General features: G+C 56.6%; 91 protein-coding genes and 2 riboswitches (1 of these 93 running past the window's edge). Of the genes, 46 read left to right on the forward strand and 45 right to left on the reverse strand.

The features are described from left to right. Window positions 1–20 precede the first annotated feature (20 nt). The 3 genes from hrpA (at window position 21) to QVF59_RS14520 (ending at window position 6383) form a co-directional block, all read left to right on the forward strand. Window positions 21–3872, forward strand: coding sequence for an ATP-dependent RNA helicase HrpA (gene hrpA / locus QVF59_RS14510; RefSeq protein ID WP_287881012.1), 3852 nt, complete (start codon window positions 21–23; stop codon window positions 3870–3872). An 86-nt stretch (window positions 3873–3958) separates the two neighbouring features. Then, complete coding sequence (locus tag QVF59_RS14515; RefSeq protein WP_287880865.1) at window positions 3959–5092, forward strand: HD-GYP domain-containing protein; 1134 nt, start codon at window positions 3959–3961, stop codon at window positions 5090–5092. 130 nt (window positions 5093–5222) lie between these two features. Then, entirely contained in the window at window positions 5223–6383 is a 1161-nt protein-coding gene (locus tag QVF59_RS14520; RefSeq protein ID WP_287880867.1) for an HD-GYP domain-containing protein, read from the forward strand. Between the two features lie 66 nt (window positions 6384–6449). On the opposite strand, the gene nagZ is transcribed toward QVF59_RS14520, so the two are convergent. The 15 genes from nagZ to rpoE all read right to left on the reverse strand — a co-directional run bounded on the left by nagZ (window position 6450) and on the right by rpoE (window position 18386). Further along, the gene (gene nagZ, locus QVF59_RS14525) at window positions 6450–7532 is read right to left on the reverse strand and encodes a beta-N-acetylhexosaminidase (protein ID WP_287880869.1); all 1083 of its coding nucleotides are present in this window, start codon (window positions 7530–7532) and stop codon (window positions 6450–6452) included. A 73-nt stretch (window positions 7533–7605) separates the two neighbouring features. Beyond that, window positions 7606–7986 (reverse strand): holo-ACP synthase, encoded by a 381-nt coding sequence (gene acpS, locus QVF59_RS14530; RefSeq protein ID WP_159876192.1) that lies wholly within the window; start codon window positions 7984–7986, stop codon window positions 7606–7608. A gap of 24 nt (window positions 7987–8010) precedes the next feature. Continuing rightward, window positions 8011–8739: a pyridoxine 5'-phosphate synthase gene (gene pdxJ, locus QVF59_RS14535; RefSeq protein ID WP_159876190.1), complete on the reverse strand. Its 729-nt coding sequence runs from the start codon at window positions 8737–8739 to the stop codon at window positions 8011–8013. Window positions 8740–8761: 22 nt separating this feature from the next. Then, on the reverse strand, window positions 8762–9493 hold the full coding sequence (recO, locus tag QVF59_RS14540; RefSeq protein WP_287880872.1) for a DNA repair protein RecO: 732 nt from the start codon (window positions 9491–9493) through the stop codon (window positions 8762–8764). Beyond that, window positions 9490–9807 (reverse strand): antibiotic biosynthesis monooxygenase family protein, encoded by a 318-nt coding sequence (locus QVF59_RS14545; RefSeq protein ID WP_287880874.1) that lies wholly within the window; start codon window positions 9805–9807, stop codon window positions 9490–9492. Before QVF59_RS14545 ends, recO begins: the two co-directional genes overlap by 4 nt. Continuing rightward, window positions 9807–10697 carry a GTPase Era gene (gene era, locus QVF59_RS14550; RefSeq protein ID WP_159876184.1) on the reverse strand — a complete coding sequence of 297 codons (891 nt, stop codon included), beginning with the start codon at window positions 10695–10697 and terminating at the stop codon, window positions 9807–9809. The genes QVF59_RS14545 and era overlap by 1 nt, the downstream gene beginning before the upstream one ends. Continuing rightward, window positions 10694–11404 carry a ribonuclease III gene (rnc, locus tag QVF59_RS14555; protein ID WP_159876182.1) on the reverse strand — a complete coding sequence of 237 codons (711 nt, stop codon included), beginning with the start codon at window positions 11402–11404 and terminating at the stop codon, window positions 10694–10696. Before rnc ends, era begins: the two co-directional genes overlap by 4 nt. A 5-nt stretch (window positions 11405–11409) precedes the next feature. Next, entirely contained in the window at window positions 11410–11766 is a 357-nt protein-coding gene (locus QVF59_RS14560; RefSeq protein ID WP_159876180.1) for a DUF4845 domain-containing protein, read from the reverse strand. Window positions 11767–11788: 22 nt separating this feature from the next. Next, complete coding sequence (gene lepB, locus QVF59_RS14565) at window positions 11789–12751, reverse strand: signal peptidase I (protein ID WP_287880876.1); 963 nt, start codon at window positions 12749–12751, stop codon at window positions 11789–11791. Next, window positions 12752–14545, reverse strand: coding sequence for a translation elongation factor 4 (gene lepA, locus QVF59_RS14570; protein ID WP_103525228.1), 1794 nt, complete (start codon window positions 14543–14545; stop codon window positions 12752–12754). Between the two features lie 65 nt (window positions 14546–14610). Further along, window positions 14611–14850 carry a glutaredoxin family protein gene (locus QVF59_RS14575; RefSeq protein WP_159876178.1) on the reverse strand — a complete coding sequence of 80 codons (240 nt, stop codon included), beginning with the start codon at window positions 14848–14850 and terminating at the stop codon, window positions 14611–14613. Then, window positions 14847–16262 (reverse strand): Do family serine endopeptidase, encoded by a 1416-nt coding sequence (locus QVF59_RS14580; protein ID WP_287880879.1) that lies wholly within the window; start codon window positions 16260–16262, stop codon window positions 14847–14849. The genes QVF59_RS14575 and QVF59_RS14580 overlap by 4 nt, the downstream gene beginning before the upstream one ends. A 95-nt stretch (window positions 16263–16357) precedes the next feature. Next, window positions 16358–17314, reverse strand: a complete 957-nt coding sequence (locus QVF59_RS14585; RefSeq protein ID WP_287880881.1) for a MucB/RseB C-terminal domain-containing protein — start codon at window positions 17312–17314, stop codon at window positions 16358–16360. Then, the gene (locus QVF59_RS14590) at window positions 17314–17784 is read right to left on the reverse strand and encodes a sigma-E factor negative regulatory protein (protein ID WP_287880883.1); all 471 of its coding nucleotides are present in this window, start codon (window positions 17782–17784) and stop codon (window positions 17314–17316) included. Before QVF59_RS14590 ends, QVF59_RS14585 begins: the two co-directional genes overlap by 1 nt. A gap of 2 nt (window positions 17785–17786) precedes the next feature. After that, window positions 17787–18386: an RNA polymerase sigma factor RpoE gene (rpoE, locus tag QVF59_RS14595; protein ID WP_159876170.1), complete on the reverse strand. Its 600-nt coding sequence runs from the start codon at window positions 18384–18386 to the stop codon at window positions 17787–17789. A gap of 241 nt (window positions 18387–18627) precedes the next feature. On the opposite strand from rpoE, the gene prpB reads away from it, so the two are divergent. The 4 genes from prpB (at window position 18628) to prpF (ending at window position 24798) form a co-directional block, all read left to right on the forward strand. Continuing rightward, window positions 18628–19509, forward strand: a complete 882-nt coding sequence (gene prpB / locus QVF59_RS14600) for a methylisocitrate lyase (RefSeq protein ID WP_045847945.1) — start codon at window positions 18628–18630, stop codon at window positions 19507–19509. Window positions 19510–19616: 107 nt separating this feature from the next. Then, window positions 19617–20765, forward strand: coding sequence for a bifunctional 2-methylcitrate synthase/citrate synthase (gene prpC, locus QVF59_RS14605; RefSeq protein WP_159876168.1), 1149 nt, complete (start codon window positions 19617–19619; stop codon window positions 20763–20765). A 70-nt stretch (window positions 20766–20835) separates the two neighbouring features. Next, window positions 20836–23436 (forward strand): Fe/S-dependent 2-methylisocitrate dehydratase AcnD, encoded by a 2601-nt coding sequence (gene acnD / locus QVF59_RS14610; RefSeq protein WP_287880887.1) that lies wholly within the window; start codon window positions 20836–20838, stop codon window positions 23434–23436. Between the two features lie 168 nt (window positions 23437–23604). Then, window positions 23605–24798, forward strand: coding sequence for a 2-methylaconitate cis-trans isomerase PrpF (gene prpF, locus QVF59_RS14615; RefSeq protein WP_287880889.1), 1194 nt, complete (start codon window positions 23605–23607; stop codon window positions 24796–24798). A gap of 69 nt (window positions 24799–24867) precedes the next feature. Here the strand turns inward: prpF and QVF59_RS14620 are convergent, their stop codons facing one another. Together QVF59_RS14620 and asd are read right to left on the reverse strand one after the other, a co-directional pair. Further along, window positions 24868–26364, reverse strand: a complete 1497-nt coding sequence (locus tag QVF59_RS14620; protein WP_287880890.1) for a GGDEF domain-containing protein — start codon at window positions 26362–26364, stop codon at window positions 24868–24870. Between the two features lie 176 nt (window positions 26365–26540). Next, window positions 26541–27389, reverse strand: coding sequence for an archaetidylserine decarboxylase (gene asd, locus QVF59_RS14625; RefSeq protein WP_159876162.1), 849 nt, complete (start codon window positions 27387–27389; stop codon window positions 26541–26543). Between the two features lie 186 nt (window positions 27390–27575). On the opposite strand from asd, the gene QVF59_RS14630 reads away from it, so the two are divergent. Both QVF59_RS14630 and QVF59_RS14635 read left to right on the forward strand, forming a co-directional pair. After that, window positions 27576–28124 carry an NADPH-dependent FMN reductase gene (locus tag QVF59_RS14630; RefSeq protein ID WP_287880892.1) on the forward strand — a complete coding sequence of 183 codons (549 nt, stop codon included), beginning with the start codon at window positions 27576–27578 and terminating at the stop codon, window positions 28122–28124. 189 nt (window positions 28125–28313) lie between these two features. Next, entirely contained in the window at window positions 28314–28988 is a 675-nt protein-coding gene (locus QVF59_RS14635; RefSeq protein ID WP_159876158.1) for a hypothetical protein, read from the forward strand. A 47-nt stretch (window positions 28989–29035) separates the two neighbouring features. On the opposite strand, the gene QVF59_RS14640 is transcribed toward QVF59_RS14635, so the two are convergent. Together QVF59_RS14640 and dokD are read right to left on the reverse strand one after the other, a co-directional pair. Continuing rightward, window positions 29036–29821: an ABC transporter substrate-binding protein gene (locus tag QVF59_RS14640; RefSeq protein WP_287880894.1), complete on the reverse strand. Its 786-nt coding sequence runs from the start codon at window positions 29819–29821 to the stop codon at window positions 29036–29038. A 111-nt stretch (window positions 29822–29932) separates the two neighbouring features. Next, window positions 29933–31318: an ornithine/lysine decarboxylase DokD gene (gene dokD, locus QVF59_RS14645; RefSeq protein WP_287880896.1), complete on the reverse strand. Its 1386-nt coding sequence runs from the start codon at window positions 31316–31318 to the stop codon at window positions 29933–29935. Between the two features lie 96 nt (window positions 31319–31414). On the opposite strand from dokD, the gene QVF59_RS14650 reads away from it, so the two are divergent. Continuing rightward, window positions 31415–32311, forward strand: coding sequence for a LysR substrate-binding domain-containing protein (locus QVF59_RS14650; RefSeq protein ID WP_287880898.1), 897 nt, complete (start codon window positions 31415–31417; stop codon window positions 32309–32311). Between the two features lie 48 nt (window positions 32312–32359). Here the strand turns inward: QVF59_RS14650 and QVF59_RS14655 are convergent, their stop codons facing one another. Then, window positions 32360–32572, reverse strand: a complete 213-nt coding sequence (locus tag QVF59_RS14655) for a sigma factor-like helix-turn-helix DNA-binding protein (protein WP_089084870.1) — start codon at window positions 32570–32572, stop codon at window positions 32360–32362. Window positions 32573–32730: 158 nt separating this feature from the next. Further along, on the reverse strand, window positions 32731–33978 hold the full coding sequence (locus tag QVF59_RS14660) for a TIGR03862 family flavoprotein (protein WP_287880899.1): 1248 nt from the start codon (window positions 33976–33978) through the stop codon (window positions 32731–32733). A 294-nt stretch (window positions 33979–34272) separates the two neighbouring features. On the opposite strand from QVF59_RS14660, the gene QVF59_RS14665 reads away from it, so the two are divergent. Together QVF59_RS14665 and dbpA are read left to right on the forward strand one after the other, a co-directional pair. Continuing rightward, a complete protein-coding gene (locus QVF59_RS14665; protein WP_287880901.1) occupies window positions 34273–35901 on the forward strand; it encodes a methyl-accepting chemotaxis protein in 1629 nt (542 codons plus the stop codon). Between the two features lie 115 nt (window positions 35902–36016). Then, a complete protein-coding gene (gene dbpA, locus QVF59_RS14670) occupies window positions 36017–37480 on the forward strand; it encodes an ATP-dependent RNA helicase DbpA (protein WP_287880902.1) in 1464 nt (487 codons plus the stop codon). Between the two features lie 74 nt (window positions 37481–37554). Here dbpA and tauD read toward each other — a convergent pair whose 3' ends face one another. The 4 genes from tauD to tauA all read right to left on the reverse strand — a co-directional run bounded on the left by tauD (window position 37555) and on the right by tauA (window position 41111). Then, window positions 37555–38388, reverse strand: coding sequence for a taurine dioxygenase (gene tauD / locus QVF59_RS14675; protein WP_287880903.1), 834 nt, complete (start codon window positions 38386–38388; stop codon window positions 37555–37557). A gap of 61 nt (window positions 38389–38449) precedes the next feature. After that, on the reverse strand, window positions 38450–39331 hold the full coding sequence (gene tauC, locus QVF59_RS14680; RefSeq protein ID WP_287880905.1) for a taurine ABC transporter permease TauC: 882 nt from the start codon (window positions 39329–39331) through the stop codon (window positions 38450–38452). Then, window positions 39328–40119 carry a taurine ABC transporter ATP-binding subunit gene (tauB, locus tag QVF59_RS14685; protein WP_287880906.1) on the reverse strand — a complete coding sequence of 264 codons (792 nt, stop codon included), beginning with the start codon at window positions 40117–40119 and terminating at the stop codon, window positions 39328–39330. Before tauB ends, tauC begins: the two co-directional genes overlap by 4 nt. Before the next feature lie 2 nt (window positions 40120–40121). Then, a complete protein-coding gene (tauA, locus tag QVF59_RS14690; RefSeq protein ID WP_287880908.1) occupies window positions 40122–41111 on the reverse strand; it encodes a taurine ABC transporter substrate-binding protein in 990 nt (329 codons plus the stop codon). 398 nt (window positions 41112–41509) lie between these two features. On the opposite strand from tauA, the gene QVF59_RS14695 reads away from it, so the two are divergent. Next, window positions 41510–42616 carry a methyl-accepting chemotaxis protein gene (locus QVF59_RS14695; RefSeq protein ID WP_287880910.1) on the forward strand — a complete coding sequence of 369 codons (1107 nt, stop codon included), beginning with the start codon at window positions 41510–41512 and terminating at the stop codon, window positions 42614–42616. A gap of 59 nt (window positions 42617–42675) precedes the next feature. On the opposite strand, the gene mmuM is transcribed toward QVF59_RS14695, so the two are convergent. Both mmuM and QVF59_RS14705 read right to left on the reverse strand, forming a co-directional pair. Continuing rightward, window positions 42676–43632: a homocysteine S-methyltransferase gene (gene mmuM / locus QVF59_RS14700; protein WP_287880912.1), complete on the reverse strand. Its 957-nt coding sequence runs from the start codon at window positions 43630–43632 to the stop codon at window positions 42676–42678. Next, on the reverse strand, window positions 43629–44534 hold the full coding sequence (locus tag QVF59_RS14705; RefSeq protein ID WP_287880914.1) for a LysR family transcriptional regulator: 906 nt from the start codon (window positions 44532–44534) through the stop codon (window positions 43629–43631). Before QVF59_RS14705 ends, mmuM begins: the two co-directional genes overlap by 4 nt. A gap of 102 nt (window positions 44535–44636) precedes the next feature. On the opposite strand from QVF59_RS14705, the gene QVF59_RS14710 reads away from it, so the two are divergent. Further along, window positions 44637–45278 (forward strand): NAD(P)-dependent oxidoreductase, encoded by a 642-nt coding sequence (locus QVF59_RS14710; RefSeq protein WP_287880915.1) that lies wholly within the window; start codon window positions 44637–44639, stop codon window positions 45276–45278. Between the two features lie 148 nt (window positions 45279–45426). Beyond that, window positions 45427–45514: riboswitch (glycine riboswitch) on the forward strand. 391 nt (window positions 45515–45905) lie between these two features. Next, window positions 45906–47306: an L-serine ammonia-lyase gene (locus QVF59_RS14715; RefSeq protein WP_287880916.1), complete on the forward strand. Its 1401-nt coding sequence runs from the start codon at window positions 45906–45908 to the stop codon at window positions 47304–47306. Window positions 47307–47391: 85 nt separating this feature from the next. On the opposite strand, the gene QVF59_RS14720 is transcribed toward QVF59_RS14715, so the two are convergent. Then, window positions 47392–48660, reverse strand: a complete 1269-nt coding sequence (locus QVF59_RS14720) for an MFS transporter (RefSeq protein WP_287880918.1) — start codon at window positions 48658–48660, stop codon at window positions 47392–47394. Window positions 48661–48761: 101 nt separating this feature from the next. On the opposite strand from QVF59_RS14720, the gene QVF59_RS14725 reads away from it, so the two are divergent. The 4 genes from QVF59_RS14725 to QVF59_RS14740 all read left to right on the forward strand — a co-directional run bounded on the left by QVF59_RS14725 (window position 48762) and on the right by QVF59_RS14740 (window position 51789). Continuing rightward, window positions 48762–49658 (forward strand): LysR family transcriptional regulator, encoded by an 897-nt coding sequence (locus QVF59_RS14725; RefSeq protein WP_287880920.1) that lies wholly within the window; start codon window positions 48762–48764, stop codon window positions 49656–49658. A 107-nt stretch (window positions 49659–49765) separates the two neighbouring features. Continuing rightward, window positions 49766–49912, forward strand: a complete 147-nt coding sequence (locus tag QVF59_RS14730; RefSeq protein ID WP_287880921.1) for a hypothetical protein — start codon at window positions 49766–49768, stop codon at window positions 49910–49912. 160 nt (window positions 49913–50072) lie between these two features. Next, entirely contained in the window at window positions 50073–50216 is a 144-nt protein-coding gene (locus tag QVF59_RS14735) for a LuxR C-terminal-related transcriptional regulator (protein ID WP_287880923.1), read from the forward strand. Window positions 50217–50676: 460 nt separating this feature from the next. Further along, window positions 50677–51789 carry a histone deacetylase-like amidohydrolase gene (locus QVF59_RS14740; RefSeq protein ID WP_287880924.1) on the forward strand — a complete coding sequence of 371 codons (1113 nt, stop codon included), beginning with the start codon at window positions 50677–50679 and terminating at the stop codon, window positions 51787–51789. A 206-nt stretch (window positions 51790–51995) separates the two neighbouring features. On the opposite strand, the gene QVF59_RS14745 is transcribed toward QVF59_RS14740, so the two are convergent. Continuing rightward, window positions 51996–53255 carry a hypothetical protein gene (locus QVF59_RS14745; RefSeq protein ID WP_287880926.1) on the reverse strand — a complete coding sequence of 420 codons (1260 nt, stop codon included), beginning with the start codon at window positions 53253–53255 and terminating at the stop codon, window positions 51996–51998. A 218-nt stretch (window positions 53256–53473) separates the two neighbouring features. On the opposite strand from QVF59_RS14745, the gene QVF59_RS14750 reads away from it, so the two are divergent. Further along, on the forward strand, window positions 53474–55120 hold the full coding sequence (locus tag QVF59_RS14750; protein ID WP_287880927.1) for a BBE domain-containing protein: 1647 nt from the start codon (window positions 53474–53476) through the stop codon (window positions 55118–55120). Between the two features lie 337 nt (window positions 55121–55457). Here the strand turns inward: QVF59_RS14750 and QVF59_RS14755 are convergent, their stop codons facing one another. From QVF59_RS14755 to uvrA, 3 genes are all read right to left on the reverse strand, one after another. Then, on the reverse strand, window positions 55458–55661 hold the full coding sequence (locus QVF59_RS14755) for a hypothetical protein (protein ID WP_287880929.1): 204 nt from the start codon (window positions 55659–55661) through the stop codon (window positions 55458–55460). Window positions 55662–55970: 309 nt separating this feature from the next. Continuing rightward, entirely contained in the window at window positions 55971–56414 is a 444-nt protein-coding gene (locus tag QVF59_RS14760; protein ID WP_287880931.1) for a VOC family protein, read from the reverse strand. Window positions 56415–56473: 59 nt separating this feature from the next. Continuing rightward, on the reverse strand, window positions 56474–59302 hold the full coding sequence (gene uvrA, locus QVF59_RS14765; RefSeq protein ID WP_159876113.1) for an excinuclease ABC subunit UvrA: 2829 nt from the start codon (window positions 59300–59302) through the stop codon (window positions 56474–56476). Between the two features lie 180 nt (window positions 59303–59482). Between uvrA and QVF59_RS14770 the strand changes: the two genes are divergently transcribed. Continuing rightward, window positions 59483–60847 carry an MFS transporter gene (locus QVF59_RS14770; protein WP_287880932.1) on the forward strand — a complete coding sequence of 455 codons (1365 nt, stop codon included), beginning with the start codon at window positions 59483–59485 and terminating at the stop codon, window positions 60845–60847. 90 nt (window positions 60848–60937) lie between these two features. Further along, a complete protein-coding gene (locus tag QVF59_RS14775) occupies window positions 60938–61393 on the forward strand; it encodes a single-stranded DNA-binding protein (RefSeq protein WP_045848297.1) in 456 nt (151 codons plus the stop codon). 390 nt (window positions 61394–61783) lie between these two features. Here the strand turns inward: QVF59_RS14775 and QVF59_RS14780 are convergent, their stop codons facing one another. Both QVF59_RS14780 and QVF59_RS14785 read right to left on the reverse strand, forming a co-directional pair. Next, window positions 61784–62326, reverse strand: coding sequence for an AbiU2 domain-containing protein (locus QVF59_RS14780; protein WP_287880933.1), 543 nt, complete (start codon window positions 62324–62326; stop codon window positions 61784–61786). Between the two features lie 461 nt (window positions 62327–62787). Beyond that, the gene (locus tag QVF59_RS14785; RefSeq protein WP_287880935.1) at window positions 62788–63243 is read right to left on the reverse strand and encodes a hypothetical protein; all 456 of its coding nucleotides are present in this window, start codon (window positions 63241–63243) and stop codon (window positions 62788–62790) included. Window positions 63244–65052: 1809 nt separating this feature from the next. Here QVF59_RS14785 and QVF59_RS14790 point away from each other — a divergent pair. Further along, on the forward strand, window positions 65053–65778 hold the full coding sequence (locus QVF59_RS14790) for a hypothetical protein (protein WP_287880937.1): 726 nt from the start codon (window positions 65053–65055) through the stop codon (window positions 65776–65778). A 501-nt stretch (window positions 65779–66279) separates the two neighbouring features. Here the strand turns inward: QVF59_RS14790 and QVF59_RS14795 are convergent. Further along, entirely contained in the window at window positions 66280–67011 is a 732-nt protein-coding gene (locus tag QVF59_RS14795; protein ID WP_353851345.1) for a type IV toxin-antitoxin system AbiEi family antitoxin domain-containing protein, read from the reverse strand. An 86-nt stretch (window positions 67012–67097) separates the two neighbouring features. Next, a complete protein-coding gene (locus tag QVF59_RS14800; protein WP_287880938.1) occupies window positions 67098–68051 on the reverse strand; it encodes a hypothetical protein in 954 nt (317 codons plus the stop codon). A gap of 791 nt (window positions 68052–68842) precedes the next feature. Here QVF59_RS14800 and QVF59_RS14805 point away from each other — a divergent pair. Beyond that, window positions 68843–69199: a helix-turn-helix domain-containing protein gene (locus QVF59_RS14805; protein WP_159876097.1), complete on the forward strand. Its 357-nt coding sequence runs from the start codon at window positions 68843–68845 to the stop codon at window positions 69197–69199. A gap of 251 nt (window positions 69200–69450) precedes the next feature. After that, the gene (locus tag QVF59_RS14810; protein ID WP_287880940.1) at window positions 69451–69906 is read left to right on the forward strand and encodes a hypothetical protein; all 456 of its coding nucleotides are present in this window, start codon (window positions 69451–69453) and stop codon (window positions 69904–69906) included. Window positions 69907–69923: 17 nt separating this feature from the next. On the opposite strand, the gene QVF59_RS14815 is transcribed toward QVF59_RS14810, so the two are convergent. From QVF59_RS14815 to QVF59_RS14830, 4 genes are all read right to left on the reverse strand, one after another. Further along, a complete protein-coding gene (locus QVF59_RS14815) occupies window positions 69924–72716 on the reverse strand; it encodes an ATP-binding protein (protein WP_287880942.1) in 2793 nt (930 codons plus the stop codon). Window positions 72717–72797: 81 nt separating this feature from the next. Next, complete coding sequence (locus QVF59_RS14820) at window positions 72798–74693, reverse strand: DUF3732 domain-containing protein (protein WP_287880943.1); 1896 nt, start codon at window positions 74691–74693, stop codon at window positions 72798–72800. 59 nt (window positions 74694–74752) lie between these two features. Next, window positions 74753–75262, reverse strand: a complete 510-nt coding sequence (locus QVF59_RS14825; RefSeq protein ID WP_287880945.1) for a three component ABC system middle component — start codon at window positions 75260–75262, stop codon at window positions 74753–74755. Continuing rightward, window positions 75259–76422, reverse strand: coding sequence for an ABC-three component system protein (locus tag QVF59_RS14830; protein WP_287880947.1), 1164 nt, complete (start codon window positions 76420–76422; stop codon window positions 75259–75261). Before QVF59_RS14830 ends, QVF59_RS14825 begins: the two co-directional genes overlap by 4 nt. Before the next feature lie 455 nt (window positions 76423–76877). On the opposite strand from QVF59_RS14830, the gene QVF59_RS14835 reads away from it, so the two are divergent. After that, window positions 76878–78689 carry a hypothetical protein gene (locus QVF59_RS14835; protein WP_287880948.1) on the forward strand — a complete coding sequence of 604 codons (1812 nt, stop codon included), beginning with the start codon at window positions 76878–76880 and terminating at the stop codon, window positions 78687–78689. A gap of 183 nt (window positions 78690–78872) precedes the next feature. Here QVF59_RS14835 and QVF59_RS14840 read toward each other — a convergent pair whose 3' ends face one another. Further along, window positions 78873–79469, reverse strand: a complete 597-nt coding sequence (locus QVF59_RS14840) for a hypothetical protein (RefSeq protein WP_287880950.1) — start codon at window positions 79467–79469, stop codon at window positions 78873–78875. Window positions 79470–79981: 512 nt separating this feature from the next. Here QVF59_RS14840 and QVF59_RS14845 point away from each other — a divergent pair. The 9 genes from QVF59_RS14845 (at window position 79982) to QVF59_RS14885 (ending at window position 96786) form a co-directional block, all read left to right on the forward strand. Next, entirely contained in the window at window positions 79982–81058 is a 1077-nt protein-coding gene (locus tag QVF59_RS14845) for a site-specific integrase (protein WP_287880952.1), read from the forward strand. Beyond that, entirely contained in the window at window positions 81055–82557 is a 1503-nt protein-coding gene (locus QVF59_RS14850; protein ID WP_287880954.1) for a site-specific integrase, read from the forward strand. The genes QVF59_RS14845 and QVF59_RS14850 overlap by 4 nt, the downstream gene beginning before the upstream one ends. A gap of 7 nt (window positions 82558–82564) precedes the next feature. Next, complete coding sequence (locus tag QVF59_RS14855) at window positions 82565–84562, forward strand: hypothetical protein (RefSeq protein WP_287880955.1); 1998 nt, start codon at window positions 82565–82567, stop codon at window positions 84560–84562. A 2010-nt stretch (window positions 84563–86572) separates the two neighbouring features. Continuing rightward, window positions 86573–87160: a fimbrial protein gene (locus tag QVF59_RS14860; protein ID WP_287880957.1), complete on the forward strand. Its 588-nt coding sequence runs from the start codon at window positions 86573–86575 to the stop codon at window positions 87158–87160. A gap of 145 nt (window positions 87161–87305) precedes the next feature. After that, window positions 87306–87995, forward strand: a complete 690-nt coding sequence (locus QVF59_RS14865) for a fimbrial biogenesis chaperone (RefSeq protein WP_287880959.1) — start codon at window positions 87306–87308, stop codon at window positions 87993–87995. 24 nt (window positions 87996–88019) lie between these two features. After that, window positions 88020–90653, forward strand: coding sequence for a fimbria/pilus outer membrane usher protein (locus tag QVF59_RS14870; protein WP_287880961.1), 2634 nt, complete (start codon window positions 88020–88022; stop codon window positions 90651–90653). A 48-nt stretch (window positions 90654–90701) separates the two neighbouring features. After that, window positions 90702–92402, forward strand: a complete 1701-nt coding sequence (locus QVF59_RS14875; protein WP_287880963.1) for a ShlB/FhaC/HecB family hemolysin secretion/activation protein — start codon at window positions 90702–90704, stop codon at window positions 92400–92402. A gap of 133 nt (window positions 92403–92535) precedes the next feature. Then, window positions 92536–95544, forward strand: a complete 3009-nt coding sequence (locus QVF59_RS14880; protein ID WP_287880965.1) for a two-partner secretion domain-containing protein — start codon at window positions 92536–92538, stop codon at window positions 95542–95544. A 147-nt stretch (window positions 95545–95691) separates the two neighbouring features. Continuing rightward, window positions 95692–96786 (forward strand): fimbrial protein, encoded by a 1095-nt coding sequence (locus QVF59_RS14885; RefSeq protein ID WP_287880967.1) that lies wholly within the window; start codon window positions 95692–95694, stop codon window positions 96784–96786. Window positions 96787–97032: 246 nt separating this feature from the next. On the opposite strand, the gene QVF59_RS14890 is transcribed toward QVF59_RS14885, so the two are convergent. The 3 genes from QVF59_RS14890 to QVF59_RS14900 form a co-directional block, all read right to left on the reverse strand. Continuing rightward, complete coding sequence (locus QVF59_RS14890) at window positions 97033–97704, reverse strand: DUF1028 domain-containing protein (RefSeq protein ID WP_287880969.1); 672 nt, start codon at window positions 97702–97704, stop codon at window positions 97033–97035. Then, a complete protein-coding gene (locus tag QVF59_RS14895) occupies window positions 97701–98123 on the reverse strand; it encodes a RidA family protein (protein ID WP_159876067.1) in 423 nt (140 codons plus the stop codon). Before QVF59_RS14895 ends, QVF59_RS14890 begins: the two co-directional genes overlap by 4 nt. A gap of 75 nt (window positions 98124–98198) precedes the next feature. Further along, window positions 98199–99473 carry a flavin-containing monooxygenase gene (locus QVF59_RS14900; protein ID WP_287880972.1) on the reverse strand — a complete coding sequence of 425 codons (1275 nt, stop codon included), beginning with the start codon at window positions 99471–99473 and terminating at the stop codon, window positions 98199–98201. Between the two features lie 261 nt (window positions 99474–99734). Here QVF59_RS14900 and QVF59_RS14905 point away from each other — a divergent pair, with 261 nt between their 5' ends. The 4 genes from QVF59_RS14905 (at window position 99735) to QVF59_RS14920 (ending at window position 103929) form a co-directional block, all read left to right on the forward strand. Continuing rightward, the gene (locus QVF59_RS14905; protein WP_276608569.1) at window positions 99735–99857 is read left to right on the forward strand and encodes a hypothetical protein; all 123 of its coding nucleotides are present in this window, start codon (window positions 99735–99737) and stop codon (window positions 99855–99857) included. Between the two features lie 94 nt (window positions 99858–99951). Beyond that, complete coding sequence (locus QVF59_RS14910) at window positions 99952–100455, forward strand: putative pterin-binding protein (protein ID WP_159876063.1); 504 nt, start codon at window positions 99952–99954, stop codon at window positions 100453–100455. A gap of 20 nt (window positions 100456–100475) precedes the next feature. Beyond that, window positions 100476–103097, forward strand: coding sequence for a response regulator (locus tag QVF59_RS14915; RefSeq protein ID WP_287880976.1), 2622 nt, complete (start codon window positions 100476–100478; stop codon window positions 103095–103097). A gap of 100 nt (window positions 103098–103197) precedes the next feature. After that, on the forward strand, window positions 103198–103929 hold the full coding sequence (locus QVF59_RS14920) for a hypothetical protein (protein ID WP_287880978.1): 732 nt from the start codon (window positions 103198–103200) through the stop codon (window positions 103927–103929). Between the two features lie 9 nt (window positions 103930–103938). Here the strand turns inward: QVF59_RS14920 and QVF59_RS14925 are convergent, their stop codons facing one another. Beyond that, on the reverse strand, window positions 103939–105402 hold the full coding sequence (locus tag QVF59_RS14925) for a cobyric acid synthase (RefSeq protein ID WP_287880980.1): 1464 nt from the start codon (window positions 105400–105402) through the stop codon (window positions 103939–103941). A gap of 112 nt (window positions 105403–105514) precedes the next feature. Here QVF59_RS14925 and cbiB point away from each other — a divergent pair, with 112 nt between their 5' ends. The 7 genes from cbiB to QVF59_RS14960 all read left to right on the forward strand — a co-directional run. After that, window positions 105515–106456: an adenosylcobinamide-phosphate synthase CbiB gene (gene cbiB / locus QVF59_RS14930; protein WP_287880982.1), complete on the forward strand. Its 942-nt coding sequence runs from the start codon at window positions 105515–105517 to the stop codon at window positions 106454–106456. Then, window positions 106449–107435 carry a threonine-phosphate decarboxylase CobD gene (gene cobD, locus QVF59_RS14935; protein WP_287880984.1) on the forward strand — a complete coding sequence of 329 codons (987 nt, stop codon included), beginning with the start codon at window positions 106449–106451 and terminating at the stop codon, window positions 107433–107435. The genes cbiB and cobD overlap by 8 nt, the downstream gene beginning before the upstream one ends. A 43-nt stretch (window positions 107436–107478) precedes the next feature. Beyond that, window positions 107479–107656, forward strand: a riboswitch (cobalamin riboswitch). 100 nt (window positions 107657–107756) lie between these two features. Further along, entirely contained in the window at window positions 107757–108815 is a 1059-nt protein-coding gene (locus QVF59_RS14940) for a HoxN/HupN/NixA family nickel/cobalt transporter (RefSeq protein WP_159876052.1), read from the forward strand. Between the two features lie 18 nt (window positions 108816–108833). Further along, window positions 108834–109163: a (2Fe-2S) ferredoxin domain-containing protein gene (locus QVF59_RS14945; RefSeq protein WP_159876050.1), complete on the forward strand. Its 330-nt coding sequence runs from the start codon at window positions 108834–108836 to the stop codon at window positions 109161–109163. Then, the gene (locus tag QVF59_RS14950; protein ID WP_287880988.1) at window positions 109160–113344 is read left to right on the forward strand and encodes a cobaltochelatase subunit CobN; all 4185 of its coding nucleotides are present in this window, start codon (window positions 109160–109162) and stop codon (window positions 113342–113344) included. Before QVF59_RS14945 ends, QVF59_RS14950 begins: the two co-directional genes overlap by 4 nt. Further along, window positions 113341–115287, forward strand: a complete 1947-nt coding sequence (locus QVF59_RS14955) for a putative cobaltochelatase (protein ID WP_287880990.1) — start codon at window positions 113341–113343, stop codon at window positions 115285–115287. Before QVF59_RS14950 ends, QVF59_RS14955 begins: the two co-directional genes overlap by 4 nt. Then, window positions 115172–115343 carry the start of a cobalt-precorrin-7 (C(5))-methyltransferase gene (locus QVF59_RS14960; RefSeq protein ID WP_287880992.1) on the forward strand. It continues 695 nt past the right edge of the window, so only the first 172 of its 867 coding nucleotides appear in the window; it begins with the start codon at window positions 115172–115174; the stop codon falls past the right edge of the window. Before QVF59_RS14955 ends, QVF59_RS14960 begins: the two co-directional genes overlap by 116 nt.

The raw sequence follows: 115343 nt of genomic DNA on the forward strand, positions 1-115343 counted from the left end.
TGACCTTCGTCGACGCGCACGTGTTGGGGCGCCGGCTGGAGGGCCTGACCAGGTCTCGGTCCGGCGCACCGGGCGATTTCGACGACGCGCTCGCCCGCGCCGAGGCGAAGGTGGCCGCGCGGCAGGCCTCGGTGCCCGTCGCCACGTACCCGCCGGACCTGCCGATCACTGGCCGACGCGCGGAGATCACGGCCGCGCTGCGCGCCAATCAGGTGCTGATCGTGGCCGGGGAGACCGGCTCGGGGAAGACCACCCAGCTGCCGAAGATGTGCCTGGAGATCGGCCGCGGGATCCGCGGGCAGATCGGGCACACCCAACCGCGGCGGTTGGCCGCCCGCACGGTCGCCGAACGGCTCGCGGAGGAGCTGGGCAGCGAAGTCGGCGCGGCGGTGGGCTGGACGGTGCGGTTCACCGACCGGGCCAGCCCGGACACCCTGGTCCGGTTGATGACCGACGGCATCCTGCTGGCGCAGATCCAGCACGACCCGCGGTTGCTCGCCTACGACACCGTGATCATCGACGAGGCGCACGAACGCAGCCTCAACATCGACTTCCTGCTGGGCTTTCTCAAGCAGCTGCTGCCGCGCCGCCCGGACCTGAAAATCATCATCACCTCGGCCACCATCGACGCCGACCGCTTTGCCCGCCATTTTGATGGCGCACCGGTGATTGAAGTCTCCGGCCGCACCTTCCCGGTGGAAGTGCGCTATCGCCCGCTCAAGCAGCGCGACGAAGACGAGCGCGAAATGGAAATGGAAGACGCCATTGTCGATGCCGCCGACGAGCTGTCGCGCCAGGGCGCGGGTGACATGTTGGTGTTTTTGCCCGGCGAGCGCGAAATCCGCGAAACGGCGGAAAAGTTGCGTAAATCCGGCATTCGCGGTTATGAAATCCTGCCCTTGTTTGCCCGTCTGTCCAACGAAGACCAGCAGAAAATCTTCAAGCCATCCGGCGGACGGCGCATCGTGCTGGCCACCAATGTGGCGGAAACCTCGCTTACCGTGCCGGGCATCAAGTATGTGATTGACACCGGTCTGGCGCGCATCAACCGCTACAGCCCGCGCGCCAAGGTGGAACAGCTGCAAGTGGAGAAGATTTCCCAGGCGGCGGCGCGCCAGCGGGCTGGCCGGTGTGGCCGGGTGGAAGCCGGTATATGCGTGCGGCTGTACAGCGAAGAAGACTTCAACGCCCGCCCGGCGTTTACCGACCCGGAAATTGTCCGCTCCAATCTGGCGGCGGTGATTCTGCGTATGGCCGCACTGCGCCTGGGCCGAGTGGACGCCTTCCCCTTCCTGGAAGCCCCCAGCAGCCGCCTGATTGCCGACGGCTACCAGGTGCTGACCGAGCTGGGCGCAGTAACCGACAGCAATGAACTGACCTCTATCGGCAAGGAGCTGGCACGCATTCCGGTAGACCCGAAAGTGGGCCGCCTGTTGCTGGCGGGCCGCGACTTCGGCTGCATGCGCGAGGTGCTGATCATCGCTTCGGCGCTGTCCATCCAGGACCCGCGCGAGCGCCCTTTCGAAGCGCGCGAAGCCGCCGAGCGCGCCCAGGCCCGCTTCAATGATGAAAAATCCGACTTCCTGTCCTATCTGCACCTGTGGGACTTCTTCAGCGAGGCCATCAAGCACAAGAAGTCCAACCGCCTGCTGGTGAACACCTGCCACGAGCACTTCCTGTCCTATCTGCGCCTGCGCGAATGGCGCGAGCTGCACGGCCAACTGGCGGAAATTGCCAGCGAACTGGGCCTGATCAAGCGCGAAGCAGCGCATGCCGATGCCGAGCAGCCCGACGCCCAGCTATCGCAGAAAAAGCGTCAGCAACTGGATGCCGTGGCCTATGAAAACCTGCACAAGGCGCTGCTGACCGGCCTGGTGGGCAATATCGGCATGAAGAATCTGGAAGGCGACGACTACCTGGGTGCACGTGGCGTCAGCTTCCATGTCTTCCCCGGCTCCGGCCTGAAAAAGAGCAAGCCCAAGTGGCTGGTGGCGGCTGAACTAGTGGAAACCACCCGCCTGTACGCCCGTTGCGTGGCCAAGATCGAACCGGAATGGGTAGAAAAGCTGGCCCCGCATCTGGTGAAATACCATTACTTTGAACCGCACTGGGAAAAGAGCCGCGGCGAAGTAGTGGCCAGCGAACGCGTCACCCTGTACGGCCTGACGCTGATTCCGCGCCGGGCGGTGAGCTATGGCCGCATTGCGCCGGAAGAAGCCCGCGAGCTGTTCATCCGCGGTGCGCTGGTGAACATGGATTACGTCAGCAATGCGCCCTTCTTCCAGCGTAACCAGCAGCTGATCCGCGAAGTGGAGCAGCTGGAACACAAGGCGCGCCGTCAGGACGTGCTGGTGGATGAAGAAGCGCTGTATGCCTTCTATCACGAACGCATTCCGGCCATGGTGGTGGATGCCGCCAGCTTTGAAGCCTGGCGCAAGGAAGCGGAAAAAACCGAGCCCAAGCTACTGCAACTGACCCGCGACGAACTGATGCGCCACGCCGCCCAGCACGTGACGGAAAACCAGTTCCCGGAATGGCTGGAACTGGAAGACGGCAAGCTGCGGCTGAAATACCGCTTTGAACCCAAGCACCCGCTGGATGGCGTCACCATGGATGTGCCGCTGGCCATTCTCAACCGCCTGCAACCCGCCCCGTTTGAATGGCTGGTGCCGGGCATGGTGCGCGACAAGCTGCAACAGCTGCTCAAGGGCCTGCCCAAGCAGGTGCGACGCTGTTGCGTGCCGGTGCCGGACTTTGTCACCCGCTTCCTCAGCAGCAATCCGGACCTGCAGCAGCCCATTGCCCCGCAACTGGCACGTTTCATCCTGCGCGAAACAGGTGGTGTCAAGGTCGACATCGACGAATTCAACAAGCAGGAATTGCCGGAACACCTGTTGTTCAACTTCCGCATCATCGACGACGGCAAGCAGGAAATCGGCCTGGGCCGCGACCTGCTGGCCCTGCAAAAACAGTTTGGCCAGGCTGCCCAGCTGACCTTCCGCGACAGCAGTGCCGACTTCGAACGCGACGAGGTCAGCAGCTGGGACTTTGGCGACCTGCCGGAAAGCATCCAGTTTGCCCGTGGCCGCCAGCAGCTCACCGGCTATCCGGCGCTGACGCTGGAGCAGGACAAGGTGGCCATCCGCCTGTTCGACACCCAGCCCGAGGCCGAACGTCACCATCGCGCCGGGGTGATCCGCCTGTTGCAACTGCAATTGAAGGAGCAGATGAAGCAACTGGGCAAGGGCCTGTCCGGCATGACCCAGATTGGCCTGAACCTGCGCAATGTGGCCAATGTGGATGTGCTGCTGGCCGATGCTATTGCCTGCATCTGCGACCGCGCCTTTATTGGCGAGGACACGCTGCCGCGCAGCGAAAAAGCCTTCAACGAGCAGAAAACCCGCGCCCGCACCCGCCTGCCGGCGGTGATTCAGGCTGTCACGCAATACCTGGGCCAGATCGGCAGCGAATACATGGTGCTGTATACCAAGTTGCAGAAACACCGCCTGGGAAATGAGCTACAACAGCAATTGAGCCGTCTGGTATACCCAGGCTTTTTGCAGGCCACACCATGGGCGCAATTGCCCCAGCTTACCCGCTACATGCGCGCCATGAGCCTGCGCATGGACAAGCAGCCGGCCAATCCGCAGCGCGATGGCCAGCGGGCGGCGGAAATCCGCGAACTGTGGAACAAGTGGGAAGCCCGGCTGGCAGATGAGCGCGAGCGCGGCGAGCCATCACCGGCCTTGCTGGAATTCCGCTGGCAGCTGGAGGAGTTGCGTGTCAGCCTGTTTGCCCAGGAACTGAAAACACCGTACCCGGTTTCGGTAAAGCGATTGCAAAAAGCATGGCAGGACTTGCCTAAACAATGATCATTATCAATATTTAGCCGGGGCAAACACTGGCCGGTCTGATGACATAGCTATAAAATCCTGCCATTAAACGATAACGGCCCGCCATGTCAGACAACCCGCTTTCGGACAAGCTGAAATCCAGCGCCATTTCCATCGGCAAGGAATTGCCGATGGATGTCTACGCCAAGAACGGCATTTTGCTGCTCCGGCGCGGGCACTATGTGCTATCGCCCGAGATGAAACACCGGCTGGTCAAACTGGGTTTCGCCGAGCATCAGGAAGAAATCAAGCCAGCAGAAAAGCCCGAGCAGGAGCAAAACAAGAGCCAGTCGCTGTTTGAAGAAATCATCTTCCTGCAGCAGCGAGTGCGCAGCATGCTGCTGCATGCCCTGAGCCGACCGGGACTGGAAACCCGGGTACGCTCCATTGCCCAGAAAATCATGGAACTGAGTGAGCGCCACCCGGACGGACTGCTTGCCTCCATGCTGCTGCTGCCATTCAATGAATACGGCGTGGCGCATTCACTGCACACAACGGTCCTGCTGGCATTGATTACCCGGCACATGCCGCTGCCAGCGGGTCATCGGGAGATCCTGCTATGCGCCGCGCTCACCATGAATATTGCCCAGATCGAACTGCAGAACGAGCTGTTCAGCCACCAGGGCATGCTGGCACCGGAACAGCAGACTGCCATCCGGGAACATCCCTTGCTGAGTTCGGCCATCCTGCGTGAAGCCGGTATCGAGAACGAGCTGTGGCATGCCTTGGTGCAAACCCACCATGAAAACTGGCAGGGCAAAGGCTACCCCTTCGGCCTCGCGCGCAAGCAGATCCTGCCCCCGGCTCATCTTTTGCACCTGGCCGACATCACCTGTGCCAAGCTGGCCCCACGCCGCTACCGCCCAGCCCAGCTGCCCGCCACCGCACTGGGCAATCTGTTCCAGCGCAAGGATGTCGACTTTGACACGGCCTTTACCACCATGCTGATCAGGGAGCTGGGCATTTACCCCCCCGGCAGCTTTGTCAAACTGGCCAATAATGAAATTGCCGTGGTGCTGGCTCGCCGCAACAAACCCAGCGAACCGCAAGTAGCCGCACTGCGCAAGGCGGATGGCCCGGCTTATGCTGAAGTCCTGCTGCGCGAAACCAGCCAGTCTGCCTACAAGATTACCGGCCCTTGCTCCGCCAGCCTGGCAGGCGTGCGCATTTCTTTTCTGGCCAGTCTGTGGAAAGGCTGAGCGGCGAACCCGGCACGGCAAGTCGCGGATAAAAACCAAGCGCTGCATGGTAGTTGGCCCTATAATTGCCACTGTCCGACAGGACTGACCTTTTGGCCACTTGTAAACCCGAGCCGACGATAGCCGCAGCATGACCACCCGCTTCAAAAAGCAACTGCACGACAAGGTAGTGCCCGAACAAATCCGCATGGGCAAGGAACTGCCGCTGGATGTCTACGCCCGGAACGGCCTGTTGCTGCTTAGCAAGGGGCATTTCGTGCTGAGCGATCGCCAGCGCGAAAAGCTGCTGGAAATGGGTTATTCCGTTGACGGCAACCGCATGGTCGCAGTCAGCCTGCCGGAACAGCCGGACACCATGACCGTGCGCGAAAGCGTGCTGCATGAAATGGCCTTTCTGCAGCAGCGCACCCGCACCCTGCTCACCTATGCCATGCAGCTGGACGACTTCCCGCGCAAGGTCGGCCTGCTGGTGCGCGATATCGTCCGACTGACCGAGCAGCACCCAGACGGCGTGATTGCCAGCTTGCTGCTGGTGCCGTTCAACGAGTACGGCCCGGCGCATGCCCTGCACACCACCGCCCTGCTAGCCCTGCTCAGTCGTCGCATTCCGGATTTGTCCCCGGAGCAGCGCACTTCCATGCTGTCTGCCGCGCTCACCATGAACATGTCCATCTGCCAGTTGCAGAACACGCTCTATCATCAGCAGGACGTACTGACACCACAGCAGGAAGATGAAATTGCCGGCCATCCGCTGATGAGTTCCGCCATTCTGCGCGAAGCCGGTGTGGCCGACGAGCTGTGGCACTGGCTGGTGCAGACCCACCACGAATCCTGGCTGGGCAATGGCTACCCCTATGGCCTGGCACGCGGCGAAATCGAATCGCTGGCCCATATGCTGCACATGGCCGACATTACCTGCGCCAAGCTCACCCCGCGCAGCTACCGTGCCGGCATGGTACCCGCCGCTGCGCTGGGACACATTTTCCAGCGCAAGGACAGCGAGTTCGACCCGGCCTATACCACCCTGCTGATCAAGGAGCTGGGCATCTATCCCCCCGGCAGCTTCGTCAAACTGGCCAATGATGAAATCGGCGTGGTACTGGCGCGGAGCGAGAAGGCCAGCGAACCGCAAGTGGCGGCCATCCGCCGTAGCGACGGCCCGGCCTATATCGATGCACTGATCCGTGATACCAGCCTGCCGGCGCACAAGGTGGTATCTCCCTGCCCGGCCTCCATGGCTGGCGTGCGTGCCTCGCACCTGGCGCGCCTGTGGCGTACCCAGGCCAGTTGACACATTGTCATTGCAAACAGAAAAGCCGGCTTTCGCCGGCTTTTCTGTTTTACCTGCCAGATGGCTTTAGCTGGCCTCGCCCACGGCGGGCCCCTGCAGCACGTTTTGCGGAATGGTCAGCGCCTTCACCTGCGCCTGACGGGTAGCAAAATCTGCGCTCAGGATTTGCTGCTGCCAGCCAGCAATCGTTCCGGTCCCGGCCATGCGCTGCAGGCGTTCGGCCAAACGCGGCTGTACGGGCGGCTGCAGGCCGGCCAGCACTTCATCGGCACGCTCCGGCTGATTGCATACCAGCACCATATCGCAGCCGGCATCCAGCGCCGCTGCAGCCCGGGCCACAAAGCCACCAACACCGGCTGCGCCTTCCATGCCCAGATCGTCGGAGAAAATCACCCCGTCAAAGTGCAGCTGGTCGCGCAGGATGTCCTGCAGCCATACCGGCGAAAAACCGGCTGGACGTCCATCCACCGCCGGGTAAACCACATGCGCCGGCATCACCGAACCCATGCCGGCCTCCGCCATGCGGGCAAAGGGAATCAGGTCGTCGGCTTCCAGTTCGGCCAGCGTCCTGTCGTCCTGCGGCATCACGAAATGGCTGTCGCCAGCGACAAAACCGTGACCAGGAAAATGCTTGCCACAGGTAGTCATGCCGCCTTGCTGCAGGCCACGCTGCAAAGCCAGCGCCAGTTCGCTGACAATCTGCGGATTACGGTGGAAGGCCCGGTTGCCGATCACGGCACAGCGGCCCCAGTCCAGGTCCAGCACCGGGGTGAAGGACAAATCAATCCCGCAGGCACGCAATTCGCCAGCCAGTACCACGCCTACATTTTCGGCAGCGGCACGGGCTGCGGCTTCGTCCTGCTGCCACATCTCGCCCAGCACACTCATCGGCGGCAGACGGGTGAAGCCATCGAGAAAACGCTGTACGCGTCCACCCTCGTGGTCAACGGCAATCAGCAGCTCCGGCGTGCGCAGGCTGCGGATTTCGGCGGTCAGTGCCTTGAGCTGTTCGATATTGTGAAAATTACGGCGAAACAGGATGACGCCGCCCACCAGCGGGTGGGACAGACGGGCTCTCTCCTGTTCGCTCAGGGCAAAGCCGTGTACATCCACCATCACCGGACCACGCGGCAGGTTCGCTACTTGCATGGCTGACTCTCCAGACTGTGCGGGGGCTGTCCCCCTGATTGATGATCATGCCGGGCAGTACCCGGCGCGGTGCTTAGGCCTGCTCCAGCACCACAAAGGCCAGGGCATGCTCCCGCTCGTCGGTGATGGAAACATGGCTGCGCACAATGCCGCGCTGGCTGAGGAAATCCTGCAGAGCCGCAGCAAAGACCAGTTGCGGCTTGCCCAGTTCGTCATGACTGACCGCGATGGCAGTCAGCAACACCGGCTCCACCACCCCGGTGCCGACGGCCTTGGACAGCGCTTCCTTCACGGCAAAACGCTTGGCCAAGAAGCGGGCCTGATCGCGGGATTGCAGAAAATCCGCCATTTCGGACTCCGCCAGAATCCTCCGCCCGGCCTTGTCGCCCCAGCGCTGCAGCAGGCCCTGCATACGGGCGATTTCCACCATATCGGTACCGATGCCGTAGATCATGCCCCCGTCCCTTCCTGCCGTGTCTTAGCCGCGACGGGCCTCTTGCATCAGGGCCTTCATGTCGCGCACGGCACGATCCAGCCCGACGAACACCGCCTGGCCGATGATGGCGTGGCCGATGTTCAGTTCGCTGATTTGCGGAATGGCGGCAATCGGCTTGACGTTGTGATAGTTGAGACCATGACCTGCATTCACCACCATGCCCAGCTCGGCAGCAAAGGCAGCCGCACCGCGAATGCGCGCCAGTTCGGCTTCACGCTCGGCAGCGTGCACGGCGTCAGCATAAGCACCGGTGTGCAGTTCGATCACCCGGGCACCGGCTTCATAGGCCTTGCTGATCTGCGCGCGATCCGGATCGATGAAGATAGACACGCGGATGCCGGCCTGCTGCAGGGTTTCGGTGTAATGGCAGACATCGGCATAGTGGCCCAGCACATCCAGTCCGCCTTCGGTGGTGACTTCTTCGCGCTTTTCCGGCACCAGGCACACATCTTCCGGGGCCACTGCCAGCGCATTGGCCAGCATTTCCGGCGTCATCGCCATTTCCAGATTCATGCGAGTCTTGATGACCTGGCGCATGGCCACCACGTCAGCATCCTGGATGTGGCGGCGGTCTTCACGCAGATGCAGGGTAATCAGGTCGGCACCGGCGGTTTCGGACACCAGTGCAGCCTCTACCGGGCTGGGGTAGCGGGTACCGCGTGCCTGACGCAGGGTGGCAACGTGGTCGATATTCACACCAAGCAAAATCATCTTCAGCTCCTGTTGGCAGGCCTCAGTCGGCAATGGCGTTGATGGCCTGCAAGAGTTCACGCGAGGCCAATGGCTCCTCGCCCAGCAAATCGGTCAATAGCAGCCGCAGCAGGCTGCGCGCCGCACGGCGGGTGCTAATGGCGCTGTAATTGTCGGCCTCAATGGCCAGCAGCTCGCTACCGGGCAGGCGCAAAAACGGGCCGACCGGGTCGAAACCGGCATCGCGCTCTGCCAGCGCACCGCCGCGGCACAGGTAGTCTGCTGCCGCGTCGATGACCTCGCCGTGCTGATCGCAGGCAAAGCTGCCGGCATAGCCCAGCGCTTGCAATAGCCGCAATTCGTAACGTCGCAAGGTGGCGGACAGGGAGTCGGCCACCGCCAGTGCCCTGACCGCCTGGTCGTAGACAGTGAAGGCGCGCGGTTCGGCATCGTCACGGGCGGTCAGCTTGAGCATCAGCTCATTCAGGTAGAAACCGCATACCAGGCGAATGCCGGCCAGCTGCGGCACGCCGCCGTTCCATTCCGCCGTGTGCAGGGTACGCACTTCGCCCTTGCCAAACCAGGACAGGGTGAGCGGCTGAAACGGCAGCAATACGCCGCGCACATCGGCACGCGGTCGGCGCGCGCCACGCGCTACCATGGTAAAGCGGCCATGCTGTGGGGTAAGTACCTCCACCAGCAGGCTGGTTTCCCGATAGGGCTGCGCATGCAAGAGATACGCCTGCTGACGGTCTACTCTGCCCGGCTGGCTCATGCGTCCCCGCCTCGGCTGACATCCGCCACCGGCTCGATACGATCCACCTGCAAGGAAAACTGCAGCCGGCCCTGACGGTCGCTTTCGCGTGCTAGCAGGTGTTCGGCATGCACGCGCCAGGCGGCGATGGCATCGACATCATCCCAGTAACAGCGGGTGACCGGCATGCCGTCGCCATCCTCGGTGGCCTCGGCCCCCAGATAGCCGGCCTGCAACTGGGCCAGACGCAGCATGCGCCCGGCCAGATCGGCGGGTTTGGCCGGTGCAGAAAAAATCACCGCCCAACAGGGAGGTCGTGGCAGTTGCTGCGACATCAGTTCAGGCCGAAGTCCCGCAGGAAGCGCACATCATCGGCCCAGCCGGATTTCACCTTCACCCAAACTTGCAGGAAGACCTTGCCATCAAACAGCTTTTCCATATCCAGGCGGGCTTCGGTGGAAATCTTCTTCAGCTTCTCGCCGCCCTTGCCGATGACGATGGGCTTCTGGTTTTCCTTGTCTACCAGAATGGCGATGTGGATGCGGCGCAGCGCACCGTCCATCTCAAACATTTCCACTTCCACATTCATTTCATAGGGCAGCTCTTCGCCCAGGTAGCGGAACAGCTTTTCCCGCACGATTTCGGCGGAGAGGAAGCGTTCACTCTTGTCTGTCACCATGTCGTCCGGGTACAGCGGCATGGATTCGGGCAGGTGCGGACGGACTTTGTCCAGCAGCTCGGACAGGCGCTGGCCATGCTTGGCGCTGACCACTTCGCAATCAGCAAACTGGAATTCAGCGCGTACGCCATCAATGAATTCCTGCAGCAGGAACTTGTCCTTGACCTTGTCCAGCTTGTTGATCACCAGGATCACCGGGGTGTGCTTGGGCAACAGTGCCATCACTTCGCGGTCGGCCGCGCTGCAGCGCATGGCTTCCAGGATAAACAGCACACAGTCCACACTGCCCAGCGAATCCTTCACGCTCTTGTTCAGCGTTTCGTTGAGCGCACCCTTGTGGAAGGTCTGGAAACCCGGGGTGTCGACAAAAATGAACTGGGCATTGTCTTCGGTATGGATGCCGTTGACGCGGTGGCGCGTGGTTTGTGCCTTTTTCGAGGTGATGCTGACTTTCTGGCCGATGAGATGGTTCATCAGCGTGGATTTGCCCACATTGGGGCGGCCCACGATGGCCACAAAGCCACAGTGATATGCGTGTTCTGTCATGCGTGTTTCTTGCCTGTGGCCAGTTTTTGTTCAAGGAGCTGCAGCGCGACTTCGGCTGCCTGCTGTTCGGCGGCACGGCGGCTGCCGCCTTCGCCCTGGGATTCAATGATCAGCTCGCCCAGATCGCACACTACCTTGAACCATTGTTCGTGGGCTTCACCGGTCTGGGTGAGGATACGGTACTTGGGCAGCGGCCATTTACGCGCCTGCAACGCTTCTTGCAGCCGGGTCTTGGCATCCTTGGCATGCTTGGTGGGGTCGATGGCAGCCACGCGGCTGCTGTACAGACGGCGCACCACCTGCTCGGCGCGCTGGAAGTCCGCATCAAAGCTGACTGCAGCAAAGGTTGCCTCCAACGCATCGGCCAGGATGGACGGGCGGTTGAAACCACCGCTTTTCAGCTCCCCCTCGCCCAGATACAGATAGTCGCCCAGCTTCAGCTCATGGGCAATTTCTGCCAGCGTGTTCTGGTTGACCAGATTGGCACGTAAGCGGGACAGCTCACCTTCGCTCAGGCGCGGAAACTGGTCGAACAGCATGCGCGCCACGGTGTAATTGAGAATGCTGTCACCGATGAACTCAAAGCGTTCGTTATTGGAGGCCGCAAAGCTGCGGTGTGTCAGGGCCTGACGCAAGAGGTCAGGCTTCTGGAATGCATAATCCAGCGCTTCGGACAGGCGCCGGAATCGGGTATCAACGTGGTTCACTGTAGTTACTGGGGTGTCTGTCCAGCCTGGGTATCAAAATCGAAAGCCAGGCTGACATTGGCAAACAGCGGTACTTCGCGGCGATAGGCTGCACGCACGAAGACGGTGTTGGCAGTGGTAATGATGGTGAGGTTTTCCGGCTTGATAGAGGAAATGTCACCCACCATGGCGTGGTTCATGAACTCGCGACGCAGTTCGGTTTCACCCCGTCCGGGTTGGCTGGCCATGGCCGTTACCGCCTTGCGGACCTCGGCGTACTCGTTGTACACCGGCAGCACCTTGCCAGCCAGCAAGAAGCCGGCTCCGACAACAAGCATGATGAACAGTACTGAAATGACTGATAAACCCTGCTGACGCTGCATGTAAGCCCCCTGGCGGATACGGTTAGCGAATGGCGGTGCCAATGCGGGACAGCGCGCTGAAGTTCATCCAGATCAGGAAGGCCTTGCCCACCATCAGACGATCATCGACGAAACCCCAGTAGCGGCCATCCAGGCTGTTGTCACGGTTGTCGCCCAGCATGAAGTAATGTCCGGCCGGCACCTTGCAGACAAAGCCATTGTCATCATACTGGCACTGATCACGCGAAGGGAAGTCAGCTACCTGCCCCAGTGCCACCACGGGCGCATCCGGAATGTTCAGCACCTTGTACGACTTGCCATCCATGACTTCCTTGAACTGGTCGTTGTGAATCATCGCCATTCCTTGTTCAAGATAGTCATAAGTGCCATCTTTTTCATCCGGTACTGCCTTGCCATTGATGGTCAGACGCTTGTTACGGTACTCCACCACATCGCCTGCCACACCGATGACGCGCTTGATGTAATTGACCTTGGGGTTGGGCGGATAGTTGAACACCACCACATCACCACGGCTTACCTTGCCCACCGGCACCACCACATTGTTGAGCACCGGAACGCGAATACCATAGGCAAACTTGTTCACCAGGATGAAGTCCCCCACCACCAACCCGGGACGCATCGAGCTGCTGGGAATCTGGAACGGTTCCACCAGGAAGGAGCGCAGCAGGAACACCACCAGGATCACCGGGAAGAAACCGCGCGAATATTCAACAAAATGTCCGGGCTCACCAGCGCGTTTCTTTGCCAGCAAAAACTTGTCCAGGCCCCATACCACACCAGTTACCAGCACGAACACCAGCATGACTGCCGTAAAGCTCATGTAGTTGGACAACAGGCCGAAGCCGCCGATCACCAGAGCCAGATAACCCCACTGTATCGACACCGGCCAGTCCTTCTGCCCGACTTCGCGCTGTCCGCCAAACGCCACCAGCATACCGCCAACGATGACGGCCACGGTAAATACCCAGAACAGGTTTTCGCCCACTTATTTTTCCCCTACTTGAAGAATGGCCAGGAAAGCCTCTTGCGGGATTTCCACATTACCCACCTGCTTCATGCGCTTCTTGCCGGCCTTTTGTTTTTCCAGCAGCTTTTTCTTACGGGTGATGTCGCCGCCATAGCACTTGGCCAGAACGTTCTTGCGTAGTGCCTTCACCGTTTCACGCGCAATGATATGGCCGCCGATGGCTGCCTGCACAGCGATGTCAAACATCTGGCGCGGAATCAGTTCACGCATTTTCGAGACCAGCTCACGGCCACGGTAGACGCTGGAGGCACGGTGCACGATCAGGCTGAGTGCATCCACTTTTTCGCTGTTGACCAGTACATCCAGCTTGACCAGATCGGCGCACTGGAATTCCTTGAACTCGTAGTCAAGGGAGGCATAGCCGCGGCTGGTGGACTTGAGGCGGTCAAAGAAGTCCATCACCACTTCATTCATCGGCATATCGTAAGTGAGCATCACCTGACGGCCCAGATACTGCATATTGCGCTGCACACCGCGCTTCAGGGTACACAGGGTAATGACCGCGCCGACATAGTCTTGCGGCACCAGGATATGGGCGGTGATGATGGGTTCGCGGATCTCTTCCACCTTGCCCGGGTCCGGCAGACGCGACGGGTTGTCGACATGAATCACGCTGCCGTCTTTCAACACCAGCTCATACACCACGGTTGGCGCCGTGGTGATCAGGTCCATGTCGAATTCGCGCTCCAGCCGTTCCTGCACGATTTCCAGGTGCAACAGGCCCAGGAAGCCGCAGCGGAAGCCAAAGCCCAGTGCCTGCGACACCTCAGGTTCGTATTTGAGCGAGGCGTCGTTCAGCTGCAGCTTTTCCAGCGCATCGCGCAGGGCTTCGTAATCGTGGCTTTCCACCGGATACAGGCCGGCAAATACCTGCGACTGCACTTCCTTGAAGCCCGGCAGGGCTTCGGTAGCCGGCGTTTTCATCAGGGTGATGGTGTCACCCACCTTGGCCGACTTCAGCTCCTTGATACCGGCAATGATGAAGCCTACCTCGCCTGCGTTCAGCACATCGCGCTGTACCGACTTGGGCGAGAACACACCGACCTGCTCCACCAGATGTTCGGCACCGGTGGCCATGAACTTGATCTTGTCCTTGGGGCGAACCTGACCATCCTTGACCCGCACCAGCATCACCACGCCGACGTAGTTGTCGAACCAGGAGTCGATGATCAGGGCTTTGAGCGGGCCATCCGGATTGCCTTCCGGCGGCGGAATCTTGCTGACCACCACTTCGAGGATGTCCTGAATGCCGATACCAGACTTGGCCGAGGCACGCACGGCATCAATGGCTTCAATACCGATGATGTCCTCGATTTCCTGGGACACGCGCTCGGGCTCGGCTGCTGGCAGGTCGATCTTGTTCAGCACCGGCACCACTTCCACGCCCAGATCGATGGCGGTATAGCAGTTGGCCACGGTTTGTGCTTCCACCCCTTGCGAGGCATCCACCACCAACAGTGCGCCTTCGCAGGCAGATAGCGAGCGGGAAACCTCGTAGGAAAAGTCCACGTGTCCCGGGGTGTCGATCAGGTTCAGGTTGTACACCTGTCCGTCGCGCGCCTTGTATTGCAAGGCTGCCGTCTGGGCCTTGATGGTGATGCCGCGTTCTTTCTCGATATCCATCGAGTCGAGCACCTGGGCACTCATTTCACGCAGTTCGAGGCCACCGCAAAACTGGATGAAGCGGTCGGCCAGGGTCGATTTGCCATGGTCAATATGGGCAATGATCGAGAAATTTCTGATATGTTTCATCGGTATCCAGCAAAAAGATAAGGGCACGCTGGCGTGCCCTTGAACAACTCACACTGGCGCGGATTTTAGCCGATTTCGCCCAAATGTGCAGCCAAAGCAGGAATATCGAGATGCCAGTGACAAATCTCCTGCTCGCCTTCCATCAAAACTGGCACCAGTTCGTTGAATCTGGCCTCCAGCACGGGGTCTGCATCCACATCCACCACATTCAGCTCGAAGCCATGCCTGGCCTGCCACGGCTGCAGCTCGGCCAGCATCTGATGGCACAGGCTGCAGTACTCTCGAAAATACAAAGTCAGTTTCATTCTTCTCCACCAATGCTCAAGGGCACAAACAGGACGATGCCCTGACGCCAGAGCTGCAAGGCCAGCGTACTGCCCTTGGGTGCGGCAGCCACTGCAGCCTTGAACTGGGCAAAGCTGCTTAGCGGCTCGCCGCCCAGGCCGACAATCACATCACCGGGCTGCACGCCGGCCCGCGCTGCAGCACCGCTGGCACGCTTGACCTGCAGGCCGTATTTGACACCCACCTTGGCCAGCTGCTGCGGCGACAGCTCCTGCAACGCCAGACCGATCTGCTTCATATTCTGGGCATCAGGCACAGCCTGCGGCGAGCGGTATTCGCGCTGGGCGCTGCGAGCATCCTCCGATTTCAGCTCTTCAGGCACCACTGTCAGCTTCTGCATGGCACGATGACGCCACACCTCCAGCACCACCGGCTTGCCCGGACGGATGGCTCCAATCAGGCGCGGCAAATCCGATGAGGACTCCACCGTCTGACCGGCAACGGACAGGATGATATCACCGGTGCGCAAGCCTGCCTTCTCTGCCGGGCTCTTTTTCTCCACGTCATTCACCAGCGCACCAGATGGTTTTGCCAGCCCGAACGATGCCGCCAGATCCTTGTTCAGCTCCTGTATCGCCACACCGATACGACCACGGCTGACCTTGCCGGTGGCCTTGAGCTGATCTGCCACATTCATGGCCACATCAATCGGAATCGAGAAGGAAATACCCATAAAACCACCGGACCGGCTGTATATCTGCGAATTGATACCTATCACTTCGCCTTTCAGATTGAACAGCGGGCCACCCGAATTACCCGGATTGACTGCGGCATCGGTTTGCAGGAAGGGGACAAAATTCTCATCCGGCAGCAAGCGATTCTTGGCCGAGACAATGCCGGAAGTGACCGTGTTTTCAAAGCCGAAGGGCGAGCCGATGGCCAGCACCCACTCGCCAACCTTCACGTCCGCCATGTTTCCCAGCCGCACCACGGGCAGGTTCTTGGCATCAATCTTGAGCAAGGCCACATCGGTGCGTGCATCGGAACCAATCACCTTGGCCTTGAATTCACGCTTGTCGGTCAGGGTGACGGTAATCTCTTCCGCCCGCGCCACGACGTGGGCATTGGTCAGCAGATAGCCATCTGCCGAGATGATGAAGCCAGAGCCCAGCGAGCGCTCCTGCCGCTCTTGCTGCTGTTGCGGTGCAAAACGGCGAAAGAAGTCAAAAAAGGGATCGCCTTCCATGCCCTCGGGCAGCGCACTGAGATTCTGCTTGATGGTGGCGGTGGTGCTGACATTGACGACAGCGCGCCCTTCGGTCTCGACGATGCGAGTGAAATCCGGCAGATCAGCAGCCCAAACGGCAGCGGGTTGAACGGTGTATGCTGCAGCCGCCAGCATGGCCGCAACGATCAGCTTCTTGATCGACATGGTCGCTCCATCTTGATGTGGTTTGCACAGGAAACAGCGGTGAAGACTAAAACAGCCCACTCTCCCGAACAAGGCGGGAGGGTGGGCCTGCACCATCATGGCTTGAGTGTGATCTTGAGGTTTCTGATCATGGCCAGCATGGTGGGTTCAGGCAGGTCGCCAACCAGAGTGACCAGATAATCCCCCTGCACGGCAGTTGCCATGTTGACGGCACCATGCAGATTGACCGCCCTCTCGGCACGACCATCAGTCTGCGGCTCGATGAACAGGGATAGCATGACCAGCCCATCACTGAACACCATATGCCGTATCGTGCGTTCGGCCTGGCCCGGCAGGCTGCGCTGCACCGCACGCAGCAGCTTGAAGCCGGACGGCATACCGCTGACTTCAGAAGGCGCATCGGCATCCAGCGTCATCTGCGGTGCATTGGCACTGCGCAATACATAGTTCTGCTTGTACTGCGGCCGGAAAGCGGATTTATCCTTTGGCCCCTGCAGCTCGATCTCGGTAAAGGTGAACTGTTCAACCGCATCACCCGCAGCATTCTGGGTAATGACTTTCAAGGGCAAGTTGCTGACCGGCTCGACGCACAGACGCAGCAGATAGCGCTTGCTATCCCTGGGCTTGAGATCCATCCAGTTGCAATCCCGCTGCGCCACCCGGTCCTTGCCGCTGCGTTTTAGCGTATAGGATTGCGCAATATTGCCAATGTCATCAGGCAGGATGGCAGGAAACAGCCGCATGGCGCTGATCTTGGCTGCCGACAGCGACTTTGCATCCGGTGCATAGCAAGTCAGCTCCAGCCCCTTGCGGATGATTTCCCGCGACGGCCCATCCAGCGAGGTCCGCTTTTCCTGAATAGTATCGCCAGTCCCTCCCCGAACAATACGGAAAGTTTCCAGCGAACCATTCATCTGGTGCAGATAGGTACCCGTCAGGGGCTGCTGCCTTGCGGCAACAGCCGCCCTCTTCACCACCAGCCAATCATCATCTGCATGGGCGAGCATGGCCACGCCCATCAGACAGACCCCGGACAGCTGTGTAAGACGCATCAGTGGCGGACTCCATTTCCGTAAGAGACCTTGTAGACGCTTTGGTCTGCCGTCATTTCCTGATGGGCTGCCAGATAAAGGTCGTCATGCTCCTGGGCCGCCTGAACCGCCGCCACCGGAACACCTCGATCAGCAACCGCCGAGGCCGCATTGCCATGCGACAACTGCCAGCCCACCACGGCAGCAAAGCTGACGCTGGCCGCCAGCGCAACAGCTCCGGCACGCCGGTTGCGCACTGGCGCAAACCAGCGGCGCGGCGCCAGCACCGTGGGCTCGCCAGCAAGACGCTCGGCCACCTGGCGGCGCACGTCCACCGCAACATGGGTGTTGGCACGCATGGCATCACCAATCAGGTGATAAGCATCCCACACCTGCTTGAGCTCCTCTTCCTCAGTGATGGCTTTGATGGTTCTGTCTGCGGGCTGCCCGTCCAGCTCGCCATCCATCAGTGCAGATAATTTTTCTTTCATACCTACCACCTTCTGTTCTTGGCCGTATCCAGCAATGGCCTCAATTCGGCAGCAATTGCCTCCCGCGCCCGAAAAATGCGCGAGCGGACGGTGCCGATGGGACAATTCATCACCTGTGCAATCTCTTCGTAGGACAGTCCGTCCATCTCCCGCAGGGAAATGGCCGTTCTGAGTTCCTCCGGCAAAGCCTGCACGGCGCTATTCACTGTCGTCACGATTTCCTTGTTCATCAGCTCGGTTTCGGGCGTATTCATGTCGGGAACTTGCGACGCCAGGTCGAAGCTCTCGCCATCCTCGTCCTCAAACTCGCTGTTGACCATCGGGCGACGCCCGGCGGAACTGAGGAAATTCTTGGCAGTATTGATGCCGATCCGGTACAGCCATGTGTAAAACGCGCTCTCGCCACGGAAAGATGGCAAGGCGCGATACGCTTTGACGAATGCTTCTTGCGTCACATCTTCGATGTCGGCACCGTCGCGAATGAAACGTGACAAAAGTCTGGCCAGGCGACGCTGATATTTTGCAACAAGCAGGTCGAAAGCTCTTTTTTCACCTCGCTGGGCACGCTCCACCAACTGTTGATCGATCTCACGATCACTCATGTCGTTGTAATGCTCCCTGAATTGTCCACTGGTTTAGTTGTATGTACGGCTGTGCGGACACAGCACTAGACCGTGGCACGTGCAATGAGTTCCCCCGAGCTTTGCTGCCCGGAAACATACCAGACTGCACCCGAATCTGAAACTTCCCTCCACCTGGAGGTGCGATAGAGCGTTTGCACTCCAACCAAGCACTTGCTAGAATAACTGCAACATCACCCGCACCCCACACAAGGACCCCGTCATGAGCACACCCGGTCAACGCTTCCGTCTCGCCGTAGAACAAGAAAAGCCGCTGCAGGTTGTGGGCGCAGTCAACGCCTATGCAGCACGTTTGGCCGAACACTCAGGCTTCAAGTCCCTCTATCTGTCCGGTGGCGGTGTTGCCGCTTGTTCCTGCGGCATTCCCGACCTGGGCATCACCACGCTGGAAGACGTGCTGATTGATGTGCGCCGCATTACCGATGTGACCGAACTGCCGCTGCTGGTGGATATCGATACTGGCTGGGGTGGTGCTTTCAATATCGCCCGTGCCATCCGCAGCCTGGAAAAAGCCGGTGCAGCTGCCGTGCACATTGAAGACCAGGTGCAGCAAAAGCGCTGCGGTCATCGCCCCAACAAGGCCATTGTCAGCCAGGAAGAAATGGTAGACCGCATCAAGGCCGCTACCGATGCGCGCAAGGATGACAGTTTCGTCATCATGGCCCGCACCGACGCGCTGGCAGTGGAAGGACTGGATTCCGCCATCGAACGCGCCGTGGCCTGCGTGGAAGCCGGTGCCGACATGATCTTCCCGGAAGCCATGACCGACCTGGCCATGTACAAGCAATTTGCCGAAGCCGTGGGTGTGCCGGTGCTGGCAAACATCACCGAGTTTGGCTCCACCCCGCTCTACACCACACAGGAACTGGGCGAAAACGGCGTGTCGCTGGTGCTGTACCCGCTGTCGGCCTTCCGCGCCATGAGCCAGGCCGCACTGAATGTGTACGGCGCGCTGCGTCGCGACGGTACTCAGAAAAATGTGCTGGACCTGATGCAAACCCGCATGGATCTGTACGAACACCTGGGCTATCACAGCTACGAGCAAAAGCTGGATGGCCTCTTTGCCGAAGGCAAAAACAAGTAACTGTCCGCCGAAGGCAAAAATAAATAACCAATCAGGCCGGGCGGCCATGTGCAGCCCAGCCATGCACACAACAGTAACAGCAGAAAAATTGTCCAAGGAGAAATGGCATGACTGAAGTGGTTCTGACTGGCAAGCCGAAGAAATCGGTCGCCCTGTCCGGCGTTGCCGCCGGCAATACCGCCCTGTGCACGGTTGGCCGTACCGGCAACGACCTGAGCTATCGCGGCTATGACATTCTGGATATCGCCGATCAGTGCGAATTTGAAGAAGTGGCCTACCTGCTGGTGCACGGCAAGCTGCCGAACAAGGCCGAGCTGGCTGGCTACAAGCAAAAGCTGAAAGCCCTGCGCGGCCTGCCGCAAGTGGTGAAGAGCGTGCTGGAAGCGCTGCCCGCCTCCGCCCACCCGATGGACGTGATGCGCAGCGGCGTGTCCGCCCTGGGTTGCACCCTGCCGGAAAAAGACGACCACAATATCGCCGGTGCGCGTGACATCGCCGACCGCCTGATGGCTTCCTTCGGCTCCATGCTGCTGTACTGGTACCACTTCAGCCACAACGGCAAGCGCATCGACGTGGAAACCGACGACGACTCCATCGGCGGCCATTTCCTGCACCTGCTGCACGGTGAAAAGCCGTCCGAGCTGTGGGTGAAGGCGATGCATACCTCGCTGATCCTGTACGCCGAGCACGAATTCAACGCTTCCACCTTTACCAGCCGCGTGATTGCCGGTACCGGTTCGGACATGTACTCCAGCATCACCGGTGCCATTGGCGCGCTACGCGGCCCCAAGCACGGCGGTGCCAACGAAGTGGCGTTTGAAATCCAGAAGCGTTACGACACGCCGGATGAAGCCGAGGCTGACATCAAGGCCCGCGTGGAACGCAAGGAAGTGGTGATTGGTTTTGGCCACCCGGTGTACACCATCTCCGACCCGCGCAACAAGGTGATCAAGGAAGTGGCGCGCAATCTGTCCGCCGCAGCCGGCGACAGCAAGATGTTCGACATTGCCGAGCGTCTGGAAAGCGTGATGTGGGACATCAAGAAGATGTTCCCCAATCTGGACTGGTTCTCCGCCGTGTCCTACCACATGATGGGTGTACCGACTGCCATGTTCACCCCGCTGTTCGTGATTGCCCGTACCAGCGGCTGGAGCGCACACGTGATCGAGCAACGCATTGACGGCAAGATCATCCGTCCGTCGGCCAACTACACCGGCCCGGACGATCAGGCCTTCGTGCCGCTGGCACAACGCTGATGGTCAGGGGGAGCTAAGCCGCAAGGATAGCTCCCCGCTTTGCTTCCACCCTGAGAGTTTTAGCGACGCCATGAACAAAAACTACCGCACCCGATTGCCCGGCAGCCAGCTGGACTACTACGACACCCGCGCCGCCGTTGACGCCATTGCGCCCGGCGCCTATGCCACCCTGCCCTATACCTCGCGCGTACTGGCCGAGCAACTGGTGCGCCGCTGCGAACCGGAACTGCTGACCGACGCGCTCAAGCAATTGATCGAACGCAAGCGTGACCTGGACTTCCCCTGGTATCCGGCACGCGTGGTATGCCATGACATTCTGGGCCAGACCGCGCTGGTCGACCTGGCCGGCCTGCGCGACGCCATTGCCGACAAGGGTGGCGACCCCTCGCTGGTCAACCCGGTGGTGCCGACCCAGTTGATTGTCGACCACTCGCTGGCCGTGGAATGTGGTGGTTTCGACCCGCAGGCTTTCGAAAAAAACCGTGCCATTGAAGACCGTCGCAATGAAGACCGCTTCCACTTCATCGAGTGGACCAAGACCGCCTTCAAGAACGTGGACGTGATTCCTGCCGGCAACGGCATCATGCACCAGATCAATCTGGAAAAAATGTCGCCGGTGATTCAGGTGCGTGACGGCGTGGCCTTCCCCGACACCTGTGTCGGCACTGACAGCCACACCCCGCACGTGGATGCGCTGGGTGTAATCGCCATCGGCGTGGGTGGCCTGGAAGCGGAAACCGTGATGCTGGGCCATCCGTCCATGATGCGCCTGCCGGACATCGTCGGCGTCAAGCTCACCGGCCAGCGCCAGCCCGGCATTACCGCCACCGACATCGTACTGGCCCTCACCGAGTTCCTGCGCAAGGAACGCGTGGTGGGCGCTTACGTGGAATTCTTTGGTGATGGCGCTGCCAGCCTGTCCATCGGCGACCGTGCCACCATTTCCAATATGTGCCCGGAATATGGTGCCACTGCCGCCATGTTCTATATCGACCAGCAAACCATCGACTACCTCAAGCTGACCGGCCGCGAAGCCGAGCAAGTGGCACTGGTGGAAAACTATGCCAAGGTCAGCGGCCTGTGGGCCGATAGCCTGGTCAGCGCGCAATACGAACGCGTGCTGGAGTTCGACCTGTCCAGCGTGGTGCGCAATATGGCTGGCCCGTCCAACCCGCACAAACGTCTGCCCACCTCGGCACTGGCCGAGCGCGGCATTGCGGTTGACCTGGACAAGGCCCGTGCCGAAGAAGCCGAAGGCCTGCTGCCGGATGGCGCGGTCATCATTGCCGCCATCACCAGTTGCACCAACACCAGCAACCCGCGCAATGTGGTGGCTGCCGGCCTGCTGGCCAAGAAAGCCAACCAACTGGGCCTGCTGCGCAAGCCGTGGGTAAAGTCCTCGTTTGCCCCGGGCTCCAAGGTGGCCAGGCTGTATCTGGAAGAAGCCGGCCTGCTGCCGGAACTGGAAAAACTGGGCTTTGGCATCGTCGCCTATGCCTGCACCACCTGTAACGGCATGTCCGGCGCGCTGGACCCGAAAATCCAGCAGGAAATCATTGAGCGCGACCTGTACACCGCCGCCGTGCTGTCCGGCAACCGCAACTTCGATGGCCGCATCCACCCCTATGCCAAGCAGGCCTTCCTGGCCTCGCCGCCGCTGGTAGTGGCCTACGCCATTGCCGGCACCGTGCGCTTCGACATCGAAAAAGACGTGCTGGGCGTGGTGGATGGCAAGGAAATCCGCCTGCAGGACCTGTGGCCGTCCGATGATGAAATCGACGCCATCGTGGCGCGCTGCGTGAAGCCGGAGCAGTTCAAGCAGGTATACATCCCGATGTTCGACCTGGGTCAGGTGGAAGAAGCCAAGAGCCCGCTGTACGACTGGCGTCCGATGTCCACCTACATCCGTCGTCCGCCCTACTGGGAAGGCGCACTGGCCGGGGAGCGCACGCTCAAGGGCATGCTGCCGCTGGCGGTGCTGCCGGACAACATCACCACCGACCACCTGTCGCCGTCCAACGCCATCCTGCCCAGTTCGGCTGCCGGTGAATACCTGGCCAAGATGGGCTTGCCGGAAGAGGATTTCAACTCCTACGCCACCCACCGTGGCGACCACCTTACCGCCCAGCGCGCCACCTTTGCCAACCCGCAACTGGTGAACGAAATGGCCGTGGTGGATGGAGCGGTGAAGAAGGGTTCGCTGGCGCGTATCGAGCCGGAAGGCAAGGTCACCCGCATGTGGGAAGCCATCGAAACCTATATGGCACGCAAGCAGCCGCTGATCATCATTGCCGGTGCCGACTACGGCCAGGGCAGCTCGCGTGACTGGGCAGCCAAGGGCGTGCGGCTGGCCGGGGTGGAAGCCATCGTGGCCGAAGGCTTCGAGCGCATCCACCGCACCAACCTGGTGGGCATGGGCGTGTTGCCGCTGGAATTCAAGGCCGGCACCAACCGCAAGACCCTGGCCATTGACGGTACCGAAAGCTACGACGTGAAGGGCGACATCTCGCCGCGCTGCACGCTGACGCTGGTGATTCACCGTCGCAATGGCGAAACGCTGGAAGTGCCGGTTACCTGCCGTCTGGATACCGCCGCCGAAGTGCGGGTGTATCAGGCTGGCGGCGTGCTGCAGCGCTTTGCCCAGGACTTCCTGGAGTCCACCACCGTTTGAGTTTTGCTGCTCCCGGCCTGCAGGTATGTCCCTGCCAGCAGGTCGGACCCAGAGCAGCTCCCATGACAGTGCGGCGCGAAATCCGTTTCGCAGCCGCCCTGCTGCTTGCCACCCTATTCCGGCAATGCCTGTTGACGGCCTTGCCCACAGCATGACAGGAGAGACTGCATGGCCCATGCTCCGCAAATCCGTATCCCCGCTACTTATATTCGTGGCGGCACCAGCAAGGGGGTGTTTTTCCGCCTGCAAGACCTGCCTGCCGCCGCACAACAACCCGGCCCGGTACGTGATGCCATCCTGATGCGTGTGATCGGCAGCCCCGACCCCTACGGCAAGCAGATTGACGGCATGGGTGGTGCCAGCTCCAGCACCAGCAAGACGGTGATCCTGGCCAAGAGCAGCCGGCCCGATCACGACGTGGACTATCTGTTTGGCCAAGTGGCCATCGACAAGGCCTTTGTCGACTGGAGCGGCAACTGCGGCAACCTGTCCGCCGCCGTTGGCTCCTTTGCCATCATGAGCGGGCTGGTGGACGCCAGCCGCATCCCGGCCAATGGCGTGGCCACGGTACGCATCTGGCAGGCCAATATCAGCAAGACCATCATCGCCCACGTACCCGTCACCAATGGTGAGGTACAGGAAACCGGTGATTTCGAGCTGGACGGCGTCACCTTCCCGGCCGCCGAGGTACAACTGGAATTCCTCGACCCGGCCGACGAGGGCGAAGGCGATGGCGGTGGTGCGATGTTCCCCACCGGCAATGTAGTGGACACACTAGAAGTCCCCGGTGTGGGCAGTTTCCAGGCCACCATGATCAATGCCGGCATCCCCACCATCTTCCTTAACGCAGCAGAGCTGGGTTACAGCGGCAGCGAACTGCAGGAAGCCATCAATAGCGATGCTGCGGCACTGGCCCGCTTCGAAACCATCCGTGCGCACGGTGCCATCCGCATGGGGCTGATCAAGGACATCGCAGAAGCTGCCACCCGCCAGCACACCCCCAAGATTGCCTTTGTCGCCCCGCCGGATGGCTATACCGCCTCCAGCGGCAAGGAAATCGGGGCGACTGACATCGACCTGCGCGTGCGCGCCATGTCCATGGGCAAGCTGCATCACGCCATGATGGGCACCGCCGCAGTCGCCATCGGCACGGCTGCCGCCATTCCGGGCACGCTGGTAAACCTGGCCGCCGGTGGTGGCGAACGTCAGTCGGTGCGCTTTGGCCACCCGTCCGGCACCCTGCGCGTGGGCGCGGAAGCCAAGCTGGTGGACGGCCAGTGGCAGGTCAGCAAGGCCATCATGAGCCGCAGCGCCCGCGTGCTGATGGAAGGCTGGGTGCGCATTCCCGGCGACAGCTTCTGAGCCTTGCCGACAGGCAAAGAAAATGGCCACCTTCCGTGGCCATTTTTATTTTGAACACACCGACCAGACTCAGTCTGCTTCCACCACCCGGTTGCGCCCTGCCCGCTTGGCCTTGTACAAGGCCATGTCCGCCTGCTTTACCCAAGCCGCCTTGTCCTGCATCACGATGGAAGTGGCGGCTACACCCAGGCTTATCGTGACCTCAATTTCCCTATCATTGCAGTGCAAGGCTCTACCTGCCATTTGCTGACGCAGGCGCTCGGCCAGTTGCATGCCACCTTCCAGTGTGGTTTGCGGCAATACCAGCAAAAACTCCTCGCCACCATAGCGGATGGCGGTATCGATGGCGCGGGTATGCTCCAGTAACAACATGGCAACACGCTCGATCACCCGGTCACCAACATCATGACCATATTCATCATTCACCTGCTTGAAATGGTCGATATCCAGCATGATCAACACCGCCTGCAGCCCCGAACGCTGACTGCGCAGCCACTCTTGTTGCAATACCTCATCTCCGGAGCGCCGATTGAGCAGCCCGGTCAGCCCATCCAGCCGCACCAGTTGTGCCAGATAGGCATTGCTTTGCTTCAGCGCATTGAGCAATTGCTGGTTGCGCCCCTGCCAGTGCAGAAACAGACGATAAGCAAAAAAGGCATTAAACAACACCAGCAGGGCAAACACCCAGAAGAATACCCAGCCGGTCTGGGTCATCACCAGCGCTGCATGGCGGATATCCGGTGGCAGACCATGCTGAAGCTGCCCTAGCAGCAGGCTGCTGCCCAGGCTGAGCGACAGATAGCCATATACCAGTGCGCCCACGCTGACCAAGGCCAGCAGCAGCACGATCAGGTGCCGTGACTCAGCCTCGGCAGCCGACTTCAGGGCAATGTAGCGACTTAGCCAGCGATCGGTCACCAACCAGCTCAAAGACAGAACCGGCCCCACAAGCAACAGGTTCTGCAGGAAAAAACCCAGCCACCAGCCCTGCCAGATGGGTAGTAGCTCGCTGAATGGCTGATTATTGCAATAGGTCCAGATCAGCGCACCGCTGGAGCTGAAAATGCTGCCGACGAAAGACAGCTGGATGAAGTGCACTACCGACTCCATGCTGCGCAGACCACGCAACATGGGAAGCGCGCGAAAACCCAGCACCATCACCGCCACACCCAGCGGGTCGGCAAAGGCAAACAATATGGCCCACTGCCAGGCCATGCCGGCATAAAGCGCCAGTACCAGTGTTGTCAGATACGCTTGCAGCGCCCCCCACCACCACCCCAGGCACAAGCTCCACCACAGGCTGATCAGCAAGGCCGGATACAAGGTGATATAGATTGTCACGCCGCCAAACTGCAGCGGAATGCCAGACCAGTCATCCACCACAGACAACAGGCCCAGGCCCAGCGACAGCAACAGACTAAACAGCCAGCCACCGAACAGGCAGCACCTCTCACGCCGGGAAATGACACGCCACAGCCGCCATGGCGTCATGACGGGTGGCCGCAGTGCAGCGTCCGGGGCTGCCAGCGGCAGCACAGGAGAAGATTCTGGCGCGTCTGTATTCATGAGCGAAGTCGAGTCACCGCAATAAGGAAGTACCACATCACTCACCCCCGGGGAGAAGGGCGTGCCGCCTTGCCACATCGAGCAGCAGTGACGTTAGCATAGTTCAATGCAGACTATCATGGCGCATCTGCGTTGCCACCAGATATAAAAAAACCGCCAATGGCGGTTTTTTCGTCTCAAGCAATATCGGCCATGCACTCACCCAGCCGTACCGGGCAGGCCGGCTGCCAGGCCGCATTGAAATGCATGCCACCACCGGCGGGAAACAGCAGTACCACGGTGGAACCCAACTGAAAGCGGCCCATTTCCTCACCCTTGCGGATGAAGATCTGCTGATCCTGGTAATCCCAGCGCTGGATCCGACCCGGACGCGGCGGGTTCACCAGGCCATGCCATACCGTGGCCATGCTGCCCACGATGGTGGCACCCACCAGCGTCAGGACAAAGCGGCCATGCGGACCGTCAAACTCACATACCACCCGCTCATTGCGGGCAAACAGGCCCGGCACACCACGCGCCGTGGCCGGATTCACCGAAAACAGCGCACCGGGAACATAAGTCATGCTCAACAGGCGGCCATCGCAGGGCATGTGGATGCGGTGATAATCACGCGGGCTCAGATAGATGGTGGCAAAGAAGCCATCCCGATAGTGCGCAGCCATGTCGGCATCACCACCTACCAGCGCTGTCGTGGAATAGTCATGACCCTTGGCCTGGAAAATCTGGTCCTGCCGGATTGCACCAAACTGGCTGACGGCACCATCTACCGGGCAGATCAATGCACTGTCGGCCAGCGGTCGCGCACCTGCGCGCAGCGGCCGGGTAAAAAACTGGTTGAAACTGGCATAGCTGGTAATATCCGGCGCGGCTGCTTCGGCCATGTTTACCTGATAGCGACCGACAAACCAGCGGATCACCGCCGTGGTCAGGCTGCCAGCCTCGGTGCCAGCCAGTTTGCCGGCCAGAATGGTCAGGGCCTGTTTAGGCAGAAGATATTGCAGCCATACGGCAAAGCGTTCGGACACGATGTGAAACCTTGAATGCGGACAGCCGGACATTATAAGCCGGACTGACAGTGAATGCGAAACGCCGATCTGCATTTGCCTGCACTGCCGCTGACTGACCACAAGCACTGGAAAGCAGGACCACTGCTATCTAGAATGCAGACGGGTTCTTCATTCAGCCCCACTTCCTCATAACAAGGAACCAAGATGAGCACACTGAACGTTCTGGCCATTTGCGGCAGCCTGCGCCGTGCCTCCACCAATATGGGTCTGCTGCGCTACGCCAAGGCACATGCGCCAGCCGGCATCCAGATCGAAATTGCCGATCTCAGTCAGGTCCCGTTCTACAACGCCGACATCACCGACAAACCGGCCGCCGTACAACAACTGCTGGCACAACTGGCACAGGCTGATGCCTTGCTGCTGGGCTGCCCGGAATACAACTACTCCATGGCTCCTGCGCTGAAAAACGCGCTGGACTGGGCATCGCGCGAACCCGACAACAAACTGCTGGCCGGCAAGGCTGTGGCCATTCTGGGCGCAGGTGGCGGCATGGGCACATCCCGCGCGCAATATCACCTGCGTCAGAGCTGCGTGTTTCTCGACCTGCACCCGCTGAACAAGCCGGAAGTGTTTGCCAATGCCTTTGCCGGTGGTTTTGATGCCGAGGGCAATCTCACTGACGAACGCCTGCAAGGCCTTGTCCTGCAGCAACTGGCAGCACTGCAAGCCCTGGTCAGCAAATTGGCCGCCTGATTCCCGGACACTGAAGTGAGCAACGCCGGCACGGTATCTCCCTGCCGGCGTTTTGCATGGATTTTTACTTAATTTTTCATCAATCCTGCCGATAATCAAACATCAGCTTGCCCTGCTACCGGCCCAGCCATTACCAGCCCGTCCCGCATTGCGCGCAAGCATTCTTGTCGTACTGAGCAGGAGCCTCTCATGACCATCAACAGCGTCAACAGCAGCCTGCTGCTGAATGCCACCCTCAGCAGCAGCACCGTTACCGACAGCAAAACCGGCAGCAGCACCAGCAGTAGCACCCTCACCGTGGATGAGGTGGTCACCATCGGGCAGAACAACGATGACAGCAGCGCCCTGACCTATGGCAAACCCACCGCCAGCAGCACGCCAAGCACACCAGTGGATGTGTCGGCCTTGCTGGCCAAATCCAACCAGCAGGTGTCGGACTTCCTCAAGCTGCTGGGCAACCTGGTTCAACAGCAGGGCCTGCAATGGAATAAGGTGGTGAGCGGGGAGCAACAGCTGACTGTCGATCCGCAAACCAAGGCAGCGGCTACCCAGGCACTGTCCGAAGATGGTGAGATGGGCATCAAGAACACTGCGCGTCGCATTCTGGACTTTGCCCGGCTGGGCATAGGTAATGACCCCAGCAAGCTGGACAGCATCCGCGCAGCGGTGCAGCAGGGTTTTGACGAGGCAAAAAAGGTATTTGGCGGCAGTCTGCCGGAAATCAGCAACCAGACACGGGATGCCATCATGGCCACGCTGGACGACTGGCAGAAGAATGGTCTGCCCAGCAATAACGACTACACGCTGATTCGGCCAGATCAGCAGCAGGACAACAGTCAAAGCACACAGAACAGCAGTAGCTGAGCAACTTGCCCGCCGCCCTGCCAGGCAGCGGGCAGGCCCGTCGACACTCAGTAAATGTCGCGACCGAAGTACTGCAGGCTCAGCTTGTGATAGGTGCCATTGGCCCGCAATGCGGCCATGGCCTTGTTCAGCCGTGCCACCAGCTCCTTGTCCTCCTTGCGCACCGCCATGCCGGCACCGGAACCCAGCACCTCGCGCTCGGCAGCATTGTCACCATTGATGGAGGGGCCGACCAAGGCAAACGCCTTGCCCGGCTCACTCTTCAGAAAACCTGCCTCGACTTGCAGCTCATCCTGGAAGCTGGCATCCAGCCGGCCATTTACCAGGTCGGCATAGGCCTTGTCCTGATCTTCATAACGCACCACATCCATGCCACGCGGCCCCCAGAACTTGCTCAGGTACATGTCGGCCGTGGTGCCGCGCTGCACACCTACCCGCTTGCCTTTCATGCCCTCCACCGTGAACCTGAGCGGACTGCCCTTGGCCGCAATCAGCCGTTGCGGCGTGCGGAAATAACGCTCGCTGAAACTGACGGCTTTGGCCCGTTCACTGGTAATGGTCATCGACGACATGATCACGTCGTACTTCTTGGCCATCAGGCCGGGGATGATGCCATCCCAGTCCTGATTGATCAGGCTGCAATGTGCTTTCATTTCTTTGCACAGGGCCATCGCCAGGTCTGCCTCGAACCCGACAATCTGCCCGGCCGGGTTCAACGATTCGAACGGCGGATAGGTGGCATCCATGCCGATACGCAGATTATTCAGATCCGTCGCCCCCGCTTGCAGGGCGACAGCAGACAACAACACGGCACACCAGGATTGCAGCTTCATCTTCATTCCTCCGGACTGGGTGAGTAGACAAACGCACGACAAGGGACGGCTTGGTGTTATCACGCCACACCCGTCAAGGAGTATGGCGGCACGGCAAAAGGGTTCTGACGGTCAGGAAAGGTCACGCTCCAGCAACAACATGTCGTCGAAGCGTTCCTGACGGCGGATCAGGCGGTATTGGCCCGGCCCGTCAATCAACACCGCAGCAGAGCGCGGCTGAGCGTTGTAGACGGTCTGGTTTTCCAGCTGGTAGGCACCCACATCCAGAAAGGCCAGCACATCGCCCGGCACACTGGCCTCAGGCAGCAAAAACTGCTCGCCCAGCGGGCCATGGCGGAAGTAATCGCCACCATCGCACAAGGGGCCGCCCAGCTTGACGGGCTGGCAGTGGCTGTCCGCAATGCGGCTGGCGTTGTAGACATAGAAATACCAGTCCTTGTAATCCGGAATGGCATTGAAACCGGCGTCCAGCATGCACCACTGCACCTGGCCTTCCACACTGCCATCCTCGCGCAACAAGGTTTTGCGCTTGGATGTCACCATGCTGGTAAGCAGCACCCCGGCACTGCTCACCACCTTGCGGCCAGGCTCGATGCAGATTTCAATATCGTCACGCCAGGCGTGTACTTCGCGGATGACGGCAGCAGCAAATTCATTGGCGCCGATCTGCGGCTGCATATTGTCCGGCCCGCCCAGGCCACGGTCGGTGGCGTAGCGGTACGGTGCCGGAATGCCGCCGCCGACGTTGATCATGTCAAAGCGCACCCCCAGTGCCGCTTCCAGCTGACGGGCACAATCCACCAGCACACGGGTGGCCGCGCCAAACGGCTCGGCATCCGGCACCTGGTCGCCCACATGCATGTGCAGGCCGCACAGCTTTACATAGGGCATGTCCAGTGCCTGACGGCAAATGCCTTCGGCGTCGGCCAGATCCACCCCGGACTTGGCACGGAATGCCGTCATCAGGCCCTCGTGGGTGGCGGCTTTGACATTGGGTTCCACCCGCAGGCAGATGCGTACCGGAATTTGCAGCTGACGGCTGATGCGGGCTATGGCCTGCAATTCGTGCTCGCTATCCACATTGATGGCATGCAGCTGCTGGCGGATGGCGAATTCCAGTTCCTCATCACGCTTCACCACGCCGTTGTAGACAATCTGGCTACCGGCAAAACCTGCGGCCAGACAGCGGCGGATTTCATTGGCCGAATTGGCTTCGATGCTGATGCCGGATTCGCGCACCACCTGCAATACCGCCAGCAGGGAGCAAGCCTTGGAGGCGTAGCAGATGCGGGTATTGGCATGGCTGGCAAAGGCCTGCTTGATTTCGTCGACATTGCGGCGGATTTCCGGCGCGGAATACACGAATAGCGGTGCGCCGAATTCTGCGGCCAGCGCGGCCAGCCCCACCCCCTCCATCTGTAACTGTCCATCAGCAGCAGACAGACGGCGGTCGTGTTGCAGGGTGTATTGCCGTTGGGAATCGAAATCGTGATGCATGTGCGCTCCGTCATGTTGTGTTGTTTGTTGCCAAACATACGGAAATCGCCTAGTTTTCACGAACGAATAATTGGCATCGAACCATTCCATTCCGTCATGAATGAAACCCATCACCTGCCCTCGCTCACCGCCTTGCGCGCCTTTGTCACCGTCATCGACACCGGCAGCTTTACCGAGGCCGCACGCCGCCTGTTCCTGACCCAGGGTGCCATCAGCAAGCAGATCAGCCTGCTGGAGCAGCACTACGCCACCGCGCTATTGCAAAGGCAGCACCGGCAGATACGCCCGACACCGGCAGGCCAGACCCTGCTGCCGGTGGCGCGTGATGTGGTGGAGCGGCTGAAGGAGGTTGAGCGCAAGCTGAAAACGCAAAGCGACATCCTCAGCCTGCAGGTGTATGTCAGCTTTGCCGTACGCTGGCTGATGCCGCGGCTGGGCAGCTTTTACCAGCAACACCCGCTTACCCAGCTACGCATAGACAGCATGGTGTACGAACCCGCCGAGCTGGACCCGGCCATCAACCAGGCCTACATCCTGTTCGGCCATGGCCAATGGCCTGACATGCAGGCCGAACTGCTGCTGCCAGAGCTACTAAGCCCAGTGTGCGCACCGTCCATGCTGGCAGAACTACCCTCGCTGGACGCGCTGGCCGGCCACACCCTGTTTCATACCACCCGCGACTACGAGGAATGGATTGGCTGGCTGGCCACGCAAGATATCCGCTCGCTGGTACAGTACAAGCATCAGGTGGTTGATTTGCACCACTTGGCCTGGACCGCCGCCGCCAGCGGACTGGGCGTGGCCATCGGCGATATGGAATTACTGCAGGACGAGCTGGAACAAGGCCGGCTGGTGCGGCCCTTCGACAGCGTGCTGCGTACCGGTGCCGGCTACTGGCTGGTGTATCCGCACAGCTACGCCGAGCATCCCGGGCTACAAGCCTTGCTGAGCTGGCTGCGCGAACAGGCCGCGCTCAAACGGCTGCAGCAATAGAAAAAACCCGGCATGAGGCCGGGCAACAAGTCAACAACACAGGAGAAATTACAAGGGAAGATGGCTGGACAGGGCATTGAGCTTGCGCAGTGCCAGCCGGAAGCGGGTATGGGCGCGCGACACGGTGGATTCGCTGATATCCATCTGCTGGGCAGCAAAATAACCGGTCATGCCTTCCACTTCCATCAGCCATACTGCTTCGCGCGACCGCTTTTTCAGGCCGATCAGGTCGGCCACCTGGTTGAAATCGTCAAGTTTCATGGCGCTGATCTCCGACATCATGGGTGGGGGATGATGTACCTGGCCAGTGCTGCTGGACACTGGCAACCCCGGCTGACATCCAGACACGGGGCCCATATCTGCAGCATAGATGCTTGCATTAAAAATGCACTATCAGATTTTACCCACAGGCAAAATCATTACCCCTCACGCAGCTCCAGCCAGTCCAGCATCCCCAGGCCCGCAGCCCGGCCGCTAGCCAGGCAGGCGGTAAGTAGATAGCCGCCGGTGGGTGCCTCCCAATCCAGCATTTCCCCGGCGCAAAATACGCCGGGCAAGGTCTTGAGCATCAGCCGCCCATCCATGGCCTCAAACCGCACACCACCAGCGGTGCTGATGGCTTCGTCGATGGGACGAGTGGCATGCACGGTCAGCGGCAGGCGCTTGATGCCGGCTGCCAGACTGGCCATATCATTGAAAGCCTCCTTGCTCAGACACTCGCGCAGCAGCCCGGCCCGTACGCCCTTGAGATTGAGCCGGCTTTGCAGATGGCTGGACAGCGAGCGCGAGCCACGCGGGTGCATCACTTCTGCCGCCACCTGTTCGGCACTCTTTTGTGGCAGCAAATCCAGATACACCGTGGCACTGCCATTGGCCAGCAAGCTGTCGCGGATGGGCGCGCTGAAGGCATAGATCAGGTTGCCCTCCACCCCATAACTGCTGATCACGCACTCGCCGGTCTTGCGCACGGTATTGCCAGCCGGATCGGTAAACTCCAGTGTCACCGACTTGAGCGGCTGGCCGGCATACTTGTCGGCAAAGTGTGCACTCCAGTTGCAATCAAAACCACAATTGGCCGGCAACAGTGGACGCACGTCCACGCCGCGCTCTGCCAGCACGGGCAGCCAGCTGCCATCCGAGCCCAGCTTTTTCCAGCTGCCGCCACCCAGTGCCAGCAGCACGGCATCATGCCGTACCAGCAAGTCACCATCCGGCGTAGCAAAACGCAGCGCGCCCTGTGCATCCCAACCCAGCCAGCGATGCCGCACGCGAAACTGCACACCGGCCCCACGCAAGCGCGCCAGCCAGGCCCGCAGCAAGGGCGCTGCCTTCATTTCGCGCGGAAATACCTTGCCGGAACTGCCGACAAAGGTTTCCACGCCCAGGCCATGTACCCAGTCGCGCAGACGATCGGCATCAAACCCTGCCAACAAGGCCGTCATTTCGGCCTCGCGCTCCCGATAGCGCCCCAGAAAATCCGCCCGGGGTTCAGAGTGGGTAATGTTCATGCCGCCCACCCCGGCCAGCAGGAACTTGCGCCCTACCGACGGCATGGCGTCGTACACCGTCACCCGCACTCCCGCGCTGGACAGCACTTCGGCTGCCATCAGCCCGGCGGGGCCACCACCGACAATGGCTACATGAAACAGGGACGGGGATGAGGGCATAGCAACTCCTGATTCCTGGCCTGGAAGCCAGCGGTAAAGCACATAAAGCGGGCAGCGGTAAATACCCGCCACGCGATGGAGGGCGGATTGTTGCAGAAAACCCGTCATAGCCCAAGCGTGTTGATGGTTGGCCTCTGCAGCACGGCAGATATTTGATATAAGCCAAGCATTGGTCATATGCCATGCGCTAGGCTGCGCGCTGTCAGCACGGCATCACATTGCCATGCCACAATCACGACGCTGCAACATAACAACAGAAAACAAAACAAAAGGAGGCGGGTTATCCCGTTTGCAATGAAGAAATTTTCCGAGTGGCCGATCTGGCTGAGGCTGACCAGCGCCATCTGGTGCTGCCTTGTCATTGCATGGAGTGGGCTGATTGCCTGGGAAACCACGGTCAGTCGTGATATTGCCGTATCGCAGGCCAAGGATCTGGCCAGCAGCATGAACGAAATGACCCTGGCCGGGCTCACCGGCATGATGATGACCGGCACCGTAGGTCAGCGCGATGTGTTTCTGGATCAGATCAAGGAACTGTCAGCCGTCCGGGAACTGCGCGTGATTCGCGGCGATGCCGTCAGCAAACAGTTTGGCCCGGGTAATGCCGGCGACAAGGCCCATGCTGCCGATGCCGCAGAAAAGAGCGCCCTCTCCAGTGGCCAGCCCTTTGTTGCCATCGAATCCAGCCCGCAACTGGGCGAGCACCTGCATGTGATTTATCCGGCGCGTGCGGCCAGCAACTATCTGGGCAAAAACTGCATGGGCTGTCATCAGGTGAGTGAAGGCACGCCGCTGGGTGCGGTCAGCATGCGCATCTCTCTGGAAAAACCCTATGCGTCAGTGGCGCAGTTCCGCAACCAGAGCATCCTGTTTGCCGTCGTGGCCTCGCTGCCGCTGATGGTGGTGGTATTCCTGTTCATCCGCCGCTTTGTCACCCGTCCGCTACAGGCCATGGCTTCCGGTCTGTCCGAACTGGCCAAGGGCGAAGGCGACCTTACCCGCCGTCTGGAAGTAAAACATAAGGATGAAATCGGCAAGACCGCCGGCCTGTTCAACCAGATGCTGGCGTCCATTGCCGATCTGGTCAGACAGGTGGGCACGGCCGCGCACAGTGTTGCCACCTCTTCCGCCCAGTTGCGCCAGGGGGCCGAAAAGCTGGCCGACGGGTCGCGCGCGCAAAACGGCCAGTCACAGGATGCCGCTCAGGCAGTAGAACAGCTGGCCGAGCATATCGGTGACATCGCCCGCCATGCCGAACAGGTGCTGATTCAGTCGGACGAAAGCCTGCAACGCTCGCAGCAGGGACGGCAGAATCTGGCCCAGCTGCAACAGGAAGTGGGCCAGATCCAGCAGGCTGTCGAGATGATGTCCGAAGCGGAAACCGAGCTGATGCAATCCACCAGCTCGATTACCAGCATGACCCAGCAGGTGCGCGACATCGCCGAGCAGACCAATCTGCTGGCGCTCAATGCCGCCATCGAAGCCGCGCGCGCAGGCGAAGCAGGCCGCGGCTTTGCCGTGGTGGCAGACGAAGTACGCAAGCTAGCGGAAAAGTCCGCCCTGTCTGCCCGTGAAATCGATACCGTGACCAGTGCACTGAACAACAAGACCGAAGCCGTACGCCAGGCCGTGGCCGCCAGCCTGACCTCGCTGGAAGCCAGCCACCAGTCGGCCGGCCAGGTTGCCAGCGTACTGGATGCGGCCAGCGCCTCGGCCACCTCGGTGCGTAACGGCCTGCGCCAGATCGTGCAGGTAACCGAGCAGCAACGCGAAGCCAGTCAGCGCGTGACCCGCAATATCGAAAGCATTGCCGAGCTGGCCAGCACCAACGATGCCGCCATCCAGCATACGGTTCATTCCGCGGAAGCGCTGGAAGGACTGGCCGGTGGACTGAACGACTCGGTAGCGCGCTTCAGGGTATAAATCCCGGCCTGGCCGGACACACCACGCCAGTGCGCCACCGCCCACTGGCGTTTTTCATGCCAGCAAGCGCGCCCACATATGGGCAAAACCACACAAAGCGGCTGGAATTGCTGACGTGGCCAATACCTTGTTTGGACAATGCGCCGCCAACTGTTACACTGCCCACCCTTTCTGTCGTTACATCGCCAAGTCCGTGAAAAAAATCGCCTTTTCCAGCCTCACCGCGCTGCCTGCCGCCCTGCTCTCCAATCTGGACAGCCTGGGTTACCACAGCATGACCCCCATCCAGGCAGAAAGCCTGCCGGTGATTCTGGAAGGACGCGACCTGATCGCCCAGGCCAAGACCGGCAGCGGCAAGACAGCGGCCTTCGGCCTTGGCATGCTGGCTGGCATCAATCCGCGCTGGTTTGCCGTGCAGGGGCTGGTACTCTGCCCAACGCGCGAACTGGCCGACCAGGTGGCACAGGAAATCCGCCGTCTGGCCCGCAGTATCGACAATATCAAGGTGGTCACCCTCACTGGCGGCTCGCCGATGGGACCGCAGCGCGGCTCGCTGGAACACGGCGCGCACATTGTGGTGGGCACCCCTGGCCGGCTGCAGGATCACCTGTTCCGCCAGTCGCTGGACCTGTCCAATGTGAAAATGCTGGTGCTGGACGAAGCCGACCGCATGATAGACATGGGCTTCATCGAAGAAATCGTCGGCATCGTGCGCGCCTGCCCGCGCACCCGCCAGACCTTGCTGTTCTCCGCCACCTACCCGGACACCATCCGCAAAGCCAGCGCACAGTTCCTGCGCCAGCCGGTGGAGGTGAAGGTACAGGCCCTGCACAGCGGCGACCACATCGAACAATGGTTCTACAAGGTGAAGCCGGAAACCCGGCTGGAAACCGTTACCCGCATCCTGCAGCACGTGCGCCCGGCCTCGGCGCTGGCCTTCTGCAATACCAAGGAACGCTGCAAGGAGCTGGTGAAAGACCTGCAAAACCGTGGTTTCTCGGCACTGGCACTGTATGGCGATCTGGAACAACGCGACCGTGACCAGATCCTGCTGCGCTTTGCCAACAAGAGCACCACCGTGCTGGTGGCTACCGACGTGGCCGCCCGTGGTCTGGATATCAAGGAGCTGGATCTGGTGATCAATGTGGACGTGAGCCACGATCCGGAAATCCATATCCACCGTATCGGCCGTACCGGTCGCGGCGAGCTGCACGGCCTGGCCATGACCCTGACCTGCGAAAATGATGCGCGCCGCCTGGTGCAAATCGAGGACTATCAGAAAGCCCCGCTCACCTGGGCCGAAGTCACCGAACTGACCCCGGCTCCGGGCGGCCAGCTGATTCCGGCCATGGTGACGCTGGAAATTGCCGGCGGCAAACGTGACAAGCTACGCCCCGGCGACATTCTGGGCGCGCTCACCGGCGACGGCGGGGTGGATGGCAGCCATGTCGGCAAGATCAACGTCCTGGAAGGTGCCAGCTTTGTCGCCTTGCAGCGTGATATTGCCGAACAGGCCTTCGAGCGTCTGTCCACCAGCAAGATCAAGGGCCGCCTGTTCAAGATGCGCTTTGTCGAATAAGCCTTGCGCGACGCACCATGCAAAAGCCACCCCAAGGGGTGGCTTTTGTCATTTCAGCCGCGCAACACACTGACTTAGAACGGCTTATCACCCAGAATCGTGGCCCGGTGCATGATGCGGCGGTTGGGGCGGTAATCGTCCACCGCATAATGACTGGTGGAGCGGTTATCCCAGAACGCCACATCGCCAGCCTGCCAGCGCCAGCGGATAGTGAATTCCGGCCGCGCCTGATGGGCGAGCAGGAAGGCCAGCAAGGCCGCGCCCTCTTCCTCCGGCAGTTCGTTGATTTCGGTGGTGAAACCGCCATTGACGAACAAACCTTTGCGACCGCTGACCGGATGGGTACGCACCACCGGATGGCTTAGCGGCGGATTGTCGCGCCGGGTCTGTTCCCATTTTTCCCGGTCGGCCGGCGTCAGGCCAAAGCGCTTGAGCGGGAAAGTCTTGGTGAAGTCATGGGTGGCAGTCAGCCCTTCCAGCAAGGCTTTCAGACCGTCGGACAGCGCATCCCAGGCAGCAAAGCTGCTGGCCCACAGCGTGTCACCGCCAAACTCCGGCAGCAAGCGCGCCGCCAGCACCGCAGCCGCCGGCGGGGTTTCGATGAAGGTGACATCGGTATGCCAGATGGCATTGTCCTTCAGGTCGAAAGCGTCGGTATCCAGAATCATCACCTGCGGCGCATCCGGGTGTTGCGGGTAGATGGGGTGGGTGTGCAGATCGCCAAAGCGGGCGGCAAAATCGCGCTGCTGGCGCGGGCTGATGTCCTGATTACGGAAGAACAGCACCTGATGTTGCAGCAGCGCCTGCTGTATCTCCTGCTGCAGGCTGTCAGTCAGCGGCTGCGCCAGATCCACACCTTCAACAATCGCACCCAGCGCCGGGGACAAACGGGTAAGAGTCAGACTCATCTTCTATTCCTTGCATCATTCGGTTCTGGCCGCCGCCACAGGCAGCGACCATCAAATCTCTTTAGTCGAGCTGGCCATGCCAGGGTGCCAGTCGCCGCTGCAACAGGCGCAAGCCCAGCTCCAGCGCAAAGGCAATCACCGCAATCACCGCGATGCCCAGAATCACCACATCCGTCACCAGGAACTGCGCTGCCGACTGCACCATGAAACCCAGCCCGCGGGTGGCAGCCACCAGCTCGGCCGCCACCAGGGTGGACCAGCCGGTACCCAGGCCGATGCGGATGCCGGTGAGGATTTCCGGCAAGGCCTCGGGCAGGATGACAAACCACAGCAACTGGCTGCGGCTGGCCCCCAGTGTCTGGGCGGCACGCAGGCGGTTACGGCTGACCTGTGCCACGCCGTGGCTGGTGGCGATGATGACCGGGGCCAGCACGGCCAGGAAAATCAGCAGCACCTTGGACAATTCGCCGATGCCGAACCAGATGACAATCAGCGGCAGATAAGCCAGCGGTGGCACCGGGCGATAGGCTTCAATCAGCGGGTCCAGCAGGCCACGCGCCACCGGGCTGACGCCCATCAGCACACCCAGCGGAATACCCAGCAACACCGCAGCCAGCAAGGCCAGCACGATGCGCTGCAGGCTGGCCGCCAGGTGCTGCCACAAGGTGGCATCCATGAAACCCTGGGTGCTGACGGTGATCAGCTTGGCCACCACCGCTTCGGGCGCAGGCAGAAACAAGGGCGGCACAATGCCGCTGTGCGACAGTCCCCACCAGCCGCCCAATACCGCCAGCAGGCTGATCAGGCTGAGCCAGCCACGGCGGTATTGCCGCCACCATGTGCTACGCGCTGTCAGGGTGGCCACCGGCAGTTCATCCGGCACCGGTTTGCTGGCGGCCACGCCGGCCAGTTTCTGCTCCAGAGTGTTTTCCAGTGCATTCATGCGGCAATCTCCTCGGCCTGACGGCGATGGTCGAACAGGGTGGCCAGCAATTGCTCGCGCAGCGCGATGAAGGCCGGATCGGACTTGATGGCCCGCGCCGATTCACCCGCCCGGTAACGCTGGCTGAAGCCCGGGCGCAGGGTTTCGACAATGCGGCCCGGCCCCGGCGACATCAGCACCAGTTCGGTGGCCAGAAACAGCGCCTCTTCGATATCGTGGGTAATCAGGAAAATGCGTCGCCGCGCCTGCTGCCACACCTTGAGCAGTAGCTCCTGCATTTGCTCGCGGGTAAAGGCATCCAGTGCGCCGAAGGGTTCGTCCATCAGCAATACCTGCGAATGGCTGGCCAGCGCACGGGCAATCCCCACGCGCTGACGCTGGCCGCCGGACAGCTGCCAGCTGTAGCGACTGCCGGCCTCCGGCAGGTCGACCAGGCGCAGCACCTCGTCAGCCCGCGCCAGCCGTTCGGCCTTGGCCACGCCTTGCAGGCGCAAGCCAAAAGCCACGTTGTCGCGCACGGAAAGCCAGGGCAGCAAGGCGTCGTGCTGAAACACCACCGCGCGGTCCGCGCCCGGCCCGGTCACCCGGCTATCCCCAAAGCGCACCTCGCCGCCATCCGGCTGGACAAAACCGGCAAACAGATTCAGCAAGGTGGTCTTGCCGCAGCCGGACGGCCCCAGTGCCACGGTCAGGTCATCCGGACCGATATCCAGCGACACTTCGGACAAGGCGGGCCGGTCCTGACCGGGATAGCGCACGCTCACCTTGTTGGCGGAGAGGATGGCCATGATTATTTCGCTGCCTTCACAAACTGGTTGCTCACATAGGGGCTGTAATCAGCCTGCAGGCTGTCCACCTTGCCCTGCGATTTCAGGAAGGCTGCGGTATTGGCCACGGCCTGCACGAAAGGCTTTTGCAGCAGGGCGATCTGGTCTTTCTGGGTGAGGAAGCGGTTACCCTGCAAGCCCAGCACCACGTCGGCCGGAGCCGCGCCGGTCAGGCGGCTGATCTTGTCGATATTGTCCTTGTTGGCGATAAAGGCCTTGGGGTTGGCCACATAGCCGGCGATGGCATCCAGCGATACCTTGGCAAACTTGTTGACGAATTCCGGATGGGCATCGGCAAAGTCCTTGCGCACGATCCAGATATCGTAAGTCGGGGCGCCCCACTTGGAGACTTGTGCCGAGCTGGTCAGCACCTTGCCGTTAGCCTTGATCTTGCCCAGTGCCGGGTCCCATACATAGGCGGCATCAATGTCGCCGCGCTGCCAGGCAGCAGTGATTTCGCTGGGGCGCAGGTTCAGCACATTCACCTTGCTGGCATCCACATTCCAGTGTTTGAGCGAGGCCAGCAGGCTGTAGTGGGTGGTGGATACATAGGGCACGGCCACTTTCTTGCCGATCAGGTCCTGCGGCTTGGCAATCTTGCTGCCATTGCGCACCACCAGTGCCTCGGCGTCACCGATTTCATCGGCCACCAGGAAGGTAACAATCGGCAGGCCACGGCTGGCGGCAGCGGCCAGCGGGCTGGAACCCAGGTTGCCGATCACCACGTCGCCCGAGGCCACGGCGGCAATCACTTCCGAACCGCTTTCAAACTTGCGCCAGTTGATCTGGGTGCCGGTGGCCTTTTCATAAGTACCGTCAGCTTGCGGAATCTTGGTAGGGTCGATGCCGGTCTGGTAGGCGATGGTCACGGTATCGGCGGCGTGAGCCAGATTACCCAGCAGGGCAAGGGAAGCTGCAATCAGGGAACGTCGGATTGTCTTGGCTTGAGTCATGGTGTATTCCGCTATTGGCTGTGTGTTTGATGAACACCAATCTAGCAAGCGGCACCACGAAAACTAAGCAAGAAAAAACGGTTTGCTTAGCAGAAAATTGCAATAAGCCCACCTTCCTTGCAAGACTGGTCAGCCCGTTCACAAGTCAGCAAAAAATAGCAAAATATCGAAGCCCTGATTGATATTACGCAAATCGCAGATCATCACCGCGAGCGAGTATTTAAACTATTAGCCAGCGAAATTAATATCCAGCTAAAAGATATGTTTGTAATTTTCAGTAAAATAAAGGACACAACACAAATAATTTCCCGATTCCATACCAAGCCAAGTAAAGTAATTGAAAATAACAAAATTAGTTTCAACAATAGATAATAACTCACCAGTAGTCGGAGACCTGAATGTTTGGGACAGCAAAGAACAGACGTATTGAAGAACTACAACAACGCGTACAGCAACTGGAACAGGATCTGCAGCAAAGCCAGGCACGCCAGCATGACAGCGAGCAGGCACGCCAGCAGGCCGAGCAGCAACTGCAGGACCTGCAGCTTTCCAGCCAGCGCAATCAGAGCTATATCGAACCGTTTGGCGACTTCTGCGGTAGCCTGGCCAGCATCCGCACCTCCTTTGCCGACCTCGCCACCCTGATGGAAAGCAATTTCGGTGCCGCTGCCGATGCCGTCAGCACCCTGCATGGCACCCGCGGTGCCGTGGACACCTTGGCGCACAGCTTTGATGAAATTGCCCAGGCGCAGCAGAAAACTGCCGAATCCATGGACTCGCTCAACAGCAAGACCGGACAGATTCGCCAGTTTGTACAACTGATCAAGGATGTGGCCGACCAGACCAATCTGCTGGCATTGAACGCCGCTATCGAAGCCGCCCGCGCCGGCGAACAAGGCCGCGGCTTTGCCGTGGTAGCCGACGAAGTGCGCAAGCTAGCCGAACGCACGGCCAATGCCACCAATGAAATCTCCAGCCTGGTAGGCGATGTGGAAAATGCCTCGCAAAGCACCAAGGAACAAGTAACCGAGGCCGCCAGCCAGGTGGCTGGCTATCGCGAAACCGGCATCGAAACCGCTGACGCCATCCGCAGCATGGTGAATGTCAGCGAGCAGATGGCGCGCGTGATTGCCCAGGGAACCAACACCAGCTTCATGGAGGTGGTGAAGCTGGATCACATCGTGTTCAAGCTGGATGTCTACAAGGCCTTCATCGGCTATCACGATCTGTCGTCGGACAAGGTGTCCTCGCACCATCACTGCCGCCTGGGCAAGTGGTACTACGAAGGCCGTGGTGCACAGGAGTGCAAGGGCAACAGCAACTACAACCAGCTGGAAGCGCCGCATGCCAATGTGCACAACTTCGGCAAGGATGCGCTGGATGCCTTCCACGCCAAGGACTTTGCCAAGGCCCAACAGGCACTGCGCCGCATGGAAGATGCGTCCAGCCAGGTGATGGACATCCTCACGACCATGGAGCACGAACCCTGCACCCGCCAGATCTGAAGCCGCTGGCTGCCCAAGCTTTACAACAAGAAAAAGCCGGTCCATGACCGGCTTTTTGCTTACCCGCCTCTAGCATCCAGACAGGCACGCAAAGCGGCAATATGCGCCGGCCCGGTACGGCAGCAACCACCAATCAGCCGCGCACCGGCTTGTCGCCAGCGCCGGGCCTGTGCAGAAAAATCTGCCGTGCTGGCCGTGCCGTGCCAGCACTTGTGCTGGCCATCCCACTGCTCGCCCGAATTGGGGTAGGCCAGCAATGGTCGGCTTGTCACGCTAGCCGCCTGGCGCAGCAGGCTTTCCACCCAACGCGGATCGGTACAGTTCACCCCCAGCGCCACCACCTGCGCCACGCCGTCCAGCATGGTAATACAGTCTGCCAGCCGTTCGCCCTGCCACACACGGACTGCATCCCGGCAACTGAAGCTGATCCAGGCCGGCGTGGCGGGAAACTCCTCCTGCAACAGCCGCGCCAGCGCCAGCGCCTCTTCCGGGCAGGGAATGGTTTCGCATGCCAGCAAGTCGGCCCCGCTGGCGGCCAGCACAGCCAGCCGAGGCCGGTGAAAATCCATCAGCTGAGTCACGCTCAGGCCATAATCACCCCGGTATTCCGAGCCATCCGCCAGCATGGCCCCGTAAGGCCCCACCGATGCCGCCACCAGCGGCGCTGTCGCTGTTTCTGGCTGTTCTGCCATGAAGCGTTGGCGCGCCTGCAAGGCCAGATCAACCGACAGCTGCATCAGCCCGGTGGCTTGCTGTCGATCCAGCCCGCGCCGGGCAAAGCCCTCAAAACTGGCCTGATAGCTGGAAGTGGTGATGATGTCGGCACCGGCCTGCAGATAGTCCAGATGCAATTGGGCGATTGCCTGTGGCGCTTCCAGCAACACGCGTGCCGACCACAGCGGGTCGGCCAGATCAAAACCACGCGCCTCCAGCTCGGTGGCCAGCGCGCCATCCAGCAGCAGGCAATCGCTTTGTACCAACTTGTCCTGCAACACGTTCAAGGCCGTGCCACTCATGTCGGGCTCCCCGGTTTTTGCTGCATGCGCTGGCGCAGGGCCTCGACGGCATAGCGCACCTTGGCCGGCTGGGCATCACGCCGTGGCGTCACCACATAAATGCCCAGTGCCGGCAGACGCCACTGCGGCAATACCCGCAGCAGCCGTCCCTCGGCCAGCTCCTGCCGCACTTCAGGCTCGGGCTGGATGGATAGGCCCATGCCGGCCAGGACAAACTGGCGCGCTGCCAGGATGTTGTTGCTGCTGACCCGCCGCGCCACCATGGGCCGCACCACTTCGCCTGCCGGGTTTTCCATGGTCAGCCAGGTGTGGCTGCGTTCATGGTCCAGCATTACCCACTGGTGTCCCTCCAATTGTTCCGGGGTAGAAATGGCCGGGAGGCGCGCCAGATAGGACGGCGCGGCGCACAGCACGCTTTCCCAGTCTGCCAGATGGCGCGCCACCAGGGAGGAGTCTTTCAGATCGCCGGCGCGCAAAGCCAGGTCGATGCGGTGCTGCACCAGATCAATCATTTCGTCATGAAAAAACAGCTTCAGGCTCAGGCGCGGATGGGCGGCCAGCAGCGGGGCCAGCGCCTCGGTCAGCATCGGCCCGGCAAAGCCGGTGGGAGCAGACAGCCGCAGCTCACCTACTGGCGCGTCACGTAGCTCGTTCAGGCGCTGCTCGGCCAGGCGCGCGGCGGCCAGCATGTCGGCACAGCCCTGATAAAACAGGCTGCCGGCTTCGGTCAGCGTCAGGCTGCGCGTGGTCCGGTGCAGCAAGGATACGCCATGTTCTGCCTCCAGCTTGCTGACATGCTGGCTGACCGCCGATGGTGTCATGCCCAGCGTGCGTGCCGCCGCCACCATCGAGCCCTGCTCCACCACGGTGGCAAATACCGCCATCCGCCGCAAGATATCCATATTATTAAGTCCTGCTAATTTATTAATGCCAGTATCGCCTGATTATCAGCCGTACTACAAGCTATTACACTTGCTTCCATCAACTATCGAAAGGAAAGCAAGATGAAAATCGCCCTGATTGGTGCCACCGGTTTTGTCGGCTCTGCCGTATTGCAAGAACTGCTGGCACGCCAGCATCAGGTATCGGCCATTGTCAGCCGTCCGGAACGCCTACCCAGCCACCCGCAACTGACGGCGGTGAAGGCCGATGCCTACGATGCCGCCGCCATTGCCCAGGCGGTTGCCGGACACGATATGGTGATCAGCACCTTCAATCCGGGCTGGGACAAGAGCGACATCCGCGCCCTTTTCCTCAAGGGCCATGCTGCCATTGTGGCTGGCGTGAAGCAGGCCGGTGTCCCGCGCTTTCTGGAAGTGGGCGGTGCCGGCAGCCTGTATGTGGCACCGGGCGTGCAACTGATCGACACCCCGCACTTCCCCGCCGAATACAAGGAAGGCGCGGAAGGTGCCCGCCAGGCGCTGGCAGCCCTGCAACAGGAAACCGTGCTGGACTGGGTGTTCCTGTCGCCGCCGGCCCTGCTGGCACCGGGCGAGCGCAGCGGCCAGTACCGTCTGGGTGGCGATGAACTGCTGATGAATGGTGACCAGCCTGCCGGCATCAGCGTGGCCGACCTGGCCGTGGCCATTGCCGATGAAGCCCAAACCCCGCGCCACAGCCGCCAGCGCTTTACCGTGGCCAACTGATTTCCTGCGCCGCCACTTCCAGCCGCCATGCACCTTGCAGGCGGCTTTTTGCGCTTGCCCGCGACATGCTGCAAGCGCACATCAAAACCCGCGTCAATATTGGCGTTGACAGCCATTCCCGGCTTATCTACAGTGCCAGCCAGCCGTACTGGATGGCGCAGGAGAGATCACCCCAGCGGTGACGCCGAAGGGGTATCGCCCCAGAAACTCTCAGGCAAAAGAACTGCACCATCGTCTGGCTCTCTGGAGAGAAGACCCGGGCATCTGCCTGGCGGTCTCGCCGAAGGAAGGTCGCCTGCCGACCACAATCTCTCAGGCAAAAGGACAGAGGGGGCCAAGACTGTGTCGTGCCTGCATGCCTGCCTTCCGGCCATGGTTGCGGGACAAGCCCCCGGCCTGCCAATGGCTGCCCGGCACGCACAGGCCCGCGCCCGCTCGCCAACCCCCACCCGGTTACCGGACTTGACGCTTCACGACGCCTGATGGCCGGAAGCAGAACAGTCAGCCTGCACAAAGCATGACACGCTGACACACGACACACGGGCCCGCGTCCGCAAGCTGGCGAGCCCCCACCCGCAACACCTGCAGACTGCACGGCAGACTGCCTGCATCAGACAAGAGAGCATCATGGCAATCAGTGTTTTTGACCTGTTCAAGATTGGTATCGGCCCGTCCAGCTCCCACACGGTTGGCCCCATGCGCGCCGCGCGCCAGTTTGTCACACGACTGGAAAAGGATGGCCTGCTGACCACCACCCGCCGTGTGCGCAGCGAGATGTATGGCTCGCTGGGTGCCACCGGCAAGGGCCACGGCTCGGATACCGCGGTATTGCTGGGCCTGGCGGGCGAACTGCCCGACATGGTGGATACCGACGCCGTGCCGGACATCCTGGCCAATATCCGCCGGGAAAAACAATTGAAACTGCTGGGCGAGCACGCCATTGCCTTCAACGAGCCGGACGACCTGATCCTGCACAAGCGCAAGACACTGCCCTACCACCCCAACGGCATGATCTTTGAAGCCTTCGACGCCGACGGCAACAGCCTGTCCAAGCGCGCCTACTATTCGGTAGGTGGCGGCTTTGTGGTGGATGAAGCAGCCATCGAAGCCGGCTTCACCCCACCGGGCGTCACCGAACTCAAACACCAGTTCAATACCGCCGCCGAACTGCTGGCACTGTGCAAGGAACAGGGCAAGAGCATCAGCCAGATCATGCTGGAAAACGAACTGGCCTGGCGCAGCGAGGAAGAAGTGCGCCGTGACCTGCTCACTATCTGGGGCGTGATGCAAGCCTGTGTCAAACGTGGCTGCCAGCGCGAAGGTATTTTGCCGGGCGGCATGAAAGTAAAACGCCGCGCTGCCGACATGTACCAGAAACTGCTGGCCGCACCGGAAGCCGCGCTGCGCGACCCGCTCACCGTGATGGACTGGGTGAATCTGTACGCGCTGGCGGTGAACGAAGAAAACGCCGCCGGTGGCCGCGTGGTAACCGCCCCCACCAACGGTGCTGCCGGCATCATCCCGGCGGTGATGCATTACTACGCCCGCTTTGTGCCAGGTGCCAGCGAAGACGGCATCGTGCGCTACCTGCTGACTGCAGGTGCCATCGGCATCCTGTTCAAGCTCAATGCCTCCATCTCCGGTGCCGAAGTGGGCTGCCAGGGCGAAGTGGGCTCGGCCTGCTCGATGGCGGCCGGTGCGCTGGCCGAGGTGATGGGCGGTACGCCGGAACAAGTGGAAAACGCAGCCGAAATCGGCATGGAACACAATCTGGGCCTGACCTGCGACCCGGTGGGCGGCCTGGTGCAAGTACCGTGCATCGAGCGCAATGCTATGGCCTCAATCAAGGCAATCAATGCCGCGCGCATGGCCTTGCGTGGCGATGGCCAGCACTGCGTGTCGCTGGACCGCGTGATCAAGACCATGCGCGATACCGGCCGTGACATGAGCACCAAGTACAAGGAAACCGCACGTGGCGGCCTGGCCATCAATGTGATCGAAGTACCGGTGAACGTGGTGGAGTGCTGATACCCGCACCTTGGCCTGCGGGCCAAAACACAAAACGCCGTGGACAATGTCCACGGCGTTTTTCATGTGTATCTCTGCCAGAGAACTAAACGGGGAGCGGCTCCAGCTTGCGCAGACGCAGGGCAATCAGCAGCAGTGCCAGCAAACCCAGCGCAATCATCGCCGCCACGCCATTCCATTTGCCCATGCCCCACAGCAGGCCGGAAAACGAGCCCACCACACTGGAACCCAGATAATAAGCGGTCAGGTAAAACGCCGAAGCCAGCGCCTTGCCGCGTTGCGCACGGCGGCCTATCCAGCTGCTGGCCACCGAATGGCCACCGAAAAAGCCGAAGGTAAACAGCGCAATGCCCGGCACCATCAGCCACAGCGAATCCGCCAGCGTGCACAGCAGCCCGGCGGCCATCAGCACCACCATCAGCCACAACATGTTGCGACGGCCAAAGCGGTCGGCCATGCGCCCCACCCAGGCCGAGGCCCAGATACCCACCATATACAGCGAGAACACAAAGCCCAGCACGCTGTGGCTCAGATTGAAGGGCGCGGTCAGCAAGCGGAAACCCAGATAGTTGTACAGGCTGACAAAGCAGCCCATGAACAGGAAGGCTGACAGGAACAACCAGGGCAGGCCGCCGTCGGCAAAATGGCTGCCCACATCGCGCCGCAGTTCGGCCAGGTTCAATGGCACCGGCTTGAAATGGCGCGAGTCCGGCAGGCTGCGCCAGAATTCGATGGCCCCGGCAATCCCCAGTACACCCAGCGCCAGCACTGCGGCACGCCAGCCAAAGTGGTCGGCAATCACCGCGGCCAGAAAGCGCCCGCTCATGCCACCCAGCGCATTACCGGCGATATACAGGCCGATGGAATGGCCCAGTGACAAGGGCTCCACCTCCTCGCTCAGATAAGCCATGGCCACGGCAGGCAAACCGGCCAGCACCACGCCGAAAATGGCACGCAGATAAAGAAACTGCTGAAAGCTGGGCGCAAAAGCTGCCAGCAGCATCAGCACGGCAGCCAGACTGAGGGCAATATTCATCACCGGTTTGCGCCCCACCTTGTCCGCCAGAAAGCTGGCCGGAATCAGCGCCAGCGCGAGACCGGTGGTGGGCACCGACAGCACGCTACTGGCGGCAGCCGGGCTCAGGGCAAAGTCCTGGGCAAACATCGGCATCAGCGGCTGCATGCTGTACAGCATGGAAAAGGTGCAGAAGCCGCCGACAAACATGGCCCGTGCGGTGGCACGAAATGCGGGAGAACCGGCTTGCAGGCGGGCGCTGGAGGAAATGGTGTTCTCCTGTGCGGAGGCGGTACCTGCATTCAGCGTAGCAGCACAGGAAGCAGAATCGGGAGGCATGTTCAAACCGGTAGCAGTGATACAGGATTCGAGCTTAGTCCTTGACAAAACAGCAGTCCAATATATCTTTATTCAATTATTAATACTTTAAAAGTATCAATATGGAACTGCGCCACCTGCGTTATTTCGTCACCGTTGCCGAGGAGCTGCACTTCACCCGCGCTGCCGAGCGCCTGCACATCGCCCAGCCGCCCTTGTCCCAGCAAATCCAGTCACTGGAAGCTGAGCTGGGCGTGGCCTTGTTTCTGCGGGAAAAACGCAAGGTGGAACTGACCGCTGCCGGTCAGCAATTTCTGCAACGCGCCAGGCGCATTCTGGCCGATACCGAAGAGGCCGCCGAACAGGCCAGACGCGCCGCACGTGGCGAGGTGGGCGAGCTGCGCATCGGTTTTACCTCCTCCCTGCCGCTCACCCCCATCCTGCCCGCCGCCTTGCATGCCTATCGCCAGCACTATCCGGCAGTGCGGCTGACCTTGCGTGAAATGTTCACCACCGACCAGTTTTCCGCCTTGCAGCAGCAGGATATCGACGTCGGCTTCGTGCGTTTCAACGGCCTGTCACCAGCGGACAACATCCTGGTGCAGGAACTGCGGCGCGACCCGCTGCTGGTGGTGATCAACAGCAACCACCCGCTGGCGGGCGAGCCCAGCCTGTCGCTGGGGCAATTGCGCGACGAGGGCATGATCAGCTATCCGCGCAGCGCCGGCACCGGCCTGCACACGGTCATCCGCCAGCTGTGCGAGGCCAAGGGCTTCGAGCCACGCATCACCCAGGAAGCGGGCGAAGCCACCACCCAGGTGGGTCTGGTGGCAGCCGGGCTGGGCATCGCCATCCTGCCCTCGCCGCTGAACTGCGTGCAGCTGCCCGGCGTGCGCTATATCCCGCTGACCGACGACGGCGCGTATCTGGCCATGGGCATTGCCACCCGCGAGGGCGACAGCTCGCCACTGGTGGGCGGCTTCATCGCCCATCTGTGGGACGAAATCCCGGCCATTTAGCGCTGCCCCCCCTGCAGCAGCATCGTTACTGCCTGCGACGACGCGCCTTGCCTCAGGAGTGCTACGCTATTTTGTTAGCCGCTCCAAGGAACAAACGGCAGGCCACGTTGCCACCGCACGCCATACAGAGGAGAACATCATGCAGCAGCCATCAGACCATCAACCAAATCCGCACCCTGCAGGCCCTGCACGAAACCCTGGGCGGCCCGCGGCTGGCCATGGTGGTATGTAACCAGCACGGCACCCTGCACTGAGCCCGGCTTTGTCGACCTGCAGCTGACCGAGTGGCCGCACTGGACCGGCCCCACCCTGCCCACCGGCCTGTCACCGCAAGAACATGACGGTGCCCGGCTCAATATCGAGGCGCGCCGCATCAGCGACCTCTATCTGCTGACCGCGCGCTACCGCTGCGCGATGGAGCAGCTTTCCAGCCGAGAAACCGATGTTGCCCGCCTGTTCGGCGAATACCAGACCTACAAGGACATCGCGCGCAAGCTGGGCCTGTCGCCGCATACCGTGCGCCATCACATCCGCGATCTACACCAAGCTTGGCATTAACGGCAAGGCGGGCATCGCCCATCCCTTGCACCAGCAAGCGCCATTTGGCTGATCTCCCCAGCCTGCGGATTCCACCCGTAAGTCACTGCAGCTGCCATCGTCCGCCATGGCCGGCAGGGAAAGTTGCGTCCCCATGTTACTCACCCCCCACCCCCACCCAAAGAAGCATGCCATATCCCCGTTTCGCCCCGTTCCAACCACCCTGGCGGCCAGCCTGCCCGGCCATGCCACCAACAGCTTTGACAGCAGCCAGGCCATGTTGCGTCTGGTACATGTTTTCTGAGCTGACTGCCCGACAAGAGAATCCGCCCAACGGATCACCCGCTACAGAGGAAAAACCATGAACACGCTCTCCCGCGCCAAGCCCGCAGTGCCAGCACACCATGCGCGCCCGGCCATCGCCGCCATTGTCGGTTTCGCAGCCATCGTCCCTGCCCACACCTGAAGCCAAGGAGAAACCATGACATCCGCGACTGCCTTTTATTTTGATGAGCTGTGCATGTGGCACAGCGCCGGCCTGCATGCACTGACCCTACCGGTAGGCCGCTGGGTGCAGCCCCCGGCAGCCGCCGGCCATGCCGAATCGCCGGAAACCAAGCGCCGGCTGAAAAACCTGCTGGATGTGGCCGGCATCAGTCGTCAGCTGCGCCAATGCACTGCCGAGCCGGCCAGCCGTGAAGACCTGCTGCGGGTGCATGGCGCAGCCTATCTGGATGAATTCAAGCGCATCAGCGATGCCGGAGGTGGCGAACTCGGCCCGCAAGCACCGGTCGGGCCGGGCAGCTATGACATTGCCTGCCTGTCTGCCGGCCTTGCCATCGCCGCCGTGGATGCGGTGTGGCGCGGCGAGGTGGCCAATGCCTATGTGCTGACGCGCCCGCCGGGCCACCACTGCCTGCCGGATGCCGCCATGGGCTTTTGCTTCCTGTCCAATATCGCCATTGCCATCGAAGCGGCCAAGGCGCGCTACGGCATCGAACGGGTGGCAGTGCTGGACTGGGACGTGCACCACGGCAACGGTACCCAGGCCATCTACTACCAGCGGCCGGACGTGCTGACCCTATCCATGCATCAGGACGGCTGTTTCCCGCCGGGCTACAACGGCAGTGAAGACCGCGGCACAGGGGCCGGGCTGGGAGCCAATATCAATATCCCGCTGTTGCCGGGCAGCGGCCACGACGCCTATCTGTACGCCATGCAGCGCATCGTGCTGCCGGCGCTGGCGCGCTATCAGCCGCAACTGATCATCGTCGCCTGCGACTATGACGCCAATGCGGTAGACCCACTAGCACGCATGCAGGCACACAGCGATACTTTCCGCCAGATGACCACCCTGCTGCGCAGCTTTGCCGAACAACACTGTGCCGGCAAGCTGGTGCTGATGCACGAAGGCGGCTATTCCGAAGCCTATGTGCCGTTCTGTGGCCTCGCCACCATCGAAGCCCTGTCGGGCCTTAGCAGCGAAGTAGTCGACCCGCTGCTGGACTTCATCCGCCAGCAGCAGCCCTGCACGGCCATGCTGCAATTGCAGTACCGGTTGCTGGATGAGATGGCCGCGCTGCACAGCCTGTAAGCCCTGCCACCGCAGCGTTGATCTACCTGGCTGAAACGAACAAGGCCCGCCAATGGCGGGCCTTGTGCTGGCCACGGAGTGAGGCCTGGCATGACGACATCAGCATCAAACCGTCAGCACGGCAGGGCCGGGCATGACATGCAGAGGACATGTCAGCTGTGCGGCACCATGATCGGTCATGGACTGCCCCATGCCGTAGCGAGAGCTTAGGCTTTGGAATGGATCATGCCGCGGCGCTGCTGGCCGGCAACTGATGTTGCCGGCGCAGGCGAAGTCAGCAAGGCAGAACTGCTGGGCAGCGTGAAAGGTACTTTGGCATCCAGATAACGGGCAAAGCGCATGGCGCTGGTGGCAAACACGGCATACACCAATGTTTCATCGTTGTCCGCTGCTATCCCGCTGGGATAACAGTGATGATCCAGATCACAGCGCCACTGCAAGCGGAGGTCCTGTTCATGCGCATCCTCATAATGCGTGAACAAGGCGGTAATACGCTGCCTGTTGGCATCAATTCCCAGACTGGTCTTACTCGCATCAATAGGAATGAGTGGCAGATCAGCCTTGCCACCGAAGGCATGATTAAGCATTTCCTGACTCAGATGAACCACCCGTTTGGCCTTGATGGCAAAAATCACCGGCAACTGGTGATTGGGCAGACAGGGCACCGTCGCCAGGCTGCGCTCGTCGCCCTTGTTATCACAGCGCTTGCTGCGCGTCGCCATTTGCTGCAAGAAACGACGGTAGTCACTTCCCGGTACCAGCTCGTAAATGGCCGTTTCCACCGCCAATAGTGCCTGCATGTGGTGGCTGGCCATATTGGCGCCCCCGCTAAGAAACTGCGCCGCATTTTCCAACTTGATGCCACCAGACTGATCTTGCTGATACAGAAACAGAATGGCTGGTGGCATATCCGGACTTAACCAGGCGGCCAGGGCGTCGGGTTTGTCCGGCATCACCACAGGCCCTTGACTATCTGTTTTACTGTAGCTGCGCCGGATGACATAGGAATCAGAGTGATAGCCCTGTAGCAGTTGGCCATCATCCAGCCTGACTCCGCCCTCAAGTGGCCGAACCGATTCCAGCTCTCCATCCTGGTTGAGCTTGGCATAAACAAATGGCAGTTCACCCACATCAATATTTACCACGCCTCCATTATCAAACAACATTGAAATAAACGGAATTGCCTGATCAGTATCAGTATATTGGCCACTCCCGGCATGACGAAACGAACCCAGAAAGCCAGTCAAGTTGGCACTGGCACAGCCTACCAACATCGAGGCAATCACAACAATGGATACAAAGTCTTTTAATCTCACAAAACACTCCTTAAATATATTAAGTAATACAAATATGTATTTCGATAGAGAATATCGACTGCAATACGTTCCATTGGGTGCAATTTCCACACACAGACTAACACCACCCAAGTCATTTTCAAATGTCATCACATCTTGAATATCAGTCACAGCCGCACTGATTTCTCAGCAATATCGGCCACTAATATAGGATCTGGCATTTAAATGACATACACCGCCAATACTGAACCAAAGTACAGTTAATAAGAAAAATCAAATATAACTTATTGCTAATTCAGCGTGATGGCTCAACAATTCATACCGCAGGGCAAGAAAATTCTCAGCAATGAGTTGCCTTGCTGTTTGATTAATAACCGATGGGATTTATCATGAACAAGATTGAAAGCAGCAATAAAACATATGTCGCCCTACAAAAGGGTTTTAATTTGCGCTGGCCAATTACCAGCGAAGATGGTGCCCAGCGTATTTATATCTGCAGCACACCGGAAGAAGTGCAAACCGCAGCCAATGAAGCCTTGAGTCAAGGCTTCCGCATTACTGTACGCAGCGGTGGCCATTGCTATGAAGGTTTTGTTTCCAACCGTCTGGATGCCACAGAAAAACTTGCCATCATTGACGTTGGTGAAATGAAAGGCATGGATCATGATGCCGCCGGTCAAGTCAAATCCCCTTATGACAAGGGCGATCACGGCTATCAGTTCCGTATTGCCACCGGCAATCAAAACTGGGATGGCTACATTTCACTATACCGACAAGCAGGGAAAACCATTCCGGGGGGATCTTGCTACTCGGTTGGTGTTGGTGGCCACGTCAGTGGCGGTGGTTATGGCCTGCTGTCCCGTCTGCATGGCTTGACGGTGGACTGGGTCAGCGGCGTGGATATCCTGGTTGCAGCAGCCGATGGTAAAAGCTTGCAATTCAAGCATGTTCGCGCCGATAGCGCTGACGAAACCGACCGCATGCTGTTTACTGCCTGCTGCGGTGCCGGCGGCAACAACTTTGGCATCATCATCAATTATTACTACGCCGAACTGCCGGATGCTCCGCAACAAGCGTATTGGTATCCGCTTAAATATGACTGGAAATGGTTCCAGGATCACCCGGAAAATTTCACCAAATTACTGCAGGCTTATTGGCAATGGTTTCATGACAATGATGCCAATTCCAATAACCCGGACCCGGCAATTGGCAATGGTGGCTTGTTTACCCTGTTCAAACTCAATCACATCAAGAGTGATGACAATATTGTCCTTGCCATCCAGTACACTGGTATTGACGGTTTGGTTGGCGGTGAGCGCGACAAGCCACTGAATGACTTTATCCAGAAGATGAATGATGCAGCAGGGAAACCTGGTGTGGTTCATGATGGTTTCCTGCTTCCCAATATCAACCCGTTGGGACGCCGTGATGCCGGCATGACACTCAGCCAGGCAGACCCGCTCATGGCGATGGACTGGATTTATGTTACCCAAAGCATCAATGGCTCGGGCAATAATCAGCGCGGCAAATACAAGTCTGAATATCAGATTGAAAACTTCAGCGATGAAGTATGTAAAGCCCTGTTTAACAATCTGACCAACCTTAACGACACGGCAATGAAGCAATCCTTGGTGCAGATTGACTCCTATGGCGGCAAGATCAATGCCAATGGCACTGGGCATACTGCCGTACCACAGCGTCAATCCATTCTCAAGGCACAGTATCAGACTTACTGGACTGACCCGAAAGAGGATGACGTGCAAGTAGCCTGGATTCGCCGTATTTACAATGCCGTGCATGCCTCTACGGGTAATCGCCCACTACTGCCTGCATATCAGGGTTGCTATATCAATTATCCCGATGTGGACATGAAATACGTCCAGGATGGCTCAACCCAGGTTGATCCGAATTGGCTGCATCTTTACTACCAGGATGAGGCACTGATTGACCGGCTGATTGCGCTGAAAAACAAGGTTGACCCGCTCAATCTGTTCCGACATGAAATGTCCATTCCATTGCAACGTCCTATCCGCTAATGGAAATGGTTTTGCAAACTGACACAGGCTGAGCCTGTTCAACCGCAGGCCCGCAATTTTGCGGGCCTTTTGCTTGGCAGGAACGCCAGGGTCAAGGTGCGCTGAGGCAACGTCTGGCCAGTGCAGCGAAGTGGTCGACCCGCTGCTGGACTTCATCCGCCAGCAGCAGCCCTGCGCGGCCATGCTGCAATTGCAGCGCCAGTTGCTGGATGAGATGGCAGCGCTGCACTCTCTGTAAGCCCGCCTCTACAGCTGTCATTTCCCTGTCTGAAACGAACAAGGCCCGCTAAAGGCGGGCCTTGTTACATCACCGGTTGAAAACCAGCGTGGTGGCTTACTACTGTTGTCCAGCAGGCTGCGGCATGCTGCTGTCTTGCGCTGCTGCGGCATCCGGCAGTACCGCTTGCGGGACGGAAGCCTGCGGAGCCTGAGGATCTGCCTCGGCCTCTGCTGAAGGCGGCGCGGCAAATGCCAGCTCTATCATGGCAATACTGGCCAGCGGCAGGGTAAGCATGGCGAGAACAAGCAGTGTCTTTTGCATGAGCTATCTTTCGGAATGATTGGAAGACACCTCCGCTTTTGCAACTTGCATGCCAGCCCTGTTTTTCCATGCAAAACAATCACTTGCCATAAATACTGCATGATGAATCCATATTTTTGTCGGTAACTGGCGACTGAATTCAGGTATTAATCTGCAAGATATTGATATCAAAAGAATATTCATGTCGCCTCATGGCGACAGCAGGAACTTGGCGACCGCTGGCAAGCACCGCCCGACCCACTGGCACGGATGACTGACATGAAAAAACCCGCCGTAGCGGGTTGATGTTGCTGTTGCTTGCAGGGGCAATCAGGCCGGTTTGCTGGCCAGCTTGAGTTTGCCTGCCAGCCAGGTGTGATCGTAGCTGACGATTTCAAACGGGTTGCCGAAGGGATCGACAAAGCTGATGGAGCAAAAGAACTGGTGATCCACCACCGAATCACGCGCCACCGCCTGGCCGGCACGGTCGATTACGCGTTCGCCAGCCAGCTGGTCTATCCATTCCAGGAAGTCCTGCCCGCTGACCAAAAAAGCCACCGAACCGGGTTCGCATACCGGCTTGTCTTCCTGCGCCAGCGCCAGCCGTACCGAGCCGTTGCCGTTCATCAGCATCACGACACCGTGCGGGCCGCCCTGCATGTGCTTGTAGCGAGCATCCGGTGCCAGGTTCAGCACGCGCTGATACCAGCCCTGCGCCTTTGCCAGATCGGTGACACGGATATGGATATGGTCAATCTTGCCAAGCGATAGCATTGCATCCTCATTGGTGTGGGTGGCGCGGCCACGGCGTGGCGCGCGCCCATTCTACGGACTTAGTGGCGAGGCGTCAGCAGCGGCTTGAGATAACGCCCGGTATGGCTGACCGGATTTGCCGCCACCTGCTCCGGCGTGCCGGTGGCAATAATCTGGCCACCACCCGCGCCGCCTTCGGGGCCAAGGTCGATCAGCCAGTCGGCGGTTTTGATCACGTCCAGATTGTGCTCGATCACCACCACGGTATTGCCGTTTTCGCGCAGGCGATGCAATACCTGCAGCAACAGGTCGATATCGTGGAAGTGCAAGCCGGTGGTGGGTTCATCCAGAATATACAAAGTGCGGCCGGTGTCACGCTTGGACAGTTCCAGCCCCAGCTTCACCCGTTGCGCTTCGCCGCCGGACAGGGTGGTGGCACTCTGCCCCAGGCGGATATAGCCCAGGCCAACGTCCATCAGTGTCTTGAGCTTGCGGGCGACCGCCGGCACCACGCTAAAGAACTCCAGCGCCTGCTCCACCGTCATGTCCAGCACTTCGTAAACGTTCTTGCCCTTGTACTGCACTTCCAGCGTTTCACGGTTGTAGCGCTTGCCGTGGCACACGTCGCACGGCACGTAGATGTCCGGCAAAAAGTGCATTTCCACCTTGATCACGCCATCGCCCTGGCAGGCTTCGCAACGCCCGCCCTTGACGTTGAAGCTGAACCGGCCCGGCCCGTAGCCACGCTCGCGTGACAGCGGCACCCCGGCAAACAGTTCACGGATGGGGGTGAATAGGCCGGTATAGGTGGCCGGGTTGGAGCGCGGGGTGCGGCCGATCGGGCTCTGGTCGACGTTGATCACCTTGTCCAGCAGCTCCAGCCCTTCGATGCTGTCATACGGTGCCGGCTCTTCGCTGGCACCGTTCAGATCGCGCGCAGCAATCTTGTACAGGGTGTCGTTGATCAAGGTGGACTTGCCGGAACCGGACACGCCGGTGATGCAGGCCAGCATGCCCAGCGGCAGTTCCAGCGACACATTCTTCAGGTTGTTGCCGGTGGCACCATGCAGCTTCAGCACCCGCTCCGGATTCACCTCTCGACGCTCGCCCGGCCAGTTGATCTGGCGACGACCAGACAGAAAGGCACCAGTTACCGAGTTTTCACTGGCAGCCACATCAGCCGGCGTGCCGGCTACCAGCACCTCGCCGCCGTGCTCACCCGCGCCCGGCCCCATGTCCACCAGGTAGTCTGCGGCACGGATGGCGTCTTCGTCGTGCTCCACCACAATCACGCTGTTGCCGATGTCGCGCAGGCGCATCAGCGTGGCCAGCAGGCGGTCGTTGTCGCGCTGGTGCAGACCGATGGACGGTTCGTCCAGCACATACATCACCCCGGTCAGGCCGGAGCCGATCTGGCTGGCCAGACGGATACGCTGAGCCTCGCCGCCAGACAGGGTATCGGCCGAACGTGACAGATTAAGGTAGTCCAGACCCACATTATTAAGGAAGGACACCCGCTCGCTGATTTCCTTGACAATCTTTTCCGCTACCGCATGCTTGTGGCCGCTGATATTCAGCTGGGAGAAGAAAGCAGCAGCTTCCTTGAGCGGCAGCTGGTTCAGCTCGTGCAGGGTACGCCCGCCGATGAACACATGGCGCGCTTCCAGCCGCAGCCGCGAGCCGGCGCAATGCGGGCAAGGCTGGTTGTTCTGGTATTTGGCCAGTTCTTCACGCACCGCGCTGGAGTCGGTTTCGCGGTAGCGACGCTCCAGGTTGGGGATGATGCCTTCAAACGGATGGGCACGGGTAAAGCGGGTACCCTTCTCCGACATGTAGACAAATTCGATGCTGTCGCGCCCGGAACCATGCAGCACCACATGGCGCACTTTTTCCGGCAGATCTTCAAAAGCCAGCTCGGTGGGCGAAAAGCCATAATGCTCACCCAGCGCCAGCAGCATCTGGAAGTAAAACTGGTTGCGCTTGTCCCAGCCCTTGATGGCACCCGCAGCCAGCGTCAGTTCCGGGTGGGCCACCACGCGCCGTGGGTCGAAAAAGGTGATTTCACCCAGACCATCGCACTTGGGGCAGGCACCCATCGGATTGTTGAAGGAGAACAGGCGCGGCTCCAGCTCCGGCAGGCTGTAGCTGCACACCGGGCAGGCAAATTTGGCCGAGAACCAGTGTTCCTGACCGCTATCCATCTCCACCGCAATGGCGCGGCCTTCGGCATGGCGCAAGGCGGTTTCAAAGCTTTCCGCCAGCCGCTGCTTCATGTCCTCGCGCACCTTCAGGCGGTCGATCACCACCTCGATGGTGTGCTTCTTGTTCTTGTCCAGCTTGGGCAGGCTGTCGATTTCATACACTTCGCCATCCACCCGCACGCGGATGAAACCCTGGGCGCGCAAGTCATCGAACAGGTCGAGGTTTTCACCCTTGCGACCCACAATGACCGGGGCCAGAATCATCACCCGGGTTTCTTCCGGCAGCGCCAGCACATGATCCACCATCTGACTGACAGTTTGCGAAGCCAGCGGCACGCCGTGCTCCGGGCAATGCGGCTCGCCCACGCGGGCAAACAGCAGGCGCAGGTAGTCGTGGATTTCCGTGACCGTACCCACCGTCGAGCGCGGGTTGTGACTGGTGGCCTTCTGTTCGATGGAAATGGCTGGCGACAGGCCTTCGATCAGGTCGACATCCGGCTTTTCCATCAATTGCAGAAACTGGCGGGCATAGGCCGACAGGCTCTCTACATAGCGGCGCTGGCCCTCGGCATACAGGGTGTCAAAAGCCAGAGAGGACTTGCCGGAACCGGACAGGCCGGTGATGACGATCAACTGGTTGCGCGGCAAGTCCAGGTTGACGTTTTTCAGATTGTGCGTCCGAGCGCCACGAATGCGGATGGTGTCCATGTGTGAGAGCGTTACTCAGTCGGTCGGGGAACCTGATAATATACCCGACTTGGCGACCGCCGCTCCACCAAAGTATGCGCTGCAGCAAAAAAGGCAGCGCATGATAATGGCCCGCAAGGTAAACCGCTGGCCGTCGGCGGCGTTGATAGCCTGACTCCTGAATCGATAACGACAACACACATGAATTCGCTTGAACTGCGCGCCAGCCTCGGGCTGGCTGGTATTTACGCCCTGCGCATGCTGGGCATGTTCCTGATCCTGCCGGTGTTTGCCATCTACGCGCAAACCCTGCGCGGAGCCGACAACCACACCCTGATTGGCCTGGCACTGGGCAGCTACGGCCTCATTCAGGCCTTGCTGCAACTACCGCTGGGCATGCTGTCCGACCGCATCGGCCGCAAGAAGGTGATTTACGGCGGGCTGGTGCTGTTTGCCATCGGCAGCTTCGTGGCTGCCGGTGCTCACGATATCGTCACCCTTACCATCGGTCGCGTGATTCAGGGCTCAGGAGCCATCTCTGCCGCCATTACCGCCCTCTTGGCCGACCTGACGCGCGAAGAGAACCGTACCCGCGCCATGGCCATGATAGGCATGAGCATCGGCACCACCTTTGCCGTCAGCCTGGTGCTGGGGCCGGTACTGGCGCAGTACATCGGCGTCAACGGCATCTTCGCGCTAACCGGCGTGCTGTCGCTGGCAGCTTTGGTGGGCGTGTGGCTGATCATCCCCGACCCGGCCATCTCACGCTTTCACTCGGATACCGAGGCCAATACCAAACGCCTGCCGGCAGTATTGAGAAATCCGCAGCTGCTACGGCTCAATTACGGCATTTTCGCCCTGCATGCCGCGCAAATGGCCATGTTCGTCACCATCCCCTTCGCCCTGATCAAGACCGCGGGCCTGGACAAGGCCCACCACTGGGAGGTGTACCTGCCGGTGACCGTGGTCGGCTTCCTGCTGATGGTGCCGGCCATTATCTATGGCGAGAAAAAGGCCAAGCTGAAACAAGTATTCATCGGTGCCATTGCCATCATGACCGCCGCCCAGCTGGGTATGGCACTGGCGCTGGACAGCTTCTGGCAAATCGTGATGTGGCTGGGCCTGTATTTCATCGCCTTCAACATTCTGGAAGCCACCCTGCCCTCGCTGATCTCAAAAATCGCCCCGGCCGATGCCAAAGGAACCGCCATCGGTGTGTATAATACGGCCCAGTCTTTTGGCTTGTTCATGGGTGCCGCCGCCGGCGGCTGGCTGTACACCCATTACGGCCCGGCCGGTGTGTTCGGCTTTACCAGCGTGCTGATGGCCAGCTGGCTGCTGGCATCCTTCAGCATGCAGGCACCACAGGCAGTGCGCTCGGTGATGTTCCACATCGGCGAGGACTGGCAAGGCAACCCGCAACAGCTGTCACAACAGCTGTCGGCCCTCACTGGCGTCAGCGAAGCCGTGGTAGTGCTGGAAGACCGGGTGGCCTACCTCAAGGTTTCCCAGCAAGGCTGGGACGAGGACGCCGTCAAGCAAATGGTAGAGGCTACTTATTCCTGACGGTGCGGCCATTGCCAGGACGCACCTCACCCTGCAATCATGCGTCGGCCAAGACCGGCGCAGCATTATCGAATCGAATCGGAGATCCACATGAACAGCATCACTTTTGACGGACGCCTGGCGGCAGACGCCGAACTGCGCTACACCCCGAGCGGCGAACCGGTGCTGAGCTTCCGCGTGGCCAGCGACATCGGCTTTGGCGAGCGCAAGACCACCAACTGGTTTAGCTGCCAGGTATGGGGCAAGCGCGGCGAATCGCTGAAAAACTTCCTTAGCAAGGGCCAGCAAGTGACCGTGTACGGCCAGCTCACCCTGCGCGAATGGCAGAACAAGGAAGGCCAGAAACAACTGTCGCCGGATGTGCGCGTGAACGAACTGAGCCTGCAAGGCGGCAAGCGCGAAGGCGGCTCGTCCATGGACGACAACTACGCCTACGGCGAACCGGCAGCCCAGTCCCGCCCGGCCGCCGCACCGGCCGCCCCGCGCCGCATGGAAGCCAAACCGGCTCCTAAGCTGGACGATATGGACGACGACATTCCGTTCTGACTTACACCTGAGAGTACTTTGTAAAGTATTCCCCCAAGACCCCCGCCCCGCGGGGGTTTATGCATTTTGGCTGCGTAAAAAAATAATTGTTCATGGGGAACAAGTTGAGCACCATGAAAGAATCGTCAAGTTACTCAACATCCCGGACGTGCATCGCTAGTCGAGAGGGTCAGTGCTAAAAGCTGCTTAGCCGATCACTCCCGTGCTGAAGATCTTTGCTCCTAAAGCCCCAAAGATTACTTCAGATAGCGAATGGGAATTTTTCGGCCGAAGCGGTACTGTATCGATCCAAAAACAGATCTTCAACGTTTGAGTTATACGTCATTTTTATGATGATAGACTTCAGGGCTAACTTGGCTACCAAGTATGAAATACGAAAAATCCAAACGCTTAGACAATACCTAACTCTTTCTTGAAGTCTATAGTTGGGTCGCTTGAACCAAGGTGAAAACCGAATTCCAAGGTGCTGCCCCAAATGCACTGGAGGGCTGAGAGTGCGGTCTGTATGATTTCTCTGAATTCTGTTCTGTAATCAGGCAAATCAAACGGTTCGGGATAGTACTCCCCGTTACGATGCGCGATGAATTGATTTCGGTATTTCGTCTTGAATTCATTTATCTGAGCTCGATACCTTTTCAAGAGGTCTGAACATTCCTTTGTGCGTTTAGCGTACTCCTTCATCTTCCCCATAGACTTGGTCATCGCCCGTATGGACCAAGCACTGCTCTCATCGTCTAGGTTGCAGATATGAAGAATCATTCCATTCGATAGATGGCGCAACGAAGTTATTTCTTCAAGCAAAAATGCCCGTGGCTCACTCTTCAATCGTTCCCCAAGATTGTCTAACTTTTTTTCATAGCAGTAGGCAGCTAGGAGCAATTGGTACATCTCACTCTTCACGGGAGTGAACAGGGCCTTCAGTCTTTCATCCATACTCTGATGCCTAATAGCGTTCGATTCATTGATGCCCTACTGGTTTACACGGGAACACGGAACCGTATAACAATAAAGCTCTTGAATTTAAGTAAATTGAAGATCATTTTTCGGTATAACCACAACAATATGCCTTTAGCTTGAAGACAAGCCAAAGGCATTCGTTGCGGACAAATGGCAGCTTTCTTGAAATCTGTGCAATAGCCGCTTCTGGCAGAGAGCGGGATTCCCATATCAGATACCGATAGCCGACGGACGAAACCGCAAGAGCAGCTTTCTGGATTCTGTCAGCTTCAGTTGCACCCAGCCAGTTGCGGGCATACAAAACCTTCAACTATTTGGCAGCTGAACGGCCTGTAGTTATCAAAGAGCTACCATCAACGCCGAGGTAACGGGCCGCTTTGCAGCGGAGCCAAAGGCGCAGCGGGGATGCGGTTACGTTCACCGTACTTTTATTCGTTCTACTGAATCTTAACCCAATAGCCTGAGCGCTTGATTTCTTCCAACTCTTCGCCTGGGACGCTTTCCGAAGAATTCAACTTCAATCTAGCTGTCGATTCCTGAAATCTTTGGATTAGCACTTCTTTGTCTCTAATGTCGCCGCCAATCATAAACTGGTCACTCTCACCAGCATCGTTCTTCATCTGGATGAAAATTGCGGCGCTTGAACTAGGATCCTTTTCATGTATGGGTTTAACGAATTTGTCGTACGCGCTCCAAAGAGCTGTCGCAATTGTCGCTACCGCCGCTGCGTCGTAGAGCAGCGCCCGCCAGTCAATGGCCGCTGCAACAGTTGTTCCCGGCGGAGGCTGAAATTTAAAGAAGATCCCTTGTGGAACCTCTACAGAGAGAAAGCGTAAGAGATCGTCTGTTGAGACTTCCCGATTAATGTTGGCAAGTGCCCCTTGGATAAACATCAGCCATTCCTTTCCATGCGTTCCGCATAACGTTTGAGCTCACCGTAGGCCGAAGGCTATCCGGTGGAGCGAGTGATTAGACATTGTCGACATCGGTGCCAGTACTACCAATGAAGTAGAAGTCCCGGTCGATGCATGCTCTTTCAAGTTGCCTCATGTTGGCTGGCTCAAATCGATACAAGGGCATATCGTGAAATAGGCCTCGCCGCTGACCTGAATATCGCGAACTCCTATCTAATGCAATCGCCTTAAAATAGAACTTTCCGTTATGAGCTGCATCTACAATGTAGGCTCTTCCATTTTCAGTACGACGTAGTTCTAGGCTTATGGTCTGCTTGCCTTGCCTCGCTAGAAAATTAAAGCCTTGTTCTAACAAACCACGCCGATTGGCGGCCTCTACAATAAATAGACCTGGCGAGTAATAGTTCTCGGGCAATTCATTTGCGAAAACGAATTGATCAGAGTCATTCTGGCTGCGACAAAGGTAGAAAACTGAGTTCATCAAACCTTGTTCCGATTTACATTAGGACCGTTAAGAAGACTCTCCGCCATTGCGCTCTCAAATTTGTACTGATCAGCGTCGACTCGAGTAGAGCCAACGATTGGTGACCAAACAACGTTTCCATTGAATGTGTGAGTGCGTGTTGCTTTTGCCTCTCGGATTTCTTCCCTGTGCTTCAGAGCGTCAAGGCGTGAAAGCAGCAGTGGTTCTAGGTTAAAGAAGTCTTTATCATTGACTCTAACGTGGAGAACGGCTCCATTGAGTCCATGCCGATTTGCAGCCCAAGACTTGGCCACCCAGAGATATTCTCCTGTGTAAAAGCCCATCCCGAGCTCTCCTCCTCCAACTTTGATATCAATCTTTCCTGCGACGAGATCGCTGGCTGTCGTGTCTGATGTTCCGTGGTAGCAATCAATGGGCATAGGAAGAAATGTCTAACGCCAGAGTTAAGCCGCACCGCTAAGCGATGTAGACTCAAACGAATTGTTAATAGTGTTTATACGAAGACCGGAGTCCATATAATAAATGATATGGCTGACAGCCATTATCGTACCCAAACACCATACTTCTCAAGCCATTCGTCATGATATTATCCGTGTAACGACCTCAATCTACTTGGCACAACGGCCATGCACTTGGTCGTTAGTACGCATTTCCCGAGCCGATAGCTGCCGTTCAGCGCAATTTGCCTCTGAATGACAAGGAACCGGCGCACTGCTGACAAAGATGGCGGATAAGGCGACAGGCCGCTTCAGAGAAGTCTTGTCCGTGGGGCAGCTAACTAAGCGACGGGTCCATCTGCCGTTGAACACGATCAATGACGAAGGTCTGGAATGGCGCGGGAGTTCGCATCCTGGGTTCAGAAAACAGACGTTCGGAGCAGGGAGCAGGGCAACAGCCGGTGCGTGCCCCTGAACAGACACCCAGCGCAAATGGGGTGACAGTCGGCAATGATCGACCTGCCGTCAGGCAATCACACTGGAGACCGGTCGTCAACCAAAGCCGTCTTTCAACATATCGATGCACAGTTCTCGGTTAGCACATAAATTTATACATACCCTCAGCTAGGGATGCCAACGACAGTACATATAGGATAAATCAGCCTGGGATTTTTTTTGAGGAGGGGGGAGCAACCTCAAATAGCTTTGTGCAACAAAGCCCTGAAGGACTATAATTCTTACGAAGTTTTCACACAAGCGGGCGAGAATGAGATGGGTAAGGCATGGATTTTGGCGGATATGTGCTTTTAGCTGGGACCCGTCTTAAAATTAAAAAATTGTAAATTAATTTATTTGGCGACTATAACCATGAATGAAGAAAGCATCAAATTCAGGGAGCGATTTCTAAATAAGTTTACCAGTTTACTTAGTGGAAACAAGAAAAAACTTGCAGAAAAACTGAGCAAGGATATTGGTACTATTGCCGCAGTGGCTTTGGTTGGAAATCAAAACAACTCCAGAATGGAAGTTGAGGTAATTGCTGCAATTATTAAACACCTTAAACCTCTTGATATTCATTCATTTACAGTCAACCCAAACAAAGCAATCTTAGTTGGTCGTACGCCACAAGGAAACATTGTGCACATTCATCCACAGTATAGAGTTGCTAAGCCAAAAAGAATATTAGCGGAGGGCAAGCAAGATTACTGGTACGTAGATATGGCCATAAAAATTTACTCCAGCATAGATGAAAATACCTGTATCGGGTTATGGGGAGTTGAGTATGACGGCCACCCGCAACACTTTATTGAAACTGGTGTAATAAAATCACATTTCAGAGACGTGGTAATAGAAAACGAAACTGAAATGAGACCAATTCACATTACAAAGGAAGGCTGGAGTAATTATCCCGACGAGTACATAAGGCATATGATGAACTATTTCTACAGAAGGGTTCGCGATACGGAGCACATGAGTTTAGAAGACCTTAGAAATACTTATTGGAATGTTTTTGAAACAGCAGATTTTGAGGTAATTGGGGAAGGAAAAATCAAGAGAGCCGTACCCTGGGAATCAATTGAAATATCTAAGTGATAACGAGGCTAGTTGTCTGGACTGCCATGGGTTTGGTGGACATTTCGAGTTTAGCGAAAATGCCCGCGATGGCCGATGTTCAGCCTCTACCCCCTTGTGGCTGGCAGTAAGTCGGCCATATGTAACGAATCTTATTCCTCAGAAGCTCAGTGGAGTGGCCGCAAGTTTGTATGCTCTTGCAAGCCTCCGCAGTGCTCTCTCCCGCTCCCCCACGTTGGGCGGCCCCTCGCCATTACGGCTTAGCTTCACTAGCACGCTCATGATCTCCACCGGCAGGAACTCGAAATCCAGTGCGGCCTCAATCTCACCTGACCTGCAGCATGGGGCGAAGCGCCAAGGCCAGCACATCTCCCAGATTGCGTACTAGATAGCAGTTGCCGCGCGGGTGCCTCATGCGCCCCTCCAATTATGCGCCCTAAGCGGACCATGACCGAAATCCGCAACTTGGGAAAATTAAGCGAGGAAAGGAGAGACGATTCAAACCAAGAGCAGTGTCCTTTGCTAGGGTTTTAATGTAAGCCGTTCTCCATCCCGAGTCCTGTTTGACCAGCGCTTCCCAATACCGAGCCGTTCAACATGCTTCTGAAGATTCTGGCCCCACGGGTATTCACTCCATAAGCCTAGGTCACGGACCAGCCTCACGACCTTAACCCGCTGGCAATGCGATAGGAATTCATCCAGCACCTGTGGCCGGATATTGCGTAAGGTCATCACGATATTGCGAGCTTCTTCCAACGACTGCCCTTTGCCAATATCGCTTGCCAACTCGAGTAATGCACGCTCTGGCACAGAGACCAACACATTCGAATTTCCGTTGGGCAATGGCTTGAGCCCCTGCCCATCTGGAAAACCATCATCGAATAGCCTGGTGGTTTGGTAGGAATACAGCATGTTCTCGGCAACCCAGGGTGGAAAGTCATAGGACTGACGACCCCATAGTTGGACTCGCTCGCGAAATGCGATGTTATGTCTCACCCCCTGCCAGTCCAACGCTGTTTTACCACCCGCATGCAACCCTGGGATATGCCGGGCCAAATAGGCGATGATGCCATCCCGAGATGGACGGTCCCCTGTGAGCAAATAGACCCCACGTGAGAGCCGCTGTAGCCAGCCGGCTTTCACCATGTAGGTCGCCTGCGCAGGGCTGACACCGAAGTCACGCAACATGTCAGTATCAAGCGGCTGTCCACGTGGAGCAGCTTGCATCAAGTGCTGTACGGTCCTGTTCACCATGCTGTCGTGATGTTATTTACTTGATGTTACTAGGGAGAACTTTCCATCTATGGGGATTTTTTAACGCAACGCCGACCTGAGCATGATCAATAGTAGATGTACTTGCGTTCCCAAACCATGGAACCAAAGGAACCGTCTTTACGCTCATCGTATTCCTTCACCAGGATCTTTCGCGTGTTGTTTCCGCGGCTGTCCGGTAGAAAAGCGTAAACTTGGCGCAAATTAACCTGACCTTGCTGGTCCAACTGATGCTCGGAGCGGATTTCACCTTGTGGGGTGTACTCCTTGACCGAAGACGGCATCGCCACCCAACGCTGCCATTGACCGTCGATAAACACTTCAGTGAAAGTACTCTGTTGCCAATTGCCATCGGACAGCGGTGTGCGTAGCCAAGTCGAGCGCATTTTCAGGCGCCGATTCAATGCATACCGCCCTGTTGCGCTCTCGATTTGCAGCGGGCCGCCGCCAGGCCCGGGGGTCATTTCCCATTGGCGAGTCTGCAACTGACAGTCACGCCCATACCTCGCTATTTCTCGCTCACCAACCTTATAACGACGACTCGGGTCATAAACAGCGGTAGTGATCGAGGTTTTCTGCCACGTCCCATCGTCAAGCTGAGTCACCGTTACGGCTTCAGAATCCAGCTGATCCCCACCGGTGATTGTGTAGTGGTAATCATCCTGATAGGTCACGGGCCGGTTTAGATAGATGGTCAGACGCCCTGATGTGTCGTAGTCAAACTGGTCTGGTTGATCACCAGCACGGCTCCGACGCACGAGTCGGCCATGCGCGTCAAAGTCGTACTTGTCCTGCCAAACTTTTTTCTTCTTCCCCACTTGGCCGACATTTGGCTTGAAGCCTGTTTCGTACAACGTTTCGACCATTTGCTTTACACCCTGGGGCTGTTTCCCTTCGTTTTCATATGCCAGGACAACCCAATCAGGTGTCGGCAACATGCACCATGGGAGTTCAGCTGCTTGAACCGTGGCGGTCAACGCACCACACAGCGCCATACGGAAAGTATTGGCAATCAGACTCATGAGAAACTCCTGAATCAACAATCAAGGAAAAGGGGCTGCCGGCTCTTGATCAGCAGCGCTACTTCTTGTCTTTGCCCTGTAGGTGCACGCAGCCATTTCGATAGATCGATTTTGGTAAGCACGCCCCGCAGTACAAGCGAACATCAGGGCTCAGGGCTGGCAGAGGAACACATGGGACGGTTGTCATAGGCAACGGAAGCATCAAGAACCGGTTCACAAGTCCATTCGGTAAACCACTTGGCACGGGCATCCGGTCTGGGTTGCCATGGCAGGCAAGGTTGAGCCACTCCGTCAACCCCTATATGGCAGAACCAAGTCACTCCGTTAACACGGTAACTTCTGATGGAATGGATCAGTTCAAGCCGACTGACCTCGTCGTCACCACCTGACATGTGCAGCCGATACACTCGGTAGGCTCCGCTACACAATTGGCCGACTATCTCTAACAGATGTTCGGGCGACGGCACCATGAAGCTACTCAGCAAATCCCGTTCCTCGCGCGGATCGTGACGACACTCGACCAAGAAACAGGGCGACTCAGAGGAAATCCCAACACAGCGCCAGGGCAGGTAGGGTTGAACCAGCCGTCGCCGCGTGGGCTGCTCCTCTGCCCAACCGGGCGTGGTTAACAACATCAGTAATTCCTTCAAATTGCGGCACAACGCCATTCTCACGATGCGCCGCACAATAAATAGAACGTAATTTGTGGCAATGCCACAAATGAAGATGTTACCAGAAGACGCTAACAAGACCACCATTCCTGTGGTTAACAGACATCAGGCGTCGTTTCAGTGACTGAACAGAATGAGAAGGAATTTGCCAGAAGCCTAGGGCGAGCAATTGCAGATGCAAGGCGTGCAAAAGGACTGACGCAAGAGAAGTTGGCTGATGTCATCGGTGTCGAACAAGAGAGCATCAGCCGGCTCGAGCGAGGAGTAACGTTACCTTCCTTGTCGCGCTTAATGCGTATTGCTGATGTCCTAGCTGTGCCCATTACTAGCTTGATCCGCTCTAGCTCTGGAAGGTCCGTCGATCAGGCGCAGGACTTAGTAGAAAAGTTAAATGAACTAAGCGGGGAAGATAGGGCTTGGGTACGCCGCTGGGTCGAAGAAATGTGTGCCAAGTTGGCTTTGCAACATAGGCAGTAACAGCCGTGCAAGAGTACCGACGGCTTAGCTGAACACTTGGCCGGTGACCCCAGCCACTGCTTTAAAGCCCCTTCTCGGCGACCTGGCCCAACGTTGGGTTGAGGTGACGCGAGCAATGGCAATGGTATCTACGGCAGGCGTTCAATACGGTTGCTTCGCGGTCTGTTTGTGCGCAGACTTCCTAAGCTACTTGCATCTTAAGCGCGTTGCAGCGAGAGTGTTGCCGCACCACAATTGATGAGGTGATCACCGTGAGCGTAGACATTACCCCGCAAGAGGCGATGAGCCGCTTGGAACAGCATTTCGGCTCTCGCGAAGGAATGCTCACTCACACGCTTACAACGTTGTCGATATCCGGGCAGCCAACGGACATCACTTTCTACCGGCGAAAACCAATCTTGAATGTCCGGGTCAGCACCAAGCTGGGCGCCGCTCGGCTGTATGGCCTGGAGAAAAAGCTCCCACAGCTGTTGAGATACATTGAGTTCTCAAACGGCACCATCGCGGGCCTCAACGAGATTTGGACTGTGAATCCCATGCCGATGGACGGGTTCACTCAGGCGGAATTGGACGCCGTTGACCTTGCGCAGGGAAAGGATCGCATCGGACCGCACGGCGAGACGCTAAGGGAGATGATCCGCAATACGTATCATTGCAAAAGCAAGTCTGAAGTCGATTACTTCTTACGCCGTTGGATTGCCTCCTAGAGCTGCAGAAATGAAGCTTATGGCTGCTGCGGATCGCCTAGATCCCAGAGCATAGCGCCGCGGATTCGTTGTGGCATTTGCCACTGTGGTGGTGGTGGATTCCGTTTCAACTCAGCTATAAGTGCGCGCTGATCCTGTAGCTCCTTTCGTCCGCGCGGATCGAGCCCATTCTCATATGGCAGCAAGCGTGTCATCTCGGTCTCAGCTTTCTCGAAAGCCCCACAATAGGCAAGAACGACAGCATACTGACCGCGGATGGGGATGATACGACCTGTCAGCTTCAGGCCCAGAATGGTAGGCATCAAATTTCGCTCAATGACGTCCCGTGCACCGATGTAGTCGTGCCGCTCAACGAAGTCGTCGACCAGTTCCTGACCGACCCTCACGAACGAGTCTAAAGAGTGCGCCATTGAGTAGAATTTCAGTGCATGGACGTGGGCAAGGCCGGGATGATTTCCCATGGCCTTGGTCGCCTTCGCCTGCAGATCAAGAGTATCCGCAAGATGCTTGAGATCGTCGGTATGGCTGTGATCACCTTTCAGAAGAGGGAATATCTTGTCCGGATTCTTCCCCATCACGTCGGCGAGTGTGAGCCCAAGCAGGTCGTAATACTCGACGATCAGATCGAGCGTCGCAGTGATGCAGTCGTCCATCATCCCAAGTTCGAAGAGCGCAAGCGCGTAGTTGTACTTTGCCACGCGAAGGTGCTGCGGCGTTTGGGGCAGCAGTCGACTGAGTTCGTTCATCGTCGTCTTTACGGTGGCAACGTCTTTCGCACGAGCGGCAAAAATCATGCGCTTCATGCCAATGGCGAGGCATTCCGATAGCCCGAGATTATTCTGATGCACCAACTTATCCATGCGATCGAGCTTGTTGCGGATATCGGCGTCATCGCCCTCTTTGAAATGAGCAAAAACCAGCCCATCCAATGCCCAAAACCGATCGTCCGCAGGAATCTCTTCTGATTCAACAACCTGATTCAGGTACTCGGAAATCTCCTCCATGTAGCCTAACTCATGGAAGATTTCGTCAGTCGCCATTTCGACAAGGGGCTTGATATTGCCGAGCGCAACGAACATCCGCAGCAGCAGGAAGACTCGCTGACGATCGTGATCCCTGGGAAGTGCGGCCATGAGGAGATCGCGGATCGCCTCGTGCGCCTTCCGGGCGACTTCAGCTCCGCAAACATCGAGGTGACCGCGCCCCAGCGGTCTCATGGCATCGTGGACCTTGAAGCGGTCCGCCCCAAAGATCTGGATCGCGCCACTCAAACGCAATCGTCGAAATGCGGCGGCTGCCGCAGGTTTTTCCAGCCCGAAGGTTGCCTTCAGGACACCGCTGGCTTCGGATTGACTGAGAGGGACATCGCTGAGGCTGAGCCCCGCGACGGCACGGCGCTCGTCATCATTGTAGCCGTCGAATACGTCAGCGAGGATCAGTTCCTGAGCGGTCTCGACGATGTGCGTGCGTTCCTCAATAGCTGCGCAGAGTCGGTCGACCTCACCGCCGTAATTATCGGCCGCGATCTTCAGCGCATTTTGCGTATAGAGCGGCAACCCACCCGTCAGCTTTAGCAGCCGCTCATAGTTCGAATAGTCACCTCGACATCCAAGGGACGAACCTTCTGCGGCGGCGGTTTCGTTGGTCCAGCCAAGAAGTGGTTCCGCCTCAACGCCGAGCGTTGCCTCGATACGAGCAACTGCGGCGTTCGGTTGTGCCAGCAAAACGAAATGCAAATGAGGTGACGCCTCAATCAGCACGACCAGGTCGGCTGCTGGTACGCGGTGCGCGTTATCCAGCACTAGGGTCGCAGTGAGATTGCTTTCCGCAAGGTGGCGCCCGATTGCGAAGAGAATTTCCGTCCCGGTGGCGCCGGGCAACAGGATTTCACCAAGCTTGCCGCTGGTCTTCCCAAACAAGCGTGCCGCGAGTTCGCGGGCGACAGCGCTGGCTAGGGCCGGTCCGGAGATGTCCGCCACGTCGTAATAGGCCAGCCTATCACTCGTGTGCAGGGCCGTCTGGGAGACCCAAGAGGTTTTGCCGGCTCCCGAGAAGCCGGTGACCAGTCGCACTCGATGCGTCGTGACGAGCAGCGGCTCCTTTTCCTGAGGCCGGTATCTAAGGGGCGGTGCCGGAAAGTCCTGCAGTTGTATTACCAACTGCTCGAAGAGTGCTGGTAGATCCTGCACGACGAAGGTGTGATTGGCGTTCGGCTCGATACCTGCAGCGGCGGCCATGATTCGGCCCGCGAGCTTCCAGACCAGCGTCTCCGGCGCCAAGATCGAAAAAAGCAACGTATTGGCTGCGGCGCAGCAGGCCACAAAGCCGTCGGAGACATTACCCCATGGTGCGGGAAGCGATTGCTCTACCGTGGGTATTTTGCCGGGCCAAAACAACGTGACACCAGACGGCCAAGCATCGCTCCTGAGCCGTTCAGATAGTTCCGGACCTGGCGGACTGTTCGAAACGATCGCGAATTCGGCCGTGCCGCTCCTGCGGCCGTCCTTATGTTCGGTTTTGATCGCATCGAACCGCGAAAGAGCGCCGCTGATGTCACTGAAAATCAGATGCGAGCTGCGGGTCTTGATCTGCACGTAGATGCGTTTGTCCGGGAGCACCAGTTCCACGTCTTCGTCGTTCTCGACGACGACGTGAGTCACGCCGGCGTTGGCGGCCCGAAACAGACAGGCCAACGCATAGAAATGTTGGTAGAGGAAGCCACGATGAACGGATTCGATCCGGGCAAGTTGGCGGCTATCCAGATTGAAGCTTTCGATCTGCTCTGTGCTAGCCATAGACTGAACTTTCATCGGCGTCCTGATTGGTGGGCAATGCCTCGATGATCGCGATGGCGGCGATACGCATGTTGACACCACAATGATTCCAAGAGTCTAGTTCCATTCAGCCGGAACGAGGCCTTTTCCACGCCACTCTTCAACGTGATGGACGTTGACCAGTTCTCCCCAGACCTCTTCATCAGCGTGGTCCAGTACGATGATCTGCAGCCTGCCCGTAGTCCGTGTGATGATGTAGTCGAAAAGTGCGAATACCTTTCGCACCGCAACTACATCCTCATTGTTCCATTCCGGATCTAGGTCCTCTTCCAATGCCTTTCCTGCTCTCCGGGCTGGAAAGTAGACTTGGCTGGGTTGATCGTAGATTAGTAATCCCGGCACTGGATGATTTGGCTTGCTAAGAAAGTAGCCTTGCAGGGCAAGGGTGAGCGCCACGTGATATGCAAGCCAATTCGCACCGCTACCAATCTCCCAAAGGAAATCATCGCGCGTACCACGAATAACTTTCACCGTGAGGTCTTGGATATTCAAACGAATGGGTGCATCCGGCCACTCTCCGTCAAGCTCTGGAACTAGGCGTGAAGAAATGGACTGGATCGAATCAAGGGCATTTTGCGTTTTTCGGCTTATTTCGTGTTCAGATATCAGCTTGTTCAGATCGGCAACTTGCACTTTCAACGCAGAAATCTCTTCGTTCAGCGTCGAGGAAGTGTCTGCCGCTTGATACAATCTCAGGGCTTCCTGCAGTCGGCCTTGAAAGTGCGAAATCTCCTCACCACGAGTGGTTACCTTGCGCGCTTCTTCCGATTGACCTTCCAGTGTTCGTATTTCTTGGCGCACTGCCGCGAGATCGGCAAGTATGGTTTCCACTGCTTCGCGCTGACGGAGCGTTTCTCTTCCTAGGGATTCAGTAATTCCCGGGTGCGACCGCAGTCGAAGTTCTATACCTTCAAGTGCCTCGCAGAGTTGATCAATCCGAGCTCGTCCAGCATCACTGGGCTCAAGCACCGCCGCTGGGCGTTCAGTGGCCAGCTCTCGAATCCATCTCGACAATCCCAACCGATCACGTTGGATGTGGAGGCCATCTCGGAATGTGTCGCTGCTCTCATCCAGGCGCCGCAGCTCGTGCAGCCGGTTGCGTGACTGGCTGAGGTCCATTCCAAGCTTGGACTCGGCTACTCGCAGTTCGCTGAGCCTCGCCATGATGACGTCCATAGACGCCAGTGTCGGTGTAGCATCGCGAGCGTCGCTTTGCATTGCAGCTCGAAGTAGGTCCACGGTCGAGGACCAGTCGTTCGGCACCACCGTATCGGCCGGCAGCAATCCGTACTCAATTGCCAAGTGTACCCAAGCGAAGCTCTCTCGCTGCCAGGACACTCCAGAAGCATGCCGGGCCTTCAGTTCGCCTTCCTTTCGGCGCAGCAGCCGTGAGATGCGCTCCAACTCGTGACGTGCTTGCAGAAGCTCTGGGCTGATGGCACCAAGCACGTAGGGGAAGATAGTCTTGAGCTTTTCCCGATGCTCCGTGGTGTCAGCCTTGAAGAACATGACATCGGGGTTTGCAACGATGTTCTGAGGCTGAAAAAGGAAGGCCATCAGATCGCGAAAGCTTGGCCGGGACTTGAACCTGTCATCGCTCCCTGGCTCGAACTGCAGGTTCGAGAGACCGGAAAGTCGATTCAGGACCGCCTTGACGAAGTCAACCGTCTGGTTCTTCTCTTGGATCACGGGAGGCGGCTCGATTTCTGGCCCCTCCAAGAGCAGCATGTCGCCGGAAGCCTTCAAGTCACCGGGCTCTCTGCGGGCAATCAGCTTCTGCCCCTCAATGGTATCCACCAGCACACCAAACCAGGAACAACTGTCACGAATCACGCCTACTGGAATAGCACACTTTTCTGATCCCAAGCAGTAGTCAATGATCGGTATGACCGACGATTTGCCTGTCTTCGACGCCCCGCTGATGACGTTGACCACACCGGGCTCAAACTTCACGACCCGCGGCTCCCCGCCGCGTCGTGGCCACAAGATGACTTGCCGTAGTTGAAAGTACATCAGAACTCCACTCTGAGCGTGTGCACTACCTGCTGATCGGTGAGGCCCGCAAACCAGTAGCCGATCCTTTCGCAAGCGGGCCCAAATTGTCGAATCCGCTCGGGCAGTGCTGGCATGCCTAAGTCCTCGTATGGGCTAATTGACCAGATAGTAGCCATCGTCGGCTCAATCCGAATGAGACCGGACTGCTCCGCGCGCACAAGCGACTCCAGGGTCAACCGTCTTAGCGCCAACGTCCGACCATGAATTGCTAGAAGGTCTTCGCGCTTATCCCCAAGCTTGCCGGCGAACAGGTGTAGCCCCGATGCTTTATGGGTGCCCAGCACCATCGCCAAGGTTGGGCCGTGCAGGATCAGCGGGAGGACAAGGAACGCAAGGGGAAGTGCCGCTGCGTGGCCATCACGATCTTGGTATCCAAGACCGAACCTCCACAGCGCGTAGGCACCCAGCGCTTCGTTCTGAACGAGCACAGCTTCGCTAAGACGGCGCGACTGAACGACCTCACTCATGCTTTGCCCTCCTCATCTAGAAGGGCTTTGTATTCCGGATGCCAGCCAAGTTCTTGCCTGTCCGCCAGATCGTTGAATGCTCCATGGGTGAAGTAGTTCGGAACCGTGCGGCTACCTATAGGCACCTCCAAAACCGAACATCGACCGTAGATGAGTCGCCCTTGCACGACTTCCGGCTTGTCCGAATGGAGGTCCTTGACCTCACCAGCGAACGCGTCGTGCCGACGCAGCAGCGAGTCTTCCCAATCTTTGAAAGTGTCGTCATAGATGAATCCTGCTGCTGCCCACTTCACCTTGTCGCCAGATGTTCGCATGAGATCACTTGCCGCCCGAAGTTGCTGCGCCTCCGAGGCTTCGATCAACTGCAGTTGCTGCACGAACATAGGTCGGCTCGTGAGTACCGCCTTGGTGTCAGCCGTCGTTGGAGCCGCGGTTAGCGAAGCCAGATAGCCAGGCATGTTGTTCTGCTGAACGAATGCATGAAAGCTCTTCCGAAACTCTGCAACGCCTATCAGAGCGGGCATGCCATCGCGGATGAGGCGGTCTGCCCTCGCCTGCGCCATCCCGATGGCGGCTTCGCAGATAACGTCAATTGAGCCATCCGGGACCGTGGGTGCCAGCAAAGTCCGCAGCGGTTGTATCGGATCGACATCCCGGCTGAAAACCGAGGTCTTACAAATGACTTGGTTGCGAAGTGCGGCCGTCACATCAAGAAATTTCTGTACGTGCGGCATGCACTTGGGCGGTGCAGCCTTTTTACTGAGCTTGCCCTTGATCTGTTGGAGCAGCAGGTTTACGGCGTCCGCAGACGTTGCGTCATGAATGGCCGAGCTCACCTTGCCAGACTTCGGTGGTGTCACATACAGGCAAAACATCGCTTTGCGCCCATCAACCTTCTGGGACTCAACTGCGGCAAGCCAGTTCGCAATGGTCTTCCAAAGGTCCTCGGACCAATCAGAGAGGGCATTGTGTGACAGAGCGCTCTTGCATTGCTCCAATAGGACATTACCGTTAGCGTAGTGGATAGCGACATCATCCAGAAGCTCTAAGGAAACGCTCGAATCCGACGGGCTGCTGAGGAGGTGGTAGCAAAGCCGGACCGGCTGCAACGAGAAGCCCAGATAGGGACCGGGCGCGCTGTGTTTGACTAATGCTGTCATGCACTGCTACTCCAAGTCCGCTTGGCTATGGGCGACTGCCCATTGGCAATTCGTAAACTCCATGACGTTCCCTGAGTGTCGTCGCAGTCCGGCCGAGGGCCGCGCTGCAGGCATTGTTACGCATAACGCATAGGGTAGCAGCAACGAACAGCACACGTCGAAAAAGTAATTTCTAGTGTTGCCGGCTTCTCCCTGGTGCGACTAGCTGTCAACCCATTGCATGCTTGCCCAGCCATGCCCTTGAGCCATCACAGGCGACAGGTGTTCGACCAGAGTGGCCTGTGATGCAGAGAACCGAGAACGACTGCTTCTGCCCCAAGCGACTAGCCCTAACGAAGCTATTCCACGGCCATTTCATGCCAACAGCGTGACGTTCGCAATGCGGATGTATTATATTCATAACACCTTTGAACTTCTCGAACGTTCACACTGTTCAATCGCCAAACTTAATCAAAATGATTGCTGAACTCAAAACCGCAAAAACGGCGACTTTCTACAAACTTCGTAAACCACTCACTAGCAAGGCGATTGGCGATTTATTCAAAAAACTCCGATCTGACGAGCTTTCACCGTCACGCAATCACTTTTTGTACACTCGAGAAGATGCTGTTGGTTCCAAATGGTCTGCCGTGTCGTTTTCGTTTGAACGCAAACCATCCTTTCTGGACGACTCCACCGCCGCGAGGGAGCGAGTTTGGGGGTACGTGCTTCTTATCGAGTACAAGGGGCATCTTGCGGTTTTCAAATCAAGATTGGAGCTGCCCTCCGCATTTGTAACTGAGTTTCTCGAGCGCCTCAACCCAGACCTTGTAACCACTGTCGTCGCCCAGAGCGATTCAGTGTTTGAACGAATGCGGATGCGCAATATGTCTATGTCCAAGTACGCCATGCGAGCTAAGACCCTGGAAGCACCAGATCTCGCGAACGTAGTCGGACCAGCGGGAGCCAGCCGATATGTACCGCAAGTCTATCTACTGCGTTCAGGGGGCGAGTATTACTCCGCAACGCCAAGCACTGGCCGCATCTCGCAAAGATCTGACCCGATCAAACATGATGATCTAATATCATACGGCTGTAATGTAATCGACGGCTTGGTCTCGCCGCCTACCACCGCAATTTCTCCCTTTATCAGGACTTTCGCGCGTGCCCTTGATCTCAGCTCTGTCACCAGTCACCCGATCACGTTCTCGGTCGACGTCACTTTGTTGGCTGATGCGTTGTATGAGGAGCCGGCGATTAGGCTAGTTAGAAATACAGGACACGGCTATGTTCAACTGACGAAGATCGAGTCAGACGCAATTCTGGACGAACTCAGAGAACCGTTCACTCTGCGGGGCCCCGGCCGAATGTTTGACGTTATGCAACAGGACAACGCAACACCTATCGGCGCGATCTCTGTTAATAAAACGCGGATTGCACTGCGAGCACTGGACCTTCCACTTTCATCCTCGGTAGAAGTGGAATCCGTCGAGTATTTGATTGGAAGAGATCCGGATCGCCAAACGCTACGGACATACCTCGACAGGCGAGATGCATACATCATCTTGTTTGACGACATCTCACTTGCATATATTGACGGAACTCTATTCCGGGATGAGGTTTTTTCAACTGGCGGTGGAGGCTTCCTGCGCTATTTAAAGGTAGAGCCGACGCTTGCGCACGTCACAAGCGAGAAAGGTACTTTCTCTGCTAACCACACAGAGTTTGATGCGGATTCAACTTTTGGAGTCGTCGTCAACAACATTGCCAGCAGCGACGACGTATTGGTCTGTGATGATCTTAATGATGAATGGGCCGACTTTATCGGTCTCGGTACCACGACTAATCCCACACGGGTTACTTTCTATCACGCAAAGCATGATGCACTTACGTTAGGAGCAAGTGCATTTCATATCTCAGTGAGTCAGGCGATCAAGAATCTGGGCAGAATGGGACTCGGATACGATACATTGATGCCCAAATTCGTCAGATGGCGAACCACGTATAACAACAACAGGCATCAAACTGCAATTTCACGGACTTGTAAGGGCGATCAGGCGCACCTTGAAAGTAATTTCGAACAGGTTCGTACTGCACCCGATACCATCAGGCATGTGGCAATTGTCACATCGTCACTCAGTAAATCTGCTGTAGATAACGCGTTGCAGGCGGTTGCTCGCGGAGAATTACCTGATCCGTACTTCGTTCAGCTTTACTGGCTTCTGATGTCGTTCTTCTCCGCATGCGCAGAAGTTGGAGCATTCGGATACGTGGTCTGCCAACCATGAAGGTTACTGCCTGATAAGCACTTTGGTCCGTCCCAGCCTCGGAGTGTCAGTTGGGATCAGAGAAAAACCATCCGTCAAAGTAGTCAATCGCACCATAAATGACATATGGCTTTTTCTGCACAGGTAGAAGTCATTGAAGCATCTAGCAAACTAGGGGCGATTCAGCAGGTCAAGACAGGGTAACTAGACTTCACGTGTATCATTCTCTGCAACCCAAGCCAACCAACCCGCCCGATGAGCTTGGGCATCGAATAGCGCATGATGCCAAGGTCTGCCCTTTGTGTGATGGCGCGCTACAGCCCGATTAAAAGCTCTTGAATCCATCAATGGCCGCAGATCAAGCCATCCGGCTAGGTTTATTGGCCAGTCCCCATCAAACACGTCGGCGAGGAGATCCCGGTCGTGTTGTGAGTCGCATGCAACCGTTACGCTATACGGTAGCGTAGCAAACCAAGCCATCAACCTATTTTTAAGGTCAGTCTTGCTAACCTCTGCATCAGCAATTCGACCTAAGCACGAACACACGGCCGCCAGAACGAAGGCATTGCATTTTAAACGGTCAAAGTCTTGCACTTCTAGATATAACTCATACTGACCATCTTCACTAATTAAGCCAAGGCTAATCAGCTCACAATCAATAAAGTCAGTAAACTCAGCATCAAAAAAAATCAACATAATAAACGCCAAACCTCCATATCTATCAGTCATCTTGCTTACGCACACACATATAAACAAAATTAAAACCAGATTGTCAATACAAGCCAAACCAAATACTACCATTCGAAATTTTAAATACAACCGTATCAACCGCAAAATATAGATACGTGTAACACCACAAAAACAAAACTATTAGTTTTCAGAAAATTACAATTGCGTGACATAAAGATCCGCATTACACTGCCAGCCAACATTTTCTGACTAACACCTATCAAGCGCTAAATCTCTCAGCCCCCTTGCACCCAGCATAGCGACCAATATCCCTAACCCCGCTCTCACCAATGCTTATCAATTCGGCACAATGTGCAGAATGGGCAATGTATTGCCAAAATACAGCCAAACCATATAAACAATGACAGTCATTCATGCAATATTGAGCAAATATTTTGCACGTAATATTAGTAAGAATAAATATATATTCTCAATCAAAGAGGTGGTTTTTAATGTCATTGAAAATAAAGAGGCCCAGAGGCATCGACGGGGAGCGCCATGCGATTCTAGTAGATGAGACAGGAATTCCCCTCTTCTATCCCACTCTTTGGGTAACCGTGGCCCTTCGCGGTGGAGCACGCGCTGTGAATACGATCCAGAATGCTCTACACGCAATCAAATGCCTATACGCCTGGCAGGCCACATACACCATAGATGTCGAGCAGCGATTTGCCGGAGGCAAGCTCTTGAAAGCTAATGAGGTGCATTCGCTGAGAGACTTCCTACAGGATTCACTTAAGCAAAAAGCAAACCAGAAGGTTGTTTCAATAAAGCGAAAACGCAAAACAGTCGACAAAAGCACCCAATATGCGCGGATGACAGTGGCTGCAGAATATCTTGAGTTCCTTGCCAGAAGATTTTATCCATTGTCAGAAGAAGCTGAGAAGCAGATTAGCGCGATGGTGGCTCAGATCAAAGCAAACCGCCCTAATCAAACGTCAAAAACAGCGAGTCGGGAACGAGATGAAAAACACTTAGAGGATTCAGCTCTAGATGCCCTTGAGGAGAAACTTAGGCCTGGAGTAGAAGAAAACCCGTTCACAGACCATTCTGTCCAGTTCCGAAATGCTCTTATTTTTATCATCTTACGAGTGACCGGAATTCGACGTGGAGAACTGCTTAATTTAAAGGTGGAGGATATTAATTTTTCAGCAAACTATTTACGGATCGTAAGACGACCAGACTCACCAAACGATCAACGCCGTTATCAACCAGTGGTAAAAACACGCGAGCGCCAGTTCCCCCTAGATCCTGAACTAGTAAACCGGATATATGAGTATGTAACTCAACACCGCAGTAAGTTATCGGCAGCTAAGCAGCATGGTTATCTCTTTGTCACTCACAAAGAAGGGAGCCATCAGGGGGCGCCTATCTCCAATTCCACCTTCAGCAAATTCATAGAAGCCCTAAAGGGAATAGTTAGCACGATTCACGCGCACAAACTTCGACATCATTGGAATTACTCATTTTCGAATCTGAGCACAGCTAAAGGCTTATCGCCAGAACGAGAGGAAAAACTAAGATCGTACCTGATGGGCTGGGGGCAGGCCTCTAAAACGGCGGCAATCTACAACCGCAGACATATCAAGAAAGAGGCAGCAGAATCCATGCTGGAACTTCAGCATAAAATACTTGGCAAAAAAATTGAGAAAAATAAATGAACAGCAATATGCAAGTGCTACAAATAGCTACAAATAAACAATTTGTTTCCAGGGATGGATACGAGGTTGACTTCGAAGCTCCTAGCTGGAAACTCAGCAAGGATGTCAGTATTCGAGTAATAAATGCCACTACATACTTAAATGGCAGCATGTACGAATCGTACCGGGAAGTCCTTGCCTTCTATGCAAAAGGGAACTCACCAGATTATGTGCAAAACCTTCACTATCAAAGCATGCATTATTTTAATGCGTGCGGCATCAAAACAATTTTTAGCGTAGAATCGTTCATTTCATATCGAGCACTACTGGGAAAGCGTGGTGAGAATAAATTTGCACAACTACGCACTTTCATTAAAAAATGGAGCGCTTTAGGATACGATGGAATTTCCGATGATGTTATTCGCTTGCTCAACAAGTGGACACTATCAGGAGGGGACAGAGGAGCACCAATCCGTTCAATGTGTCCAGAGCGGGGACCTCTGACCGACATCGAAATGGATGCAGTGATCAGTGGCATTACTATTGCATATGCTAATGCCAGAGTATCTCTCTTCGAAATATCAATTGCGATGACAGTGATCATGACGGGTCGCCGGCCAACTCAAATCACAGCCCTTAAGATTGGGGACTTAATTAGTCATTCTGGAAAGAATTTTCTGAACGTACCACGAGCAAAACAACGGAGTGAAGGTGGCTGGCGAAAGACATTCAAACAAATACCAATCATCGAGGATCTTTGGTTGCTACTGAAGCAACAGGCCGCGGCAGTCTATCGGGAGTTCTCTGCTCGGGCCGCTTTAAGCGACGAACAGAAGACAAAGTTACCATTATTCCCGAATTACTCTGCATTCGATGATTCGGAAGATATTAACTCCCAGCTTAACGACGACAGGCTACATTTGCGAAACGAAACACTGGCGAGAACGATGGTTCATATCGCAAAGATGATATCAGTGAATAGTGAGAGAACCGGCGCCCCGATCCTGATGAACGCGTATCGCTTTCGGTACACCCTCGGGACAAATCTCGGACGTGAAGGCAAGGGAGAGTATGTCATTGCGGAGGCACTAGATCATACGGACACACAGCACACCGGCGTGTATGTCAAGAACCTCCCTGAAATCGTAGAGCGAATCGACAAGGCTGTCGCGTATCAACTTGCACCGATCGCACAAACATTCCAAGGGATCATCATCAAAACTGAACACGATGCGCACCGCGGAAGTGACCCAAGCAGTCGGATCTCGAATGGTGCCGAGAATTTGGGGAACTGCGGAAGCTATGGCTTCTGCAATGCATTGGCCCCTGTAGCCTGCTACACCTGCAACCACTTCCAACCGTGGCTCGACGGACCACACGAGGGCGTCCTCGACTATCTTCTGCAAGAGCGCGCTCGGATCCTTGATCTCACTGACGATCGCAAGGTCGCATTTGCAAATGATCGCTTAATACTTGCCGTCAGCGATGTAATCGTTCGCTGCAAAAAAATGAAAGAATAGATGGCGCATGGCTAAGGTTTTGCTGTTCACTCCAAAACACGAACACAACTGTCGAAGAAATCTAGCAGATTTTATTGAGATGTGCCGAGATCGTTTGACGGTATTTGGCGAAAATCTTGACTGGGAGGCAGATAGTTGGCCTGGCATCGCAAATTTCACAGTGATTGGAGCCCGTGCTCGAGGCTACAAGCAAGACGAGCTCTTAGATTTCGAAATAATGTCATTTGCCAAGGCCTACCTCAGGTATCAGCAAGGACATAACCCGACAAAACTAAAAAATGAATTAAAAGCGCTTCGATGTATCGAAAAAGCCCTCCTCCAAACATGTGGCAGAGCTGATATCACGCTGGTTAACCACATCGTAATGGATGTTGCCGCGGAAGTCGCCAGGGAATACAAAGCCACTGCATATCAAGCAGGCATACAACTTGTCAAACTAGTCGAATTCCTAAATGAGGCGGGTATTATTCATCTGCGCCTGACATGGAAGAATCCATTCTCTAAGCCAAAAGAAATTGATAGAACCGATGCAGACGGGAAAAGGAAACGTGCAGAAAAGATACCCCCAGACCACTGCCTTGAGTATATGGCAGAAATGTACGCGAACGACTTGAAGGATCCTCGGGACCGTTTTACTACTTCTATCTTTGGTCTTTTGATGTGCGCTCCATCTAGAATTACTGAGGTCCAGGCATTACCGCTCAATTGCCTACATTATGAAAAAGATGGTAAAGATGTTGAGCGAGTCGGCCTTCGGTTCTGGGCAGGAAAGGGATACGGACATGATATCAAGTGGATACCTACCGTTTTTAAAGAAGTCGCCCAAGAGGCGGTTTATAGGTTATCTTCCCTCTCTGAGCCAGGGAGGGATTTGGCACTATGGTACGAGCAGCACCCAGATAAATTCTATCGACACGAAGGTTGTCCAAACGTTGGAGAGAACGAGCCAATCACTCTAAGTCAAGCTGAAGAAGCTCTAGGATTAAAACCAAACAAAGGATATTCAGCCAGGCAATTTTTCAAAAATTATTATCCATATAATGTACTCCGCACGGAAGGCAAACCGCTGACCTTAGCATTTATAAATGAATATTGCCATGCTCAACTTCCCGAAGGATGGCCGTGGCTTAGAAGAGATCTAGGCATTAAGTACTCGGAAGCGCTTTGCTGTTTCCGGATGCACGAGTTTCGCCCCGATCTGAACACAAGCCCTGTGATGCTTTGGGTACCTGACAGCAACACGTTTACAGATGACCTTAAATTAGTTTCAGGGCGAAACAAGAGAAGCATCTGGCAGCGTCATGGTTACAAAAACCCTGATGGAACGAATATTTACCTCACTTCACACCAGATCCGCCACTACTTAAATACCGCAGCCCAGCGTGGGGACCTCGGGCAGTTGGATATTGCAAAATGGTCTGGGAGAGCAAATATTCACCAGAATGCGGTCTATAACCATATGACTGATAATGAGTATGTTGCTGCAGCCCGCGAAGCAGGTATCGGCAATGAACTCGTCGCGAAAATCAGGGCAAACGCTCCAGTGACATACAACGATTTACAAGCCATTGGCGAAGGAATAGCGCATGTTACGGAATTTGGCTTCTGTGTTCACGATTATTCGATGGTACCTTGCCAACGGCAACGCGACTGCTTGAACTGCACTGAACAGGTTTGTGTTAAGGGAGATGTCGAAAAACTGAAGCGATTGAAACGGCAGCGCGATGGTATCCATTTGCAGCTTGAGAAAGCCAAAGCAGCATCAGCTGTTGGAATATATGGAGCAGACCGTTGGACTCAACATAAGCTCAAAACACTGGAACGAGTAGAAGCACTCATCCATCTACTGGAGTCCGATCATGCTCCGAATGGTACGATCATCTGGCTTAGCAACGACCAAGAGCACAGTGCGCTAAAGCAAGCAATTGTTTCCCAGCTACCGGAGCAGTCGTTGAAACAATCAGCAACACCAGAAATTGAAGAAATCCGTTTGCTGTTGGAGTGAAATTAGAAATGGCAAAGCATTTAACTTCAAAGGATATTGTTATCCTCATCCAGCTAATTGACGCCTGGGAAGGAAAACTCACATGGGAGGCTCTGTGTGAGGAAGGAGCAAAGCTAATCGGCACCCGTCCCACAAGACAGACGCTCAATACACATAAGCAAATTAAAAATGCCTACTTGAACAGAAAGGAGCAGTTGAAATCGGGACCCACCCCATCCAAGCGACCAGCCAGCTTGACTATCGCAGAGCAGAGGATACGTAGACTGGAGAACACGAGCAGCAGATTGATGGCGGAGAATGAGAGGCTGCTTGTGCAGTTCGTACGGTGGCAGTACAACGCCTACAAGCACGGTATTTCGAAGGAGAAGTTGGATGCTCCACTACCTCCAATCGACCGAGACTCGTCGGAGAAGCCATAACCCATTGCAAGTAAGGCAAATCTGAAGTGTAAAGTTTAATGAACCCACAATACTGTTATTTTACAAATTTCTTTACACCTCGCTCACATGAGGAGCCACACGCCAGTAAAAAACTGAGAAATAACAAGGACAATTTGTGCTGTGGCCTACTTTTTCCGGCTATGTGAGGTGTTAACAACCGTTTTGAGCCAGCTTGGTGCACACAATAAAAAAGCCAGATCCGCGGATCTGGCTTTTTTTATTACAGTAGTCTCGCTATACCAGCGCGGCCCTAGCACACCTCCTTGTATCAACAGTCATAAACATCCTTAGGCGAAGCGCCATCAATACCGGTAGCGTGCTTGGCATAGCAACTGGGTGACGATCTCTTGGTACTGGCGTTTAAAGTAGTGCTGAATGCATCAACCTACAACACCATCTATAACATTCCGCCGAGCAAAAGCATTCGACTGTTTCGCTAAACTCAACAGGCAAATACCTACTATGCATTGCGTGGTGACAGTACATACACCCTGGCAAGAATCTTGTTGGTAAAACCATTGCATTCCTTGCAGTGAGGCCTGTGTTAAACAGCGCATGCAAGATGGCTAATCAATAGAAGTACCCACCACCTATCTCCGCCCGCAAAACAAACGCTAGAACTGTTTGCAGACCACTCCTCTTTTAGATAAAGCCGCTTAAACAAATAGCCTGACTATCTATCTGATAGCCAGGCTAGTTTCATTGGCTATCACTCCAAAGCATTTAAATCCGGTTGCTGTAACCGTTGCAAGCCCTTCAAACAATGATTGCCACAGGCTGCTATAGGCATCACAAGAGTGAACATAGCCAGCCATATAGCAGCCCGGGTAAGAAATAGACCTTCGTCACAGAACCTCATAGTTAAAGACTGACGTACTGCTACAAAACACTATTCATCATCGATCAAAGGGAAACTGAACCGCTACCGCGCATGTTTTGGTACATAAGGTTTATCACAAGTGAAGTAGTCGTCCATGAATTAAAAACACTTAAATACGACTCACCACCATGTAGACTGAAAATGTTGGTCGCCCCCCCCACATTATTACTTCGAAAATACACACTGCGGCTAACTACAGTCGAGCACCACATGACAGGAAAATCTATTAACTTTTGTCAACATCAAATAAAGCAAGAATAAGCCGCACCCGAATCAAAGCATGAAGGCAATAACAAACCGTGATATAGCTAGATTACGGAAAAATTCAAATATCTCATCCGAAATTTGACAAGCTATAGCTATTAGTACAATTACATTTGCATCATGTAAATTAATTCAAACAGATCAATGCAACAGAGCCAGTCAAGTCCTACTGCTCTTTAGTGCAGTAAAACGTAGCTCAACCATTGCCCGATGTCTCAAATCAAAATCAACAATTTAAAAGTCAATCAATAACAAATCATAGAACAAACAAAATATCAACTTACATATAGAAATTTCCTATCGCAATGAGGAAAATAAATAATTCTCTTAAGAAAATTCTTATTATTTCAAACCATGAATTCATCCAAGTTCCAATGGCGTTTGAGTTATCAAGTGCACTTAAATCTCATGCCAAAGGGACCATTCATGAAAAATCTAGTGAAAATATCGCTATTTATCGCTGCAGGTGTAATAGCCAATCCATCAAACGCTGCCGCAACAAATTCGGGTCAGATTTCATTTACTGGAAGTATTGGAAGTAGTACCTGTCTTATTGACGGAGAACTGCAAGGCTTTAAAACAGTTGATTTTGGTTCCTTGCAACCTTCGGAAGTACCTGCAGCTGGTGCAACTCCTGTTCCATTCACCCTTACGATCTCTGGTGATGCTGCATCGTGCAACAAGGACACCGTATCAATAGCATTTAATCCAAATAATCCAAATATCGATAAACCAACAGGCAACCTGAAATTAAACGGGCCATTACCTGCTGGTAATGTGGGGATCGAACTTGCAGCGATTCCATCTGGAGGTGGTGCCGCAACAAAAATTCGCCTTGGTGGAAGCAATGGGTTTACCAATGTGACCATTACCCCAGCCATGTCTACGACACCAACGGGAAATCGCTCAGGAACAGCTAATCTGCAAGCCAGATTGGTACGTGTAGACCCGAGCATACCGCCGACACCTGGCTCAATATTTAGTCAGATTGACTATGTATTGGTTTATCAATAACAAAACAAGTCGTATATAACTACAACTTATAATTAATCCTGCAGCTTCGCCCAAAATATGCGCGAAGCTTTTTTAACTAAAAAATCATATGACATCAAATTTAAAAAATAAATACACCCTGATAGGACGATGGATAATTTTGTTAATGCTTACACAGCAAACACATGCTGCAATAGTGATGAAAGGTACAAGAATAATCTTCCAATCAAACGAACAAGAAACAAGTATAGAAATTAACAACAAAGGCACAGTTCCATCACTGGTACAAACATGGATAGACAGAGGAAACATAGAAAAATCACCCACAAACATACAAGTTCCATTTGTGTTATCTCCGCCAATATTTAGGATAGACGGAAATAAAAGACAAATATTGAGAATTATATACACTGGAGAAAAATTACCAGACGATAGGGAATCAATCTTTTGGTTAAATATTCTAGAAATACCTCCAAAAAATAATGAAAACAATACACTGCAGTTCACTTACAGAAGCCGGATAAAGTTATTTTTCAGACCAGAATCACTCCCCGCTGCGGCAAATGATGGGATAAAAAATTTAGGGTGGAGCCTATTGCATGAAAATAATAAATACTTTCTAGACGTAAAAAATACCAGCCCATTTTTTGTATCTTTAATAAATATTAAAATAGAAAATAAAATATTATCAACAGAGGCAAAGCCAAGCATGGTTGCACCATTCACAAATGAAAAATTTGAGCTGGAAGAAAAGAATATTACTGTACCACTAAGAATTGAATACAAGGCTGTTAACGATTTCGGTGGAATCACCACCAAAAATATAGAAATAAATGAAGTAAGAAAAATACCGTAATATAAAAGCAATGCGAGACGGGAAATGGTAAAAAATTGCAAATGGGAAAATACCATTCAAAAGCATGGCATTAAAAAATCAAGCAAAATTATTACAAAAATAATTGCAATATATTTCCCTCTACACATGGCAAGCGAGTTCTCAACCGCAGACGTTCTAAATTCCGCTACTAGCGATTCAAAGAAAGAGTCGGAAACAAAGAACAGCGATATTGAATTTGATCCGGCATTTTTATATCAAGATTCCAACACCCCCACCATAGACCTTAGCAGGTTCAATAAAAGTGCAAAATTAATAGCCGGAAAATATAGATTTGAAATATATGTTAACAGCACGCCCAAAGGCCTAAAAGAAATAATAATAAATGACAGTAAAGATTTAACCAGACAAGTTTGCATCAGTAAAGAACAGCTCGCCGAATTTGGTATTAACTTCAACAAAATCAATCAACACATCAAGTTAAATCATGAATCAATACTGTCAGAGCAAGAGAATAACTGTTATGACATTTTGAAAAATATACCAGGAAGCACAATTGACACGGATCAGAGCGCGCAAAAACTAACATTAACTATTCCAGAAATATTCTTAACTAATCCAAGAGTAGGTACATATGCAGACCCATCAACTTGGCAACAAGGCGAGAGTGGATTACTAGTTAACTATAACAGTAATTTTTTTCAAACCAATACCTCGCAAAGTGCATATGTAGGAATCAACAGCAGTGCAAATTTTCAAGGATGGAGGCTACGGCATTCAGGATCACTGAATTGGAATAATCAAGACAAATCTACAATACAATACAACACAAACAATACATATCTACAAACAGATAGCACAACACTCAAATCACAAATAATCATTGGGGAAACCATTACAAATGATAATTTATTTGACAATATTCCATTTAAAGGCATGCAGCTATATAGCGATGACCGAATGCTCGAAGATGTCGCTCAAAGCTATGCACCAATAATCCATGGTATTGCAACTGGCAATGCCAAAGTGTCCGTTTATCAGAAAGAACAACTCATCTATGAAACTACAGTTGCACCAGGTCCATTCGAAATAGATGACATTCAAGCCCAAACCGATGGCGGGGATTTGAAGGTAGTCACAACTGAAGCAAATGGATCTCAGCGTAGTTTTATTGTTCCTTATGCATATTCACCAGAATTATTACGTGTCGGTCAATATAGATACAATATTGCACTAGGTAAAGTACATCTCAATTCAATTAAAAATAATCCAAATCTATTTCAAGGCATATTTAGACACGGATTCAATGGAAACTGGACTGGATATGCAGGCCTGATTTATTCAAACAATTACTCAAGCGCATTAATTGGAAGCGCACTAAACATCAAATTTGGGACAATATCTGCGGATATCACACGGTCAATGTATCGACCAGGTCATGAAGAATCGCAATCTGGCAATAGCTTACGCTTTGCATTTAGTAAATCCCTGCCTGAGAGCGGAACTAATATTTCTATTGTTTCATATAGTTATTTATCCAGCCAGTATTTAACCTTAAGCAATGCAACAAGATTGATGGACCAGGGTTTCATTAGCACAAATATGCAGCCACTAGTTCAAAAACAACGAATAGAAATAAATCTCAACAAAAGCATCAAATCCAAATCTATATATCTGAATGGTTCGATATCGCAATTTTGGGGAACGAAAGAAAAGTCAATAAATATATCCGCAGGATACAGCGACACCTGGAAAAATATAAATTCCACCCTGGCACTACAGAGAAGCAAAGAATCCTATAACAATACATCGTCATTTAAAAACAGCATCAATTTAAATATTAGCATTCCATTCGGAAAAGAAACTGCCAGATCATCCATTAACAGTCTAATTTCCTATGAAGGAAACGAAATTTCTCAGTTGAACACAAGCATATCTGGACGATTTAATAATAATGACAGTGCATTCTATACAGCATATAGCAACTCAACAAATAATAAATCTTTAAATGGTGGCGTGCGGCTTGGATACATGTTCCCAAAAGTGGCAGTCTCTGGCGGTATAAGCTCAGGGCCTGGATATCAACAGTACTCTGCAACAGCAACAGGCGCATTGATTGTACATTCCAACGGAATAACCATGTCACAAGCAACTGGAGAAACCGTTGCACTGGTTCATGTACCAAATGGAGAAGGTGCTGCTGTTGGTGTTTCAAGAACACCGGTTGATAAATATGGCTATTCCATCATTAGCAATCTCACTCCATATCACGTCAATAAAATTGATCTGATAACCAAGAAAATGCCTCTAAATATAGAGTTGGCACAAGACAATAATACTGTTTTAACTCCACGCGCCGGGGCAATTATGCATATAGAGTATGCAACACAACCATCTTACAGCACGATAATCAATAGCACTTTAGAAAATGGGGATCCGCTTCCATTTGCAGCAAGTATTTTTGATGAGAATGGAAGAGATGTTGGAATTGTCAGCCAAGGTAGTCGAGTTTTAGTAAAAAGTATAAATAAAAAAGGCACATTACTAGTCAAATGGGGAAATCAAGCAGATACCCAATGTACCATCTCATATGATTTGGAAACAAAATCAAGGCCGAGCAATTTAAAATTCAACTACATATCAGAAATATGCCAAAGACACATCAAAATTATTCAATAGAATAATTATTCAACTTAAAACCAAACCAACAAAATAAGAAATAATATTATGAATAAAAATTTAACGCTTAATAATTCATTTCATAAACGAAGGAAGTTTGAATTAATCACCATTGGAGTTGGAATATACTCATGTCTTGGCAGTGCTCTAGCAACACCATCCGGAGGTCAGTTGATTCGAGAAATTGACCAACAAAATAGAATAGATATTCAGCCAAAACAAGCACCATTGCAACTTGATATAAATAGCAATACAAACAAAAAAACAGATTCTACTGGAGATGATGTAAAAATACTCATTACAGAAATAACTTTAAGAGGAAATCATGCGTTCAGTCAACATGAATTACATCCAATATTCAAGGATGATATTGGAAATAAATACAATCTTAAAGAATTGAAAGACATTGCTCAAAAAATAGAAAATTTTTATCACACACATAATTATGCATTTGCGCATGCGTATATTCCACCACAAGAAATTAGTGATGGGAAATTGATCATAGAAATAAAAGAAGGGACATATGGAAAGATAAAATACGACAATCAATCAAAATTGAAGGAATTTGTCATATCAAACACAATGCGCTCAGTTATAAAAAATGAAACAATTCAAACAAGCAATTTAGAAAGCGCCTTGATCAGATTAAATAAAATAGCCGGAATTAAAGCAACATCCACATTAGAAGCTGGGACTGAAGATGGTCAAGCTGATTTAACAGTTAATATAGAAAGCACAAAAGCGCTCAGTGTAAATGTGAGTGCAGACAATCTCGGCAATAAAAGTACAGGTCACTACAGGGCAGTAGGAGACTTGACGCTCAATAATCCATTAAATATTGGGGACCAAGTAAACATAAAATCATTGATAAGCAATCCTAAAAATCAATATCAACGAATTAATTATTTAATACCAACAAACATCGTAGATTCAAAAATTGGAATAACCTATTCCAAAATGCAGTATGCAATTGACAGAGACATGGCCAATTTAGGAATGCATGGATATGTAAGCTCAAGAGGCATTTACCTGCAGCAGCCTGTTATTACACAAAATAATAGATATTCAGAACTGGAAATTAAATATGAAGAAAGATTATTTAATGACATGACAGGCCTGTATGAGGACACAAACAAAAAGAAGTCCAAAATCATTACCACGTCGTACTCGAGTAGTGGTGCAAATGTAATTTCTAATAGATCCTTAAGTAATTTTTCAGCAAGCTACAGCATTGGTCGGATTGCAATTCTGAGTCAGGAATTGGAAAACTATTACCAAAGAACAACGAGAATTCAAGGAACTTTTAGTAAATTAGCAGTGACTGCCAGCCACGAACAATGGATAACAAATAGTACAAGCGTATTCGGACAAATTAATATGCAATGGGCAGACAAAAATCTAATTTCCGCTGAAAAGATTGGATTGGGTGGTGTTTATGCAGTCAGAGCTTACTCTGCCAATGATGCAGCAGGGGATGTAGGTTTTGTTGGCAATCTTGAAATACGACAGTCGATTAAACCTCAAATTCAAGCTTCATTGTTTTACGATTATGGACAAACACATGCAAGCAAAAATAGCTGGGGAGAATATAATCCACTTATCCGCAGGGCTGCAATTGGAACGGCACTAGTATTGGCAAATAAGGGCGGCTCAATCAAGCTTACAGCTGCATTACCGGTTGCTCCGGGGAAATCTAGTAATACCCAGAAAGCACCATCCGCATGGATTCAGACTAATTATATATTTTAATATATTAAAACAAGATAAAGGAGAGTGTAGAATTTATTGAATTGATTTGGTGTTGATTTTATTTGTACAGTACCAGCTTTAAAACACATCATAATTGATGCTTAGCCAAAATCACCACGCAAAGGATTCCACCATGAACATTATCTTCAGCCGTATTTGGAATGCACATAAAGGCTGTTGGGTTGCCTGCAGTGAAAAAGCAAAGGCTTGCAGGAAAACGGGAAGTATCAGTCGCTCTCAGCTTCATTTGCTGACTGCCATCAGCATGGTTTCCATACCCTCAGCATTTGCGCTGCCAACTGGTGGAAATATTATTTCTGGTACTGGTAATATTCAAGTTTTTGACAATGGCAAACAAATTTCTATCAATCAAAACACTGACAAGATAATTATCAACTGGGATACCTTCGGAATTAAAGCCAATGAAAAGGTAAATTTTAATCAACCAAATCAAAACTCGATTGCGTTGAACCGCGTTCTGGGCCTTGAAGGCACAATGATATTAGGACAATTATCTGGAAATGGTAAGGTCTTCATTATCAACCCAAATGGAGTAGCATTTGGAAATGGGTCACAAGTCAATGTAGGTGGTCTACTTGTTTCCACACAAAATATAACTGATTCCGATTTTAATAATGGCAATAACAAATTTTCAGGAGTTTCCCGGTCGACCATTATTAACCAAGGAACAATCAACAGCACGAATGGCTCTGTTATTCTTCTTGCTAATCAAGTAAGAAATACAGGAACAATCAACACACCAAATGGAAGTACTGTACTAGCCGCAGGTAGTGCATTTACGCTCAGCCTTGATGGCGCTGGGCTGGTTAATGTGAAAGTTGATAGTGCCATCATGGATGCTCTGGTTCTGAATACCAATAAGATAAGCGCCAATGGTGGTCAAGTTATCCTTAGCGCACGTGACAGCTCTAATTTGATGAAAACAGTAGTTAACAACAGCGGTACAATCGAAGCAAATACACTTAATTATAAATCCGGCAAAATTATTTTGGATTCCGGATCTAAAGACCGGGTTGATGTGAATGGGCAGTTAAGTGCAAGCGCTCAAGGGCAAAATATTGGCGATGGGGGATCAATTAACATTAGCGGTAAACATGCACGAATTGGCTTAGGTACGCTTTTTAATACCACCGCTGACAATGGAAATACAGGCTTAGTCTCTATCAAAGCGGACGACTTTGAAATTGCCACTAGAGGTAATAGTGCTCCGTACTCTGACAGCTATATTGCATCTGACACCTTGTCACGTAGTCTTGGCTACTCCAACGTTTCCATTACTAACGCAAATGGCGATTTGGCTGTAAATGGCCCTGTTGCATGGGCTAGCAAAAACAAACTTGAGCTAAATGCACAGAATGATATTCTGATTAACGATAACATTTCCGCAACAGGTATAAATTCTGCGCTGGCATTCAACCCGGGCTCTGACAACTATGCATTAGCCAATGGAAAGTCCATTACACTATCGGGTACCGGTGCCACTTTCACAATTAAAAATAAATCCTACAATATCATTCAAAATTTTGATCAACTTCAACGGATTAATAGTAATTTGTATGGTCTCTATGTAATAGGCAATGACATAAATGGAGCCAACAAAAAATTTGAATCTATTGCAAGCGGCAGCAATCCATATGCATCATTCAAAGGTGTACTTGATGGCTTTGGTCATACAGTTACCAAGCTTGCAATCAACGCCGCTGGTCCAAATTCTGGTTTGATTGCAATAAACGATGGTACTTTGAAAAATATTAATCTTACCGCGAGCACTGTTTCAAATACGACATCTAACGTTCCAGCGGCAATTGGTTCACTTATTGGTTATAACCGAGGCACCCTGATTAATAGCAGTAGTAATATTTCTGTCTCAAGCCCCTCCAGCCAAGTAAACACTCTTGGCGGTTTGGTGGGCATTAACAGCGGAACAATTGACAGAGGCACCTTTTCTGGAACCGTATCTAGCAACTCCAACACCCGTGGGGCTGGTGGCATTGCAGGAGAAAACAACCGCAGCACTATATCCAACTCCACAAATACCGGTTTAATTACTGGTGGAATGAATAATAGTGCAGGCTCCGGTAATGGGTCAGGTGGTTTGGTTGGTATTAATTTTCAAGGAAATATTGAGTCCTCGCAAAACAAAGGGAATGTCAATGTAAACTATTCACCAAATAGTGGTGGTCTTGTTGGCATAAACCTTGGAGGTATCATTAAGGATTCAAGCAATACAGGTACTGTTGGTGCCAATTATTATTATTACAATAACTCATACACGGGTAACGTGGGGGGACTTGTTGGTTATTTGAGCAATGGGAACGTACTGAATTCTCGCTCTGATAGTGTGGTTAATGGTGGAACATCCACAGTAGCAGGGGGACTTATTGGCACCAACCTTGGTGGCACCATTATCAATGCTGCTACCAATTCAACTGTTAATAACAGCTATGGACGAGAAACAGGTGGCTTGATTGGCGTAAATAATATGGGTGATGTTATAGATGCTATTGCTGCCGGCACGGTTATTGGTGGCACCAATACTAGTGTAGGTGGTTTGATAGGCAGTAACAATGACGGTAACGTTCTAAACTCACTGGTAAAAATGACGACATCTACAGGTGTAACATCTAAGGTCTCGGCCAGTACGAATACCAATATTGGAGGGGCGATTGGTACCAATACTGGATCGGTAACCGGCGTAACTGCAGAAAATAATGTAGTAGGCGGTTCATCTAGTAATGTTGGAGGTTTGGTCGGCTTGAATAGCGGTAGTCGGATGGATGGTACTGTTTCCTTCAGTAACTCTTATGGAATGGTTTCAGGTGGCAGTTCTAGTTCAACAGGTGGTCTGGTTGGCTTGAATCATGGTCTGATTAGCAACTCTTACTCATACTCGGATGTTTCATCAGGATCATCCAGCAATGTGGGGGGATTGGTTGGGCTAAATGAAATCATTGGCAGGATAGTGCAGGCTCAAGTCTATGGGGTAGTTAAATACACGAGTAATCAGACTTACGGTGGTGCCGTTGGTGTCAATAAAGGAAGCATAGAAGGTGCTCAGGTTTTTGGAGATGCTGCACGCCTTAGCTTGGTCGGTATCAACCGTGGGATAATCAGAGACTGATCTGATATAACATTCATAGTCTATATTTAGAGTGCGAAGCCAGCCTTCTGGTTTCGCACTTCTTTTAATATAAATTACCAATAACAATATTAATCTTTCATTATTTACTGCTCCAGTATAGCAAAAATTATTTCGGAATTAAATACAATGACCAACCCATCCATCTCTCTCAAAATTATATTAAAATATAACCTATTAATGATATTTTTTACATTCCTTTCAAATTACACTCTTGCAGGAGCCACCGCTAGTCAGTGCTATTTTGATAATGCTCTTGGCGGCCCATGGAATATATATGCCGGTAACAATAAGATTCAAATATCCAACAGCACCCCAGTCGGGACTGTTTTAGCTGCACGTGGCATTACAGTATTTGGCGTTTACACTGGAAAATCCGGCGAGCCTGATACTGTCAGAATAAAGGGTAGTTGGATTAGTGGTGGCGTTGGTGGTGGTTTGGCAGATTATCATACCGTATCAACCAACATACCGGGAATTGGCTTGCGCTGGCGATATAGTTCGTCCAGTACTAGCAATGGCATACTATTGCGCAATGCTGTGCCGATTATATTAGCAGAAGAGGCAGCAGAAACAAGCGCAGTAGGATCAGGCACCATCCAACTTACGACAGTACAAGAACTGATTTTGACAGGCAACACATCAGGTGGAGTAGTTACCAGCACACCTGGTGCAGCAACAAATTTCATCCTTGATGCAATCGATAGTACAGGCGTAGTATCCAAAGTATGCAATGCGACAGGTGACTTTGGCGACAAATACACTCTGGATCTGGGTAATGTGCAAGTTCAAAATGTTTGCGAAATTGAAACCCCTTCAATCCAGGTGATGATGGGCAGCTTTAGTACGACAGACTTCCCTTCCATAAATTCCCCTTCATTACAAGGTGGAACACGATTCAGTATACGATTGAATAATTGTTCTGCGGCAGCCAAACCAAGCATTTATCTTGTTGATATAAATAATCGTAACAATGTAAGTGACTTGCTTAGCCTATCTCCTGCAACGGAGTTTGGCGCTCCACCCGCTCAAGGAATTGCAATAAGGCTAAAATTAATATCTAACAACCAATCGATCTGGTTTGGTAGCAATAATAGTTACTTAATGGGGTCTGTAATCGGGAACATGGTTGAAATGCCATTGCAAGCAGATTACATCCGTACAGGTACGGTTACTGCAGGCCATGCCAATGCGGCAGCTGAATTTTTTATTGACTATCCATAGCATGGCTATGGTGATTCAGTCTATTGTCTGCTCCCTATTGCATGGAATCTGATTTAATTGCAGTGCGACATTACTCAACAGAGCAGCCTTCATTGGTTCATACCGGTCGGTCGGCTTGAAATAAAATGTCCTATCATTTTCCAAGTGGCAGCCTGGAGATGTGTTTGAATGTGATGAATACCTTGCCATGCTTGATTTTCCTTCTGACATGACGGGTGAGGCATACCGCCTCCCCGTCCGTCACATCTACACCCCCGGCACCCCATAGCCAGGGGCTTGATCTGGTGCTTCAGCCCGGGTGATGTAGTCCTGCATTTGCGGCTGATAACGCTGCCACAGCTGCTGCAGTTCAGCCACCGGTTCGCCATCGCTCCAGTCCACGCGCAGGTCTACCACCGGCCAGCTTTGCGTCCACACCAGCTTGATCCCGGCCGCATGGATGGGCCCTACTTCGCCACCCGCTGCCACTGCGGCCTGCATGGCGGCGAGCAGGCGATCGGCCAGATGGCCGCGACTGTCCTCGAATGCTTCCACCATGTGCGAGGGCAAGTTGGCATCGGCCAGGATATTGCCACCGGCAGCGCAGTGTTCGCCCTGCACCGTGGCAAACACCCCCAGCGCATGCTGACCGCTGAAGGTAGTAATTTCCCCGTGCGCCGGTACCAGCAGCAACTGACGCCAGGCCAGATGTCCATCGGACAATGCCAGTGCCTGACACAAGGCATTGCCGCGCAGTCCCTGTGCCATTAGCGCCAGGGCCTGCGGCCCCAGTGCGGGATTGGTGACATTCTGGCTCATCACCGCACCCACCCCAGCGGCCACATGGCAGCAGCGGCTGGCCACGGCGATGCTGGACGACGCGGCAGCCACTCCCAGCATGCCGGTTTGCGTACAGCGTGCGGCAATCGAAAAGGTCATGGCTGGTAGCCTTCCGGTATCACGGCAGTAATATCGATCTCCACCAGCCATTCCGGCCGTGCCAGTGCAGAAATCACCAGTCCGGTGGAAACCGGATATACGCCCTTCAGCCAGCGCCCTACCACTTGGTACACCGCCTCGCGGTAGCGGGTATCCACCAGATAGATGACGATCTTGCACACATGATCCAGATGGCTGCCGGATTCTTCCAGCAGCATCTTCACATTGGCCATGGCTTTCTCGGCCTGGGCGGTGACATCACCGATGCCCACCGACTCGCGGGTATCCAGGTCCTGACCGATCTGGCCGCGCAAAAACACCATATTGCCGGCCACCACGGCCTGGCACAGGTCGTTGTCCAGTTTTTGTTCCGGGTAGGTTTCGCGAGTATTGAACGGACGAATGCGTTTGTGAACCATGTTTCACCTCATTGCTGTGTGTGGGCGGGCGGCTGGGCCGCCCCGGTGTAGCGTAAGGACAGGCGCGGCAGGGCCTCAGGCCGGTGTACGGTCGGCAGTTGCTGGTGCGGCTGCGCGATAAGCCTGGTATTTGCGCTGGGTGGCAATGTGGTCGGCAATGAACTTGGCGTCATGCCACACCCCCCAGATAAAGCTGGAACCACGGCGCGACAGCCACGGCAAGCCCAGGAAGTACACCCCCGGCTCGCTGGATACCCCGCGCTGATGACTGGGCTTGCCCTTGTCGTCGAAGGCATTTACCTGCAGCCAGCGGTAATCCACGGCAAAGCCGGTGGCCCAGATGACGGTACTGATGCCCTTGGCGGCCAGGTCCAGTGTCAGGATGGGCTCGCGCATGCAGGCCGGGTCCTGTGGCAGCTGCCGGGCTTGCGGCTCGGGTGGCAGGTCCAGCCCGTTCTGTGCGATATAGGCATCGGCGGCATCCAGCACTGCCAGGTAGTTTTCGTCGCCACGGGCAATGTTTTCTGCCAGATCAGGCTGAAACTGCATGACACCATTTTCGCAAGCCCGCGTCATGCCGAGCAGCGTGATGCCCTGTTCGGCCAGACGACGGAAATCCACGGTATGGCCACCGCGCGCCCCGCTGACAGCAATGGTGACGTGTTCACGTCCGGGCTTTACCTTTTGCGCATCCCACTCGCCCAACACGCCCAGCCACCAGCAGAAGTCACGTTCGCGGTAACGACGCGGCGGCCTGTCGTGCGGACCAACAGACAAATAGACAGTACGACCTGCGCGCTGCAACTCGTCGGCAATCTGCACCCCGGACGAGCCCGACCCCACCACCAGTACCGCGCCGGGCGGCAGTTGCTGCGGATTACGGTATGCGGCCGAGTGCATTTGCCTGACCGGGCTGTCAGCTGGGATGAGTTGCGGAATCAGCGGCTGCTGGAACGGACCGGTCGCCGCCACCACGCGATTGGCTTCGATGACACCAGCCGAGGTTTCCACCGTAAAACCCGGGCGACCGCTGTTGCGCACCACCTTGAGCACCTCTACGCCAGTACGGATGGGGGCATGGAACTTGCGGGCATAGGCTTCCAGATAGTCTGCCACCCTCTCCTTACCGGCAAAGCCATCTGCGGCAACATCATCAAAATCCAGCCCGGGAAAGCGGTCGTGCCAGGCCGGGCCGTTGCACACCAGTGAATCCCAGCGTTCTGAACGCCAGCGCTCGGCTATGCGTTTACGCTCCAGTACCAGGTGTGGTACATCCAGCTTGCTCAGGTGCTCGCTCAGGGCAATGCCGGCCTGGCCGGCACCGATCACCAGCGTATCGGTCTTTTCCATCACCATTTCACTTCCTTCCCTGTGTTAGGCCCCGAACACCGCAAACGAGGGTGGCATGGGGTAGTGCCGCTCACGGCCATGCCGCATGCTGCACACCAGCTATCCGGCTGCCATTCCAGGCCACCGGCTAACTGACCACTGCAGTCTATGGAAGCAATTTGAATACCGAAAATATATAAAAACTCTTGATTGAATAATTTTTAATTATTCAATTTACGCCAAGAGCCATCAGCACAAGTCACGCAGCTAGGAAAACGGCGGATGACGAAGAAGAAAAGAACCGTCCAGCTAATGATAGAAACCGGCAAGACATGGCTGCAAACAGCCAGGCCGGCCAGCACCGGCAACAATGCCGGCGTGAAATGCCCCTATCATCAAGAATAGATTTTTTGCCCGCAGCTTGTAGAATGCTTATCAGTAATGGATTTTCCGTCGCTTCCATTTCTTACGGCTGTTTCACCCCACCTAGGAACACTCCATGGCCAATACCCGCCTCGCCCTGCTGCTGGCTTCCCTGCTGGTACTGCACTCCACCTGCGTGCTGGCGCTGGAAAAACCCGCCGGCCACCCTATCGTCACCATCACCGGCCAGATTACGGAAAAGAACAGTGGTACCGCCGCCCAATTCGACAGCGCCATGCTGGACAAGCTGCCGCAGGTAAAAATGACAGTCCCCACCCCCTGGTACAAACAGGAAGAGACCTTTGAAGGCCCGCTATTCCGTGATGTGCTCAAGGCAGCCGGCAGCAAGGGCAGCAAACTCTATGTGGTAGCCCTGAACGACTACGCGGCAGAGATTCCGTTGGTCGACCTGGAAAAATATGATGTCATCCTGGCTCGCAAGATTAATGGCAAGGTGCTGACAGTGCGCGACAAGGGGCCGCTGTTTGTCATGTATCCCTTCGACAAGAAGCCGGAATTGCGTACCAAGGAGATCTACTCCCGCTGCGTATGGCAGGTTAACCGCATCCGCGTCGAATAAACCCTTACCGGGGCTAGCTAGTGTCATTGTTCTCGCATCGATCCCGCATCAACAACCAGGTATGGCTGCTTGGCATCCTGATGGTGGCCGCCCTGCTGGTGGTCGGCATGCTGTATCAGCGCCAGCAGGCAGAAATGAAGCGTTTTGCCGAGCAGGGGCAGGACAATGTGGTCTGGGTATATTCCCAGCTGGGTATCGACTACTTCCGTACCGTGGGTGCAGCCAAGGTAGCCCAGGCCACCAACCGGGCTGCCGATCTGGATGAGCTGCAGCTGCGCTACAGCATTCTGGTATCCCGCATCGACCTGCTGAAGGACTACCGCTACGCCAATCTGTTCCAGAACAAAGCCTGGTATCAGCAGCAGATGAACAAGCTGGTGGAACTGGTGCGGCGAACCGACCAGAGGCTGTCAGCCAATGGGGATTATTTCGACCCTGCACAGGCCACAGCGCTGCTGAACGAACTGGACAATGTGGTCGAGAATATCCGCGAACTGACCATCGGTGCCAACAGCCAGCTGACCGATGCTGCCAACGCCAGCAACCAGAGCCTGCAGGATCTCAACAGCATGGTGGCCATCACCGCAGCCCTGCTGATGCTGGTGGCCGCGCTGATTGCTGCCCTGGCCTGGCGCAATCTGTCGCACAGCGAAAAGCGGCGCGAGGAAGCCGAGGCACTCAGCCGCAAGCTGGACCGCGCACTGGAACAGGCCGAAGCCGCCAATGTGGCCAAGGGTGCGTTTCTGGCCAATATGAGCCATGAAATCCGCACTCCGATGAACGGCATTATCGGCATGACCGAGCTGACGCTGGATACCGAACTGACACCCGAACAGCGCGAGTATCTGGAAATCGTCAAATCCTCCGCCGATTCGCTGCTGACCATCATCAACGACATCCTCGACTTCTCCAAGATCGATGCCGGCAAGATGGAGCTGGAATCGCTGCCCTTCTCGCTGCGCAACCTGATCAGCCAGACGGTCTACCCCTTTGCCCTCAAGGCCGAAGAACACAATCTGGAAGTCATCTGCCAGCTAGCCCCCGACCTGCCAGACCGCTATATCAGCGACCCATCCCGCCTGCGCCAGGTACTGAACAACCTGCTGGGCAATGCGGTGAAGTTCACCAAACAGGGAGAAATCGTGCTGGACATACACGGCCAGCAGCAAGGACACCGCTACCTGATGACTTTTTCGGTACGCGATACCGGCATCGGCATTGCGCCGGAAAAACAGCGTGTCATCTTTGATGCCTTTGCCCAGGCCGACAACAGCACCACACGCCGCTATGGCGGTACCGGACTTGGCCTGTCCATCACCCAGAAACTGGTCGCCCTGCTGGGTGGGGAAATCCGGGTAAACAGCAGGCCGGAGCAAGGCTCGGAATTCGTTTTCAGCATTCCCTTGCAACTGGCAGACAAACAGGCACCAGCCAGCCAGCCCGCCGACCTGGCCGGACTGGAAGCCCTTGTGTGCGACGACAACCCCACCAACCGCAGCTGGCTGGCTGCCCTGCTGAAGAACTGGGGCATGTCGGCCACTTTGAGCGCCGACGGTTTCGAAGCATTGGCACTGCTGCGCCAGCGCAGCTTCGACCTGATCCTGCTGGATGGCCACATGCCAGGCATGTCCGGCTTCGATCTGGCACGCCAGCTGCAACAGCAAGGCTGCCAGGCTGACATCATCATGCTGACATCGTCTGGCGAGCGCGGTGATGGCCGGCGCTGCCAGGAGCTTGGCATCGGCGGCTACCTGACCAAGCCGGTACCGCAAGAAGAACTGCTCGCCACCCTTTGCCAGCTGCGCGGCATGACAACAGCCAGCAAAGCTGGCCGCCTGCCCCCCCGCCATCGCATGCAGGACAGCACGCAGCCGCTTCATGTGCTGCTGGTGGAGGATAACGAAGTCAACCAGAAACTGGCCCAAGCCATCCTGAGCCGTCGCGGCTACCTGGTCAGCGTGGCGGGCGATGGCGCACAGGCGCTGGACATGCTGGCCGGACAAGCCTTCGATCTGGTGTTGATGGACATGCAGATGCCGGTGATGGATGGACTGGAGGCCAGTCGTCACATCCGCCAGCGCGAACGGGACGAGGGCCTGCCGCACCTGCCTGTCATCGCCATGACGGCCAATGCCATGAAAGGCGACCGCGAACGCTGCCTGGCAGCAGGCATGGATGGCTATGTCAGCAAGCCGGTGGAAGCCCAGCGGCTGTTTGACGAAATCGAGCGGGTATTCGCCGGACACAGCCCGGATCAAGACACCGGGCCAGAAACCGGCCAGTCTGCCGACACAACAGTGGCCGACTGCCAGCTGCACTACCAGCAGACGCTGGCCAATTGCGATGGCGACGCCGACTTCCTGCTGACCCTGTTGCAAGCCTTCATCCGTGATGCCGCCCTGCGGCTGGACAAGCTGCGCCAATCACTGGCAGACAGCAAATCACAAGACATGGCCATGTATGCCCACGCACTGCGCGGGGCCGCCCTGTCGATTGGCGCCCTGCCGTTTGCTACGCTGTGTCAGCAAGTAGAAAGCGCCGCCCAGCAGCAGGATGCAGCAGCACTGGACAAGCTGCTGCAAGAACTGGAAACCTGCCATCAGGCGCTGCTGGCAGAAATCCGCCCGCGGCTGCCGATGTAAAACTTCATCAAGTTGCTGCCTGCTGCATGGCAACACCCGGCTAAGGCGTTACAGTCGTCCCGGCACACCTGCTTCATGGTGTGCCGGGACGAAAGCAATGATGAACAAGACTCTAGCCACCCTCATGGCCAGCGCCCTGCTGGCCGCCTGCAGCACAGCATCACACCAGCAAAAGCCGTCCGGCCTGCTGATCCGGGAAAGTGGCAGCGCAGATTGCCCATCCTGCGCCCAGATTGTCCGCTACCGGGCCATGCAGGGCATGGGCAGGCAGCAACAATCCAGGGAACCACACTTCAAGGGCCTGCTGGATACCAATGTCAGGCTGCAGGCCGGCAACAGCCCGCGCGACGAGACCTTTAGCTACCAGCTGGAACTGGATATCCGCGCCAGCGGCAACTTTCTAGCTGTCATGCCGCTGGTGGCAGTCAGCCTGCCAGCCGAGGTGGTACAGCAGCAAGATGCCGGCCAGCTGCACGTCTGGCTGCTGGACAGAGGTGGCCAGCGCACGCTGCTGCCACTGCTGGAGTGGTCAAAAAAGCTGCCTTTACAGGATTTCCTCTGCCAGAGCAGCCCGGGTGATGGCCAGTGCAGCTGGAAACAGGTGGTAACCTTGCCCGCCAGTGTGGTACGGCAGGCATTGCAACAGCACAGTGCCTTGCGGCTGATGGTTGGCAGCGCACATAGCAGCACGGTGTATGGCATGCACACGCAAGGCAAGTCCGCGGCATCGGTACTGACCCAGTACAAGGGGGTGAATGTGGAGTTGCCACCCGCCTACCTGGCCAGCTTTGATCAGGCCTTGCAGCAGCAGAGCGTGGTCATCGGCCAGTAAACGGCGGCCTCAGGGCAGCCAGCGTTGCAGCGGGCTCAGGTCCAGATGCTGCTGCAGCATGTCGGCCAGCCGCTCGATGTGTGCTTCACGGATGGCCGGGTAATCCAGCGGCTGCGGCGCGGCCAGGCCGGCCCATTGCAACAGCGTGGCCAGACTTTCCGGTTGATCGAACACCCCGTGCAGATAGGTAGCCAGAACCTGGCCATCGGCGCTGATGGCACCGTCGCAGCGGCCATCCTCCAGCCGCACCGCCGGCTGCGCCAGTGCCGCGCCAGTGCTCACCCCCATGTGGATTTCATAGCCGCTCACCGCCGCCGCATCCAGCGTCAAGTGGCCACTCACCCGCGTCAACTGTTTGTCATTGGCCAGCGTGGTTTCCATCTCCAGCCAGCCCAGACCCGCACTGCTGCCCGCCTCGCCTTCCAGCCCTTGTGGGTCGTGCAACTGCCGGCCCAGCATCTGCAGGCCACCACAAATGCCGATCAGCTTGCCGCCATAACGCAGGTGGCGGGCAATGGCCGCCTCCCAGCCGGCAGCACGCAAGCTGGCCAGATCAGCCCGCACGCTTTTGCTGCCGGGCAGGATGATCAGGTCGGCAGGCGGTAGCGGCTGGCCGGGCTTGACCAGCAGCAGCTCCACTTGCGGATGCAGGCGTAGCGGATCGAAATCGGTGTGATTACTGATGCGCGGCAGCACCGGCACCACCACGCGCAGCGTTTGCTGCGCGGCATGTTCGCCTTGTGGACGGTTCAGCGCCAGGCTGTCTTCCGCCTCGATATGCAGGCCGTTGAGATAGGGCAGCACGCCCAGCACCGGCTTGCCGGTACGCTGCTCCACCCACTCCACGCCGGATTGCAACAGCGCCGGGTCGCCACGGAAGCGGTTGATCACCAGCCCCACCACCCGCGCGCGTTCACTGTCGGACAGCAATTCCAGCGTACCCACCAGGTGGGCAAACACCCCGCCACGCTCGATATCGGCCACCAGCACCACCGGGCAATCCACCGCCTCGGCAAAGCCCATATTGGCGATGTCCCCCTCGCGCAGATTGATTTCCGCCGGACTGCCCGCGCCTTCCACCACGATGCACTGGTATTGCGCTGCCAGCCGGGCGTGCGACTGCAACACCGACTGCATCGCCACCGGCTTGTAAGCGTGGTAGGACACTGCGTCGATATTGCCCACCGCCCGCCCCTGGATGATGAGCTGGGAGCCGGTATTGCTATTGGGCTTGAGCAGGACAGGGTTCATGTCGGTGTGCGGCTCCACCCCGCAGGCCAGCGCCTGCACCGCCTGCGAACGGCCAATCTCGCCGCCATCCACCGTTACCGCGCTGTTGAGCGCCATGTTCTGCGGCTTGAACGGGGCCACACGCAGCCCGCGCCGCGCCAGCAAACGGCAAAAGCCGGTGGCGAAAGTGCTCTTGCCGGCATCCGAAGTGGTGCCCTGAATCATGATGGTTTTGGCAGTCATGCTATTCTCCGGCGCGCATTTTTTCGGGAAGCCCCCTAGAATGTCGCTCTTCAACGCTTGGGCAGCCGGATAGGCCGCTGCCCTGAAGCCGGCGATTATATAGGCGTGTGACGTGATTTCTGCTGTTTTTCTGTTATTGGCCGTGCTGCTGGACCGCCTGCTGGGCGAGCCGCGGCGCTGGCATCCCTTGGTGGGCTATGGCTATCTGGTACGCCAGGTGGAACATGCACTTTACCCGGCCACGGCCCAGGCCGAGCCGGTGTGGCGCATGCGCCTGCGCGGTGTGCTGGGCATCGGCCTGTTGCTGTTGCCGCCAACTCTGCTGGCCTGGTGGCTGGCAGGCTTGCCCTGGCTGGGCCAGCTGGCCTCGGTGCTGCTGATGTATCTGGCCATTGGCGCGCAAAGCCTGCGTGAGCATGCCCAGGCAGTGCTGGATGCGCTGCGCGCTGGCGACCTGCCACTGGCCCGCTACAAGGTATCGATGATCGTCAGCCGCAACACCAGCGAACTGGACGAAACCGCCGTGGCGCGCGCCACCATCGAATCGGTGCTGGAAAACGGCAGCGATGCCATTTTTGCCGCCGTGTTCTGGTTTCTGCTACTGGGCGCGCCCGGTGTAGTGCTGTACCGCGCTGCCAATACCCTGGACGCCATGTGGGGCTACCGCAACGAACGCTTTTTGCACTTTGGCTGGGCCGCCGCCCGCTTTGACGATGTGCTCAACCTGATTCCCGCCCGCCTCACCGCGCTGACTTACATCCTGCTGGGCCACACCCGTCAGGGCTGGCAATGCTGGCGCGCCCAGGCTCCCACCTGGTACAGCCCCAATGCCGGGCCGGTGATGGCGGCCGGTGCCGGTGCGCTGGGCGTGCTGCTGGGCGGTGCTGCCAGTTATCACGGCACCCTGAAACAACGCCCCACGCTGGGCCTGCAACGCCCACCGGTGGCCGAGGACATCGCCCGCGCCATTGCGCTGGTACAACGCAGCCTGTGGCTGTGGGTGGGGCTGGCCATGCTGGCTGGTGTGCTGATGTGGAGTTTTTCTCATGCTTGAACACGGAGGCGGCATCCTGCGTGCCGCAGAACAATACGGCATTGCGGTGGAAAACTGGCTGGACCTGTCCACCGGGCTGAACCCGCAAGGCTGGCCGGTGCCGCCCATCAGCCCGCGCAGCTGGCAACGCCTGCCAGAACAGGACGACGGCCTGGAACAAGCCGCGGCGGATTACTACGGCAGCCCGCTGCTGCTGCCGGTGGCTGGCTCCCAGCCTGCCATCCAGCTGCTGCCCACGCTGCGCCCGCCCTGCCGGGTGGGCATGCTGCCGCTGTGTTATGCCGAACACCCCTGGCACTGGGAGCAACACGGCCACCAGCTCAGTCGCCATGCACCGGAGGACATCGAGGCTGCCGTCGATACGCTTGACGTGCTGCTGCTATGCCACCCCAACAACCCCACTGGCACCACCTTTTCCCACGCCCAGTTGCAAGACTGGCGCACCCGGCTGGCCAGTCGCGGCGGCTGGCTGATCATCGATGAAGCTTTCATGGATGCCACACCGCAGCACAGCCTGCTGAGTGATGTCGGCCTGCCGGGGCTGATCGTGCTGCGCTCGGTAGGCAAGTTCTTTGGCCTGGCAGGTGCGCGGGTGGGCTTTGTGTTTGCCTGGCCGGCCCTGTTGCAACAGCTGGCCGAAGCCATCGGGCCGTGGAGCATCAACGGTCCGGCGCGCGAGGTGGTCAAACTGGCCTTGCAGGACAGCAGCTGGCAGCAAGCCATGCGCGAGCAACTGGCTGCCGACAGCCAGCGACTGCAACAGCTGCTAAACCGTCACTGGCTGGCACCAGCAGGTGGCAGCTGCCTGTTCCAGTGGCTGCAAGGTGCGCACTGCCCGGCCTTGTTCGACTTTCTGGCGAGCCAAGGCATTCTGGTACGCCAGTTTGCCGACGGTCCCAGTCTGCGCTTTGGCCTGCCGCCGGATGAAGCCGGCTGGCAACGGCTGGAAACTGCGCTGTCGCAATGGGAAAAGCCTTGAAAATCAGCGGGAAGAATTCCCATTTTCTGCGTTGTCACGTATCATGCGCGCTTCAAATGACGGTGCCCCGCCAGGGGTGAAACGGGAATGCGGTGAGACACCGCAGCTGCCCCCGCAACTGTAAGCGACGAGTCCGCATCACTGGCCACCGGCCCACCCGGGAAGGCGATGCAGGGTAAAGAAGCGCGAGCCAGGAGACCGGCCGTCATACGTGTCGACGCAGGCTGAATCCGGGCGGGGTGTACCGGGGGAATGCACAGTACCGCCCTGCTTGGCGGACAGTGCCCTCGCTTGCGGCGACGTATCGTCACCGAGGGCATCATGCAAGCAAAACTGAATACATCAATATCGTCTGCCGGCTCGCGCCGCTCCCGTCATCTGTGGGTGCTGCTGCCGCTACTGGCTGCCAATCTGCTGGCCTGGGGCTGGGCACTGAGCGCCTTTGCCGATCATCCGGCCCAGCTGGGCACCGCACTGCTGGCTTATCTGCTGGGCCTGCGCCACGCGGTGGACGCCGACCATATCGCCGCCATCGACAATACCGTGCGCAAGCTGATGCAGGAAAACCAGCGCCCCTTGTGCGTGGGTTTTTTCTTTTCCGTAGGCCACTCCATGCTGGTGATTGCCGCCGTGGCCGCCGTGGTGTTTGCCACCCGCGCCTTGCAGGATGGCATCAACGGCTTTCGTGAAATCGGCGGAGCCATCAGCACCGGGGTTTCCGCCTTCTTCTTGCTGGCACTGGCCGCGATGAACCTGTCTGCCCTGCGCGGCATCTGGCACAGCTTCCGCCGCGCCCGCGCCGGCGAGCCGGTATGCGAGGAGCAGCTCAACATCCTGCTGGGTAACCGTGGCCTGCTGGCGCGCTTACTGCGTCCCTTGTTCCGCATGGTAAGCAAGAGCTGGCACATGCTGCCCATCGGCCTGCTGTTTGGCTTGGGTTTTGATACCGCCACCGAAATCGGCCTGTTCGCACTGGCGTCCTCGCAAACGGCTGATGGCATTCCCTTGTGGAACATCATGGTATTCCCGGTGCTGTTTGCTGCCGGCATGGCGCTGGTGGACACCCTGGACAGCATGCTGATGGTGGAGGTGTACGGCTGGGCCTTCATCAACCCCATCCGCAAGCTGTGGTACAACCTCACCATCACCCTGGTGTCGGTGGTGGTGGCGGTGTGCATAGGCGGGCTGGAAACCCTGGGCCTGATTGCCGACAAGCTGAAGCTGAGCGGCGGTGCCTGGGATGTGGTGGCCATGCTCAACGAAAATCTGGCTCACTTCGGCTATTTCGTGGTGGCACTGTTTGCCCTTACCTGGTTGCTGTCCGCCGCCATCTACAAGTGGAAGCGCTTTGATACCCTGCCCGGCCAGCAGGCCGGCTGACGCCCCTCAAGAGAACACATGCGACTGCATTACAAACACGTGCTGATGTGCACCGGCCCGCGCTGTACCGAAAACGGCCAGCAAGCCGAAGTCATGTTCAAGCAACTGGGCCAGGCGATTGACGCCTGCGACGGCCTCAAGGTGAAACGCACCCGCAGCCATTGTTTTGCCGTATGCAAGGAGGGCCCCATCATGGTGGTGTATCCGGAAGGCGTGTGGTACCGCAAGGTGGATGCCGACGCGGTACAGCGCATCGTCAGCGAGCATCTGCAAGGCGGTGTGCCGGTAGAACCGCTGATTTTCCACCGCCTGGGCTCGGGCGACGTCTGCAATGAAAGCACCCCATGACCCAGCACCATCAAGGCGGCATCGTGCTGCTCAGCCATGCCGGCACCGACCTGACCGCACTGGGCCGCGCCCACTGGCCGCAGGATTTCAGCCCGGTATCCGGTATTGCCCTGCAACAGATCGCCGATGAAAACCACATGCAGCAATTGCTGGACGGCCCGCTTGCCAGCGCCCGCATCCTGCTGCTGCGCGTGCTGGGACGGGTACAGGCCATTGCCGCTTTCGATGCCCTGCGCCAACAGGCGCTGGCACGGCATCAGGCGCTGATCATCCTCAGCGGCACTGGCGAGCCGGACCCGGAACTGGCCGCCCTCAGCACCGTCCCCCCGGCCATCCAGCAGGATGCCAATGCCTATCTGCAAGCCGGTGGCAGCAGCAATATGGCGCAGCTGATGCGCTATCTGTCCGACCGCCTGTTGCTGACTGGCTACGGCTACCTGCCGCCAGCCGCGCTGCCGGAACACGGCCTGTATCACCCCGAGCTGTCCGACGCCTGCAGCCTGGATGACTGGTGTGAAATTCGCCAGCCCGGCTGGCCCACGGTGGCCATCAGCTTTTACCGCGCCCACTGGCTGAGCGGCAACACCCGCTTTATCGACATGCTGGTGGACATGCTGGCCGAGCGGCAAATCAACGCGCTGCCGCTGTTTACCTCCTCGCTGCGCAGCCAGGACGAAGCCGGCATGCCGGCAGCTCTGCAACTGTTGCGCGACCCACGTGCAGGTGAGCCCTGCGTGCTGATCAACACCACCTCCTTTGCCATGGGCGAAGTCAATGCCGAAGGCGCCACCCAGGCCAGCTGGGCAGTAGAGGCTTTCGAGCAGCTGGACATCCCGGTGCTGCAAGCCATCACCAGCAGCATGACCCAGGCGCAGTGGCAAGCATCCGAACGCGGGCTAAACCCGCTGGACACCGCCATGAATGTGGCGCTGCCGGAATTCGACGGCCGCATCATCGGCGTGCCGGTATCGTTCAAGCCGGAAGACCCGGCCAGCAGCGACTACCAGCCACTGCCGGACCGCATGCGCCGCCTGGCCGGCATTGCCGCCCGACTGGCACGGCTGAAGCACACCCCGGCAGCGGACAAGCGGGTAGCCTTCATCTTTACCAACTCCAACAGCAAGGCCTCGCAAGTGGGCAATGCGGTGGGGCTGGATTCCGCCGCCTCGCTGTATGCGCTGCTGCAGGCGATGCAGGCCAATGGCTACCGGATGGGACCGCTGCCGGAGAGCAGCGACGCGCTGATGCACAGCCTGATCGACCGCGGCTGTTACGACACCGACTACCTGAGCGCCGAACAACTACGTAATGCCGTGGCCCGCGTGCCGCTGGTGCGCTACCAGCAATGGTTTGCCGAGCTACCGGCCCCGCTGCAACAGCGCATGCTGGAGCGCTGGGGCCAAGCGCCGGGCAAGGCTTATGTGGATGGCGACCAGCTGGTATTTGCCGGCATGGAACTGGGCAATGCCTTTGTCGCGCTGCAACCGCCGCGTGGCTATGGCATGGACCCGGACGCCATCTACCACACGCCGGACCTGCCACCCACCCATCACTACTACGCGCTGTACTGCTGGCTGCGCGACGAGTGGCAGGCCGATGCCATCGTCCACGTGGGCAAGCACGGCACGCTGGAATGGCTGCCGGGCAAGGGCGTGGGCGTGTCGGAGCACTGCTTCCCCGACGCGCTGCTGGGCGACATGCCCATGTTCTACCCCTTTATCCTGAACGATCCGGGTGAAGGCTCGCAGGCCAAGCGCCGCGCCCATTCGGTCATCATCGACCACCTGACCCCGCCGATGACCACCGCCGACACCTACGGCCCGCTGGCCCAGCTCACCCAGCTGGTGGACGAGTATTACCAGGTGGAAATGCTGGACCCGAACAAGCTGCCGCTGTTGCAGCAGCAAATCTGGGACCTGATCAAGGAAGCCAAGCTGGATAGCGATCTGGCTGCCATGCTGGGGCACGACCATCATCACCATGATGAACATGAGCACGGCCATGACCATCACGCGCATGATCACCATGACCATGCCCACCACGGCCATGATCATGCCCACCCGCATGCGCCCAAGGCAGCGCAAGCGGGCTATCGCCTGAGCCAGCCAGCCAAAGCCGGGAAAGCGACGCCAGCCAAGGCAGCAGGCATGCAGTTCCGCCCGGTGGCCAAGGGCGCAGCACACAGCCATGGCGCGCATGATCATCACCATCATGACCATGGACAGCACCACCATGGACATGGCCACGACCATCATCACCATGAGCATGAGCACGACCATGACGGTCATGCGCACGATCACGGCCACGACCATGCCCACGAATGGGATGACACCCTGAACGCTGACGGCGTACCGCTGACGCTGGCCAAGATGGAGGGCGTGGACGTGGCCCACCTGATCGAGGACATCGACGGCTATCTGTGCGAGCTGGGCGCAGCGCAAATCCGCGACGGCCTGCACATCCTGGGTCAGGCCCCGCAGGGCGAGGCACTGGTGGACATGCTGTGCGCCCTCACCCGCCTGCCCAATCTGGCCGTACCCAGCCTGCCTGCCAGCGTGGCCGCCGCACTGGGGGTGGACTGGGACGCGCTGCAGGATGACAAGGGCCGCCGGCTGGAAAACGTGCCGGTGGCACTGGAAATGAGCAGCCCGCAGTTGCTGCACACCCGCAGCGATGCCATCGACCACATCAATCAACTGGCCCGCCAGTTGGTGGCCCATACGCTGAGTGCGGAGGCGGCTTCGCTTCCCGCAGTCATCACCGCCATACTGCCGCAGGCCGGCAACAGCCAGGCCCTGCAACAGGTACTGGCCTATATCCAGCGCGAACTGCTGCCAAATCTGGCGCGCACCCACGAGGAAATCGACAATCTGCTGCGCGGTCTGGCCGGTGGTTATGTGCCGGCAGGCCCCAGCGGCGCGCCCACCCGTGGCATGGCGCACATTCTGCCTACCGGACGCAATTTCTATTCGGTAGACCCGCGCGGCCTGCCCTCGCAAGCCGCCTGGCAGGTGGGCAGCCAGCTGGCCAATGAAATGCTGGCGCGCCATCGCAAGGAAACCGGCCAGTATCCGGAATCGGTCAGCATCAGCGTGTGGGGCACCAGCGCCATGCGCACCCACGGCGACGATATTGCCGAAATCCTGGCGCTACTGGGCGTGCGTCCGCGCTGGCAGGCCGAAAGCCGCCGCGTGGCCGGCATCGAAGTGATTCCGCTTGCCGAGCTGGGCCGCCCGCGCATCGACGTCACGGTGCGCATCAGCGGCTTTTTCCGCGATGCCTTCCCGCAGCTGATTGCGCTGGTGGACGAAGCAGTACAGACCGTAGCCGAGCTGGACGAAGACCCGGCCAACAATTACCTGCGCAAACACTATCTGGACGACATCCGCCAGGGCCTGTTGCAGGCCTTGCCGGGTCATGCTGCCGAGCCGGCGCTGCTGCGCATCTTCGGGGCCAAGCCCGGTAGCTACGGTGCCGGCATACTGCCGCTGATCAACGAGCAGAACTGGCAGACCGACGCCGACTTCGCCACCGCCTACCTCAACTGGGGCGGCTATGCCTATGGCCGTCAGGTGCAGGGGGCCGATGCGCGCGACGCGCTGCGGCATCGCCTGTCCGGCGTGGAAGTGGCGCTGCACAATCAGGACAATCGCGAACACGACATCTTCGACAGCGACGACTACCTGCAGTACCACGGCGGCATGATTGCCACCATCCGCAGCCTGACCGGCCGCCAGCCGCGCGCCTTCTTTGGCGACAGCCATAACCCGGACCAGCCGCAAGTGCGCGGGCTGAAGGAAGAAGTGCTGCGCGTGTTCCGCTCGCGCGTGGCCAACCCCAAGTGGATTGCCAGCATCCAGCAGCACGGCTACAAGGGCGGGCTGGAACTAACTGCCACCGTGGACTACCTGTTCGGCTACGATGCCACCGCCCATGTGGTGGACGACTGGGTATACGAGGAACTGGCCGCCCGCTACGCGCTGGACCCGGCCATGCAGCAGTTTTTTGCCGACAGCAACCCGTGGGCGCTCAATGCCATCAGCGAACGCCTGCTGGAAGCCGCCCAGCGCCAGTTGTGGCAACAGCCCAGGCCGGAAACCCTGGCCGCGCTGCAACAACTGCACCTGAATAGCGAAGCCATGCTGGAAGCGCGTGGCGAACATCCGCAAGGCCGCTCATGAAACAGATTTATCCGTTTGCCGCCATCGTCGGTCAGCAACAACTGAAACAGGCGCTGCTGCTGTGCGCGGTGGATCCGAGCATAGGCGGCGTGCTGATCCGTGGTGACAAGGGCAGTGCCAAGAGCACCGCCGCACGCGGGCTGGCTGCCATCCTGCCGCCCATCCGCCGCGTGCCCGGCTGTGCCTTCAACTGCGACCCGGCCTCCCCCTTGCCCGAGTGCAGCTGCTGTCAGGGCGAACACGCGGTGGCAGACGATGCTGCTGTTCCCTTCGTCAACCTGCCGCTGGGTGCCAGCGAAGACCGCGTACTGGGCAGCCTGGACTTTGAACAGGCACTCAAGCAGGCCCGCCAGGCTTTCAAGCCCGGCCTGCTGGCCAATGCCCACCGCGGCCTGCTGTACATCGACGAAGTGAACCTGCTGGCCGACCATCTGGTGGACGTGCTGCTGGACGTGGCCGCCATGGGCGTCAACACCGTGCAGCGCGAGGGCCTGTCCATCAGCCATCCGGCGCGCATCACTTTGCTGGGCACCATGAACCAGGAAGAAGGCGAGCTGCGCCCGCAACTGCTGGACCGTTTCGGCCTGATGGTGGACGTAAGCGCCCCGCGCGATGCCGCCATCCGCAGCGAGGTGGTACGCCGCCGCCTGGCTTTCGAAGCCGACCCGCAGGCTTTTGCCGCCCACTGGCAGGCCGAGGGCAGCGCGCTGCAGGAGCAGATTCGTCAGGCCCAGGCCATGCTGGCCACGGTGACGGTGAGCGAGCACCTGTTCGACTTCATCAGCCAGTTGTGCTGCGAGTTTGAAGTCGCCAGCCTGCGCGCCGACATCGTGTTGCACAAGGCAGCCCGCGCACTGGCCGCGCTGGATGCGCGGGCACAAGTCAGCGCCGAAGACATCCGCACTGCCGCCATGCTGGTGCTGCCGCACCGTCGCCGCCGCAAGCCTTTCGAGCAAAGCGGGCTGGATCAGGACAAGCTGGACGAGCTGACGCAGCAAGCGCAAAATCCGCCGCCACCCGCCAGCGCAGCCGACAACACCCCCGCTACAGAACAACAGCCGGGTGAGCAACAAGACACGCCCACTGACGACGAGCAGGACGAGTCATCACCGCCGGACAACGGCGGCGAGCAGCTGTTTGCCGCCCACGCGCCGCAGGACATCGGCACCATCCGCCTGGCCAGCCACAGCAGTTACAGCGAAGCCAGCGGCCGCCGCAGCACGGTGCTGAATGCACGGCGTGGCCACAGCGTGCGCGCCGTGCCCAATGCCCAGCCGCAGGCACTGGCACTGGACGCCACCCTGCGCCATGCCATCCAGCGCAATCCGGCGGAATTTGCCGTTACCCGCGCCGACCTGCACGACAAGGTGCGTACGGCAAAACAGGGCAATCTGATTGTGCTGGTGGTGGACGCCTCCGGCTCCATGGCTGCACAACAACGCATGGAACAGGTAAAGGGCACGGTGCTCAGCCTGCTGCAGGACGCCTACCAGCGTCGCGATCAGATTGCCGTCATCGCCTTCCGTGGCCGTCAGGCCGAGCTGGTGCTGCCACCCACCCGTCAGGTGGAACAGGCCGAACAAGCGCTGCACACCCTGCCCACCGGAGGCCGCACCCCGCTGCCGCATGCGCTGCAACTGGCCGCCGCCACGCTGGGTCGCCAGGGCGCACAAGGCTTGTCACCGCTGCTGGTATTGCTGAGCGATGGCCGCGCCAATGTGGCACTGGGCGAAGACCATGCCGACCCGTGGCAGCAAAGCCTGCAACTGGCGGGCGAGCTGGCCGACGCCGCCATCCCGGCGCTGGTGCTGGATACCGAACAAGCTTATGTCAAGCTGGGCCGCGCCCGCGAGCTGGCCCAGGCCATGCGGGCGGAATACCTGCCGTGCGAGCAGCTGTCCAGCGAACAACTCACCATCACGATTCAGGCGCGACTGGGCTGATGCCGTCGCGCAGCATAAAGGAACAGACATGATTATCTGCATCGGTGCCGGTCCCG

It is taken from the genome of Aquitalea sp. (assembly GCF_030150775.1).
Classification (GTDB): domain Bacteria; phylum Pseudomonadota; class Gammaproteobacteria; order Burkholderiales; family Chromobacteriaceae; genus Aquitalea; species Aquitalea denitrificans.

What these genes read in the sequence shown, in the direction of transcription:
- QVF59_RS14655 (WP_089084870.1), bottom strand. Translation starts at nt 32,572, where the DNA reads ATGAAACTTGACGATTTCAACCAGGTGGCCGACCTGATCGGCCTGAAA.
- QVF59_RS14895 (WP_159876067.1), bottom strand. Translation starts at nt 98,123, where the DNA reads ATGGTTCACAAACGCATTCGTCCGTTCAATACTCGCGAAACCTACCCG.
- QVF59_RS14580 (WP_287880879.1), bottom strand. Translation starts at nt 16,262, where the DNA reads ATGTCGATCAAGAAGCTGATCGTTGCGGCCATGCTGGCGGCTGCAGCA.
- pdxJ (WP_159876190.1), bottom strand. Translation starts at nt 8,739, where the DNA reads ATGATTTTGCTTGGTGTGAATATCGACCACGTTGCCACCCTGCGTCAG.
- QVF59_RS14905 (WP_276608569.1), top strand. Translation starts at nt 99,735, where the DNA reads ATGACGAAGAAGAAAAGAACCGTCCAGCTAATGATAGAAACCGGCAAG.
- era (WP_159876184.1), bottom strand. Translation starts at nt 10,697, where the DNA reads ATGACAGAACACGCATATCACTGTGGCTTTGTGGCCATCGTGGGCCGC.
- QVF59_RS14890 (WP_287880969.1), bottom strand. Translation starts at nt 97,704, where the DNA reads ATGACCTTTTCGATTGCCGCACGCTGTACGCAAACCGGCATGCTGGGA.
- QVF59_RS14755 (WP_287880929.1), bottom strand. Translation starts at nt 55,661, where the DNA reads ATGCAAAAGACACTGCTTGTTCTCGCCATGCTTACCCTGCCGCTGGCC.
- QVF59_RS14665 (WP_287880901.1), top strand. Translation starts at nt 34,273, where the DNA reads ATGAAGAAATTTTCCGAGTGGCCGATCTGGCTGAGGCTGACCAGCGCC.
- QVF59_RS14830 (WP_287880947.1), bottom strand. Translation starts at nt 76,422, where the DNA reads ATGACAGCATTAGTCAAACACAGCGCGCCCGGTCCCTATCTGGGCTTC.
- QVF59_RS14705 (WP_287880914.1), bottom strand. Translation starts at nt 44,534, where the DNA reads ATGGATATCTTGCGGCGGATGGCGGTATTTGCCACCGTGGTGGAGCAG.
- QVF59_RS14900 (WP_287880972.1), bottom strand. Translation starts at nt 99,473, where the DNA reads ATGGAAAAGACCGATACGCTGGTGATCGGTGCCGGCCAGGCCGGCATT.
- QVF59_RS14585 (WP_287880881.1), bottom strand. Translation starts at nt 17,314, where the DNA reads ATGCGTCTTACACAGCTGTCCGGGGTCTGTCTGATGGGCGTGGCCATG.
- QVF59_RS14620 (WP_287880890.1), bottom strand. Translation starts at nt 26,364, where the DNA reads ATGAATACAGACGCGCCAGAATCTTCTCCTGTGCTGCCGCTGGCAGCC.
- QVF59_RS14860 (WP_287880957.1), top strand. Translation starts at nt 86,573, where the DNA reads ATGAAAAATCTAGTGAAAATATCGCTATTTATCGCTGCAGGTGTAATA.
- lepA (WP_103525228.1), bottom strand. Translation starts at nt 14,545, where the DNA reads ATGAAACATATCAGAAATTTCTCGATCATTGCCCATATTGACCATGGC.
- QVF59_RS14875 (WP_287880963.1), top strand. Translation starts at nt 90,702, where the DNA reads ATGAATAAAAATTTAACGCTTAATAATTCATTTCATAAACGAAGGAAG.
- prpF (WP_287880889.1), top strand. Translation starts at nt 23,605, where the DNA reads ATGGCCCATGCTCCGCAAATCCGTATCCCCGCTACTTATATTCGTGGC.
- QVF59_RS14855 (WP_287880955.1), top strand. Translation starts at nt 82,565, where the DNA reads ATGGCTAAGGTTTTGCTGTTCACTCCAAAACACGAACACAACTGTCGA.
- QVF59_RS14790 (WP_287880937.1), top strand. Translation starts at nt 65,053, where the DNA reads ATGAATGAAGAAAGCATCAAATTCAGGGAGCGATTTCTAAATAAGTTT.
- QVF59_RS14715 (WP_287880916.1), top strand. Translation starts at nt 45,906, where the DNA reads ATGGCAATCAGTGTTTTTGACCTGTTCAAGATTGGTATCGGCCCGTCC.
- QVF59_RS14515 (WP_287880865.1), top strand. Translation starts at nt 3,959, where the DNA reads ATGTCAGACAACCCGCTTTCGGACAAGCTGAAATCCAGCGCCATTTCC.
- QVF59_RS14780 (WP_287880933.1), bottom strand. Translation starts at nt 62,326, where the DNA reads ATGGATGAAAGACTGAAGGCCCTGTTCACTCCCGTGAAGAGTGAGATG.
- tauC (WP_287880905.1), bottom strand. Translation starts at nt 39,331, where the DNA reads ATGAATGCACTGGAAAACACTCTGGAGCAGAAACTGGCCGGCGTGGCC.
- QVF59_RS14910 (WP_159876063.1), top strand. Translation starts at nt 99,952, where the DNA reads ATGGCCAATACCCGCCTCGCCCTGCTGCTGGCTTCCCTGCTGGTACTG.
- tauA (WP_287880908.1), bottom strand. Translation starts at nt 41,111, where the DNA reads ATGACTCAAGCCAAGACAATCCGACGTTCCCTGATTGCAGCTTCCCTT.
- QVF59_RS14695 (WP_287880910.1), top strand. Translation starts at nt 41,510, where the DNA reads ATGTTTGGGACAGCAAAGAACAGACGTATTGAAGAACTACAACAACGC.
- recO (WP_287880872.1), bottom strand. Translation starts at nt 9,493, where the DNA reads ATGAGCCAGCCGGGCAGAGTAGACCGTCAGCAGGCGTATCTCTTGCAT.
- QVF59_RS14770 (WP_287880932.1), top strand. Translation starts at nt 59,483, where the DNA reads ATGAATTCGCTTGAACTGCGCGCCAGCCTCGGGCTGGCTGGTATTTAC.
- QVF59_RS14840 (WP_287880950.1), bottom strand. Translation starts at nt 79,469, where the DNA reads ATGGTAGTATTTGGTTTGGCTTGTATTGACAATCTGGTTTTAATTTTG.
- QVF59_RS14545 (WP_287880874.1), bottom strand. Translation starts at nt 9,807, where the DNA reads ATGTCGCAGCAACTGCCACGACCTCCCTGTTGGGCGGTGATTTTTTCT.
- QVF59_RS14640 (WP_287880894.1), bottom strand. Translation starts at nt 29,821, where the DNA reads ATGAAGCTGCAATCCTGGTGTGCCGTGTTGTTGTCTGCTGTCGCCCTG.
- QVF59_RS14520 (WP_287880867.1), top strand. Translation starts at nt 5,223, where the DNA reads ATGACCACCCGCTTCAAAAAGCAACTGCACGACAAGGTAGTGCCCGAA.
- tauB (WP_287880906.1), bottom strand. Translation starts at nt 40,119, where the DNA reads ATGGCCATCCTCTCCGCCAACAAGGTGAGCGTGCGCTATCCCGGTCAG.
- QVF59_RS14785 (WP_287880935.1), bottom strand. Translation starts at nt 63,243, where the DNA reads ATGTTTATCCAAGGGGCACTTGCCAACATTAATCGGGAAGTCTCAACA.
- dokD (WP_287880896.1), bottom strand. Translation starts at nt 31,318, where the DNA reads ATGCATCACGATTTCGATTCCCAACGGCAATACACCCTGCAACACGAC.
- QVF59_RS14575 (WP_159876178.1), bottom strand. Translation starts at nt 14,850, where the DNA reads ATGAAACTGACTTTGTATTTTCGAGAGTACTGCAGCCTGTGCCATCAG.
- QVF59_RS14870 (WP_287880961.1), top strand. Translation starts at nt 88,020, where the DNA reads ATGGTAAAAAATTGCAAATGGGAAAATACCATTCAAAAGCATGGCATT.
- QVF59_RS14800 (WP_287880938.1), bottom strand. Translation starts at nt 68,051, where the DNA reads ATGAGTCTGATTGCCAATACTTTCCGTATGGCGCTGTGTGGTGCGTTG.
- QVF59_RS14560 (WP_159876180.1), bottom strand. Translation starts at nt 11,766, where the DNA reads ATGCAGCGTCAGCAGGGTTTATCAGTCATTTCAGTACTGTTCATCATG.
- QVF59_RS14725 (WP_287880920.1), top strand. Translation starts at nt 48,762, where the DNA reads ATGGAACTGCGCCACCTGCGTTATTTCGTCACCGTTGCCGAGGAGCTG.
- QVF59_RS14880 (WP_287880965.1), top strand. Translation starts at nt 92,536, where the DNA reads ATGAACATTATCTTCAGCCGTATTTGGAATGCACATAAAGGCTGTTGG.
- QVF59_RS14925 (WP_287880980.1), bottom strand. Translation starts at nt 105,402, where the DNA reads ATGACTGCCAAAACCATCATGATTCAGGGCACCACTTCGGATGCCGGC.
- QVF59_RS14590 (WP_287880883.1), bottom strand. Translation starts at nt 17,784, where the DNA reads ATGAAAGAAAAATTATCTGCACTGATGGATGGCGAGCTGGACGGGCAG.
- QVF59_RS14720 (WP_287880918.1), bottom strand. Translation starts at nt 48,660, where the DNA reads ATGCCTCCCGATTCTGCTTCCTGTGCTGCTACGCTGAATGCAGGTACC.
- tauD (WP_287880903.1), bottom strand. Translation starts at nt 38,388, where the DNA reads ATGAGTCTGACTCTTACCCGTTTGTCCCCGGCGCTGGGTGCGATTGTT.
- prpB (WP_045847945.1), top strand. Translation starts at nt 18,628, where the DNA reads ATGAGCACACCCGGTCAACGCTTCCGTCTCGCCGTAGAACAAGAAAAG.
- acpS (WP_159876192.1), bottom strand. Translation starts at nt 7,986, where the DNA reads ATGATCTACGGCATCGGTACCGATATGGTGGAAATCGCCCGTATGCAG.
- QVF59_RS14885 (WP_287880967.1), top strand. Translation starts at nt 95,692, where the DNA reads ATGACCAACCCATCCATCTCTCTCAAAATTATATTAAAATATAACCTA.
- QVF59_RS14950 (WP_287880988.1), top strand. Translation starts at nt 109,160, where the DNA reads ATGACCCAGCACCATCAAGGCGGCATCGTGCTGCTCAGCCATGCCGGC.
- QVF59_RS14740 (WP_287880924.1), top strand. Translation starts at nt 50,677, where the DNA reads ATGACATCCGCGACTGCCTTTTATTTTGATGAGCTGTGCATGTGGCAC.
- QVF59_RS14775 (WP_045848297.1), top strand. Translation starts at nt 60,938, where the DNA reads ATGAACAGCATCACTTTTGACGGACGCCTGGCGGCAGACGCCGAACTG.
- QVF59_RS14760 (WP_287880931.1), bottom strand. Translation starts at nt 56,414, where the DNA reads ATGCTATCGCTTGGCAAGATTGACCATATCCATATCCGTGTCACCGAT.
- mmuM (WP_287880912.1), bottom strand. Translation starts at nt 43,632, where the DNA reads ATGAGTGGCACGGCCTTGAACGTGTTGCAGGACAAGTTGGTACAAAGC.
- prpC (WP_159876168.1), top strand. Translation starts at nt 19,617, where the DNA reads ATGACTGAAGTGGTTCTGACTGGCAAGCCGAAGAAATCGGTCGCCCTG.
- QVF59_RS14945 (WP_159876050.1), top strand. Translation starts at nt 108,834, where the DNA reads ATGCGACTGCATTACAAACACGTGCTGATGTGCACCGGCCCGCGCTGT.
- QVF59_RS14750 (WP_287880927.1), top strand. Translation starts at nt 53,474, where the DNA reads ATGAACAAGATTGAAAGCAGCAATAAAACATATGTCGCCCTACAAAAG.
- QVF59_RS14865 (WP_287880959.1), top strand. Translation starts at nt 87,306, where the DNA reads ATGCTTACACAGCAAACACATGCTGCAATAGTGATGAAAGGTACAAGA.
- QVF59_RS14825 (WP_287880945.1), bottom strand. Translation starts at nt 75,262, where the DNA reads ATGAGTGAGGTCGTTCAGTCGCGCCGTCTTAGCGAAGCTGTGCTCGTT.
- QVF59_RS14920 (WP_287880978.1), top strand. Translation starts at nt 103,198, where the DNA reads ATGAACAAGACTCTAGCCACCCTCATGGCCAGCGCCCTGCTGGCCGCC.
- QVF59_RS14795 (WP_353851345.1), bottom strand. Translation starts at nt 67,011, where the DNA reads ATGGTGAACAGGACCGTACAGCACTTGATGCAAGCTGCTCCACGTGGA.
- QVF59_RS14850 (WP_287880954.1), top strand. Translation starts at nt 81,055, where the DNA reads ATGAACAGCAATATGCAAGTGCTACAAATAGCTACAAATAAACAATTT.
- QVF59_RS14955 (WP_287880990.1), top strand. Translation starts at nt 113,341, where the DNA reads ATGAAACAGATTTATCCGTTTGCCGCCATCGTCGGTCAGCAACAACTG.
- QVF59_RS14710 (WP_287880915.1), top strand. Translation starts at nt 44,637, where the DNA reads ATGAAAATCGCCCTGATTGGTGCCACCGGTTTTGTCGGCTCTGCCGTA.
- rpoE (WP_159876170.1), bottom strand. Translation starts at nt 18,386, where the DNA reads ATGAGTGATCGTGAGATCGATCAACAGTTGGTGGAGCGTGCCCAGCGA.
- cobD (WP_287880984.1), top strand. Translation starts at nt 106,449, where the DNA reads ATGCTTGAACACGGAGGCGGCATCCTGCGTGCCGCAGAACAATACGGC.
- QVF59_RS14630 (WP_287880892.1), top strand. Translation starts at nt 27,576, where the DNA reads ATGAGCACACTGAACGTTCTGGCCATTTGCGGCAGCCTGCGCCGTGCC.
- QVF59_RS14635 (WP_159876158.1), top strand. Translation starts at nt 28,314, where the DNA reads ATGACCATCAACAGCGTCAACAGCAGCCTGCTGCTGAATGCCACCCTC.
- uvrA (WP_159876113.1), bottom strand. Translation starts at nt 59,302, where the DNA reads ATGGACACCATCCGCATTCGTGGCGCTCGGACGCACAATCTGAAAAAC.
- QVF59_RS14940 (WP_159876052.1), top strand. Translation starts at nt 107,757, where the DNA reads ATGCAAGCAAAACTGAATACATCAATATCGTCTGCCGGCTCGCGCCGC.
- acnD (WP_287880887.1), top strand. Translation starts at nt 20,836, where the DNA reads ATGAACAAAAACTACCGCACCCGATTGCCCGGCAGCCAGCTGGACTAC.
- QVF59_RS14735 (WP_287880923.1), top strand. Translation starts at nt 50,073, where the DNA reads ATGGAGCAGCTTTCCAGCCGAGAAACCGATGTTGCCCGCCTGTTCGGC.
- QVF59_RS14660 (WP_287880899.1), bottom strand. Translation starts at nt 33,978, where the DNA reads ATGCCCTCATCCCCGTCCCTGTTTCATGTAGCCATTGTCGGTGGTGGC.
- QVF59_RS14835 (WP_287880948.1), top strand. Translation starts at nt 76,878, where the DNA reads ATGATTGCTGAACTCAAAACCGCAAAAACGGCGACTTTCTACAAACTT.
- QVF59_RS14650 (WP_287880898.1), top strand. Translation starts at nt 31,415, where the DNA reads ATGAATGAAACCCATCACCTGCCCTCGCTCACCGCCTTGCGCGCCTTT.
- nagZ (WP_287880869.1), bottom strand. Translation starts at nt 7,532, where the DNA reads ATGCAAGTAGCGAACCTGCCGCGTGGTCCGGTGATGGTGGATGTACAC.
- QVF59_RS14815 (WP_287880942.1), bottom strand. Translation starts at nt 72,716, where the DNA reads ATGAAAGTTCAGTCTATGGCTAGCACAGAGCAGATCGAAAGCTTCAAT.